This window comes from Paenibacillus lycopersici (genome assembly GCF_010119935.1).
GTDB lineage: Bacteria > Bacillota > Bacilli > Paenibacillales > Paenibacillaceae > Paenibacillus_Z > Paenibacillus_Z lycopersici.
The window spans coordinates 1,297,501-1,412,843 of sequence record NZ_CP048209.1 but is presented as its reverse complement, the minus strand read 5'-3'; the positions used below and the strand labels follow the sequence as shown (position 1 = coordinate 1,412,843).

The 115,343-nt window shown below is 60.0% G+C and carries 99 protein-coding genes, 13 tRNA genes, 1 rRNA gene and 2 pseudogenes (2 of these 115 only partly in view); 24 read left to right on the top strand and 91 right to left on the bottom strand.

The genetic code is table 11. From position 1 onward, the window contains the following. The 10 genes and pseudogenes from GXP70_RS06080 to GXP70_RS06035 form a co-directional block, all read right to left on the bottom strand. Window positions 1-344, bottom strand: the 5' portion of a protein-coding gene (locus GXP70_RS06080) for an ABC transporter ATP-binding protein (protein ID WP_162355628.1). Its footprint begins 628 nt before the window's first position; 344 of the gene's 972 nt are visible here — the first part of the coding sequence; it begins with the start codon at window positions 342-344; the stop codon falls past the left edge of the window. After that, window positions 341-1,591 carry a hypothetical protein gene (locus GXP70_RS06075; protein ID WP_162355627.1) on the bottom strand — a complete coding sequence of 417 codons (1,251 nt, stop codon included), beginning with the start codon at window positions 1,589-1,591 and terminating at the stop codon, window positions 341-343. The genes GXP70_RS06080 and GXP70_RS06075 overlap by 4 nt, the downstream gene beginning before the upstream one ends. After that, window positions 1,588-2,112, bottom strand: a complete 525-nt coding sequence (locus GXP70_RS06070; RefSeq protein WP_162355626.1) for a sigma-70 family RNA polymerase sigma factor — start codon at window positions 2,110-2,112, stop codon at window positions 1,588-1,590. Before GXP70_RS06070 ends, GXP70_RS06075 begins: the two co-directional genes overlap by 4 nt. 522 nt (window positions 2,113-2,634) lie before the next feature. After that, the gene (locus GXP70_RS06065) at window positions 2,635-4,281 is read right to left on the bottom strand and encodes an ABC transporter substrate-binding protein (RefSeq protein ID WP_162355625.1); all 1,647 of its coding nucleotides are present in this window, start codon (window positions 4,279-4,281) and stop codon (window positions 2,635-2,637) included. Window positions 4,282-4,406: 125 nt separating this feature from the next. Continuing rightward, window positions 4,407-5,318, bottom strand: coding sequence for a carbohydrate ABC transporter permease (locus GXP70_RS06060; RefSeq protein ID WP_162355624.1), 912 nt, complete (start codon window positions 5,316-5,318; stop codon window positions 4,407-4,409). A 15-nt stretch (window positions 5,319-5,333) separates the two neighbouring features. Next, window positions 5,334-6,203 carry an ABC transporter permease gene (locus GXP70_RS06055; RefSeq protein WP_225442834.1) on the bottom strand — a complete coding sequence of 290 codons (870 nt, stop codon included), beginning with the start codon at window positions 6,201-6,203 and terminating at the stop codon, window positions 5,334-5,336. 105 nt (window positions 6,204-6,308) lie between these two features. Continuing rightward, complete coding sequence (locus tag GXP70_RS06050) at window positions 6,309-9,194, bottom strand: beta-galactosidase (RefSeq protein WP_162355622.1); 2,886 nt, start codon at window positions 9,192-9,194, stop codon at window positions 6,309-6,311. A 418-nt stretch (window positions 9,195-9,612) separates the two neighbouring features. Beyond that, complete coding sequence (locus GXP70_RS06045; protein ID WP_162355621.1) at window positions 9,613-10,668, bottom strand: LacI family DNA-binding transcriptional regulator; 1,056 nt, start codon at window positions 10,666-10,668, stop codon at window positions 9,613-9,615. Between the two features lie 200 nt (window positions 10,669-10,868). Then, window positions 10,869-11,402, bottom strand: coding sequence for a general stress protein (locus tag GXP70_RS06040; protein WP_162355620.1), 534 nt, complete (start codon window positions 11,400-11,402; stop codon window positions 10,869-10,871). 979 nt (window positions 11,403-12,381) lie between these two features. After that, window positions 12,382-13,035: pseudogene (locus GXP70_RS06035) on the bottom strand (transcriptional regulator). A 627-nt stretch (window positions 13,036-13,662) separates the two neighbouring features. On the opposite strand from GXP70_RS06035, the gene GXP70_RS06030 reads away from it, so the two are divergent. From GXP70_RS06030 to GXP70_RS06015, 4 genes are all read left to right on the top strand, one after another. Beyond that, entirely contained in the window at window positions 13,663-13,986 is a 324-nt protein-coding gene (locus tag GXP70_RS06030; protein WP_192043421.1) for an STAS domain-containing protein, read from the top strand. Between the two features lie 44 nt (window positions 13,987-14,030). Further along, complete coding sequence (gene rsbW, locus GXP70_RS06025) at window positions 14,031-14,507, top strand: anti-sigma B factor RsbW (RefSeq protein ID WP_162355618.1); 477 nt, start codon at window positions 14,031-14,033, stop codon at window positions 14,505-14,507. Beyond that, window positions 14,507-15,280, top strand: coding sequence for a sigma-70 family RNA polymerase sigma factor (locus GXP70_RS06020; RefSeq protein ID WP_162355617.1), 774 nt, complete (start codon window positions 14,507-14,509; stop codon window positions 15,278-15,280). Before rsbW ends, GXP70_RS06020 begins: the two co-directional genes overlap by 1 nt. A gap of 185 nt (window positions 15,281-15,465) precedes the next feature. Next, window positions 15,466-16,713, top strand: coding sequence for a magnesium transporter CorA family protein (locus GXP70_RS06015; RefSeq protein WP_162355616.1), 1,248 nt, complete (start codon window positions 15,466-15,468; stop codon window positions 16,711-16,713). Window positions 16,714-17,523: 810 nt separating this feature from the next. On the opposite strand, the gene GXP70_RS06010 is transcribed toward GXP70_RS06015, so the two are convergent. Together GXP70_RS06010 and GXP70_RS06005 are read right to left on the bottom strand one after the other, a co-directional pair. After that, entirely contained in the window at window positions 17,524-18,249 is a 726-nt protein-coding gene (locus GXP70_RS06010; protein ID WP_162355615.1) for a phytanoyl-CoA dioxygenase family protein, read from the bottom strand. Between the two features lie 170 nt (window positions 18,250-18,419). Next, complete coding sequence (locus GXP70_RS06005) at window positions 18,420-19,646, bottom strand: fused response regulator/phosphatase (protein WP_225442682.1); 1,227 nt, start codon at window positions 19,644-19,646, stop codon at window positions 18,420-18,422. Between the two features lie 137 nt (window positions 19,647-19,783). Here GXP70_RS06005 and GXP70_RS06000 point away from each other — a divergent pair, with 137 nt between their 5' ends. Then, window positions 19,784-20,569, top strand: coding sequence for a lipase family protein (locus tag GXP70_RS06000; protein ID WP_225442681.1), 786 nt, complete (start codon window positions 19,784-19,786; stop codon window positions 20,567-20,569). A gap of 407 nt (window positions 20,570-20,976) precedes the next feature. On the opposite strand, the gene GXP70_RS05995 is transcribed toward GXP70_RS06000, so the two are convergent. The 5 genes from GXP70_RS05995 to GXP70_RS05975 all read right to left on the bottom strand — a co-directional run bounded on the left by GXP70_RS05995 (window position 20,977) and on the right by GXP70_RS05975 (window position 24,159). Continuing rightward, window positions 20,977-21,327, bottom strand: a complete 351-nt coding sequence (locus GXP70_RS05995) for an MmcQ/YjbR family DNA-binding protein (protein ID WP_162355614.1) — start codon at window positions 21,325-21,327, stop codon at window positions 20,977-20,979. A 34-nt stretch (window positions 21,328-21,361) separates the two neighbouring features. Beyond that, entirely contained in the window at window positions 21,362-21,823 is a 462-nt protein-coding gene (locus GXP70_RS05990) for an MEKHLA domain-containing protein (RefSeq protein WP_162355613.1), read from the bottom strand. Between the two features lie 66 nt (window positions 21,824-21,889). Then, window positions 21,890-22,108, bottom strand: coding sequence for a hypothetical protein (locus tag GXP70_RS05985; RefSeq protein WP_162355612.1), 219 nt, complete (start codon window positions 22,106-22,108; stop codon window positions 21,890-21,892). A gap of 106 nt (window positions 22,109-22,214) precedes the next feature. Then, on the bottom strand, window positions 22,215-22,400 hold the full coding sequence (locus tag GXP70_RS05980; protein ID WP_162355611.1) for a hypothetical protein: 186 nt from the start codon (window positions 22,398-22,400) through the stop codon (window positions 22,215-22,217). Between the two features lie 130 nt (window positions 22,401-22,530). Then, a complete protein-coding gene (locus tag GXP70_RS05975) occupies window positions 22,531-24,159 on the bottom strand; it encodes a glycoside hydrolase family 26 protein (RefSeq protein WP_225442680.1) in 1,629 nt (542 codons plus the stop codon). A 252-nt stretch (window positions 24,160-24,411) separates the two neighbouring features. Here GXP70_RS05975 and GXP70_RS05970 point away from each other — a divergent pair, with 252 nt between their 5' ends. Then, complete coding sequence (locus GXP70_RS05970; protein ID WP_225442679.1) at window positions 24,412-25,386, top strand: M15 family metallopeptidase; 975 nt, start codon at window positions 24,412-24,414, stop codon at window positions 25,384-25,386. Window positions 25,387-26,068: 682 nt separating this feature from the next. On the opposite strand, the gene GXP70_RS05965 is transcribed toward GXP70_RS05970, so the two are convergent. Together GXP70_RS05965 and GXP70_RS05960 are read right to left on the bottom strand one after the other, a co-directional pair. After that, complete coding sequence (locus tag GXP70_RS05965; RefSeq protein WP_162355610.1) at window positions 26,069-27,016, bottom strand: hypothetical protein; 948 nt, start codon at window positions 27,014-27,016, stop codon at window positions 26,069-26,071. A gap of 194 nt (window positions 27,017-27,210) precedes the next feature. Further along, the gene (locus GXP70_RS05960; RefSeq protein ID WP_162355609.1) at window positions 27,211-28,122 is read right to left on the bottom strand and encodes a nucleoside hydrolase; all 912 of its coding nucleotides are present in this window, start codon (window positions 28,120-28,122) and stop codon (window positions 27,211-27,213) included. Window positions 28,123-28,262: 140 nt separating this feature from the next. Between GXP70_RS05960 and GXP70_RS05955 the strand changes: the two genes are divergently transcribed. Next, window positions 28,263-29,096, top strand: coding sequence for a helix-turn-helix domain-containing protein (locus tag GXP70_RS05955; RefSeq protein WP_162355608.1), 834 nt, complete (start codon window positions 28,263-28,265; stop codon window positions 29,094-29,096). Here the strand turns inward: GXP70_RS05955 and GXP70_RS05950 are convergent. From GXP70_RS05950 to hisJ, 5 genes are all read right to left on the bottom strand, one after another. After that, window positions 29,062-29,418: a DUF1904 family protein gene (locus tag GXP70_RS05950; RefSeq protein WP_162355607.1), complete on the bottom strand. Its 357-nt coding sequence runs from the start codon at window positions 29,416-29,418 to the stop codon at window positions 29,062-29,064. The genes GXP70_RS05955 and GXP70_RS05950 overlap by 35 nt on opposite strands. Before the next feature lie 16 nt (window positions 29,419-29,434). Next, entirely contained in the window at window positions 29,435-29,992 is a 558-nt protein-coding gene (locus GXP70_RS05945; protein ID WP_162355606.1) for an SLOG family protein, read from the bottom strand. Window positions 29,993-30,132: 140 nt separating this feature from the next. Continuing rightward, window positions 30,133-31,083, bottom strand: coding sequence for a metallophosphoesterase family protein (locus tag GXP70_RS05940; RefSeq protein ID WP_318652413.1), 951 nt, complete (start codon window positions 31,081-31,083; stop codon window positions 30,133-30,135). 96 nt (window positions 31,084-31,179) lie between these two features. Further along, entirely contained in the window at window positions 31,180-31,920 is a 741-nt protein-coding gene (locus tag GXP70_RS05935) for an MgtC/SapB family protein (RefSeq protein WP_162355605.1), read from the bottom strand. Window positions 31,921-32,084: 164 nt separating this feature from the next. Next, a complete protein-coding gene (hisJ, locus tag GXP70_RS05930; protein WP_162355604.1) occupies window positions 32,085-32,915 on the bottom strand; it encodes a histidinol-phosphatase HisJ in 831 nt (276 codons plus the stop codon). A 212-nt stretch (window positions 32,916-33,127) separates the two neighbouring features. Between hisJ and GXP70_RS05925 the strand changes: the two genes are divergently transcribed. The 3 genes from GXP70_RS05925 (at window position 33,128) to GXP70_RS05915 (ending at window position 36,254) form a co-directional block, all read left to right on the top strand. Next, the gene (locus GXP70_RS05925) at window positions 33,128-34,945 is read left to right on the top strand and encodes an APC family permease (protein ID WP_162355603.1); all 1,818 of its coding nucleotides are present in this window, start codon (window positions 33,128-33,130) and stop codon (window positions 34,943-34,945) included. A gap of 229 nt (window positions 34,946-35,174) precedes the next feature. Continuing rightward, on the top strand, window positions 35,175-36,008 hold the full coding sequence (locus GXP70_RS05920) for an RMD1 family protein (RefSeq protein ID WP_162355602.1): 834 nt from the start codon (window positions 35,175-35,177) through the stop codon (window positions 36,006-36,008). Between the two features lie 66 nt (window positions 36,009-36,074). After that, the gene (locus GXP70_RS05915; protein ID WP_162355601.1) at window positions 36,075-36,254 is read left to right on the top strand and encodes a hypothetical protein; all 180 of its coding nucleotides are present in this window, start codon (window positions 36,075-36,077) and stop codon (window positions 36,252-36,254) included. A 449-nt stretch (window positions 36,255-36,703) separates the two neighbouring features. On the opposite strand, the gene def is transcribed toward GXP70_RS05915, so the two are convergent. Together def and GXP70_RS05905 are read right to left on the bottom strand one after the other, a co-directional pair. Then, window positions 36,704-37,216 (bottom strand): peptide deformylase, encoded by a 513-nt coding sequence (gene def / locus GXP70_RS05910; protein ID WP_162355600.1) that lies wholly within the window; start codon window positions 37,214-37,216, stop codon window positions 36,704-36,706. Window positions 37,217-37,232: 16 nt separating this feature from the next. Further along, window positions 37,233-37,475 carry a helix-turn-helix domain-containing protein gene (locus GXP70_RS05905; RefSeq protein ID WP_162355599.1) on the bottom strand — a complete coding sequence of 81 codons (243 nt, stop codon included), beginning with the start codon at window positions 37,473-37,475 and terminating at the stop codon, window positions 37,233-37,235. A gap of 181 nt (window positions 37,476-37,656) precedes the next feature. Here GXP70_RS05905 and GXP70_RS05900 point away from each other — a divergent pair, with 181 nt between their 5' ends. From GXP70_RS05900 to GXP70_RS05890, 3 genes are read left to right on the top strand one after another with little or no spacing between them, the layout of a single operon-like run. Next, the gene (locus GXP70_RS05900; RefSeq protein ID WP_162360315.1) at window positions 37,657-39,210 is read left to right on the top strand and encodes a spore germination protein; all 1,554 of its coding nucleotides are present in this window, start codon (window positions 37,657-37,659) and stop codon (window positions 39,208-39,210) included. Continuing rightward, complete coding sequence (locus GXP70_RS05895) at window positions 39,197-40,303, top strand: GerAB/ArcD/ProY family transporter (protein ID WP_162355598.1); 1,107 nt, start codon at window positions 39,197-39,199, stop codon at window positions 40,301-40,303. The genes GXP70_RS05900 and GXP70_RS05895 overlap by 14 nt, the downstream gene beginning before the upstream one ends. After that, window positions 40,300-41,511, top strand: a complete 1,212-nt coding sequence (locus tag GXP70_RS05890) for a Ger(x)C family spore germination protein (RefSeq protein WP_162355597.1) — start codon at window positions 40,300-40,302, stop codon at window positions 41,509-41,511. Before GXP70_RS05895 ends, GXP70_RS05890 begins: the two co-directional genes overlap by 4 nt. 96 nt (window positions 41,512-41,607) lie before the next feature. Here GXP70_RS05890 and GXP70_RS05885 read toward each other — a convergent pair whose 3' ends face one another. Next, window positions 41,608-41,844, bottom strand: coding sequence for a hypothetical protein (locus tag GXP70_RS05885; RefSeq protein WP_162355596.1), 237 nt, complete (start codon window positions 41,842-41,844; stop codon window positions 41,608-41,610). A gap of 211 nt (window positions 41,845-42,055) precedes the next feature. On the opposite strand from GXP70_RS05885, the gene GXP70_RS05880 reads away from it, so the two are divergent. Continuing rightward, complete coding sequence (locus tag GXP70_RS05880; RefSeq protein WP_162355595.1) at window positions 42,056-42,439, top strand: RidA family protein; 384 nt, start codon at window positions 42,056-42,058, stop codon at window positions 42,437-42,439. Window positions 42,440-42,579: 140 nt separating this feature from the next. On the opposite strand, the gene GXP70_RS05875 is transcribed toward GXP70_RS05880, so the two are convergent. The 10 genes from GXP70_RS05875 to GXP70_RS05830 form a co-directional block, all read right to left on the bottom strand. Further along, a complete protein-coding gene (locus GXP70_RS05875; protein ID WP_162355594.1) occupies window positions 42,580-43,419 on the bottom strand; it encodes a Gfo/Idh/MocA family oxidoreductase in 840 nt (279 codons plus the stop codon). A 17-nt stretch (window positions 43,420-43,436) separates the two neighbouring features. Next, window positions 43,437-44,498, bottom strand: coding sequence for a Gfo/Idh/MocA family protein (locus GXP70_RS05870; protein WP_162355593.1), 1,062 nt, complete (start codon window positions 44,496-44,498; stop codon window positions 43,437-43,439). Between the two features lie 55 nt (window positions 44,499-44,553). Then, window positions 44,554-46,128, bottom strand: a complete 1,575-nt coding sequence (locus GXP70_RS05865; RefSeq protein WP_162355592.1) for an FAD-dependent oxidoreductase — start codon at window positions 46,126-46,128, stop codon at window positions 44,554-44,556. 23 nt (window positions 46,129-46,151) lie between these two features. Next, entirely contained in the window at window positions 46,152-47,225 is a 1,074-nt protein-coding gene (locus GXP70_RS05860; RefSeq protein ID WP_162355591.1) for a hypothetical protein, read from the bottom strand. 59 nt (window positions 47,226-47,284) lie between these two features. Beyond that, window positions 47,285-48,178, bottom strand: a complete 894-nt coding sequence (locus GXP70_RS05855; RefSeq protein WP_162355590.1) for a carbohydrate ABC transporter permease — start codon at window positions 48,176-48,178, stop codon at window positions 47,285-47,287. Then, window positions 48,171-49,073, bottom strand: a complete 903-nt coding sequence (locus tag GXP70_RS05850) for a carbohydrate ABC transporter permease (protein WP_162355589.1) — start codon at window positions 49,071-49,073, stop codon at window positions 48,171-48,173. Before GXP70_RS05850 ends, GXP70_RS05855 begins: the two co-directional genes overlap by 8 nt. Before the next feature lie 59 nt (window positions 49,074-49,132). After that, entirely contained in the window at window positions 49,133-50,464 is a 1,332-nt protein-coding gene (locus GXP70_RS05845; protein WP_225442833.1) for an ABC transporter substrate-binding protein, read from the bottom strand. 191 nt (window positions 50,465-50,655) lie between these two features. After that, the gene (locus GXP70_RS05840) at window positions 50,656-51,558 is read right to left on the bottom strand and encodes an AraC family transcriptional regulator (RefSeq protein ID WP_162355587.1); all 903 of its coding nucleotides are present in this window, start codon (window positions 51,556-51,558) and stop codon (window positions 50,656-50,658) included. A 375-nt stretch (window positions 51,559-51,933) separates the two neighbouring features. Beyond that, the gene (locus GXP70_RS05835) at window positions 51,934-52,365 is read right to left on the bottom strand and encodes a universal stress protein (protein WP_162355586.1); all 432 of its coding nucleotides are present in this window, start codon (window positions 52,363-52,365) and stop codon (window positions 51,934-51,936) included. A gap of 96 nt (window positions 52,366-52,461) precedes the next feature. Beyond that, entirely contained in the window at window positions 52,462-52,995 is a 534-nt protein-coding gene (locus GXP70_RS05830; RefSeq protein WP_192043420.1) for a DoxX family membrane protein, read from the bottom strand. Window positions 52,996-53,247: 252 nt separating this feature from the next. Here GXP70_RS05830 and GXP70_RS05825 point away from each other — a divergent pair, with 252 nt between their 5' ends. The 3 genes from GXP70_RS05825 (at window position 53,248) to GXP70_RS05815 (ending at window position 55,597) form a co-directional block, all read left to right on the top strand. Next, a complete protein-coding gene (locus GXP70_RS05825) occupies window positions 53,248-53,697 on the top strand; it encodes a GAF domain-containing protein (RefSeq protein WP_162355585.1) in 450 nt (149 codons plus the stop codon). Window positions 53,698-53,811: 114 nt separating this feature from the next. Next, on the top strand, window positions 53,812-54,465 hold the full coding sequence (locus GXP70_RS05820) for a response regulator (RefSeq protein WP_162355584.1): 654 nt from the start codon (window positions 53,812-53,814) through the stop codon (window positions 54,463-54,465). Next, complete coding sequence (locus GXP70_RS05815; RefSeq protein ID WP_162355583.1) at window positions 54,458-55,597, top strand: PAS domain-containing sensor histidine kinase; 1,140 nt, start codon at window positions 54,458-54,460, stop codon at window positions 55,595-55,597. Before GXP70_RS05820 ends, GXP70_RS05815 begins: the two co-directional genes overlap by 8 nt. A 22-nt stretch (window positions 55,598-55,619) precedes the next feature. Here the strand turns inward: GXP70_RS05815 and GXP70_RS05810 are convergent, their stop codons facing one another. The 21 genes from GXP70_RS05810 to GXP70_RS05710 all read right to left on the bottom strand — a co-directional run bounded on the left by GXP70_RS05810 (window position 55,620) and on the right by GXP70_RS05710 (window position 80,971). After that, window positions 55,620-56,156, bottom strand: a complete 537-nt coding sequence (locus GXP70_RS05810) for a hemerythrin domain-containing protein (RefSeq protein ID WP_162355582.1) — start codon at window positions 56,154-56,156, stop codon at window positions 55,620-55,622. A 37-nt stretch (window positions 56,157-56,193) separates the two neighbouring features. Further along, window positions 56,194-56,727, bottom strand: a complete 534-nt coding sequence (locus GXP70_RS05805) for a DoxX family membrane protein (protein WP_162360313.1) — start codon at window positions 56,725-56,727, stop codon at window positions 56,194-56,196. A gap of 226 nt (window positions 56,728-56,953) precedes the next feature. After that, the gene (locus tag GXP70_RS05800; protein ID WP_162355581.1) at window positions 56,954-57,736 is read right to left on the bottom strand and encodes an SDR family NAD(P)-dependent oxidoreductase; all 783 of its coding nucleotides are present in this window, start codon (window positions 57,734-57,736) and stop codon (window positions 56,954-56,956) included. Further along, window positions 57,733-58,647: a sugar phosphate isomerase/epimerase family protein gene (locus GXP70_RS05795; protein ID WP_225442677.1), complete on the bottom strand. Its 915-nt coding sequence runs from the start codon at window positions 58,645-58,647 to the stop codon at window positions 57,733-57,735. Before GXP70_RS05795 ends, GXP70_RS05800 begins: the two co-directional genes overlap by 4 nt. Further along, window positions 58,634-59,317 carry an orotidine 5'-phosphate decarboxylase / HUMPS family protein gene (locus tag GXP70_RS05790; RefSeq protein ID WP_162355580.1) on the bottom strand — a complete coding sequence of 228 codons (684 nt, stop codon included), beginning with the start codon at window positions 59,315-59,317 and terminating at the stop codon, window positions 58,634-58,636. Before GXP70_RS05790 ends, GXP70_RS05795 begins: the two co-directional genes overlap by 14 nt. A 25-nt stretch (window positions 59,318-59,342) precedes the next feature. Beyond that, window positions 59,343-60,383, bottom strand: a complete 1,041-nt coding sequence (locus GXP70_RS05785; protein WP_162355579.1) for a zinc-binding dehydrogenase — start codon at window positions 60,381-60,383, stop codon at window positions 59,343-59,345. An 82-nt stretch (window positions 60,384-60,465) separates the two neighbouring features. Beyond that, complete coding sequence (locus GXP70_RS05780; protein ID WP_162355578.1) at window positions 60,466-61,587, bottom strand: Gfo/Idh/MocA family protein; 1,122 nt, start codon at window positions 61,585-61,587, stop codon at window positions 60,466-60,468. A 296-nt stretch (window positions 61,588-61,883) separates the two neighbouring features. Further along, a complete protein-coding gene (locus tag GXP70_RS05775) occupies window positions 61,884-63,329 on the bottom strand; it encodes a bifunctional 2-methylcitrate dehydratase/aconitate hydratase (protein WP_162355577.1) in 1,446 nt (481 codons plus the stop codon). 22 nt (window positions 63,330-63,351) lie between these two features. Then, the gene (locus GXP70_RS05770; protein ID WP_162355576.1) at window positions 63,352-64,662 is read right to left on the bottom strand and encodes a citrate/2-methylcitrate synthase; all 1,311 of its coding nucleotides are present in this window, start codon (window positions 64,660-64,662) and stop codon (window positions 63,352-63,354) included. A 3-nt stretch (window positions 64,663-64,665) separates the two neighbouring features. After that, on the bottom strand, window positions 64,666-65,838 hold the full coding sequence (gene prpB / locus GXP70_RS05765) for a methylisocitrate lyase (RefSeq protein WP_225442676.1): 1,173 nt from the start codon (window positions 65,836-65,838) through the stop codon (window positions 64,666-64,668). A gap of 5 nt (window positions 65,839-65,843) precedes the next feature. Next, complete coding sequence (locus tag GXP70_RS05760; protein WP_225442675.1) at window positions 65,844-67,103, bottom strand: acyl-CoA dehydrogenase family protein; 1,260 nt, start codon at window positions 67,101-67,103, stop codon at window positions 65,844-65,846. Window positions 67,104-67,110: 7 nt separating this feature from the next. Continuing rightward, a complete protein-coding gene (locus GXP70_RS05755) occupies window positions 67,111-67,977 on the bottom strand; it encodes a 3-hydroxybutyryl-CoA dehydrogenase (RefSeq protein WP_162355574.1) in 867 nt (288 codons plus the stop codon). A 75-nt stretch (window positions 67,978-68,052) separates the two neighbouring features. Further along, the gene (locus tag GXP70_RS05750; RefSeq protein WP_162355573.1) at window positions 68,053-69,252 is read right to left on the bottom strand and encodes an acetyl-CoA C-acyltransferase; all 1,200 of its coding nucleotides are present in this window, start codon (window positions 69,250-69,252) and stop codon (window positions 68,053-68,055) included. Then, window positions 69,245-70,417 carry an acyl-CoA dehydrogenase family protein gene (locus GXP70_RS05745; protein WP_162355572.1) on the bottom strand — a complete coding sequence of 391 codons (1,173 nt, stop codon included), beginning with the start codon at window positions 70,415-70,417 and terminating at the stop codon, window positions 69,245-69,247. The genes GXP70_RS05750 and GXP70_RS05745 overlap by 8 nt, the downstream gene beginning before the upstream one ends. Before the next feature lie 576 nt (window positions 70,418-70,993). Beyond that, on the bottom strand, window positions 70,994-72,433 hold the full coding sequence (locus tag GXP70_RS05740) for a glycosyltransferase family 2 protein (RefSeq protein WP_162355571.1): 1,440 nt from the start codon (window positions 72,431-72,433) through the stop codon (window positions 70,994-70,996). A 91-nt stretch (window positions 72,434-72,524) separates the two neighbouring features. Further along, entirely contained in the window at window positions 72,525-75,917 is a 3,393-nt protein-coding gene (locus GXP70_RS05735) for a hypothetical protein (protein WP_162355570.1), read from the bottom strand. Between the two features lie 369 nt (window positions 75,918-76,286). Then, entirely contained in the window at window positions 76,287-77,009 is a 723-nt protein-coding gene (locus GXP70_RS05730) for a GntR family transcriptional regulator (RefSeq protein ID WP_162355569.1), read from the bottom strand. 28 nt (window positions 77,010-77,037) lie between these two features. Next, the gene (locus GXP70_RS05725) at window positions 77,038-78,051 is read right to left on the bottom strand and encodes a sugar kinase (RefSeq protein ID WP_162355568.1); all 1,014 of its coding nucleotides are present in this window, start codon (window positions 78,049-78,051) and stop codon (window positions 77,038-77,040) included. Beyond that, window positions 78,044-78,799 (bottom strand): 2-dehydro-3-deoxy-phosphogluconate aldolase, encoded by a 756-nt coding sequence (dagF, locus tag GXP70_RS05720; protein ID WP_162355567.1) that lies wholly within the window; start codon window positions 78,797-78,799, stop codon window positions 78,044-78,046. The genes GXP70_RS05725 and dagF overlap by 8 nt, the downstream gene beginning before the upstream one ends. Continuing rightward, window positions 78,799-79,905 (bottom strand): DgaE family pyridoxal phosphate-dependent ammonia lyase, encoded by a 1,107-nt coding sequence (locus tag GXP70_RS05715; protein ID WP_162355566.1) that lies wholly within the window; start codon window positions 79,903-79,905, stop codon window positions 78,799-78,801. Before GXP70_RS05715 ends, dagF begins: the two co-directional genes overlap by 1 nt. Beyond that, the gene (locus GXP70_RS05710) at window positions 79,883-80,971 is read right to left on the bottom strand and encodes an amidohydrolase/deacetylase family metallohydrolase (RefSeq protein WP_162355565.1); all 1,089 of its coding nucleotides are present in this window, start codon (window positions 80,969-80,971) and stop codon (window positions 79,883-79,885) included. The genes GXP70_RS05715 and GXP70_RS05710 overlap by 23 nt, the downstream gene beginning before the upstream one ends. Before the next feature lie 279 nt (window positions 80,972-81,250). On the opposite strand from GXP70_RS05710, the gene GXP70_RS05705 reads away from it, so the two are divergent. Further along, window positions 81,251-83,581: a helix-turn-helix domain-containing protein gene (locus GXP70_RS05705; RefSeq protein WP_225442674.1), complete on the top strand. Its 2,331-nt coding sequence runs from the start codon at window positions 81,251-81,253 to the stop codon at window positions 83,579-83,581. 91 nt (window positions 83,582-83,672) lie between these two features. Here GXP70_RS05705 and GXP70_RS05700 read toward each other — a convergent pair whose 3' ends face one another. The 4 genes from GXP70_RS05700 to GXP70_RS05685 form a co-directional block, all read right to left on the bottom strand. Further along, window positions 83,673-84,692: a glycoside hydrolase family 130 protein gene (locus GXP70_RS05700; protein WP_162355564.1), complete on the bottom strand. Its 1,020-nt coding sequence runs from the start codon at window positions 84,690-84,692 to the stop codon at window positions 83,673-83,675. 114 nt (window positions 84,693-84,806) lie between these two features. After that, the gene (locus GXP70_RS05695) at window positions 84,807-86,414 is read right to left on the bottom strand and encodes an extracellular solute-binding protein (protein WP_162355563.1); all 1,608 of its coding nucleotides are present in this window, start codon (window positions 86,412-86,414) and stop codon (window positions 84,807-84,809) included. Between the two features lie 202 nt (window positions 86,415-86,616). Next, entirely contained in the window at window positions 86,617-87,528 is a 912-nt protein-coding gene (locus GXP70_RS05690) for a carbohydrate ABC transporter permease (RefSeq protein ID WP_162355562.1), read from the bottom strand. A gap of 16 nt (window positions 87,529-87,544) precedes the next feature. Then, a complete protein-coding gene (locus tag GXP70_RS05685; protein WP_225442831.1) occupies window positions 87,545-88,459 on the bottom strand; it encodes an ABC transporter permease in 915 nt (304 codons plus the stop codon). A 414-nt stretch (window positions 88,460-88,873) separates the two neighbouring features. Here GXP70_RS05685 and GXP70_RS05680 point away from each other — a divergent pair, with 414 nt between their 5' ends. Together GXP70_RS05680 and GXP70_RS30250 are read left to right on the top strand one after the other, a co-directional pair. Continuing rightward, window positions 88,874-90,154 carry a glycoside hydrolase family 125 protein gene (locus tag GXP70_RS05680; protein WP_162355560.1) on the top strand — a complete coding sequence of 427 codons (1,281 nt, stop codon included), beginning with the start codon at window positions 88,874-88,876 and terminating at the stop codon, window positions 90,152-90,154. 378 nt (window positions 90,155-90,532) lie between these two features. Then, window positions 90,533-90,669: pseudogene (locus tag GXP70_RS30250) on the top strand (transposase); the annotation flags it as partial. A gap of 238 nt (window positions 90,670-90,907) precedes the next feature. On the opposite strand, the gene GXP70_RS05675 reads toward GXP70_RS30250, so the two are convergent. Next, window positions 90,908-92,110 carry an MFS transporter gene (locus GXP70_RS05675; protein WP_263864099.1) on the bottom strand — a complete coding sequence of 401 codons (1,203 nt, stop codon included), beginning with the start codon at window positions 92,108-92,110 and terminating at the stop codon, window positions 90,908-90,910. A gap of 145 nt (window positions 92,111-92,255) precedes the next feature. Beyond that, entirely contained in the window at window positions 92,256-92,759 is a 504-nt protein-coding gene (gene queF, locus GXP70_RS05670; RefSeq protein WP_162355558.1) for a preQ(1) synthase, read from the bottom strand. Window positions 92,760-92,863: 104 nt separating this feature from the next. Here queF and GXP70_RS05665 point away from each other — a divergent pair, with 104 nt between their 5' ends. Then, complete coding sequence (locus tag GXP70_RS05665) at window positions 92,864-93,382, top strand: DinB family protein (RefSeq protein WP_162355557.1); 519 nt, start codon at window positions 92,864-92,866, stop codon at window positions 93,380-93,382. Window positions 93,383-93,450: 68 nt separating this feature from the next. Here GXP70_RS05665 and deoC read toward each other — a convergent pair whose 3' ends face one another. The 6 genes from deoC to GXP70_RS05635 form a co-directional block, all read right to left on the bottom strand. Then, window positions 93,451-94,134: a deoxyribose-phosphate aldolase gene (deoC, locus tag GXP70_RS05660; RefSeq protein ID WP_162355556.1), complete on the bottom strand. Its 684-nt coding sequence runs from the start codon at window positions 94,132-94,134 to the stop codon at window positions 93,451-93,453. A gap of 37 nt (window positions 94,135-94,171) precedes the next feature. Next, window positions 94,172-95,125 carry a DNA-binding transcriptional repressor DeoR gene (locus GXP70_RS05655; protein WP_162355555.1) on the bottom strand — a complete coding sequence of 318 codons (954 nt, stop codon included), beginning with the start codon at window positions 95,123-95,125 and terminating at the stop codon, window positions 94,172-94,174. A 33-nt stretch (window positions 95,126-95,158) separates the two neighbouring features. Then, complete coding sequence (locus tag GXP70_RS05650) at window positions 95,159-96,115, bottom strand: ABC transporter permease (RefSeq protein WP_162355554.1); 957 nt, start codon at window positions 96,113-96,115, stop codon at window positions 95,159-95,161. Between the two features lie 4 nt (window positions 96,116-96,119). Then, complete coding sequence (locus GXP70_RS05645) at window positions 96,120-97,205, bottom strand: ABC transporter permease (protein WP_162355553.1); 1,086 nt, start codon at window positions 97,203-97,205, stop codon at window positions 96,120-96,122. Further along, a complete protein-coding gene (locus GXP70_RS05640) occupies window positions 97,202-98,725 on the bottom strand; it encodes an ABC transporter ATP-binding protein (RefSeq protein WP_162355552.1) in 1,524 nt (507 codons plus the stop codon). Before GXP70_RS05640 ends, GXP70_RS05645 begins: the two co-directional genes overlap by 4 nt. A 138-nt stretch (window positions 98,726-98,863) precedes the next feature. Beyond that, entirely contained in the window at window positions 98,864-99,994 is a 1,131-nt protein-coding gene (locus GXP70_RS05635) for a BMP family ABC transporter substrate-binding protein (RefSeq protein ID WP_162355551.1), read from the bottom strand. A 390-nt stretch (window positions 99,995-100,384) separates the two neighbouring features. Here GXP70_RS05635 and sigJ point away from each other — a divergent pair, with 390 nt between their 5' ends. The 3 genes from sigJ to GXP70_RS05620 all read left to right on the top strand — a co-directional run bounded on the left by sigJ (window position 100,385) and on the right by GXP70_RS05620 (window position 102,366). Further along, window positions 100,385-101,362 (top strand): RNA polymerase sigma factor SigJ, encoded by a 978-nt coding sequence (gene sigJ, locus GXP70_RS05630; RefSeq protein ID WP_162355550.1) that lies wholly within the window; start codon window positions 100,385-100,387, stop codon window positions 101,360-101,362. Between the two features lie 61 nt (window positions 101,363-101,423). After that, entirely contained in the window at window positions 101,424-101,870 is a 447-nt protein-coding gene (locus GXP70_RS05625; RefSeq protein WP_162355549.1) for a carboxymuconolactone decarboxylase family protein, read from the top strand. Between the two features lie 130 nt (window positions 101,871-102,000). Further along, complete coding sequence (locus GXP70_RS05620; protein ID WP_162355548.1) at window positions 102,001-102,366, top strand: winged helix-turn-helix domain-containing protein; 366 nt, start codon at window positions 102,001-102,003, stop codon at window positions 102,364-102,366. A gap of 601 nt (window positions 102,367-102,967) precedes the next feature. Here the strand turns inward: GXP70_RS05620 and GXP70_RS05615 are convergent. The 21 genes from GXP70_RS05615 to GXP70_RS05510 all read right to left on the bottom strand — a co-directional run. Continuing rightward, window positions 102,968-105,271, bottom strand: a complete 2,304-nt coding sequence (locus tag GXP70_RS05615) for an acyltransferase family protein (RefSeq protein ID WP_162355547.1) — start codon at window positions 105,269-105,271, stop codon at window positions 102,968-102,970. 257 nt (window positions 105,272-105,528) lie between these two features. Then, complete coding sequence (locus tag GXP70_RS05610; RefSeq protein ID WP_225442673.1) at window positions 105,529-106,578, bottom strand: N-acetylmuramoyl-L-alanine amidase family protein; 1,050 nt, start codon at window positions 106,576-106,578, stop codon at window positions 105,529-105,531. Window positions 106,579-106,932: 354 nt separating this feature from the next. Next, window positions 106,933-107,622 (bottom strand): class I SAM-dependent methyltransferase, encoded by a 690-nt coding sequence (locus GXP70_RS05605; RefSeq protein ID WP_162355545.1) that lies wholly within the window; start codon window positions 107,620-107,622, stop codon window positions 106,933-106,935. A gap of 483 nt (window positions 107,623-108,105) precedes the next feature. After that, entirely contained in the window at window positions 108,106-108,648 is a 543-nt protein-coding gene (locus tag GXP70_RS05595; RefSeq protein ID WP_162360309.1) for a hypothetical protein, read from the bottom strand. Window positions 108,649-108,773: 125 nt separating this feature from the next. Further along, window positions 108,774-109,286, bottom strand: coding sequence for a hypothetical protein (locus GXP70_RS05590; protein WP_162355544.1), 513 nt, complete (start codon window positions 109,284-109,286; stop codon window positions 108,774-108,776). Window positions 109,287-109,414: 128 nt separating this feature from the next. Then, entirely contained in the window at window positions 109,415-110,332 is a 918-nt protein-coding gene (locus GXP70_RS05585; protein ID WP_162355543.1) for an SMP-30/gluconolactonase/LRE family protein, read from the bottom strand. A 72-nt stretch (window positions 110,333-110,404) separates the two neighbouring features. Next, on the bottom strand, window positions 110,405-111,556 hold the full coding sequence (locus tag GXP70_RS05580) for a mandelate racemase/muconate lactonizing enzyme family protein (protein WP_162355542.1): 1,152 nt from the start codon (window positions 111,554-111,556) through the stop codon (window positions 110,405-110,407). Between the two features lie 324 nt (window positions 111,557-111,880). After that, window positions 111,881-111,957 (bottom strand) — tRNA-Pro (locus GXP70_RS05575). Window positions 111,958-111,983: 26 nt separating this feature from the next. Continuing rightward, window positions 111,984-112,060 (bottom strand) — tRNA-Arg (locus GXP70_RS05570). A gap of 3 nt (window positions 112,061-112,063) precedes the next feature. After that, window positions 112,064-112,138: transfer RNA gene (locus GXP70_RS05565), tRNA-Gly, on the bottom strand. Between the two features lie 20 nt (window positions 112,139-112,158). Beyond that, a tRNA-Leu gene (locus GXP70_RS05560) sits at window positions 112,159-112,238 on the bottom strand. Window positions 112,239-112,270: 32 nt separating this feature from the next. Then, window positions 112,271-112,346: transfer RNA gene (locus tag GXP70_RS05555), tRNA-Lys, on the bottom strand. 9 nt (window positions 112,347-112,355) lie between these two features. Next, a tRNA-Thr gene (locus tag GXP70_RS05550) sits at window positions 112,356-112,431 on the bottom strand. A gap of 24 nt (window positions 112,432-112,455) precedes the next feature. Further along, window positions 112,456-112,531 (bottom strand) — tRNA-Phe (locus GXP70_RS05545). 14 nt (window positions 112,532-112,545) lie between these two features. Beyond that, a tRNA-Asp gene (locus GXP70_RS05540) sits at window positions 112,546-112,622 on the bottom strand. 34 nt (window positions 112,623-112,656) lie between these two features. Continuing rightward, window positions 112,657-112,733: transfer RNA gene (locus GXP70_RS05535), tRNA-Met, on the bottom strand. Window positions 112,734-112,751: 18 nt separating this feature from the next. Beyond that, window positions 112,752-112,827: transfer RNA gene (locus GXP70_RS05530), tRNA-Val, on the bottom strand. 64 nt (window positions 112,828-112,891) lie between these two features. After that, a tRNA-Glu gene (locus GXP70_RS05525) sits at window positions 112,892-112,966 on the bottom strand. Between the two features lie 18 nt (window positions 112,967-112,984). Continuing rightward, a tRNA-Ser gene (locus GXP70_RS05520) sits at window positions 112,985-113,075 on the bottom strand. Between the two features lie 10 nt (window positions 113,076-113,085). After that, a tRNA-Asn gene (locus GXP70_RS05515) sits at window positions 113,086-113,161 on the bottom strand. An 86-nt stretch (window positions 113,162-113,247) separates the two neighbouring features. Beyond that, window positions 113,248-115,343, bottom strand: a 23S ribosomal RNA gene (locus tag GXP70_RS05510) (it continues 831 nt past the right edge of the window).

Below are 115,343 nucleotides of genomic sequence, written 5' to 3'. Positions count from 1 at the left end.
GACGCCATGCGGGAAGAACGCGCCTGCGAATACGGCATGCCGCTCAATCCTGCGTGATAGCGCAGCACCTCTTCGCCCGTCAGCCAATCCTGGAAACGGAAAAGCTCGGGTAAATACCCGAGTTCCCGCCGCGATTCCGGATGGCCGATCGGTTTGCCGAGCAAGGTGCCGCTGCCTGAATCGGGATTCAGCAAGCCGATGACCATTTTGACAAAGGTGCTCTTGCCGGCCCCGTTCGGGCCGAGCAGTCCGAATATTTGGCCTTGTTTTATTTCCAAGGAAATATTTTTGCAGCCGGTACCGCTGCCGTATATCTTCGTTAAGCCGGCTGTTTGCAGCATCATGCGTTCATCAATCCTTCGGCTTCCTTAATAATAGCGTCTTCGGTCGGATAATCCGTCTGCGATCCGCTGAGCATATACATCCAATCGTCCTGCAGCCATAGAACCGTCCGGCTGTAGCCGCTGTTCGTGACGATCGCGTCGCTGCCGCCGATGTTCAGCGTCTTGACGTCCTCCCCGCCCATGGAAGGCACCGGCAGGGTATGGCGCCAATCGCCGATCGCGGACAGCTTCGTGCGCAGATCGTTCGGCAGCATCGGCAGATCGAGCACCGCTTGGCGTACTTGTTCCACGTCGACCTCGTCAGGGACGTTAATCGTCGGCGCCTGCAGCTGCACGAGCTGCCGGGAGCTCGACGCGCCCTTCGCCGATCGGGCATTCATCGAGAAGCTGTCCGGCGTCGTGATCCGAATCGGCGCATTGTCGATGTCGTTCGGGAACGCCGTCTTGCCGCCGAGCAGCTTGATCAGCTTGTTGATTTCCTTCGGATGCAGCTTGAAGGTAAGCTCCTGGTGCGGCATGTAGCGAATCGACTCGGCGTCGGCACCCGGCAGCATCTTCAGCGGCCGGCCCGCGAGCTTCTCGGCTTCCGCCGATCCGACGGTACGCTGCGTGCCGCCGCCGCTCTGCTCGATCTCGCCGTAGAGCCGCAAATCAAGCTCGCGCGTATCGCCCGTGCCTTCCGCCAGCGCTTGCCGGAAGCCGTCCAGATCCGATTCGGTGATCGATACCGATTCGAAATGCTGCACGCGGAACGTATTGATCATGCTCGCCATGACGTCCTGCCCCCAGGACGAGAACAGCATGACGCCCGCGATCGCAGCGGCAGCCGCTCCGCTCAGCCATCTGCGCTTCAGACGGCGCTGCCGCTTGGCGGCCGGCGAGACGGGCCCCGTATCCGTTCGAGCCGCAGCCGCTTGCAGCGGCTCCGCATGCGAAGCGTCCAAGCCCAACGCGTTCGCGGCGTCCGCCATCTCCGCGGTACCTGCACCTGCGGGCGCTCCCGCTTCAATGCGGCCGGCATTGGGCGATGCAGCCGCCTGCAATGGCGGAACGACTTGAAGACGGGAGGCGTTCTTGGTCCCTTCCGGCTCCGCACCCGCTTGATTCGGCAGCTCCAGCCAAGCTTCCGGCACCTTCTCGTCCTTCACGGCCGCGAACAACCGCTCCAGCGCGTCTTCGATCTGATCATCCGTAATCTCCCATTCGTTGTCCCGGTTATTCGGGCTGCGCGAATCCTTGATGCTCATGATTCCACGACCTCCTCCAACAGCAAATTTTTCTTCAATCGGTTCGTTGCCCGCATCAGCAGCGTTCCGACGATTTTCGGGTTCACCTGCAGCGCTTCGGCGATTTCGGCATGGCTATATCCTTTTTCCTTCATTAATAACGCGTTTCGGTCGCGCTCGGACAGCTTGTTCAGCACGTTGCGCACGACTTCGCGTTCCCAGTTCTGAATGACGGCCGTCTCGTTGGACGGATGCGCCTGCTCCTCGGACATCGCCTGCAGAATCTGCTTCTCGGCCAAATTCGTCTGGCGCCCCGTTTTGCGGTAATGATCATATACGATACGGGTCAATACGCGATGCAGCCAAGGCCCTACACGGTCCAGATCGTCCGGCGGATTGCGGTACAGCCGCAGGAACACATCCTGCGTCAAATCCTCGGCGGCGGCGCGATCCCCGACCAGCTGAGCGATTTTGCGAAGCACGATCGGGTAATGCTCCCGGAACAGCGCTTGAAACTTGGCCGGCCTATCCTCTTGCAGCATACGATTATCACCTCCTAATGGGCGAGCAGTACCCCTTGGATATGAAAACATTCAAATCGTTCATATCGGGTACGACCAGCCCTGGATGCATGGGCGAGCAGTACCCCTTGGATATGAAAACATTCAAATCGTTCATATCGGGTACGACCAGCCCTGGATGCATGGGCGAGCAGTACCCCTTGGATATGAAAACATTCAAATCGTTCATATCGGGTACGACCAGCCCTGGATGCATGGGCGAGCAGTACCCTTTGGATATGAAAACATTCAAATCGTTCATATCGGGTACGACCAGCCCTGGATGCATGGGCGAGCAGTACCCTTTGGATATGAAAACATTCAAATCGTTCATATCGGGTACGACCAGCCCTTACATGTATGAAGACGATGCATGTATCTGAAATATAGCACAGTCGGGCTGCTAATTTCTGGCGGACGTCCGCCGCGCAGCCGCCGCGCAAACAATAATCGGCCCGGCAGGTTTCCCTGCCGGGCCGATGGCTGATAAAGCGATTCGAATGATTACCCTTGATCCGTTGCTTTGAACGCATCCAGCTGCTTCTGGATTTCGGCTTTGACTTTTTCGTACCCGGCCGCTTTCAATTTATCCCGCAGCGCCTGCACCGCTTTCGCCGGATCGCCGGCTTTGCCGAACAGGATCGCCGGCATTTGCTCGCCGACGACTTGCGAGATGGCCGTCATCTCCGGATCGACGCTCGATTTGTCGAAGACGAATTTGCCGTACGGGAACGGTTTCTTGATTTGGTCGTATTTCGCGTAGATATCGCCGATGCCGCTCCAGTCGGTATCCGACGGAATTTCGTTCTTGTCGATACGGCCGCCCCAGAAATCGGTATAGAATCCGTCTTTCGCGTCGTCATAGCCTGCCGGACGCGTACGGATGCCGTCTTTGATCTCGTACTGCACGCCTTCGATACCGTAGTTGATCAGGTGGTACAGCTCGGGATCTTGACGAATCAGGTCGTATACCATCAGCGCGCGTCCTGGATCCTTGCTGTGCGCGCCGATCGACGTGCCGCCATGCGTAATCGGCATGGAGATCAGGTTGCCGCGCGTGTCGGAGTAAGCGAACATTTGCAATTCGGATCCAGGCTGCGCTTTGTCCATGTCAACGCGAAGGCCTTTGAACGTTTGCGTATGGTGCGCGTCCGCGCCGGTTTGGCCGGCCTTCAGCTCCGTACGCGTATCGCCTTTGTAGTTGAGGACGTCTTCGCGCCAGTAGCCTTTGTCCGCCCATTCCTTCATCAGCTTGGCGAAATCGATGAATGCGTCATTGAAGATCGGGCTGTCGACGGTATAGCGCTCGTCGTAGGACTTCGCGGTAAATACGTTCGCATAGCCGGTCGCGATCGGCAGATCGATATTATCGGTATAGGCCGTTTCGAAGCCCGTGTACAGCGTGCCGTTCGTGCCGTTCACATCCCAAGGCACGATGCCTTTCATGTTGTCCTTGATGCCTTGGAAATACTTGCCGAGCGTTTCGAAGTCCGTAATCGGCTGCGTAATGCCGAACTGCTTCGCCCAATCGCCACGGTAGTAGATGCCATGGTTAACCCATTGCGTATAGTGATCTTCCGGAATCATCATGATCTTGTCGCCCAGCTTGCTCTGATCCCAGTCTTCTTTCGGGATTTCCGTGTACGTCTGCGGCGCGTATTTCTCCAGCAGATCGTTAAGCGGCAGGAACGCTCCGCGCTGCGCGTTGCCCCATGTATCCAGCCAGTCCGTGCCGATCGTGATCAGATCGAGCGGTTCGCCGGAAGCGAGCAGCAGGTTGTATTTCGTCTGCCAGTCCGCCCATTCCACCCATTTGAACTGCAGCTCCGCATTGACCTTCTGTTTGAGGATGGCATTGACCTTCGCCATGACTTTCTCGAGTTGGCCGTTCTTCGGTTTGTCGCCGAGCACGACATAGTTGATGGTCTCGAACTTGCTCGTGTCGATGCCGGCGTCGCTCGAATTCGACGTGTCGTTGCTCGAAGTCGACGTGTCGTTGGTCGCTTTCGATGTGTCGTTGGCCGCTTTCGTGCCGCTGTTGCTAGCAGAGCCCGTTGAACCTCCGTTGTCGTTGTTCGAGCCGCATGCCGCCAAGCTGCCTGCAAGTGCAAGCGAAAGCGCGATTCCCGTAAGTTTCTTCACTTGTCCCATTCTTTCTAGCCTCCCCAATGATTGAATTAACGCATGTACTGCGCCGCCCGTGAACGACTGGCATTCATGTTCGGCTATGGATCAGAAGAGGCTCGGCGCCTCCCCTGCGGCCATTCATGGATAACCTACCCTTTTACCGCTCCAACCGTAATCCCTTGAATGAAATAACGCTGAATGAACGGATAGAACAGAATGACCGGCCCGGTCGCCACGATGGCGGTGGCCATCTTCATCGATTCCAGCGGCATGTCGCGCAGCGGCACGTTGGACGAGGCGGACGAGTTGCGGATGTAATCCGCGCTTGTGATGACGTTGTACAAGAACAGCTGCAGGGGCCGGTATTTCATGTCCGCAGACAGAAACAGCATCGCGTTGTACCATTCGTTCCAATAGCCGAGGGCAATGAACAGGCCGATCGTAGCCAGCGCGGGCGTCGCCATCGGAAGAATGAGCCGGAGGAATATCGTAAAGTCGCCGGCGCCGTCGATCTTGGCCGACTCCGTGATCGCATGCGGAATCGACTTCGTGAAGCTCTTCATCATGATGATCAGGAACGGGCTCATCAGCCCCGGCAGCAGCACGGCCAGATAGTTGTCGCCCAGGCCGAGATACTGATGAATGAGCAGGTAGAACGGCACCAAGCCGCCGGAGAACAGCGTCGTGAAATAAATGTAGAACGAGATTGCGTTGCGCTGCTCGAAGTCGGGACGCTGCAGCGCGTAGCCGGTCATCGCGATCAAGAACAATCCCACGAACGTGCCGATCACCGTAATGCAGATCGTCACGATGTACGCCCCGATGATCTGCTGCGGATTCTCGAATACGATTTTGTACGCGAACGTCGAGAAGACCCGAGGCCATAGATTAAAGCCGTGCAGCATGATATCGCTTTCCTTCGTAAAGGACGTGCCGAGGACGAGCAGGAAAGGAATCAGGCAACAGAGCGCGAATAATCCGATGAAAACGTAACCAAAACCTCTGACGAATACCGATGTCGCATCGCTTCGGATGCTCTTGCGAACCGTTTCACCTTGCATGGGTTTCCCTCCCTCCTAGAACAATGAGTTATCCGGCGACGCCTTCTTCACGAGCCAGTTGGCCGTAACGACGACAAAGAATCCGAATACGGATTGATATAGACTGACCGCGCTGCCCATGGAGAAGTTGAAATTGTTCATCAGCGAGCGGAAGACGTACGTTTCGATAATGTCGGTGGTCGGGTACAGCGACGTATTGTTCGCCCCGACAAGGTTGTAGATGAGGCCGAAGTTGCCGCGCAGCACGCCGCCGAGCGAGAACAGCAGCAGGATGATGAAGGTCGGCTTCAGCCAAGGCAGCACGATGTAGCGGATGCGCTGCAGGGCGTTGGCGCCGTCGATTTCGGAAGCTTCCACGACTTCGGAATCCAGCCCCATAATGGCGGCGAAATATATGATGGAGCCGTAGCCGGTCGATTGCCACAAATACGTAATGACGATGATGAACGGCCATACATGCGGATTGGAGTACGTTTTGAGCGGATCCGCGCCGAGCGATTTCAGAATACCGTTCAATAAGCCGTAATCATAACTGAGAATGTTGTAAGCGATGAGGCCGACGATGACGAACGAGATGAAGAAGGGCAGGAACATGAGCGTCTGCGACACCTTCTTGAACCACTTCTTGCGCAGCTCGTTGAGCAGAATGGCGACGAAGATTTGCAGGAAATTACCTAAAATAATGAAGGCCAGGTTGTAGGCGACCGTATTGAACGTCAGCTTCCACAGATCCCCCGTCATGACAAGGAAGCGGAAGTTATCCCAGCCGACGAACGCGCTCTTGAAGATCCCGTCCGTGTAGTTGTATTTAATGAAGGCCAAGTACAAGCCCGGCATCGGCAAATACGAGAATACCAGGAAGAACAGCACGGCCGGCAGACACATCAGAAGCAGCGTCCGGTTCTTCCAATACTTCCTCCAGCCGGCGATCTTCGTACGCGGGCGGGCCTTCGCGGCCGCCGCCTTCGGCTGCGTGATCGTTTCCATCCTTTACCCCTCCCCTGAGTTGCGTTTCACGCGCTCGCCTACGGGCGTAAAGATCAGCCGCTCTAGCCTGGACGTCTCTCCGGCTTCAACCGCTTCGAGGAGAATCGCCAGCCCGTTCCCCGACTCGCGCATCCATGCGCCGGGCAAGTAGAACGAGCGCTGATCGCCGCCGCTGAATACCGGCCTTGCGGCGCCGCCCGGCGTCCAGAGCCGGCCGACGATCGTGCCATTGAACAGCACGGTCAGCTTCATGCCGCTGCCTTCCGCCTGCACGCGCCAGCCGCCCGGAACGTCGCGGGCTTCATCCGGCAGCTCGCCGTAGAGCCAAGCGGTGCCGCCCGCTGCAAGGCTCATCGGCAGTTCCGCTGCCGAAGCCGCAGCCTCATGCCGCTGCGCATGCGCCAGAAGCTCTTCCTCGCCGGCGGCCGACAGCCGCCATTCCCGCGCGGCGCTTCCTTCATAGAGCGTTACTTCACCGGCCGGCAGGCCCAGCACCCGCTGAAGGAACACCGCGACGAGCGTTTCCTCGCCCGGCTGCACGTGAGCGGAAATATCGAGGAACGGATCGAACGGATTGACGAAGCCCGCATACGCGCCGTTCACGTAGACATGCGCGAGCGATTGGATGCCGCGGAATTGCAGCGTAAATGAATCCGCCGTGGCGCTGGCCATGAATCGTCTGCGGTAATGCTCGTGCGCCGGATGATCCGGCGACAGCCAGCCGCCGAAGCCGACGGACGCCCATTCGCCGTCATCGCATGCCGTGTCCAGCAGCGCGGGATCGGCGGCCGCCGAAGCGACGCGGCGCACGCGCCAGTTGGAGGTGAGGCGCTGGATGCTCGTCACGGCGGCGATGCCGCGAAGCCCTTTCAGGCTGTTCAGCCGCAGACCCGGCAGCCGCGGATCGTCGAAATTGGTATGGCCCCAAATTTCGACGCGGGCCGTAAGCTCGCTGCCGCCGCCGATGCCGGCGCTTGGCAGGAACCGGCTGCCGCCGCCCGGCGTACATGTGCCGATAAAGGCGCCGTCGGCATAGAGCGAGATCGCATCGCTGCCCTCCCGGATGAGCAGGCCTTGCACGTCCGCATCCGCCGATGCGCCGCTGACCGCCTTATACCAGGCGAAGCCGCGGTAGATGCCGTTCGGTTCCAAATATTCCGCCTCCGCGGTCGATATCGCGTTCCCGGCGTCCATCGGCTCCGTCGGGTTCAGCTCCTTCGCGGTCCAGCCGACGTTCAGCTCGCGCGGCGCCAGGTCATAGGCGATAGCCGGCTCGAACGACAGGCTGCCGTCATCCTCGATACCGCGGAGCAGCAGCGCATCCTCGCGCGCCAAGCCGGCCAGTACGAGCACCTGGCCGTCCGCCAGTTTGATCGTGCACGACGCCCGCCGGCCCGCTTCGGCCCGGAACGTCAGCACGAATCCGCTCGCAGCGTCTTGCCCTTGCTCATTTACGTTCATATTCACGGCTTCCTGCAGCGCAGCCGCTTGCCCGAAGGCAATCGCGATTTCGCCTTCTTGATCCTGCTCGGCGTGGAAGACCAATACCGTCCGGTCCGCCGTATCCCGCGCATCCGACAGCTCCGCGGTCGCATAGCGAAGCGTTCCTTCTACGCCCCAAGGCGCAAGCGGCACGCCGACCGGCAGAATCGCGCATCGGCTTGGCACGCTCTGCAGCCGGGAAGCCTGCGGAACGACCGCTTCATCGGCGCCGCCGCCTTGCCCCCGCAGCCGAAGGCCGACCGTTTCCGCAGTCTCGCCGACGTTCGCCAGGAAGAGCAGATGCCCGCCGCCGGTCAGCTCCAGCTGCCGGTTAAGCAGCGTACTCCCTGCCGGCCGCGCGCCTTCGAGGTTCGCGATGCCGTCCGCCGGCGCGGTTGCCGCTTCCGCAAGCGCACCGCCGTACGTCCGGATGACCCGGCGCATCAGCAGCCCTTCGTAGGCTTCCTGGCGTACATGACCCTCCGGCGAAATCATGCCGTGAAAATCGTAATCCGATGTCATGAACGCGAGCGGATCGCCCCAGTTATTCGTACCGTTCGTGAAGCCGAAATTCGTGCCCGACGCTTGCAGGTATGGTCCGACCAGCTTCGCGCCGCAGGACAGCAGCCGGCGAAGCAGGAAGTGCGAGCGGTTCGTCTCGGTCACCATAAGCGGCAAATCCATCCCGGCAAGCCGCTGTTCGTAAGATGCCGCCTTGTCCTCGAAAGCCGGGTCGCGGTCGTTCGGGTAGAAGTTGCAGGTCGGCACGACGCCGTCCACCAGTCCCGAAGCCTCGTACAGCCCGCCTTGCCCGGCGCAGGCGATCAGCGGCGATTCGACGCCGCCGGCGATGGCCAGATCGCGAAGCGCCGCGATGTAAGCGGCCGGATCGGGACAATCGTAGAAGTCCAGCTCGTTCTCGAGTTGCACGCAGATCACGGTGCCCCCGCGATTCAGCTCGTATTTCGCCAGCAGCGGAATAATCCGCTCATACCACTTCTTGACGGTGCCCATGTAAGCGGGATCCGCGCTCCGGATCGTCATGTCCGGCTTCGCGTACAAGTAAGCGGGAAGGCCGCCGCCGTCATACTCGGAGCAGATGTACGGGCCGGGTCTCGCCACGACCCAGAGGCCGATTTCCGCCGCCAGCCGCAGGAATGCTTCGGCGTCGCGTTCGCCGGCGAAATCCCAGCAGCCTTCTTCGCGTTCATGGTAATTCCAAGGAAAGTAGACGTCGACGGCATTGTAGCCGAATGCCTTGACCTGCTCCATTCGCTCGCGCCAATAAGCGCGGGGAATACGGAAGTAGAAGAGGGAGGCGCAGAGGACGATTTCGGCCTGCCCGGCGATGCGTAGGGAAGAAGCGCTTAATTGCAGCGGCACGCCGCTTGTTGTTTCCATGTTCATGACTGGCATCCTCCAAGACATCGTTTTGAAAGCGGATTCATGAAATCGGTTTCATTAGACCTGAAAAATAAAATACACGACTGCATGGCGGGATTAGGCGAATTTCTCGTGCTTCTCCATTCCGATGATGAGCGTGTATTTCATGGGTGCAGCTGCTTACGGGCTTGCTGGATTATGCAATGATGCAGTTCTCGGGGTGAATTGGCTGCCGGGTACCTGATGGCGGTGCAGCGCATTTGATGTGGAGGTGTACGGGCTTGGTTGAGGTGAATCTTGGCCCTGGCATTGAACCGGAATGAAACCCATTTCATTCCGTCCCAAAAATTAAACCCTGCCTTCAGGGTTTCCTTGATTTGAAGTTTACTCGCACAATGACAGCGCTGTCAAGACGGTATTTCGAAAAAAGTTTCTGACGCTGTCATGCCCTCGGCGGCGCCGTGCTCTCCCGGATGACAAGCTCCGGCATCAGCGTCGTCAGCACATTCGCGCCTGGGGATTTCGAAATGAGCTGATGCATGACGGAAGCCGCGGAACGCCCAAGCTCCAGGCAGCGCAGCGACATGGTGGTCAATTCGGGAATGACGCTCGCCGCCAGCGGAACTCCGTCGACGCCCGTAATGGAGATGTCTCCCGGCACTTGCAGCCCGGCTTTGACCGCTGCTTTGATCGCGCCGATGCCGACAAGATCATTCGCGCAGACGACCGCCGTCGGACGCGCCTCCTTCATGTCCAGCAGCCGGCCCATCATGTTTTTGCCGCGCTGCACGGAGAAGCCGCCGTGATCGATCCAATCTTCGCGGACGGGCAGTCCCGCCTCCTCCATCGCCGTGCGGAAGCCCTGCAGGCGCGCGACCGTATTGGACATTTGGGGATAGCCGCCGATGAACGCGATGTCGCGGTGCCCGAGACCGATGAGATGCTCGGTGACCATCCGGCCGCCGGCGACTTCGTCGATGACGACGCGATGAAACTCGGCGCCCGGCAAGTTGCCGTTGATCAGCACGAGCGGCACGCGTTTGTTGATGGCCGCCACTTCCTTGGCCATTTCCTTGGTGCACTTGTACAAGTCGATCCGGCCGCCGAGCATGATGATGCCGTCTACCTGTTTCTCCATGAGAATGTTCAAGTATTGCGATTCGCGTTTGTACTGTTCCTTAATGTCCATATTGGACGAACCGGTATCGCATAGGAAGAACGTGTAGCCCTGCTTGCGCGCTTCCTGCTCCAGTCCTGCCAGCACTTCGGGGAAGAAGGGATTCGTGATATCCGGCAAAATAATGCCGATCATCCCCGTCTCCTTCTTGATCAAGCTGCGCGCCAGCGCATTCGGCTGGAACTGGTACTTGTTGATCAAGCTTTGGATCCGCTCGCGCGTGGAGGCTTTGACCGGAGCCGTGTTGTTCAGGACGCGTGAAACCGTGGCGACGGAAACATTGGCTTCCTTGGCAATGTCGTATACTGTAACCGATTTCATTTGGTTTCACCCTTTGGCTCGTATGACTTCTTTGCTCGTATGACTTCGAAACTGCCCGGGGACAGTTTTCATAAGCATAGCAGAGAGATTTCCCAGTTGTAAATGCACTTCTGGTTAATCGCGAAAAGGCCGTGCCGGGAGCGTTCCGCTCCGTTCGACACGACCTGTCTTGCGCATTATGGTCAAACTACGGCAAAAGCTTACAAAATCCGCGCCGCGCCGCAGCTTCTGAACGCCGCCTCCGCCGCCCCGCCCCGGGTCAAGTCCGGTCCGCCGTTCGTCCCGTCGCTGCCGGTCTCGGCCGCGACGATGATCGCCCCGTCCGCGAGCGCATGGCGGCATTCGTCGACATCCTCGCCCGGCACGCCGAGATCGGACAGCATGCTGTTCACGCCGGAATCGTCGTCCAGGAAAGCGCCGGCCATCACGAACGACGTGCCCGGATAGGCGAATCCGCCCGTGAACGTTCCTGACATGCCCATGCCTTGCGACGCGTACATCGGCGCGATGATGCGGGGATCGCCAAGCCCGTGCTGATCGACGGACGCGCGCGCATCCGACAAGTCCTGCAGCTCGTCCGCATGGACGTTCGTCTCCGACTCGATCCGGCGCGAGTGCTCCTTGTCCTTGGCGACCACGGTCAGCTCCGTCTTGGTGAAGCCGGCTTGTTCCAACGCCTGGACCGCTTGGATCGCATCGTTCTCCGTTTCGAATATCGCGACTTTATAGCTCATCTCATTCGCCTCCATTTTGTTCGGGTATGGTTGGTATACCCTAATTTTGGCGAATTCAATCGGCGCGTATCGCGTGGGCGGCGGAACTCGCCCGGATTGCGGCCCTGCGTTCAAACAGCTGATTGCCGGCACGTCAGCCTCCGCATAACCAAAAGACTGCCGCTCCCAGTCCCCTTGCACGTATTCACGCCGGACTGTGCAGACTGTCACGCCTGCTCTCAACCGCTAACGAACCGTATTGGGCTTATAGCCGCCGATTCCGGCCTCAACCGATTTCCAGCTCGGGTTTCCAATGCTCCTGCACGTTTTCGCACCGGAACGCGTCGGCTATCTCGCTTGCTCTCAGCCGCTAACGAACCGTGGTTGACTTACAGTCGCCACTTCCGGCCTCAACCCATTTCCGGCTCTTCCAGCTCCGATTTCCAACGCTCCTGCACGTTTTCGCGCCGGAACGTGCCCGCTATCTCGCCTGCTTCAACCGCTAACGAACCGTATTGGGCTTATAGTCGCCAATTCTGGCCTCTCACCCGATTTCGGGAACTCAAGCGGCGCTAATAGGGCGCCGACCCTCGAATATGCACCCTTTCGCCCGCATTAACACCTCTGGGATTCCTTACGTATCCCTTGGACCGCTTCCAGACCAAATAAGGCTTACTGGATTCTTAAAGCATACGCGCGGTATCGGCTCCTGCCGCTGGCCACGAACAGCAGTAGACTAAAGTCGCCGATCCTGGCCTCTCAGCCGATATCCAACGCTCCTGCACGTTTTCGCACCGGAACGTGCCCGCTATCTCACCTGCTCTCAGCCGCTAACGAACCGTAGTAGGCCTATAATAGCCAATTCTAGCCTCTCACCCGACTTCGGGAACTCAAGCAGCGCTATTAGGGCGCCGACCCTCGAATATGCACCCTTTCGCCAGCATCAACACCTCTGGGATTCCTTACGTATCCCTTGGACCGCTTCCAGACCAAATAAGGCTTAATGGATTCTAAGAGCATATGTGCGGTAGCGGCTCCTGCCGCTGGCCACGAACAGCAGTTGCTGCTCCACGGCTCGATGAAGCACGCGCCTCGCATGCTGTACCGTGATGTGCAAATGACCGGCAAGCTCCGACGGCGCAAACGGGCGCAGCAGCCGCCTTGCGAACCGGACCGTCTCGGCTTCGAGCCAACTCAAATGTTCAGGCACATCCATGGCAACGAATTTCCCGATAAACGAGAGAACCAGCTGCTGGCAGCGCTTCGGTTCGTCAGTAATGGACAGATAAGCGATCGGCAAAAAAATCCAGTCGTCCAACGCCAATAAGCTATGCCTCCAGCACAGATCCTTGAATCACCGTACGTCGAGGTCCCTTGCATGCGGCCCGTAGCCATGAATTTCGATACCGCCCTTACTATTGCCTCCCGGCCTGTAAGCCAGATCAAGATACCTGTAACCATTGTTAAAATCCAGCACCTCCCATTCGGGATGCAGATCGTTGAAATTCCCCACGGCGGGAAACCAGACGATCCGCAGAAATTCGCGCGTGCCGTGACCGAGTCCCTTTTCCAGTTTCTCAAGTCTTCTGGGATTGTTTTCTTTCACGATTGCCGCGTTCAGCCAGTTCTCGTAAGCTTCGTCAAAATGCTTGATGATGCATCACGTCCTCTCTCAGTCAGGCCGCCAGTCCGAAAAAGCAAAAACGCCGCTTGGATGCTCCCGCCCTGAAAGGCGCCGAACATATCCAAGCGGCGTGTGCTTCACGACCGTTGTGGTATGGCTTCATTGTACCAACAAGGGCCGATATTTTTCAATCATGCATTTGTTCAATTCTTCCAGTCTACTCGAATCCCATCTACTCCAATCCCATCTCCACCAAACATTTACTTGCTTCATCTAGTTTTCTCTATACTTATATCAATTGCATCCACGACCACGGCCAGATCGCCCTCCCCTGAGCGGATCGCATTGCAGCTCCATTGCGGCATGCGGCCATATCCGTTTGCGGACGGACGTATTCGACAAGCGATATTTCTGCAATATAATAAAAGAACCAGCTCGTATGCTCGGCCGAATGCATGGCCGCTGCGGCAATCCGAGCCGGCTCGATTTCACCGCCCGGCTTGACCCTTGACCAATCGCCAAGACAATGCAAGGCCGCGCTGCAGCATGTCGAGCCGTATGATGCCTATGAACCCGTGCCGGAATGTTTCACGCCGTAGAAGCATGGGTAATCAACAGATAATGAGATATCAATACGTATACAGGAGCGTCGTTGCGATGAAGCATAATGATAAACTATTCGTTCGAACCGAAAACCAGACAGGCAAATGCACGGTCTATATCGGAGGCGAGCTGGACTTGGAATCCGCCGTCCAGATGCGGGCTGTCATGTCCCCGCTTATCGAGCTGACCGACCGTGAGCTCGTGCTGAATTTGCGCGAGCTGCATTACGTGGACAGCACGGGCATCGGCATTCTGGTGTCCGTCCTGAAAGCGCGCCATGCCAACGAAGCTCCGTTCTCCGTGGAAGCCGTGCCGCCGCATATCCGCAAGCTGTTCGACATGACCGGCATTACGCCTTTTCTAATCAAACAAGCCTAATTCGCCGCCCGCCGGCGAAGCCGAAGAAAGGATCGAGATAAACGATGAATGTACCGGAGGAAATCATCACGCTGCAAGTGCCAGCCTCTGCGGAATATATTGATTTGGTAAGGCTGACCCTGTACGGGCTGGCCGTCAAAATGGGCTTCTCCTATGAAGAGATCGAAGACATGAAGGTCGCCGTTTCGGAGGCCTGCAACAATGCGGTGCTGTATGCGTACGGCGATTTGAACGCCGGACAGGCCGCGCAAGCGCCGGCGCAGACGCCGCGGATCGAGGTGCGCCTCGTGAAGCGGTATGACGCGCTCTCCATTATCGTGAAGGACGAAGGCCGAAGCTTCGACGCCGCGGCGGCAGCCCGCAGGGCGCAGCCGGTGAACGGCAAAACGATCGATGAGTTGCAAGCCGGCGGTTTGGGGTTGTACTTGATGCAAGCTCTGATGGACGACGTGGAAGTCAACAGCGAGATGGGAACGGAAGTGGTCTTGACGAAGCGGTTGGTGAAGAGTGGTGAATTGTGATGAGCCCTCAGCCGGCCAAGCAGCACCCCATCACCGGCGCCGAGCTCATAATCGCTTATCAGGACAATCCCGACAATACGATCGCCGAACAGCTGATTACGCATTATGAGCCTATGGTTCGCATGGCAGCCGGGAAAATCTCGCGGAACCGCCCCGACCTGTACGAGGATCTCATGCAGGTCGGCCAAATCGCCCTCCTTCGTCTATTCAGTCAATTCGACAGCTCCCTTGGCATGCAGTTTGAACCGTACGCCATGAAGAGCATCATCGGACATATGAAGAACTTCCTTCGCGACAAATCCTGGTACATCCAGGTGCCGCGCCGCATCAAAGAGAAAGGCATCGCCGTGCAGCAGGTGATCGACGCGCTGACCGTCAAGCTCGAACGATCGCCGCTGATCGAGGAGATCTCCGCGGAGATGTCGCTTTCCGTCGAAGAGACGACCGAGATTCTGGCCGGCCGCGACCTGTACCATTACGTGTCGCTGGATACGCCGGTTTCGGAGGAGGACAATGCCGCCTCCCTCGGGGACTTGCTCGGTTCGCCGGGCGACGATTTCGACGACGTCGACAGGCGGCTCGACCTGCAGGCGGCACTGTCGCAGCTTAAGCCTCAAGAGCAGGAAGTGCTCCTGCTCGCTTATTCGGAAGGATTGCCGCAGCGCCAGATCGCCGAACGGATCGGCATCTCGCAGATGAGCGTCTCGCGCATTCAGCGCCGCGCCATCGACAAGCTCAAGACGCTGCTCGGCGAACAGTCCGAGGAAGTCTGAACCGCTGGCTGCATGCCCGGCACCGGTCCCACCGGCGCCGGGCATGTTTGTTTCGCTGGCGGCTATGCGCATTTGCCGGCGAATTGGATATTAATTCCGCCATCAAGTTGTGCTCCCGGGCAAATTCGCGTTATGATGGTACTAATGACTATCGCACGTACGGACAAGCAGGAGGCTCCAATACCATGATGCATCGGTTGCTGCAATTTCCATTGGAATGGGAATGGCATATGCTGCACGCTCCGCGTCCGGCCGTATCCGGTCTGACCCGCAGCAGGAAAGCCGCCCAGGGCGCCGCCGCGGAACAGAACGGGCCGGACGCCGGACCGATCGAGGCCCAGCTTGAGATCAAGCAGACGCATCCGGCGTTTGCCGCTTGGCTTCAGGAGATTGAAGGCTCCGCGCACAACCAAATAGCGGTAACCGAGCTCCCCGGAGGGAAGTCCGTCCTGCAGGGGACGCTTCTTTTTCAAGCGTCCGACGACGAATCCGACATTCAGCACCTCCACTTCCGGGTAACCAGCGACCAGCTCGTCACGTACCAGAGCGATATGCGCCTCTCCGTGCGGATGCAGAGCGAGCCTTGGTACGAGAAGCTGCATCGCTGCACGACGGCGCCCGAAGGTCTCTTCGTCCTCATCGGCAACATGCTGGAGACGTTCCATGCCGGACTGGATCGTTTCGAAACCCGCCTCGGCGAGCTCGAGCGGCAGATGAGCCGGCACAACAAGACCGGTCTCATGAACGCCATCTTCGAACGGCGGTACGAGCTGCTGCACTGGAGCCATCTGTTCATTCCGATCAAGGAAATCCAGGCCGCGGCGAAGGAAGCGTTCATGGACGAGCTCTCGGAACGGGAAGAATTCAAGCGGATGGAGCTGCGGATGGAACGCGTCCAAGGGCTGCTCGACCATTATGCGATGGAGATCGACACGCTGCTCATGATGGACGACGCCATCTCCAACTTCCGGGGCAACGACATCATGAAGACGCTCACGATCTTCACCGCCCTGTTCATGCCGGCTACGGTCATCGGCGCCGTGTGGGGAATGAACTTCAACCGCATTCCGTGGGCCGGCGAGCGCTGGGGCTTCCTCACCGTCAGCGGCGTCATCGTCGTGATCACGCTGCTCATCTACTGGTGGCTGTGGCGCAAAGGCTGGACAGGCGACCTGCTGCACGGCCGGTCGCGCGGCGACATCGTCGGCAGCTCTCTGACCGGGGACACCGACAAGGCCCCGCAGGACAGCGAGGATCGCGCATTGCCGAACCGCCGCAGCCGCAGCGCGAGAACGGGAACCAGCATGACGCTATCGACGAAAGCCGGCGCAGCCTCATCTTCGACATCGACCGAAGGAACCGGAGCGTCGGACGCTGCGGAACCCGCACCGTTGCCGTCGCGGTCGAACCGCAGGCAGATGCCGACCGAATAATGAAGGGCTAAGGACTCCTCCTCCGTAAGCGGTGCCCGAATCGAATATAAAGCAAATTTCGAGCTTCGATATAAACGCATTAATGCATCGTCGCTTGAAGGTAATTGGATAGATGGATGGCTGACGAGATTTTCCAGGGCAGCCTGACGACGTTCTCCCAGGCGGAGGACGAGACACTGCGGTTTGTAGTACTCTAGGATGTAGATAAACTGGATCACCAGTACCGGTTGCACAACCGGCACCGGCCTCAACATACAGATGAGCCTATTCCATACATGATGCGAGCTAGTCAAGGATTCGAGCAGGCTCCTGACAACTCGAGCCTTGGGTTATAGACAAACCCAGCAGCCGCTTCGCCGGCGCGGGCGGGTCTGCCGGCGTGGGCGGGTCTGCCCGACGTGGGCGGGTCTGCCCGACGTGGGCGGTCTGCCCGAACCGTCGCGACCCAGCCGTCTTCATGACGGCTGGGTCGCGGTACGCCCGTCGAACCAAGGAGGCGGACAGGAGATTCGTTATTCACTTCATAATCGCGTCTTTTCGTGTGTTGGTGGACAGGAAATCCGTTATAGCTGCCGATTTATCTGTTTTCGATGCCTTACGGGAACTATAACGTATCCTGTGTCCGCCACTGATCCCCATCGTCTGATTTCGTCCAAATAACGGAACCTCTGTCCGCCAGACCCGGAGGAGCGTAATTCTTCTTTCAACACATACGGCTGTCGAGATTTTCTAGGGCAGCCCGACAAAAAACGTCCTCCCCCAGGGAGGACGTTTTTGTCGGTTGCCATCCGGCAGCAGCAGCCGGCCGCTTTATTCGGCCAGAACGGCTTTGCCGTCTTTGGCAATCAGCGGGCCGTTGTTGAATACGACGCCGGTGTCCGGGTTCTTCGCGCCATCAACGGAGTATTGAATCACGTACGCTTTGCGCGTTCCGTCGCTCTGGTTCGGGGTGCTGCGATGGAAGAGCAGCGAGTGGAACGCCACGAGGCTGCCTTTGCGCAGCGGAACCGGCTGTCCCGGATCGTCGCCGAAGTAGCACTGCCAGCCGATGTCCGTCTTCTCGTGCTTGACGAATCCGCCGAGATGCGTTTCCGGCTTGATCCATACGCATCCGTTCTCGATCGTCGCGTCGTTGAGCGCGAGCCAGCAAGTCAAATAATGAACCGGCTCCGTCGGCACGTAACCGTTATCCTGATGCCACGGAAAATCGCGCTTCGCCTCGGGGCGCTTATACACGGATTGATCCCAATACAGCCGGATATCCGGGCCGAGGATGGTCGTCGTCAGATCGACGAAGCGCTGATCGCCGATGAACCGCTCCAATTCCGGGCTGTTATGCGTCAAATTGCAGGTGAAGTTGATTTGATTCGGGACGTTGTTGAACCCTTTCTCGCCCACGTTCAACGCTTCTTCCCCTTCGCGGTCGAAGACATCGATAATGCCCGTAATCCGGTCCATCTCTTCCGCCGTGAACAGATCTTCCAGAATGATGTACCCTTTCTCCGCGTATTGCTTCAACTGCTCTTCCGTCAACATCGCTTTCACTCCCTCAACATGAATGGCATGGCTTGTTATATCTCCATTATCAAGCACCGCCGCGTGCCGGACAATGAACGCATTCCAGCACTTCGTTGTACTTTCTCCACTTTGTTAAAGGACGATTTGGAAGAGCGGTGACGTACGGGGAGAATCCGTACAACCCGGTCCTACTTGATATCGACGATGACAATGCAGCGGTCGTCGGCTTCCGCGCCTTCCCGCAGCTCCCCGCCGAACAACGCTTCTTCGATCGCCTTGACCGGCGTCCTGCCGTCGAAGGGACGCAGCAGCTCGGTCAAGCTCGCTTCCCGGTCTTCCTCGTAATCGCTGCCGACCAAATCGTACATCCCGTCCGTGAACAGCAGAATCCGATCGCCCGGCCGGATAGCGAGCGCATGCTTCTCCGTCGCGATCTCGCTGAACAAGCCGATGGCCGCCCCGCCAAGGGCGAAGCTCTCCACCTGGCCGTCGCCGCGGATCAGCAGTCCCGGCGGATGGCCCGCATTGACATATTCCAGCACGCCCTTGTTCAAATCCACGACCATATACAGTCCCGTAAAATAATACTGGATCAGCTGGTCCGCGAACTGCAGCTGCTGCGAACGGCGGTTCAGCTCCTTGACGACCCGTTTCGGCTCCACCTGCTTCGTCATCGCTTCCTTCAGCACGGAAGCGATGAACATGCTCGCGAGCGACGAGCTGATGCCGTGCCCCATCGCGTCAATCACGGCGATACCGTACCGGTTGTCGTCGATGCGGTGCCAGGCGTACAAATCGCCGGAGAGCTCCTCCGACGGGCGGTAGATCGCATCGATCGCTATCCCCTCGTCGTCTACCGGCTGCGGCAGCGCCGCGTACTGGACTTCTCTCGCCAGCAGCAATTCCTCGTTCATGCGGCGGTCGCGTTCCTTGTGCCAATCCTTCTGCTCCTTGAGACGCAGCGCGACGCGTATGCGCGCGAGCAGCTCGATGCGATTGATCGGCTTCGTCACGTAGTCGATCGCGCCGGCGTCCAAGGATTCCGCGAGCTTCTTGGAATCGCCGATCGCGGTCACCATGATGATCGGGATATTCCTCAGACGAGGCGACTGCTGGATGTGCCGGCACGCCGTAATGCCGTCCACGCCGGGCATCATCATATCAAGCAAAATCAAATCGATGCCGTGGCTGTCGCCGCCTCCGGCTACCTTCGCGTCTTCGGGCTCGCTGCCGTCCGCGCGAAGACCGAGCAGCGCGAACAGCTCCACCCCGCTCGAAGCCGTCAGCATGTCCGAATACCCCGCCCGTTTCAAAATCTCCTTCACGACGGTGATGTTCATCGGGTTGTCGTCTACGACGGCAATGCGCATATCCCATCTCTTGGCCGTTCCGTCCGGCGCCGTTAATTTATTCATCCGCAACTCCTGCTTCCCTCAAATTTCATCTCCCTAGTTACCCCGATTGCCGTCAGTTGAATCGCCGGGACAGCCGCCTAAAGCATACCGGCCCAGACCCTCATACAATGTGATAGATGACGAAGGAGGAGCGGCCCATGAATACCGACAGCACGATGGACTTGCGGACGGCGATCTTCCTGGCGGCCGTGTGCAGTCAAACGTACGTGCAGTACGATAACGGCGGATTGTTCCTGACGCCGGATACTTATTCGCTGGTCGGACCGTTCAGCGCGGCCTCGTATGCCGGGGACGAGGAGCTGTTCGGTTTCGTGCTGGAATCCGAACGCGGCGTCATCCTCGCATTCCGCGGCACGATCTCGCCGACGGACTGGATTACGGACATGATGGCGCAGCAGACGGCTTTCAAGCCGCTCGGCAAAGGCTGCATGACGCACCGCGGGTTCACCGAGGTGTACATGTCCGCGCGCGATGCGATCTTCAAGCTGCTGAACCAGACCGCCAAGGGGAAACCGCTGTTCGTGACCGGCCACAGCCTCGGCGGCGCGCTGGCGACGCTGGCGTCGGCCGACATCGCCGTCAACCGTCCCCCGGCCAGCTTGATCACGTACACGTTCGGCGCGCCGCGCGTCGGCGATCCCGGCTTCGCGCGCAGCTACAATGCCGCCGTGCCGGTCACATACCGGGTGCAGAACGAATTCGACGTCGTGCCGCATCTGCCGCCGCTCGTGTATACCCTGCCGAAGACGGATAAGACCTATTATTACCTGCATGTCAAAGAAGAAGTACGACGGAGCTTCCGCAACGGATCCGTCGGCGGCAATCATGTGATCGGCAGCTATTTCGCCGATCTGGCCAAGGACGCGCCGGGCTTTACGGCCGCGGTCTGCTCGAGCCCGCCGGGCTGGTGCCCGCTCCGGTAGCGCGAGCCGATTCGCGCCAGGTGCCGGTCCGGTGCGGCAGCCTGCTGCGGCAGCTCTGCTTGGCGGCGCTGGCTGCCGGTGCAGCGGCTTCGCCGGCGCCCTTGGTCCGCTGCGGCAGCCCCGCCGGTCCGCGATCCGCGCCTGCCTGCTGCGACCGCTGCGCCTTGCCGTGCACCGGTCTGCGCGCCTGTCCGCTGCGGCATCTGCGCCTTGCAGGGCGCCGATATGCGCGCCTGCCTGCTGCGGCAGCCCCGCCGGTCCGCGGTCCGCGCCTGCCTGCTGCGACCGCTGCGCCTTGCAGGGCGCCGATATGCGCGCCTGCCTGCTGTGAACAGCTGCACCTTGCCGCGCGCCGGTCCTTGCCGGGACGCCGGCTCGCGCGGCTGCAGGCCCATCGCGCCGAAGCGCTAAGGCAGCCGCAGCAGCGCTTCGATCCGGCTGCGCTCGGCCTTCGGCAGCCCCTTGAAGACGAGCGCGTAGGAATGCGCGATCATGTCGTTAATCTCGCCAAGCGGAATCGAGCCGTCGACCGTGACGGTGTTCCAATGCTTCTTGTTCAGGTGATAGCCCGGCTTCACCGCTTCATGCTGCTCGCGCAGGTTCTCGGCGATCACGGGATCGCATTTCAGCGAAATCGCGTTGTCCGCGATTAACGCGAACATTTTGCCGCCGACCTTCATGACGAGCGGCTCCGGCCCGAAGGGGTAGTCCTTCTCCGCGCATTTCAAGGACAAGCAGTAATCGATTATCGGTTTCATCCTCTTCTCCTCTCCCCTCTGCTCCTATTCCCCGTTACAACCGGGTATAGCGCGCGAAAGCCGCCGCTTGCCCGTAATACGCACCGTCTTCGTCGTATAGGTTCCATACGACCGCTTGCTCGATGCGGAATTTGTTCCCGCTCGCCGCAATCCGCACGCCGCTGTAGTCGTCGATGTACCCTTTCTCCGCAACCGCATCCAGGAATCGCCGCCGCTCCGCCTGAATCATCGGCTCGGCCGTATGCCGCGACGCCATCGACGTGAACGCGGACCAGTCCATCTCCCATAGACCGAGCGCGCTCCGGTTGCCGTAATTCAGCACGGGATCCTGCTCCGTGCCGTGGGACAGCACCGTGATCGGCGCTTCGAACAGCTGCTCCGCGGCAGGCTTGTCCGCGTCCGTCGCGATCAGCGGCTTCCCCAGTAACCTCCGGTAGCTGTCCAGAATAATCGACGCATGGCGCTCTCCCGCGCCGCTGCCGGTTCGCTGCTGCATGCCTTCTCCCCCTCTGGCCATTAAAAAAACTGAAGGCGGCAATTCACCCTCAGTTCCCTTTTTGCGTTATACGCCCATTTTCTTGCGCTGGTTGTTAACCTTCTTCGTATTCTGGCTCTTCATCGTTTGCTGATTGCCGCCCGGACCGAATTTCTGCTTGCCGCCGTTCGCCTGCTCCAGCTTCTTCTGCGCGAGCTTCTGCTTCACGGCTTCGGCAAGGGATACTTTCTTCGGCTGATCCTGCGCTTGCTCCTGCGGTTCCGGCGTCGTTTGGTTTTCTGACATTGAGATCACCTCGCCTTGATTGTACTACTCATATTGTAGCGCTTTTCGGCCGCGCTTTCCAGTGGCTTTGCGCATGTTTCGCGCCGATTCCCGCGGTTTCGGCCGCCTATTCCCGCAGCGCCTCGTTCAATCTCGTGGATCTGATGTCCCGCGGCTCGCCGCGCAGCAGGCCTCGCAGCCGCACGACCTCCCGCTGCAATCGCAGCTTGTCTTCGCGCAGCGCCTTGATCTCCGCGAGCGCCGCCGCGAGACGCGCCTCCATCGGCATGTCGGCTTCGTCCGTTTCGTTCATCGCCGCTCCCCCTTTCCCTTCGGATCTGCTTGTCTAGACACTATCATACCATCTGCGGCTCGATCGCCAAAATCGTCCGGCCCGCGCAGAGCCGTCTATTCGGCTCCGGCGCGGGCCGGATGCGGGCGGATTATTTGACGGTCACGGGCACCTTCTGCGTCGTGACGAGCGTATTCTTGCTATCGTACGCCTTGACGACGACCTCGATTGTCTTGCCCTTATATGGCGCGAAATCGATCTTCGCCGTCCACGGCGGCGACATCGTCTTCCCGACGGTTTTGCCGCCGATGTCGTACGTTACCTTGGCCAGCGTCGGCGACCATGTCTTCACGTAGGCGGAGAGGTTCTGGACCGCTGCCGTTACCGGCGAGGCGGCGCTCGCCGGCCTGTACGCAACCGGCGATTCGTCGCCGACATTGCTCAGATAGAAAGGATTGTCGATCGCTTTCTTGTAGCCGTCGAGCAGCTTCCGGTTCGCGGACAGCATGTAATACTTGATCCGCGCCGAAGCGTCATGGTTGCTGTCAAAGTAGAAGACGGCCTTCACTCGCGGATAGAGCATCGGAAGCGTCGAATAGAACTCCTGCATTTTGTACACGGCCCAATCCGTTTTGTCCAGCTTCTTCTCGGGGTACATATACGAGATGCCGCCCTCGGAGATGAACACCGGCTTGCGCGCGGCGTACAGTTTGTAGATGTTGTCGAATTTATCCAGATGGCTTGAACGGTCCTCGCCCTGCTTCAGCGGATCGAGCGACGGGTCGAAGATCGAATACAGGCTGACGCCGACCCAATCGACCGCGTCATCGCCGGGATAGTACGACTGGATGTTGTACTCCGGCAGCCGGTCCGGCGCCCATACCATGGCGACGTTGTTCGGCGCTTCCTTGTGGAACACGCTCGCGACGAGCCGGAACTTCTCGATGTATTTCTTCGGATCCTCCTCATGCCATTTGACCCAGTCGCCGTTCATCTCGTTCGCGAAACGAAGGAACACCTTGACGCCGGAAGCTTCGATATCGCGGGCCAGCTGGTGCAGGTACGCATCGTCCTTGACCTCGGCCAGGCCGTTCAACGGCTGCACGCCGAGCTCGATCGCCACGCCCGCCGCGCGCGCGTGGTCGATATGGCTCTGGATGCTGGACAGCGGCTTGCCGTACGTAAAATACTCCAGGTATGCGGCATGCTTCTTGCCCGTCATCGCCGGGAATTTCTCCGTATAGAACGGATTGGCGGTCTGGGCGTTATGAACCGCCGGATCGAGCTCCGCGTAGGCGCCGAGCAGCGCGCCGTTCTTCGGTTCGAACTTCGCGCCGTGCGTGTTGCTGCCGCCGACCGCGCCGGCCGTCGTCTCGACGAACAGGCTCGCCTTGCTGCGCAGCATGTCCGCGCTGCGTTTCGCCGCGATGCTGACTTGCGTGTTGCCCGCCAAGCCGTAATATTTCGCTTCCAGATCCCAGGCCGCGACGGCGTCGTCGTATTTCTTCAGCTTCGCGTAATCGTTGCCGATCCGGAGGTACATGCCCGCGGCGTTGCCGTATTCCTTGGTCTTGATGAATTCGGGCGCGATCATATTATACTTGGCGATCGCTTCGGCATATTTGCCCTGCTCGTCAAGCTTCTGCGCTTCCTTGTAAATGCCCCATTTGTCCATCGCGTGCGCGTCCTGCGCCTTCACGGTCGTGAACGCAACGGTCGTCGCCGCCAGCAGCAGCGCAAGCTTCCTGCCGAACGACTTCGGTCTGCGGTACGTCTTCACTTCTCATTCTCCTGTCTCTGGATCGTATTCTTGCTATCAAAACCCATATTACACCAGTTAACCGCAGGGTTGAAAGACATTTTTTGACACCGTTCGACCGCGCCGGGAACGCGGCGGCATGCGGCTGCCGCATGCCTAATTCTGGTTCGCCCGAAAGTTGTACAACTAAGGCGAATCTATCTATACTATTGATAGAACCCTCATCGTCGTTCTTGTTCATAATCAGCCGTAATTTAGGAGGCAAGCAAGCTTGTGAAGAAATCAGTCCTGATTCCCGTCGTTGTTCTCGGCATCTCGATCGGTGCCTACTTCATAGCGACCCAAACGACCGTCTTGCAGGATGCGTTCGACAAATTCGGTCATTCCGCTGCCGCGAATGGCGGAACCGGCTCGAACTCCGACGCGTCCGGTGCGGCCGGCGGAGACGGTTCGGGCGCCGGCATTGCAGGCGCAGGTAACGACGCTCCCGCGCAGACGGGAGGCGGCGGCGGCAAGAAGCCGTCCAAGCCGGCGACGGCCTCGGCCCGATCGGAGCTCCAGCAGTTCCTGTACGACAATGCCGCGTCCCGCACGACCATTCAGCGCGAGGGCACATCCTACGTCGCGAACGACAAAGACCAGCTGGACACCGTCAAGAAAACCATCGCATACGTTACGAATCCAACCAGCACCCTAGTGCTCGTCAACAAGAAACGCGAGCTCGATTCCGGTTACGTGCCCCCCGATCTCGTCAAAGCGCCGGTCGAGTTCTCCTTCTCCGGCGACAGCCCGAAGCAGCAAATGCGCAAGGTCGCGGCCGAGGCGCTCGGTAAGCTGTTCGCCGGCGCCAAGGAGGACGGCATTGAATTGAAAGCCGTCTCCGGCTACCGCTCGTACGCGTCGCAGCAATCGATCTTCAACGCCTACGCGAAGACGCACGGCGCGAAGGAGGCGAACACGTTCAGCGCCCATCCCGGCCAAAGCGAGCACCAAACCGGCCTTGCGATGGACGTCTCCAGCTCAAGCGTCCACTACGGCCTGGAGCAAAGCTACGGCGGCACCAAGGAAGGCAAGTGGCTGGCCGCGCACGCCGCGGAATACGGTTTCATCATCCGCTACGAGAAGGAGCATGAGGACGAGACCGGCTACATGTACGAGCCGTGGCATCTCCGCTACGTCGGCGTTACCGTCGCCAAGGAGATCGCGCAGCTTGGCCTGACGCTGGAAGCATACTTGGCCCGCTTCTAACCCTGCCCGCGACCGTCCCGATGGGCGTTCGGGCCCGCGAGATGTCGTACTCGTACCCGCGACGCTGCATTCGGGATCGCGAAGCTGCATTCAGGCCCGCGGCACGGCGTTCGGGCCCGCACCGTCGAATCCGTTCCCGCGATGTCGTATGCGTGCCTGCGATGCCGCATCCGTTCCCGCGACGCCGCATCGTGGGCGACGCAGCACCCGTGCCCGCGCCGCCGCATCCGTTCCCGTGCGGCCAATGCCCGAGAAGGGCAGCCTCCTGGGTTAGCGGACATACGATCCGTTATGTTGCCGAAATCAGCATATTGGAGTTAGCGATCGGACACAGGATTCGCTATTGCCTCCGATATGCATCGTCTATCCGTCTTTCGGGCGAAATAGCGGATCTCCTGTCCGCCAGCGCACGAGAAATCCATGCAGGCCTGCCAATAGCGGATCTCCTGTCCGTTTCCTTGCTAGATCCGGTGCTACCGCTGCATAGCCGGCAATAGCAATGAAACGCTCGGGACAGAACGGTATCGGCGGGCGGACGATCGCCGGCGGAACGACCGCGCAGTCGCACGAGGGCGCACGAGGGCAACGGTGCAAGCGATCCAGCGCCCGCTTGCTTCATCAAGACAATGCAAGGAGGCCGTCCCGATGCCATGGGACGGCCTCCTGCTGTTTTGCGATACGGCTACTCCGGCCGGTTCGTTTCGATCCAGAGCACGCGCTTCGTCTTCAGGCCGGCCAGCGCCGATTCCGCGGCCGTCTGTTCCGACTGCAGCCTGTTCACGATCGTTCGGACCTGATGGATCGCTTCCAGCGTCTGATCCTGCGCGTTCTTGATCCGCTTCTGCACGACCCAGTCGACGATCAGGCCGTCGAACCAGTAATCCCCGAACTTCAACAGGCCGCTGATATCGACCTGAATATCGACGGTTCGTTCCAGATCGGCCAGCTCGTCCCGAAAGCTGCGCATCAAGTGATTGGCGTCGCTGATCGCGGCCTTGGCATCGTCGATATGCTCATGCTTGATATGCGTGCTGATCATTCCGCCGCCGCCCCACATATCCCAATTGCCCCAGTTCTCCGCCTTCTCGAGGCTGCGCGAAGCGCCTTCCAGCGATGCCATGACCCGACGGCCGGCCGTCAGGGCTTCCCGGATTTCCTTGACCAGAATCGTCCGGTCGGCGATTTCCGTATCCATCGCGGCCAGCTCGCCGGCATAGGCGCGGGAATGGCGCAGCTCTTCCTCCCGCTCCCGCAGCAGCCGCTCGTACTCCCATTCCGCGTTGCCGCAGGCCGCAAGCTCATCGCCGAGGCTGACGCTCTCCGCCTTCATCCTTGCCGCCGCGTCCTTCGCTTCTTGCAGCTTCAAAGCGGCGGCCAGCGCCTGCTGGCGTTCCAGCTCCAATTGTTCGTCCTTGCTGCGCAGCAGCGTATGGAACAAGTTGGCGATCGACATGCGGGTCAGCTTGTCGACGTCCGCCTGCTCCGCCTCCAGTTCTACCTCCAGCTTGACGATGAGCCTTTCGTTCTCGTTGATCCGCCCGCGCAGCTGTTCCTGCCGCCGCAGCGCCTTCTCCAAGCGATGCTTGCGTTCCTTTGCTTCCGCCAATCGGTCGACCGTCGTGTCCGTCATGCGCCGTCGCCATCCTTCCAAGGGTAATGTCATCTGTTTATACGCGGGAGAAGCGGCATCGATGCGGCGATTTGCACAAAAAAGACCGATCTCCCAGTAAATTCCTGAAAGATCGGCCGTTCCGCAGGCTGTACATGGCACCCCGTAATAGCGCGTTCGCTGCCCGAACGGACCGGATCTGCCCGACGGATGCCTTACAGCTTGCGGAACAAGTCCCTGAACACGCTGTCCCGGTGAATATGGTCCACGTAGCGGATGAAATGGCGCGAATTGTCGATGCTCCAGCGGAAATCCTCCGACAGCACGGGGCTGTGCACGAGCGAGCTCGACAGCCAGCTCTCGTTGTTCAAATAGGCGATCGTCGAGATGTCCCAGATGACGCGGGAATACGCGTAGTGGTCGTCGCAGCAGTCGCGGAACGTCTCGTACAAATATTGGCCGATGGCGCCCTTCTCTTTGACATGCGTCTCGATCTCGGACAGCGTCGTCAGCAGATGGGACGTGACGCCCATGACCGGAATGAGCACAAGCGGTACGCCGCTGTTCAGGATCACGCGCGACGCGTGCAGATCCTGGGCGAGGTTGAACTCGCGCGCATCCCGCCAGTGCAGGGCATGGCCGCCCAGCCAAACGACGACGATGCGCTCGATGATGCGCGGCTCCATCAGAATCGCGGACGCCACGTTCGTGATCGCGCCGATGGCCACGACGTACAGCGGGTCGTCCTCGGACGAGGCCATCGCCCGCTCCACGAGATCGCGCGCCGCCGCGCTCTCGACCGGCGTTTCCGCGCCGGGAAGGTAGCTCTCCGAGCCGCGGTGGACCGGGATGCCGGCCATCTCCGGCAGGAGGGAGCGGATCTTCAGCAGCTCGTTGTAGCTCTTCTCCATGCCGTCCTTCGGCCCTGTCGACAGGTCGTTATAGAACGGCGCCGCGTAGAACGCTTCGATCGTCATGTTCTCCGGCGACTTGAGCGCGTAGATGACGGCGAATTGATCGTCGATTTCGTTGAACGTGTCGGTGTCCAGCACCATGCGTACCTTGCGCTTCGGGTGCGCGAGACGCTGCACCATTTTCTGCTCTGGAATGACCGGGAAGTTGATCATGATTGTTCATTTCCTCCTCATGCGAATCGGTTCTTGTATAACGCCCACTAATCTTTTATGATTTGGTTATTGCCTTGTCGGCGCCTGTTTATGGCACATGCTCATTTTACAATGACCGCTTCGCAGGGTTGTATTATCAAATGGCTGAATGTTTATATGATATGGCTATGATCGCCATGAAGGGGGAAGAGCGCATGCACGCGCAGATGGATTTTCTGTTTCAAACGGTGCGTCCGGCCAATTCCTACATGCCGATGCATGCGCATACGTGCTGCGAGCTCGTCTACTACAATCTGGGTGCAGGCTCGACCTGCATCGAGGACGGTTCGCATGCGTACGGGCCGGGGACGTACGCCATCATGGCCGCCGGTACGCTGCATGACGAGCGGCGGCTGGAGGACACCGACGTCGTCTGCGTCGGCTTCCGCCTGACGGGCATCGACGCGCGGCTTCAGGAAGGGCTGTTCGAGGATGCGTCGGACAAGCCGATCCAGCAGCTGCTTCGGACAATGCTCGCCGAAATGCAGGAGCAGCGGCCGTATTACGCCGACAAATTGAATTATTTGCTCAGCATGATCGTCATCGAGCATCGGCGGAACGCCGATGTTAACGCTTTCAAAGAATCGGCCGATCATTTGCACTACGCGCGGGCATTCATCGACGAGAATTTCAATCAGAAGATTACGGTGGAGGAACTGGCGGAGATGGTGGGGTACAGCTATCATCATTTCAGGCATTTGTTCAAAACGAAATTCGGCCGTTCGCCGATCGCTTACCTGCTGAATAAACGCATTCAGCGGGCAAGCCATCTGCTGCTGCACAGCACGCTGTCCGTGACCGCCATCGCGGAGGAATGCGGCTTCTCGAACGACGCGCAGTTCAGCACCTTGTTCAAACGGGAGACGGGTGAGCCGCCCCGGCTGTTCCGGCAGGGTGCGGTCAGTCGAACACCGGCGGACCGGCCTTCACCATGAACGGCTGTCCGTTGGCGTAGTAATGCGTTTCCCGGTATACCTTGAAGGCGACTTCGACTTCCTGGATGCCCGTCTGCAGCAAGTAATCCGTAATGGCGTTGGCTACGCCGTCCTGAACGTCGCGCGGGCGGTCGAACCAGGCTACCTCGACGAAAGGAAACGTCGGAACGATCGCTCCGTCCAAAATCGAAGTCGTCGTGAGGCAGTCGATCGTGAAATTATCTCTGCTGCACCGGCAAATTTGCGCCAATTCGTCAATGAGCGCCGTGCTGATTTTCATAACTTCCGTGACGTTGACGCCTCGCATCGTTAGTTGGGGCATAGCTGTACACTCCTTTTTACTCGTATTCGCGATACTGTTCTTCCTCGGCGATATTTTGCAGGTCCTGTCCGTTGATCACGATGATCGCATAATCCGGGACCGCTTCGGCATGCCTGCGCGCAAGCTCAAGCATGAACCGCGGCGAGCCCTCTTGTTCCTCGTCGTACAGGAGCAGCAGCCCTTCCGTGTTGTCCAGCAGAAACCGGTCGCGCGCCTTGAACTGCCAGGGACCCGCGTATTTCTGCTTGGTGACGCTGTTCACGTAATCCGCGCCGGCAAGAATGGCGCCGTATACCGCCTTCTTCTGCTCGCTCCAGTTCTCTTCCTGTTCCAGGAAGGGCGTAATGACCGCCAAGCGCAACGAACCATATTCAGCTCTAAGCTCCAGCGCGACTTCTGCAGCCCACAGCTCAACACCCCATTGTCCGCTTACGATCACCCATTCCAGGCCTTCTTCGACGAACGCCTGCAGCCGCTGCTTGAGCGCCTTCTTGATGATGGCCACGCCCGGATGCTTGTCGGAGAAGATGCCGAGCTCGGAAGCTTTGTACCCGGTAACCAAAACCTGCTTCATGGCTTCATTGCTCCTTGTTCGCGCGTCGCTGTCGACTCTGCATAATAAGCGTAGCATAAATAAAGAGCGCCGGACAACTCGCCCTCTCCGAGCGGGTGTCCGGCATGCATGAACGGCGGCCGCGTGACGGCTTCCGTCCTTTACGCTTCCATTCCTTTCGGATAATGCTCCTTCGGCTCCCGAATGACGGAACCGCCGTCCAGCCGCACGTACGTCGCGAAATCCCGTTCGCCCTGCGTCAGCTGAATGACGCGCGCTCCGCGCGGGAAGCCTTCGCGGCCGTACGTCTGGAAGCCGGTCGCCCGGCCGTAGCACAGCCGGATATCGTGCAGGGCGCCCCAGTAGTCGTTCACGTGATCGTGGCCGCAGAACGTGCCGACGACATCGCCCATCTCCAGCATGGCGGCGAACAGGCCCGAATTGACCGGCGCGCAGGCGACGCCCTCATGCTTGCTGCCGAAGCAGAGCTCCTTCTTCCATACCCGCTTGTATTCCGGCAGCGGAATATGGAAGAAGGCCAGCGAAGGCAGCGGCTCCCCGCCGTTCGCGGCCGCAGCCGCCTTGGACTGCGCGATATACCACGCGATCTGGTCGCGTTGGATCCATTGGTAGCCCGTGAGCAGCGGCAGCTCGGAGTAGCTTCCGCTGTCCAGCAGATAGAGCGCGTTCGCCGGCTTGCCCGTCTCGGGATCGCGCACGTACAGCACGGCATTGCCTTCGCCGCTCAATTCCGGCGGTCCCGCCTCGCTCACGCAGAAGCGGTGCTCCAGCTGCACGTCCATCAGCTCGCGGCGCGTCACATGCCGCTCCGTGTCGTGGTTGCCGAACACCGCCGCCCACGGAATGCCCCGCTCGTCGACGGCCTTGACGGCGTCCCGGAACGATTGCTTCGCGTCGCGGCAATGCTCGCTGTAGATCACGTCGCCCGTGATCAGGACGAGATCGGGCGCTTCCGCATCCAGCACCTGCTCCATCAGCTTACGGGTCAGAAGATCGTCCGGCTCGCCGTTCTGCCAGTGCAGATCCGTGAATTGCACGATCGTAAACGTACCGTCCTTGCGGTAATACAAAGATTTGTTCATGTCCATCATGAGAACCGCTTCCCCTCCGGCAATTTGACTGCATATGCTGCTTCATCAATATGTTAGGATTGCTATCGATTTCAGGTATGTCGTGCTTTCGCGCGGTTACAACGATTCCACGCCCGCTTCCAGTCCGGATACGCCTTCGATCGCCGCCAGCGAGACGATGATGTCCTCGAACCGCTTGCCCGGCCCGAGCTTCAGCTGCAGCCGGACGATCAGCATGTCGGCGCGATCCGCCAGTTCCGATTGCTCGTTCTCCACGATGATCTTGTTCATGCCGACGCCGAACCGGTGCAGCTCCGCCACGACCTTGCTCAAGCTCGCGGAGTCCTTGCTGACGCGCAGCACCACGTCCCGCTTCCGCTTCGTGACCGAGAACTTCTTCTCCAGCTTGTTCAGCACGAAGAGACTCACCACGACGAGCAGCGTCAATACCGCGGCGCCGTAATAGAAGCCCGCGCCGACCGTCAAGCCGATCGCCGCCACCACCCATAAGGAAGCCGCCGTCGTCAGGCCGGACACGGTAATGCCCGTGCGCAAGATCGTCCCCGCGCCGAGGAACCCGATGCCGCTGATGACTTGCGCCGCGAGCCGCGCCGGATCGAGCCGGACGTTCGGATCCGACGAGAATTCCGCGAACCCGTACATGGACAGCAGCACGATCGCGGCGGAGCCCAGGCAGACGAGGATATGCGTCCGGAACCCCGCCGAATGCCCGCCGAGCTCGCGCTCGAGCCCGATCAGACCGCCGAGCGCCAGCGCCAGAACCAAGCGGAGCGTCAACTCCCAATAACCGATATGCCAGATGCTCGGATCATACACTTGCGCTGCCGACGTTGCCATGCCGCTCACGTTCCTTCTCTTGAAGTGGGCGCGAAAGCCGGACCGCCTCCGCATTCGCCCGTTGCTTATCTATACGCTGGAGCAGCCTGACATCATACAGGCCGATGAAAAAAGCCGCGGTCCCGGGCTTCGCACGCTGCCCGGCCGCTGCGGCCGTCTCGGCTTCAGGACCGCTTCGCCTGCGCCTCGAACCAGTCGTAGCCGAAGCCGACGTGATCGGGGCGGTGCGAATCGGAACCGTAGACGAGTGGAATGCCCCGCTCCTTGCAGGCGGCGAAGAACCATTCCGGCACATAGGGCTTGCCGCAGGTAGGCACGCGCAAGCCTGCCGTGTTGACGTCGATGCCGACGCCGCCCTTCGCAAGCAGCGGCAGGATGCCCTCCAGCCGGCGCTTCATCTGCGCCTCGTCGATCGGGGGCAGCTTCAGCGCGAATTTCTCGATCAGATTGATGTGCCCGATCCGCTTGCGCATCGGCAAACCCGACGCCCACTCGATCGCGGCCTCCACATGGTTATAATATTCGTCGACGACGCGCTCCATCGTACCGTAATAGGCAAGCAGGTTGTCCGCGAAATCCTCCGGCGTGAAATCGATGCAGCGCATCCCTCCGCGGCCAGGCAAGTAATGCACGGAATAGACGACGTCCTCCAGCTGTTTCTGGTACCGGTCCACGATGGCTTCCGTGTAACTCAGCGCGCCCTGCAAATAATCAAGCTCGAGCCCTGCGCCGATTTCGATTTGCCCCTCGTATTTCCGTTTAAGATTAGATACATACTCCATATAAAGCGGCAGTTCCGCTTCCGGCATCGCCAGCTCCGCCATCAGCTTCCCGTCCGGCACCCAGCCGTCCGGAAGCGGCGGATGCTCCGTGATGGAATAACGCTGGAACCCCAGCCCGATCGCGCGGTCGATGTAGGCTTCCGACTCCGCGTCGCTGCCGTGATAGCAAAATTTCGTATGTGTATGTCCGTCCCATTTCAGTTGTAGCGACAAAGGGTTCCCTCCCGATAATCCTTTCGCGCGAAACGCAGAAAAGTCGAATTTAGTCCAAGTATATCATCAAATCAAGTCTATTCAACGTTTTGCTCGCCAATCTACTCGAACATCCGCTAATCGATATCTGCTATAATGATTTCTGGCCTGATCGGCTTTACCAAAAACTTGCATATAATTGACTTCCTTAAATTGGAGAGAGAGGTTCATTCATGATTAGCCGATTTAAACGATTGTTAATAGGACGGCCGATGAAGAGCGCCGAACTGGAAGGCGAGAGGCTGAGCAAGCTGAAGGCGCTGGCCGTGCTGTCCTCGGATGCCTTGTCGTCGGTCGCGTACGGCACGGAGCAAATTCTTATCGTGCTGATGGCTGCCGGATTCGCGGCTGTATGGTACTCCATTCCGATCTCGGTCGCCGTCCTGGGCCTGCTGCTTATCCTCATTCTATCGTATCGGCAAACGATCTTCGCGTACCCGAAAGGCGGCGGCGCCTATATCGTCGCCAAAGACAACCTGGGTCTCCCGACGGGCCTGCTTGCCGGCGGATCGCTGCTCGTCGATTATATTCTGACGGTCGCGGTCAGCACGTCGTCCGGTACGGACGCCATCACGTCGGCGTTCCCGGGGCTGCACGAGTATACCGTGCCCATCGCGATCGTCATGATCGTCTTCCTGACCGTGATGAACTTGCGGGGGATCGGCGAATCCGCGTCCATCCTCGCGTTCCCCGTCTACTTATTCGTAACGGCCGTGATCGTGCTGATTGTCGCCGGGGTCGTCAAAGTCATCTTGCATGGACCGCATTCCGATATCCCGGAGCTCGGGACGGCCGTGTCCGATATCAGCCTGTTCCTGCTGCTGAAAGCATTCAGCTCGGGATGCTCCGCGCTCACCGGCGTCGAAGCCGTCTCCAACGCCATTCCGAACTTCAAGAAGCCGGAGGTGCGCAACGCGGCGATGACGCTCGTCATGATGGGTCTTATCCTCGGCGTCATGTTCATCGGCATCTCCCTGCTGGCGTACTGGTACGGCATCGCGCCGGACCCCAAGGAGACCGTCGTCTCGCAAATTACCGACGCCACCTTCGGCCGGGGCATCATCTATTACGCCATTCAAGGGATTACGGCCTTGATCCTGTTCCTGGCCGCGAACACCGCCTACGCGGCATTCCCGCTGCTCGCCTTCATGCTGGCGAAGGACAAATACATGCCGCATGCGTTCATGGTGCGCGGCGACCGGCTCGGTTTCTCGAACGGGATTATTTTCCTCGGGGTCCTCTCGGCCCTGCTCGTCATCTTGTTCCACGGCGACACGACGAATATGATCCCGCTCTATGCGGTCGGCGTCTTCATTCCGTTCACGCTTTCGCAGCTCGGCATGATGGTGCGCTGGATCCGGCTTAAGCCGCAGAACTGGATATTCGGCTTGATCGTCAATACGATCGGCATGCTGACAACGCTCTGCATTTCGCTGATCTTTATTTTCACGAAGTTTACGCAAATCTGGATGGTCTTCATCTTCCTGCCGCTCGTCATCTTCATCTTCTACAAGATCCATCAGCATTACATGAACACCGCCGACGAGCTCCGGATCAGCATCGACAAGGAGAAGCCCCTGATCAAGGGCAGCACGATCGTCGTTCCCGTCGCCGGCATTACGAAGGTCGTCATGCATTCCATCAGCTACGCGAAGTCGCTGACGGACAACGTCGTCGCCGTCTACGTCGGCTTCGACGAGGAAGAGATCGAGCGGCTGGAGAAGAAATGGGAAGAATGGAATCCCGGCGTGCGCCTGATCGTCCTGCGTTCCAGCTACCGCAGCATCATCCGTCCGATCGTCCGTTTCATCGAGACGGTGGAATGGAAGACGCAGGAGACGGATCACATCACGGTGCTGATTCCGCAGTTCATTACGAAGCATTGGTGGCACAACTTCCTGCACAACCAATCCAGCCTGCTGCTCCGCGCGTACCTGATCAACCAGAAGGACGTCGTCGTGGCAACGGTTCCGTATCACTTGATGCGATAGGCCGCTCCAAGCGGCGGCAAGCCATAGAAGCGGCAGCGAGCACTCCCGGACGGGGGTGCTCGTCGTCGTTCGTACAGGCCGGGACGGCGAAGATGCCGGGTTCGGGAGGCGTCCTTCATCCACGCCTGCTGCTTTATCCAAACTTTGGAAGGCATGCTATGTCCGGCTGCCGCATATCGGTTACAATGGAAGCCATTCGACTACGTTACAGCCGAAAAGAGAGATGATCATGGAAGCCATCACGTTCAAAGCCTTTGCCGTCGCGAATGAGATCGACCTGAACAAAATCGCGATTCATTGCGGGATACCGAAGAAGTTTACATGGGAAGAACCGCTTGTTCTGAAGGAGGACATTCTATCCGCCATCCTTCACCGCAGCGCGGGCCAATCGCTGCAGGTGCTCGTCTTCTCCTTCGGCAGCGTCGTATTCGTCAATCATACCCGGCAAGGCGAAATCGACAGCATGCTGTATTTCCTCAAACAATTCGAGCCGGACATCGAGCTCCTGCAAGCGAGCCTGTATACGGACGATTACAGCCTGCACCGCGAAGAGACGGACACGCTCCAATGGACCGACGAATACGTCATCGTCCCGGAGTACGAGGCGTTCTACCCGGAACTGATCGCCACCGTGTTGGCGAAGTCCGTCGCGCTCGAGAAGATCGAGGAACAGCTGGGCAAGATCCACGACAAGCTTGAATATATGATCGAGCGGTTCGAGAAAGGCCGGCTCCGCATCGGCAACAAAGAGCTGGCGAAGACGACCGCGGCCATCGTGCGCCATGAATACAACTCCCTCGGATCGATCATGATTCTGGATAAGCCCGATATTACGTGGGCCAACAGCAGCGCAGGCATGTTCTACGATAAAATGCTGGAATTCTTCGAGCTGAACGACCGGCATACGATCATGAAAAACAAAACGGAAGTGCTCTATCGCATCATGGAAGGGTTCTCGACAATCAGCCATTCCAACCGGGGCTTATTCGTCGAGTGGATCGTCGTCATCCTGATCGTGATCGAGGTCGTGCTGTCGCTTCTGGAGATCGCGGGAATCGCGTAGCCGCGCGGCTCTGCGAATGGCATGAACGGTATGCCCGCCATGGCCGCCTTGTACAGCATGCATGGCATGACAGTCAAGAATGCCTTGTACGACATGAACGGCATGACGGTCAAGAACGCCGTCTGTCATGGCTGCTTGAACGCGATGTGCCGGACGCCGCGAAGCGCCGGACGCCGCGATGTGCCGGACGCCGCGAAGCCCTCTCCAGTTCCGGAGGGGGCTTCACGATTGTTGAGAACGATATAAGCGGCTTCGAGCAGACTCGCGACAGCCTGCGCCCTGGAACACGAACGGATCCTGTTGCCGTTTCGCCGGCCGGCATGGACTGCTGGTACCGTTTCGAACCAACCGGCCGGCTGGTTCACGGTGCGTTCGCCGATGCAAGGATGCGGACAGGAGATCCGTTATACGCTACTTTATCACGTGTTTTCATGTGCTGGCGGACAGGAGATCCGTTAAATCGGCTAACTAGCCTGTTTTCGATGTCATTCGGGGACTTTAACGGATCCTCTGTCCGTTCGCTGCCCCAAAAGCCCGATTTCGCTCAAATAACGGATCCTCTGTCCGCGAATCCGCGAATCTTAGAGGGGGATCCAGGACCCTTTCCTTTCCATGCATGCTACATAGGCGGTGTCGAACTTTCTAGACAGCCTGAAGCCCCCTCCGATTCCGGAGGGGGCTTCGCTTGTATCCGCTCAGCTTCGGCTCAGCCGCTGCGCGTCGATGACGCGCACCCGATGGCCGGTTTCCTCATGCACCAGATACGGATCCCGCACGTGGTCGATGAACAGAGCCCCGTTCAAGTGATCGATCTCATGCTGCATGCAGACGGCCATGAACCCCTCCGCTTCCAGCACCGCCGTCTCTCCGCCGCGGGTGAGCGTGCGCACCTTGACGGCCTGGGCCCGTTTCACCGTCCCCCGGTAGCCGGGGTACGACAAGCAAGCTTCCGCTACGGTCTGCTCGCCGGACGCTTCGATGATCTCCGGATTGATCAGCTCGATCAGCCCCTCGCCGCAATCCATGACGACGACCCGGCGCAGAATCCCGATCTGGGGAGCCGCCAGCCCCGCCCGTCCTTCCGCCGCGTACAGCGTATCGGCCATATCGTTCAACAGCTTGACGGTTCTCGGGCCGATCTCCTCGACCGGCTTGGCGATCTTGCGCAGAAGCGGATCGCCGAACGGAAGGATGATTTTCTCCGCCATGTTCACATTCCTCTCCCTATTGTCCGCCGTTCGCATGCTTCGGCGTATGCACCCACAAGTCGCCCGGCGCGCAGGCAAGCGCCGTGCAGAGCGCGTCCATCGTCTCGGCCTTGATCTGTTTCGGCGGCGCGTTCAGCAAGGCGCTGATCGACGGCGCGGACAGCTCGTAGCCGGCCTTCTCCCTCAGCAGCCGGGCAAGCCCGGCGCCGGTCCAAATCCCCCGATCCGCCATCACTTGACGCAGCATCCAGGCCAGCATGCGCAGTCCCCCTTCGAAATTAGGTGCAGCCTTATAATATTAAGCAATAACTAATATATCATCCGTTAGCACGCAGAGCAACGGTCTCGCTGTACAGCCGCTGCCCAGCATAAATGCCTATCGATTGGTCATACTAGAAAAAAAATCCAAGGAGGGAATCAACGTGAGCTTCCGCTCGGCAATGCTTCCCCGCAAACAGCAATCGCCGCCGGCTTTCATAAACAGCGAACCGATGCCTCCGTTATCGAACCGGGCGGCGGATAACGCCGATGCCATCCGGACGCTGCTCGGCAATCCGTCCGACCTGTCGGTCCGCTCGTTCGCCGTCGGCGCGAACAAGCATCCGTGCATCCTGATCTGCGTGGATGGCCTTGTCGACAAGACGATGGTCAACGATCAGATCTTGAAGCCGATGATGCTGCGCTTCGAAGACGCCGAAACGCCCGAACCGGACGAATTGGCGGCGATGCTGGAGCAAGAGGTGCTCTCCGTGACGGACGTCGAAGCGGCAGTGTCCATGGACGATGTCGTGCTCGGCATTATGTCGGGCAGCGCGGCCTTGTTCGTCGACGGCACTGCCGGCGTCATCGTGCTCGACTGCAAAGGCTGGAAGAGCCGCTCGGTCGACGAGCCGCAGACCGAATCGATTATTCGCGGCCCGAGGGAAGGCTTCACCGAGAATCTCCGCACCAACACCGCGCTCGTCCGGCGCATTCTGCGGGACAGCCGCTTGCGGTTCGATTCGATTAAGATCGGGCGGCGTTCCAAGCGGGACGTGGTGCTCATGTACATGGACGGCATCGTCAATCCGAAGCTGAAGGCGGAAGCGATCCGGCGCCTTAAATCTATCGACGTCGACGACATCTCGGGCTCGGGAACGGTCGAGCAATTCATCTCGGACAGCTTCCTGTCCCCGTTCCCGCTCTTCATCAACAGCGAACGGCCGGACAAAGTAACCGGCGGCCTGCTGCAGGGGCGTATGTCGATCCTGGTCGACGGCGACCCGTTCGCGCTCATATTCCCGGTCACGTTCTCGTCCAATATTCAATCGCCGGAGGATTTCTACCAGCACTGGCTGATCGCCTCGGCCACCCGATTGCTTCGCATGATGTCCGCGTTCATCGCGACGTTCCTGCCGGCCCTCTACATCGCCTTGCTCGAATACCATCACGGCATGATTCCGTCGTCGCTCGCTTTCTCGATCGCCGGCGCGCGCGAAGGGGTCCCGTTCCCGGCCGTCGTGGAAGCGTTCATGATGGAGGGTACGCTGGAGCTGCTGCGCGAGGCGGGCATCCGGCTGCCCAAGCCGATCGGCCAGACGATCGGCATCGTCGGCGGTCTCGTCATCGGCGAAGCGGCGGTAGCCGCGGGGTTCGTCAGTCCGGTCATGGTCATCGTCGTCGCCGTCACGGCCATCGCCTCGTTCTTGTTCCCGTCCTACTCCTTCGCGATCGCGCTTCGGCTCCTGCGTTTCGCGATCATGCTCTCGGCTGCGTTCTTCGGCTTGTACGGCATCATTCTGGCCTACATCGTCATCAACATCCATATGGTCAACTTGAACAGCTTCGGCGTTCCGTATACCGCTCCGTTCGCTCCGTTCTACAAGGGGGATTGGATCGACCTGATCGTCCGCTCGCCGGCGACGATGCTTAATGAACGTCCGGTAATCGTCGATCCCCTGGACATAACCCGCGAGGACGTCAAACACGACGGTGATGCCAATGAAATGGTTTGACTACGGCAACGACCGGATCGGCATGATCGAGCTGACCGCAAGCGTTACCTCGATCGTGGTCGGGGTCGGCGTGCTGACGCTGCCGCGGCTCCTTGCCACCGATACGCAATCGTCGGACGGATGGATATCGCTCGTCGTCGCCGGTATGCTTGCGATGGTCACGGGGTGGATACTGGCCAACTATTGCAAGCTGCTGCACGACAAGGGCTTCTACGCTTTCAATGCCAAGCTGGTGACCAAGCCCGTGGCCGCGCTGGTGACCAGCATCATCGTCATCTACTTCCTGTTGTATGCCGCCTACGAGGTCAGGTCGATCGCCACGATATCCAAGCAATACTTGTTCGATCGGACGCCCATCGAGTACATTGCGCTTGCCTTCCTGCTCGTGACCGCGTATGCGGCCGCCGGGTCGAGGGAAGGCATTATCCGGCTCAATCTGCTCTTCCTGCCGTTCGTAATCGTGATCGCGCTGGCCGTGCTGATCTTCAGCGTCGGCATCTTCAATTACCATGACCTGAAGCCGTTCATGGTGAGCGATTGGCGGGGACTTGCCGCCGGCACGAAGGACTGCGTCTTCTCCTTGCTCGGCTTCGAGGCCGTCCTGTTCTACGCCACGATGATCAAGAAGCCGTCATCGGCGCCCAAGGCGGTCGCGATCGGCATCGCGATCCCGGTGCTGTTCTATTTGGCGCTCTACATCATCTGCGTCGGCGTGTTCACGCGGCCCGCGCTCAAGGAAATCATGTATCCGGCCGTGGAGCTGGCGAAGGAAGCGGAAATTCCCGGCGAATTCTTCGAACGATTCGAGTCGTTGTTCTTCGTCATCTGGATCATGACCATCTTCAATACCACCTGCATGGCGATGGACGTATCCGTGCACGCGCTCGCTTCCATGCTGCCCAAGATCAGCCGCATCCGCTGGGTGATCATGCTTAATCCGGTCATTTTCTTGATCTGCATGCTGCCGGAAGATACGGATCAAATCAGCAAACTCGGCGACATCATCAGCTACTCGGGTCTGACGTTCGGTATCGGGGTCCCTCTTCTTCTATACGTCTACGCCCTGCTGCGAGGAAGGAAAGCGAACGCATGAAAGGATTCCAGACCGTAATTCGTTTCTTCGCCTGCGCAGCCCTCCTGCTCGCGCTGACCGGATGCTGGGACCGCGTCGAGATCGACAAGCGTGGCTTCGTCGTCGGCGTCGCGCTCGATACCGCCGAGCAAACCGGGAGCAGCGAGAAAGAAGATGTCCCCGGGACGAAAATCCGCGGAACGTTCCAATTCATCGTGCCTTCGGGGCTCAAATCCTCCTCCGGTTCGGCGGGGTCGGGATCGGCGGGCGCTAGACGGAGCTACTTCAATCTGGCCGTCGAGGAAAGCAATATGGCCGCTCTGACGGCCATGCTGTCGAGCCGGACGAGCCGCTCGCCCTATTACGAACATCTGAAGCTCATCATCATCTCCAAGGCGATCGCGAGCAATGACTCCATGTTCTCCGACGTGCTCGATTTCTTCCTGCGCGGCAAGGAAATGCGACGGGACATGCATGTCCTGGTCACGGACGGCAAGGCCAGCGATTTGATGCGCGTCACGTCGCTGAACGAGAACTACCCGGTCTCGTACATCGAATCGACCATCTCCAACACCGACGAGACGAGCTATATCCTCCCGTCGTCGCGGCTCGGCGACGTTCACGAGCATCTTCTGAAGCCGGAAAGCTTCACGATCCAGCGCGTCCGATTAAGCGGCGGGAGCATCACGCTGACGGGAGCCGCCTTGTTCGACGGCAGCGAGCACAAGATGATCGGCACGTTGAACGGGGAGAACACGCAAGGGCTCAATTTCTTGATGGGACAGGTGAAGGGCGGCATTCTCGAGACGGCTTTCAAAAACACGTCGATCGCAATCGCGGTCGAGGACGCCTCGCGTAAAATCAAGCTGGCCGGCGACGACGGGGAACGCTTGAAATTCACCGTCAAGATTTCGTGCGACGGCACGCTCATTAAATCGACGCTCAACACGGATCTGCTCGACAAAGCCCAAACCGGCACGCTGGAGAAGCTCTTCGAGTCCGAAATCGAGAAAATCGCGCAAAAGACGATCCGCACGCTTCAGCAGAAGTACAAGAAAGACGCGATGGGGCTCGGCAGCTTCATGTACCAGAATCATTACCGCAAGTGGAAGCGGTTCTCCGCGGAGTGGGAGACAGGCCGCAGCCTGTTCGCCAAGGCGGATATCGAAGTGAAGGCGAACGTGAAGCTGCGGCGTATCGGAGACATCAACAGAGCCGAGGAGGAGTAATCCGCGTGTGGGAAAAAGCGATCAGTTTCCTCCCTTCCGTGAAAACGATCATCTGCGCTGTCCTGTCATGGGCGATTCCAATGCTCGTCTATACCGTCAATCAACGGCTGCACCGTGCCGGCGATCCGCCTTGGAGACATGCCGAGGCCACTCAGGGCGCCGTTCAGGAATCTCCGCAAGGATCTTCACAAGGATCTTCTCAAAGCGCTTCGCAAAGCTCTTCATCTGGAGCCTCTCAAGGCGCTTCGCAAAGCGCTTCACCCGGAGCCTCTCAAGGCGCAACGCAAAGCTCTTCACCTGGAGCCTCTCAAGGCGCAACGCAAAGCTCTTCACCTGGAGCCTCTCAAGGCGCAACGCAAAGCTCTTCCACTTCCGACAGCGGCCGGCAGCAAGGCGCAAGCCGCTCGGACGCCGGCGGGGAAGCGAATGCGGCGGCGGGCGAACAGCCCTGAAGGCAGCCGAAAGCCGAAACGCCGATCGGGTTGCACGGCCGTTTCGTTCCGGTATACTAGGTCTAGGAAAGAACAAGACGGGAGTGATCGGGATGGATCGGGAACGGGTGTTCACGGGCTCGCCCTGGGAGCCGCTCGTCGGCTATTGCCGCGCGATCCGCGCGGGCAATCGCATCGAGGTGGCGGGCACGACGGCGATGAAGGACGGCGAGGTCGTCGGCGTCGGCGATCCGTACGAGCAGGCGAAGTTCGCGCTGCAAACGATTGAGCGGGCGTTGCGGGAGCTGGGCGCCGAGATGTCGCATGTCGTGCGAACGCGCATGTTCGTCACGGACATCTCCCGGTGGGAAGAGATCGGCCGGGCGCACGGCGAATTCTTCAAGGAGATCCGGCCAGCGGCGACGATGGTGGAGGTCCGGGCGCTGATCGATCCGCGGCTGCTGGTGGAAATCGAAGCGGAAGCGATCGTGGAGTAGCGTCGTTACCAGGAGCCATGAATGAATAAAAGCCTGCCCTTTTGCTTTCTCAGGGCAGGCTTTTTGCCGTAAAGGAATGCTTAAGTGGCAGAAGACATGCTTGCCGGCGTTAGTCCGCACGCAGCCTGCAAGCATGCCCGCTATACCGGCAGCTCGATCCACGTATAAGGCTTATCCGCCGCCAGCCGTCCGTATTCGAGAATCGTCATGATCGCGATCGTCTCGGCAGGATCGACCGGAGAGACGCCGGTATCGAAGAACGCGGCCAGCCGCTGTACGAACGCCTGGAAGTAATCCGCTTCCGCCTTCAGGAGGCCGGTGGCGCCCGACTCGTACTTGACCGTCAGGCCGAACGGACAGTCCCAGCCGTAATGGCGGATCTCCGCCTGCCTGCCGTCCGCGAATCCGATCAGCAGCGCGGGAGCGGCGGGCGTGCCGATGTACATGACGCGGCTCGCTTCGCCGCCCATCAGCGCGACGATCGGCTCGACCTGATGGATCGCATAATTGTCGTACAAGCCGGGTCCGACGCTGCCGATGACCGCAATGCCCTCCCGCTGTGCTGCCGCGTATTCCGGCGCGTAACGCAGCGCGGAGGTGGAGAACATCGGCGTCCCGTGCTCCCGCGCAAGGTCGAACAGCGCGATCGCCGTGCGCCGGTCGGGCGCGAACGTCTTGTCGACGTACGTCGGCTTGCCGGAACGCAGCGGCAGCGCGCACAGCTCCTCGTGAACCTCCGGATGATCGGGCGAGAGAACGATCAGATAATCGCTCTTGTCCACGACCTCCTCGATGGAGCCGAGCAGCCGGATGCCTTTCTTCGCGCACCATTCCGCATTCGTCAGCCCGTTCGCCTTGTCCGTCTTGCCGTAGGCATAGGCAACCTGCATCCTGCCGTTCGAAGCCTGCTCGATCCATGCCGGGTAATGCTCGGCATGCCACTCGTCCAAGAAATAATCAATGAATCCGATTGTTTTCATCCCGTTCATCCGCTCCGCTAGAAACGGATTTCCTCCCCCGTCGCGGCGGATTCATAAATACCGCACAGCATTTTCATCATTTCGACGCCGTCCTCGACCGGACTGAGGGTCGGCTTGACGCCGTTGCATACGTCGACGAAGAAGTCGATTTCATCCTGGAACCCGGCCGTGAAATCGAACGAGCGATTGTTGATCTGCGGAATCATGTTCAGGATCGTGTCGTATTTCTCCGTTACGAAAGTCAGCTCCGGCTCCAGCTCGACGCCGCCCTTCTCCCCGTACAGCTTCACCGTCAGCTCGTCTGCCTTGGCATGCAGCGTGAAGCTGACGTCGACGAAGAGCGAGGCGCCGTTCTCGAAGCGGATAAGCGCATTGGCCATGTCCTCCACCGTATTCCGCTCCGCGTTATAGTCGGACGACTTGTAGTAGGCCAAGTTCCGCACGTTGGCGCGGTTGCCGAGCTTCTTGTACGCGTTGCCGCTGATCGATTTCACTTTGGGCCTGCCCATCAGATACCAGCACAGGTCGATGACGTGCACTCCGACATCGATCAGCGGGCCGCCGCCGGAGCGCTCGATATCGGAGAACCAGCCGCCGGGGTTGCCGAGCTTCCGGATGCAGGACGCCTTGGCGTAATAGATGTCGCCGAACTCGCCGTGATCGGCCATTTCCTTGACGATCCGCGTATTGGCGCTATAGCGCCGGACGAAGCCGACCTGCAGCGTCTTCCCGCTGTGCCGTACCGCCCGCTCCACTTGAAGCGCCTCTTCGACCGTCCGGCACAGCGGCTTCTCGCACAGCACATGCTTGCCCGCTTGAAGCGCGGCGATGCTGATGGCCGCATGGCTGTCGTTCCAGGTGCAGATGCTGACCGCATCGATCTCGGGATCGGCGAGCAGCGCTTCATAGTCCGTATACGCATGCGGGATGCCATGCTTGCCGGCCTTGGCCTGCGCCCGCTCCTCATTCAAGTCGCAGACGGCGACCAGCTCCGCATGCGGATTCTTCTTGTACGACTGCAGGTGCATTTCCGATATCGAGCCTGCGCCGATAACGCCGATACGAATCGTGTTCGTCATAGTGGACACTCCCTGATTTTCGTTAGTCATGCAGCTTGTCATAACGGTCAACGGCTTACACCGGGCGCGACTCCGGCCACGCGAGTTCGACGCCTTCCTGGACGAGCAGCTTCTGGAAGGCGATGAGCTGCTCCTGACGGCTGCGAATATCCCGGGGCTTCAAGCCGTGCTCCAAGCAATAGCAGGCCAGGTAGCCGGCCGTCTCGCCGACGTTCCATTCCACGGGATGAAGCCGGTAGCAGCCGTTCGTAATATGGGTGACGCCGATGTTCTTGCCTGCCGGCAATAAATTGTCGACGCGGACGGGAATCAGGCTGCCGAGCGGAATCTGGAACGGCAGGCTGGAAATGTCGACGTAATGACGCAGCCCCGTGCTCGGATGGAGATCGATCCGATAGCAGCCGATGCCGACCGAATCGACGAAGAGCTCGGCTTCCTCCGTTCCGCGGCATTCCGTGCTGATATGCTGCTCCAGCACGGTGAATTCCGCTTTGATCCGGCGCGACTCGCGAATATAAGGCGCCATGGCCAGCCCGTCCGCGGTGCCGACGACGTCCTTCCGCAGCCGCAGGCCGGGAAAGCCCTCCTTCCCGTCCGGGCGCGGCGCCTCCGTCTGCATCCAGTACAGCAGCGACAAGCTCAGCTGCTTGGCCGCTTCGAGATGGCGCGCTTTCTCCTCCTCGTTCACGTCGATGACGGAGCCGAGCCAATAATCGTTCTGCTGCCAGTTCACGATCGAGATATCGCTGCGGAACGTGCCCGGCGCGAAATTGTGCTTGTCGACGACGCGCCGGTAGCCCATCAACGACATCCAATCCTTGTCGGGGAACAGATCGAAGCGGACCGGCTCCAGCGTCGCGGGCCGGACCCCCGTCCAGCTCAGCAGGCGATCCGGCCAGAAATCCGCCTTGTACGCGCGCCAGAAGTCGTACTGCGCCGGCTTGTCGATCGTATGATTCTCCCCTTCGAGATAATCGATGGCGAAGCAGTACGTGAACGCCTGCATGTCCATCGGCTGCGGATCGCCCTCCAGCGCATGGGGCTCGCCCGTCTGCCGCTGCGACTCCGCGCCGGTGACGTATTCCGCGCCCGCGAGCGGCAGCACGTCGCCGCACTCGGTGGCGTCCAGGAAATACGGCGCCGCAAGCTCCGCGCGTTCCTCCAGATCGAGTCCCCGCACCGTCACCGAGACGACGCGGTCCCCGTCGGTTCGGGCCGATTCGATGCGATGCCGGGTCAGAATCGTCAACCGGCCGCTGTGCACGTACGGCGCCATCATATGATGCAGCACGGCCAGCGCGGTCCGCGGTTCGTGACAAAGGCGGCTTACCCAGCCGTTGCCCGGATTCAGCATGACGTTGGCTCTTGCCTCGGTCGTGAGCGGGAAGTAGTCCCGGTAATACTGCCGCACCCCGTCGCGAAACCGCCGGTAGCTTCTCGTGCAGCCGAACTGCTCGATCCAGGGATGTTCGTCGGGCGGAACGGCCTGGCTCGTCAGCTGGCCGCCGATCCAGGACGTTTCTTCCGTCATGATGACGCTTCTCCCCATCCTCGCCGCCGCCAGCGCCGCCGCGCAGCCGCCGGTCCCGCCGCCGATTATGACAAGATCGGCATGCATCTCCTTGCTCATCGGGCAAGCCTCCTTAAGTTCCGTTATTTCTCCTGGTTCGTGAAATAGATGACCTGCGGACCCGCCGCCCCGCCGGTCAGGCTCATTTCGGACTTGAACGTGCCGCCGTTCGGATTCAGCTTGAAGTTCGTAATGTTCCAGGCGGTCTGGTAGGTCGTGTAGCCGGACTCGAAAATCTTCTTGTTCCACTTGACCACGTAATGCCCGTAGCCGCCCGACGGATTCAGGAACAGGCCGACCTGGCGCGGGTGATGGAAGCTGTTGACGATTTCCGTCTTGAACCGGTACATGACGCCGTAGTTGCCGTTATTGATGACGGGCTTGTTGCCGTCTACCGCATCCCAGCCGTCCTCGTATTCGCCCGGCATGGCGTCGCTCCACTCGCCGTACGCGGCGGAATCGACGCGCAGGTAGGCGTTGCCGAGCGACGTATTGTACTGGATCGTGCCGGTCCGGTCGAAGTGCGGGAACGTGCCGCGCGTATGCGAATCCTCCGGCAGCACGTCGACTTGCTCCGGATGCCCGGGCTGCGCGTCGTAGCTGAGCACGGTCGCCGTCACTTGCGCCGGGGCGTTCTTCTTGCCCGTCACGGCCTCGAATTGCACGATGCCGCTGTTCGTGATGTTGTTCTCCGTCGGCGCGGCCAAGTAGTAGCTCTCGCCCGGAGCGAGCTTAGCGGCCAGGGTGCGCTGATTCTCGGAAGCGATGAAGTCCGCCAGCGCGGATTGTCCGGCGACGTCGACGTAGACGTTCGTGCCGAGACCGTGGCCTTCGAGGTACAGCGAGACCGTGTCCGCGGACGTGTTCGTGATCGCGACGCCCACCGTCAACGTCTGCGGCGCCTCGTTCTGATGATGCCAGAACACGCGGAACTCGCCTTCGGCCGTATCCCGGTAGAATGCGCCCGTGCCGGCGAACGTTTCGGGCGAGTCGCTGAGCAGCAGCTTGCCGCCCGTCCCCGTCAGCTGGGGCTTCTCCAGATGGACGGCCGGCTGCAGGGAGTCGATCGGCACCGTTACCGGCGCCGGGTCCGCTGCGAATGCGGTGCTTGCGCCAAGCAGGCCAAGCGATACGGCGAGCGTCAATTTGCGTTTCATCACTAATCCGCTCCTCTTCGATTCAATTTGGGGATGGCGGGCCGGCGCAGGATGACGGACTATCCTTTCACCGCGCCGACCATCCCGTTAATGAACTGCTTCTGCAAGACAAGGAAGATGACGATGATTGGAATGACGGAGATGATCGTGCCGGCCGCGATATACGGGAAGTTGTACGACAAATTCCCCTGCAAATATTGCAGCGCCGCGGCTAGCGGATACTTCTCCTTGTCGTCGAGAATGATGATGGGCCAGATCATGCTGTTCCAGAACGCCATGAAGTCGAATATGACGACCGTCGCGATCGCGGGGCGAACCATCGGCACCATGATGTTCCAGAAGATCCGAAACTCGCTCGCTCCGTCGATCCGGCCGGAATATTCCATATCGTTCGGAATCGTGATGAACGCCTGCCGCAGCAGGAATATGTTGAACACGCTGACCGCCGAAGGCAGCACGATGCCGAGCACCGTATTGTACAGATGCAGCTTCTGGATGATGATAAAGTTGACGATCATCCCCGCCGCGTTCGGCAGAATCATCGTGCTGACGATGGCGTAGAAAATAAAGTTCCGCGCCGGAAACTTGATGCGCGCGAGCGGATACGCCGTCATCGTGCAGATGATCACGTTCAGCAGAACGCCCATGGCGGTCATAATGACCGTGTTCTTGATGTACGTCCACAGCGGCATAATATGGAACACGTCGCTGAAATTCTTGAAGTTGATCGGCCACGGGATAATCTGCGGCGGGAATTTGTACACGTTCGCGTTCACCTTCAGCGACGTGGACAGCAGCCATAGGAACGGCCCGAGGCACAGCAGCGCCGTGAAGATCAGCAGGACGTACACGATGACCGCCGATACGATTTTGCGCAGACGGAGCGGTCCCTTCTTGAGAGCCTGCGCAGCCTTCGCCCTGCCGGCGCCGCCGGTCGAGACAGCATTACTCATAGTAAGTCAGCCCTCCCTTGCGGGTGTACCGGAACATGAAGACGGAGAACGCCAGAATGATCACCGCCACGACGAGTCCGATCGCGGCCGCGTAGCCGAAGTCGAAGTCCTGGAACGCCACTTTGTACGTGTATACGCTCGTCACGAGCGTGGAGTTGATCGGGTCGCCCTTCGGCCCGTGCATGACGAAGATTTCGTCGAAGACCCGGATCGCGCCCATGACGGACAGCAGCGAGCAGAGCAGCACGAACGGCATCAGCAGCGGAATCGTGATCATGCGGATGACTTGCGCGCGATTGGCGCCGTCGATCCTCGCCGCTTCCTGCAGCTCGCTCGGGATCGATTGCAGCCCGGCCAGGTAGATCATCATGTAATAGCCGAGCCCTTTCCAAATCGTCACGAGCATGACGCCGGCCAGCGCATACTTCGGTTCGACCATGAAGGCGATGTCGTGATGCGTCAGCCCAAGGGTGCGCAGCATGTAGTTCAGGATCCCCTTCTCCTCGTACATCCACTTCCAGGCGATCGCCGCGGCGACCATCGACGTGACGACCGGAATGAAGAAGGCGACGCGGAAGAACCCGACGAGCTTCAGCTTCGTATTGACCAGCACCGCCATCAGAATCGCGAGAATCTGGATGATCGGCACGACGACCACGTAGATGAGCGAGTTCTTCAAGGAAACGTAGAAATCCGGATCGCTGAACGCGCGCTTGAAGTTCGCCAGCCCGATCCATTTCGTCGTATCGAGCGCCGAGTAGTTCGTGAACGCAAGGGGAAGACCGTAGATAATCGGGTAAAAGGTGAACACGAGAAGCAGTATGACGCCGGGCGCGATCATCAAGTACGCGAATCCGGCCCGGCGCGCCTGCGATTTGGACCATTTCGCGGCCATGGCGAATCTCCCTTCCCCTCTATGCGGGGAGAGAGGGTACGCTCGCTCCCCGTGTCGATCTAGTTATCCGCATTGACCGCGTCGAGCTGCTTCTGCATCTCCGCTTCGGCCGTCTTCAGCATCTCCTCCGGCGACTGCTGGCCGAGCATCATCTTCGTCCAGCCCTTCCAGAGCGGGTCCAGCACCTTCGACTCGTCCTTGATGCCGAGCGTAAAATCCTTCGCCTGCCCGACCATCGAAGCCGCGATAATCTTCGCCTTGGACTCCGGATCGTCGCCGGCTTGCGTGAAGAACGGATCGGCCGCCGCTTTCTTCGTCGACGGCAGAATGTTGACCACCTTGCAGAATTCAAGCTGCGATTCGTCGTTCGTGATGTAGTTGGCGAAGTCGATCGCTTCCTTGTGGTTCTTGCTCATGGTCGGCACGACGACGTCCATGAGGCTCGCCTGGTAATTGCCGCCTTCCTTCTTGGCCGGCATTTTGGCGACGAGCGTGTTGCCGTACACGTCCGGCGCGTTCGTCTTGACGCGGTTCAGGAAGTTCGCGCCCGTCGTCAACGTGGCGATCTGGCCGCCCTGGTATTTGTCCGTCGCGTAGTTGGCGTCGGCGCCTACGCTGTCCTTCGGAATGACGCCCTCGTCGTACAGCGATTTGTTCCATTTCGCCCACTCCAGCGCTTCGGGCGTATCGAGAATGATCTTCTTCTTGTCGTCGCTGATCATCGGCACGCCGGCGAAATACAGGTCGGCAGGCGGGTTCGAGACGAGCGTGAAGCCGTATTTGCCGGTCTTCTCCTTGATCTGGACCGCCTGCTGCTTCAGCTCCTCGAACGTGACGGGCGGCTTGTTCGGATCTAGGCCCGCCTCTTCGTAGATCTTCTTGTTGTACATGAATACGGATAAGCCGAAGTACCATGGGAAGGCATAGGCGCTGTCGCCCAGTTTGGTCGAGTTGTACAGGTCGGGGAAGTAGATGGAGCGCTGCTCTTCGGTCGCTTCCTTGTTCAGGTCGACAAGGGCGTTCTTCGCCGCGAGCGTCAGCGTCATGCCGGTGTTGAGGTTGACGACGTCGGGCGAGTTGCCGCCGGCAATGGACGTCAGCAGTTTGTTTTCCATGGAGCCGTACGGAAGGTCGGTCCATTTCACCGTGATGCCGGGATGCTCGTCTTCGTATTTCTTAATGCGGCCGTTGATGTAATCGTCGAAATTCGGGCTGAGCGAGATGGTCCAGAAATTCAACGCGACGTCTTTCTTGGGCGCATCGTTCGTCGTGCCCGCCGCGTTCGAGCCGCTCCCGTTCTTCGCGTTCGTGCCGGCCGCGCTGCCGGACGGCTTATTCGCGTTCGCCGCGCCGCCGTTCGAGTTATCGTTGCTGCCGCATGCCGCCAACATTGTCAATGACATGCTCCCCACTAAAGCGATGGAAGCCAACTGTTTAACCTTTCCCATGTCAAGGTCCCCTCTTCCTCTTTCTAAAGTGCGCTGCTTAAGGGCATCTTACCTGAAATGGGAAAGGCTGTATTTAACCGTTCATGCTGTAATGTTGTACCATTCTTTAGGTCATTGGCGGAAGAGGGCGGGGCTCACTCTTTGCAGTACAAGCGGATGTACTCCGTCGGCGACAAGCCGACGGCCTTCTTGAAAGCGCGGCTGAACGAGTGAATGGACTGATACTGCATCGTCGAGGCGATTTCCGTGATGCTCAGCGTCTTCGATTTCATCAGCTCGAGCATCTTCTGCAGCCGCTTCTGCGAATAGAAGTTGCGCAGGCTGACGCCCGTCTCTTCGGTGAACAGATGCGACAGATAGGAGTAGCTGTATCCGAGCGCCCGGGACACCTCCGCGAGATCCTGCATCGTCAGCATGTTGTTGTCGATGTAGCTGATCGCATTGTATACGATCTCCTTGGGTCCGCCGCTGCTTTGGTCGTAGTGATAGGCGCTGTCCCAGTCGGAGAAGTAGTTGCGGTACATGAGCACGATCAGCTGGTTCAGATACATCTGCGACATCATCTGCGAATAGTGCGACATGTTGCGGAATTCCTTCAGGGCGTTCAGGAACGCATGCTGCATGTCGAGGCGGTCCTTCGTCAGCGGATGATCGCGCTTGTCCATCATTTTCTGGATGTGGATGAACGGAATCTCGCGGCTCTCGCGGTATTCGTCGTCCGGCTGCAGGTTGAAGAGGAAGCCGACATAGAAGTAACGGAACGGCTCCTTGTCGTCGGCGCCCCCCGTATGCGTCTCGCCGGGAACGTTGATGTACAAGTCGCCCGCCTCCACCTCGCTGCGGACGCCGTTGGTCGAGAACCAGCCCTTCCCCGACATGACGTAGGTGATCTCGTAGCAGACCTGCGTATGCTCCTGCAGCATATACCCGGAATCGCAGCATAAATCGCCGATTTGATAGAGGGTGATCAGCTCGTATTGCTTGGGCTCCAGAAAGTACAGATTGTCGAAGTGGAATCGTTTGCGGTCATGCGCCAAAAATAAAACCTCCTGTGCAAGGGAACGACGCTCCCTGACGTGATAGCCTTGTCCCGTCCGGATGTTCCTTCTCTGCTGCAGATGCTTCATTCGGGGCTTGGCCCAACGGAATGAGTTTATTAAAACACAAAATACCCTAGAAAGGACACCTTCTTCCAAGTGTCTCTCTAGGGGACGCAATGCGGGGGCCGGAAGTTGCAGCGGTATGCGCGGCATTCTGTCCCTCATATGGCGGCACGGGCCGCAGGCGGAGGAGTCCCTTCGCCCATAATAACACGAACAGGTCAATCATGGCGCTTAACCATCCTTAACCTGTTCGATGCCAACCAGTTCCAAGCCAACCTGTTCGATGCCGCCGAGCTATCCCGTTCCGCCTTATTTCACGATCAGCACGGACGCTTTCGCATGCTGCACGACATTGTGCGACACGCTGCCAAGGACATGCTCCATGAATGCCCCGTGTCCCCTGTTGCCGATAACAATGAGATCGCACCGGGTTTCTTCCGCGCGCTCCACGATGATTTTGGCGGGATTCCCGATTCTCAGGATAACCTTGCCATTGGGGATGGACCGTACCTTCCCGGCTGCCTTGTCGACAACGCTTTGCGCATGCTCACGGATGGCTTGCTCTTGATCCGCGGGAGGGTAATACACGCCGTCCGCCAAGACGACGATCGGCTGCGAATATACATGAATCACTTCCAGCTGCGCGGCCTCATTATCCCGGGCAAGCATTATGGCCTGCTCCAGCGCCTTATCGGCTGGGGCGGAACCGTCGTAAGCAACCAGTATGCGTGTATAGGACATTGAATATCGCTCCTTATCGATCAATGAATGGGATGAATGCCTTTGCTGCGTTATTTCCCTTGCTTCTCGCAAGTAGGCGTCAGTCGGATGCGCTTCTTACGTATGCAAGCGGCCTCTCGGATGAAGCTTCGGCGCGCGGTCATGCTTCTTGAAGCGTTCATGAAGATACGGAAGGATATAATGATCCACCCCGAACTTACCGGCATTGGTCCCTGCGGCTGCAATGAAGAATCCGAGAAGGATCAGCCAAGGGTTAGTCGATACCGTACCCGCGAACATGTACATGAAGTTCATCAGCAAGCCGAACAGGACGGCGGTCGTCGTTAAAGCTCCCAGCAGCAAACCCGCGCCTACTAATAACTCGCCCCATGGCACGATGACGTTGAACAGCTTCACATTCGGCAAGGCGACGTGCTTCAGGAACGCCGTGAACGCGGGATACAGCGTCTCGTGCGTGGCGCTGTCCGCAACCGGCTTGGCGATCGCCCCTTTCATGAACCCCGCGGCATCGAACGGCTTGGCGCCGGCAAGCTTATGCCACCCCGCCGTGAGCCATTCCCAGCCTACGTAAATCCGTACTAAGGTTAGCAGAACCGCCGCATACTTGTTCCCTCTCAGCCAATTCATCATCCTCAACATCTCCTTCGCGACTTCTTGCCTTCATCATACCTCCCGCCTCGGCCGATTGTTATCGGGATAAACACGGAGTCTGCGCGGCCAAAGCCCTGAATATCGGCTAAGGGAACGGAAGCTTATCGAAGCCGCCGAAGCGCTGCGCCGGTGACGGCGGTTCAGGGAATTCCCTGAATTACAACGCCGGAGAGAATCGCTATAATGGAAGGGCAAGCGATTCGCCAAACGTGCAGGGAAGGGGTGAGAGGCATGATCGCTCCCTGGAAGAACGACCTTCAATCCCGATTGGATCAGATTCGCGCGTCCACGGACAGCGACTTTGCGGGATTGGCCATGGAAGAGCAGCACCGCCGCCGTATTCGCTGGGTAGCGGCTTCCGGTAACGGCAATGATCGCTATGCGGAACTGGCCGTCCGATCGGGGCGAGGAGTAACGGGCCTCGCGATCAAGCTTGGAAGACCCGTCGTCGCGGATGCGGCCATGCCGGCATCGGAACGCGAACGGCTGCTGCCCGACGATTCCATTATGGCGGTCGAACGATTGCAGGCCGCCATCGTCGTTCCTCTTGCCATCCAAGATGAAATTCGCGGCGTGCTGCTTGTCGGGAGCCGCTCGCAGCGTATATATGAAGAGGGCTGCCTGCAACTGGCGATCGAAGCGGCCGACCGTCTGGCGCCGCGCCTTCGGCAGCTCCTATAGGACCGTTCGAGACGAACCGGCTGCCGCCCCCATGGCGGCGATAGCCGATTCATGCCGGGGAGAACCGGTTCACGCCCGAGAGAGCCGGGCAGACAGCTACAGAAGGAGGACGCTATGATTAAAATCTTGATCGTGGACGATCACGCGATCGTTCGTTCCGGGCTGATGTCCCTGTTGAACGATCATACGAGCATGGAAGTCGTCGGCGAGGCGGCGGAGGGCGACGAGGGAATCGCCAAGGCGCTCAGCCTCAAGCCGGACGTCGTGCTCATGGATTTAAGCATGCCCCACGGGAAAGACGGCCTGTCGGCGACGGCCGAATTGAAGAAGCGCCTTCCCGATTGCTCGATTCTCGTCTTGACGATGCATGACGACGACGAATATTTGTTTCGGGCGATCCATGCGGGCGCCTCCGGCTATATCTTGAAGAACGCCCCGCACGAAGAGCTTGTTTCCGCGATTCATACGATCGCGAACGGCAACGCATACCTGTATCCGACCGCCACGAAGCGGCTGATGAGCGAATACCTGGATAAGCTGAAGCGCGGAGAGCATTCGGACATCTTCGACACCCTATCCGACCGCGAGAAGGAGATTTTGGGCTGGATCGCCAAAGGATACGCCAATAAGGAAATCGCCGAGCATCTCATCATCAGCGTGAAGACGGTCGAAACGCACAAGAGCAACCTGATGGAGAAGCTTGGCTTGAGAACCAGACCGGAGCTGGTCAAGTTCGCGATGAAGAAGGGACTGTTGACCTTTGAATAAGGAGCATGATCACGCCCCGCCCGAAGTCATCGGCCAGAATGTCCGGCAGCTGCTGGCACAGATCGACGCGCAGCTCGCGGACGCGCCGATTCGCGACAGCCTGAAGCTGTCCCTGAAGCAGCTGGCGGATTTGAAATTCGCCCTGGACGAATCGTCCATCGTCGCGATTACGGATGCGCGCGGCATGATTCTGTATGTCAACGACAAGTTTTGCGAAATCTCGCAATACGCCCGTCATGAGCTGCTGGGCAGGGATCATCGCATTATTAATTCCGGCTATCACGACAAGGCCTTCATACGCGACATTTGGCATACGATTACCTCCGGCCGGGTTTGGCGCGGCGACATCCGAAACCGGGCCAAGGACGGCACCTTCTACTGGGTGAATACGACGATCGTCCCCTTCTTGAACGAGGATGGAACGCCTTATCAATTTTTGGCCATACGCAACGAAGTCACCGAGCTCAAACGCGTGGAAGAAGAGCTGCAGCAGATGATGGCGCAAATGATGCACCTGCAGGAAGAGCAGCGCAAGCGGTTCTCCCGCGAACTGCACGACGGGATCGGGCAAAGCATGTTTTCGCTGCTGATTCAGCTCGACCGCATCATTGCCGGGAAAGGAAATCCCGAGCTCGAGAAGCTGCGGCGGAGCGTCTCCTCGGTCATGGAAGAAGTACGCACGCTGGCGTGGGAGCTTCGCCCGTCCGTCCTGGACGATTTGGGCGTCGTTCCGGCTATTCGCACCTACATCGAAAATTACACGCAGCATACGGCCATTCAGGTCGATTTTGTAACGAATTTGCGCAAACGGCTGCCGGCCGCCATCGAAACGACGATCTACCGCGTCATTCAGGAAGCGTTGACCAATATCGGCAAATATGCGGACGTATTCCAAGCCGACGTGAAGGTAACCGATACCGGTGCCGGAATCGAGGTGCGGATCACGGACGCGGGCAAAGGCTTCCTGCGCGACCAAAGCGCGAAGGGCGTCGGCCTGTTCAGCATGGAGGAGCGCGCGCGAAGCATCGGAGGCCAGCTCGCGATCGATTCGAAGCCCGGTCAGGGAACGAGCATCCTGCTGCTCGCGCCGGCTGCGCTATCCCAGCCGCACGAAGAAGAGCGCCCGCGATAAGGGCGCTCTTCCTGCATGCGGATCAGCCTTCCATCCGCTCCTCGTCGAGCATGCTTACCGCTTGACGGAGGATATATTTCTTCTCGACCTTGAAATATTCCGATAAGAGAATCAGCGCTTCGCGCAAGTGGTAGAGCGTCCGTTTCAAATCCTTGGCCGACCGGAGCTCGACCGGCTGCTCCGTTTGTTCGAGGAACAGGTTCAGATAACCGAGCCCCGACCAGAAGTACTGTTCCATGAGCAAGGAAGAGAACCGGATTGAAGGGGCGGCGTCTTCTTCCGCGAAGCAGGCTTGCAGCCCCGGGAGCAGCTTCTCGTCCTCGATCTTCAAGTGGCGCATCAACTGCTCCGCGAACGCGCTGGCCCGCGTGCGCAAAGCTTGAACGGTTCGCTTCCAGTCCCCGTCGCCCGAGACGGGCGCTTCGTCCGCCGACTGGAGCGCCATATCGAATTGATGCAATTCCTGCGTCAAGCCGCGGTGTTCTTCCTGCAAGGTTTTGAGCACATCGGACAGCTCGGCCAACCGCGCCGGCGTCGTGATTCGTTCGTCTGTCTCCATCTTCAACCGCTTCCTTCCCCATTCAAAGCACGGCCCTCTATACATGGGTGCCTCTTGTTCGCTTGCGGCCGCCAGCCGCTTCTTTGCCTTTCATCCACCACTGACGCACGAGCGGCAGGAGATAATGATCCAGCCCGATTTTGCCGGCGTTGCTTCCCGCGGCGATGATGAAGAAACCGAGCAATACGAGCCAAGGGTTCGTCGATACGGTACCGGCAAACATATACATGAAGTTCATCAGCAGGCCGAAGAAGACGGCGGCGGTCGTGAACGCGCCCAGCAGCAAGCCGATGCCGACCAATAATTCTCCCCATGGCACGAGGAAATTGAATAGTTTCACATTCGGAAGCGCAAAGTCGTGCAGAAAGCCGACGAAATTCGGATAGACGCGCGCCTGGGTTCCGCTCTCCAGCACGGGTTTGGCGATCGCCCCTTTCAGATAGCCCCCCGCATCGAACCCTCCGGTGAGTTTATGCCATCCGGCTTTCGTCCACTCCCAGCCCAAATACAATCGCACCAACGTCAGCACAATGGCGGCGTAGCGGTTGTTCCTTAGTCCATTCATCAGCATCCCGACCAGCTCCTTCGTTCGTTCTGTCTTCATCATAGCTGCTGGCGTCCCGCAATGTTATCGGGATAAACACTGATTATCCGGCGTGGAGCTCCCTGATTATGGCGCGGGAATAAGCCGGCCAACGACAAACGGGCCAATCACGTCGTTGCCGACCATGATTGACCCGTTGATGATCCGTCTAAGGCTGCGTAAGGCTTCCCTTGCCCCGCTGCCGCTTAAGCCGTCACCACAGCCGGTGACCGCCCGATATCGCCAGCTCCGTCCCCGTTACCTGGGACGACTCGTCGCTGAGCAGGTAGATAGCGCCGAAGGCGATGTCCTCTTCCGTCTGCAGCCTGCCGCTCGGCACGATCGACGCGCCCCTGGCGGCAAGCTCTTCCTTGCCGATGCCCATCTTCTCGTGCAATTCGACTTCGCCGTCCGAGGCGACCCAGCCGACCGTAATCCAGTTCGACCGAATCCGTTTGCTGCCGAAGTGCGCCGCGATATGCTTGCTCAGCGTAAGCGCGGCTCCCTTGGACAAGGAATACGCCGCGAGATCCGGCTGGCCGACGTAAGCGTTGGTGGAGCCGATCTGGACGATCGACCCGCCGCCCGTTTCGCTCATCGCGGCGACCGCGTACCGCGAACAATAGAATGCGCCTTTCACGTTCACGTCGAACACGTCGTCGAACAGCTCTTCGGGCGTGTCCAGCAGGTAGCCGCGCGGGAAGATTCCCGCGTTGTTCACCAGTCCGTCGATGCGCCCGAATCGTTCCGCCGCCGCTGCCATCAGCCGCTCGCATTCGGCCGGCTTCCTGACGTCGGTCCGGACATAGATCGCTCCCGAGCCCGTCTGCTGCCCGACATCGCGCGCGGCCGCTTCTCCTTCCTGCTCGTTTGGCCCCGCCAGCACGACGTTCGCTCCTTCGAAGGCGCATTTCAGCGCAATGCCTTTGCCGATGCCGCGCGTGCCTCCCGTGACGACGATCGTTTTGCCTGCAAGCCGTACTCCCGTTCGATTCATGCCTTCGCTCCCCATTCCGCTAGTTTGGCTTTCAAGAACACGGCTGACTGCCGCATCTCTTCCAGCCCGTTAACGCCGTCTTCGATCGAGATCCACCGGTGGAATCCGATATCGCGCAGATTCGAGAAGATCGCGTCATAATCGTTCAGCCCTTGGCCGATCACGCCATGCGCCAGCGCCTCCGAATACCCCTGCAAGGAATACTCCCGCAAATCGTCAAGCGTATAGCCCGGCTTCAAATACCGGTCGCTCGCATGCATCGTCATGATGCGGTCCTTCGTCAGCTCCATGACGTCCAGCGGCTTCTCCCCGGCCAGCAGCGCGTTCGACGGATCGAAGTTGACGCCGAACCAAGGCGAGTCGATCTCCGCGACGATCGCCATGAAGACGTCCGAGGACTGCGCGAACTCCGGATACACCCAGTAGCCGTCCTTGTAATGGTTCTCCATCACGAGGTGAACGCGGTTCGCTTCCGCGTACGGCAGCAGCCGCTTGATGCACGCCGCCGTCCAGGCAATGCCGTCTTCGTGGGCGACGCCGGGGCGATTCTGGCCGGACAACACGCGGACGCTGCGGAACTCCTCCGGCCCGAGCAGCGCCATCACGTCGATCATGCGCTTCATTCGCTCGACTTCCGCTTCGCGGGCCGTCTCGTCCGGCTGCACGAAGTCCGGCGAAGAGCACATCATCGGGATCGCAAGCCCCTGCTCGCCGGCGGCCGTCTTCACGCGGCTCAAATACGCTTCGCCGTGCTCCTTCAGAAACGTCGGATACAGCTCGATTCCGTCTACGCCGAGCGTTCCCGCCAGCTCGATCCATTCGAAGACCGTCATCGCGCCGGTCGTCAATTCATCCATGTACCCCTTCGGGAATACGGCGATTCTCGCATCGCGCAGACTAGGATTGGACACTGTTCTTCACCTTCGCGACCAGATTTTCCAGCACCGCCTTGAGCTCGGCGCGATCCGTGCTCGGACGAAACTCCTTGCGGTCGATGACGAGCGGGGCGCCCACGACGACAAGCGGCGCGCCGCGTCTCGGCATGTCCGCCGCCTGCTCGATCGAGAGGCCGCCTACGGCCTGCACGGGAATCGACACCGCGTTCACGACCGCATCCAGGTGATCGTACGGGCTCCGGGCCGGGTCTTCTCCCCGTTCGTCGAACGAGGTATGGACGAGAATATAGTCCACGCCGTTCCGCTCCAGGAATTGCGCGCAGGCGACCGGGTCCGGGGCGGCCATAATATCGCCCATGACCTTGATGCCGTAATCGCGCGCCGCGCGCACGACGGCGCGAACCGTCGCCGGATGGGCGACGCCCATGACGACGACGTGGGTAGCGCCGGCCTTGGCCATCATCTCCGCTTCCAGATAGCCGCCGTCCATCGTTTTCAAGTCCGCGACGATCGGATGGTTCGGGAACGCCTCGCGCAGGGCGACGACCGCGTGCAGGCCTTCCCCAAGCAGCAGCGGCGTGCCCGCCTCGATCCAGTCCACCCCTGCGTCCACGGCGACATGCGCCATTTCGAGCGCCTCTTCAATCGTCGTCAAATCAAGCGAAATTTGCACGATCGGTTCCATTTCAGCCTCATCTCCCGTTTCCGTTTTAGCCTTCAGGCAGAATTATCGATTTCGCGTGCTGCAGCGAATCCATCTCGTCGAACGCTTGCTTCCAGTCCGCGATGCCGTATGCCTTCGCCATCGGCAACGGGTCGATCAGGCCGCTGCCCATGAGGGTCAGCACCTTCTCCCACATCGGATAGTTATGGCTGAACGAGCCTTGAAGCCGCGCTGCCTTCTGAATGAGCGGATCGAGCGAGAAGCCGACGGGAGCCGGGCCCCAGCCGATCTTCGTAATCTGGCCGCCCGGCCGAACGGCGTCGATGCTTTGGCGCAGCGAAGCGCTCACGCCGACGGCGTCCAGAATCAGGTCCGGCCCGAAGCCGTCCCCGTACGACAGCAGCTCTTCCACCACGTTCTGCCGATCCGCGACGATGACGCAGTCCGCCCCGAACCGCTTGGCGATCTCCAGTCTGTTCGCGTCCTTCCCGGTGCCGATCACCGTCAGCCGGGCCGGGTTGAACAGCTTCGCGATCTGCACGCAGAGCAAGCCGATCGGACCCGGTCCGAACACCGCGACGTAATCGCCCGGCCGGATATGGGAATGATGGGCGACCGCGTTATAGGCGACGCAGGAAGGCTCCGTCAACGCCGCTTTCTCGAAGCTGACATTGTCCGGAACGCGATGCACGATCGCTTCCCTCGTCCGGACGAATTCCGCCATGGCGCCGTTCTCCAGCACGCCGAAGCCGCGCCGCGTCGGGCATAGATTATATTGGCCGGTACGGCAGTAGATGCAGGTCTCGCAGACGTAGGACGGCGTTTCGCTGACGACCCGGTCGCCGATCTTGAACTGCGTCACTTCCGTTCCGACGCCCGCGACGACGCCGGAGAACTCGTGCCCGAGCGTGACCGGCCGGGCGACCGGGAAGCCTTGAATGTCGTGATACATATGCAGGTCGCTGCCGCACACGCCGGCCGCCTTCACTTGAATGAGCACTTCCTTGGGCTTCAAATCCGACGGGACGGGGACATCCCGGACCTCGACGCTTCCGCTTCCCGATGCATAATTGACTACGGCTCTCATAGACGGTCTCCTTTTCGAATGACGAATCGGTCACGCTCATGGGGTTGTCGGCTTGGCTGCATGCGGATTCGCCGCGTAATTGCTACACGTTCGCTTTCTTGCCCGTTTCGGCCGATGCGACAACGGCGTCGATGATCCGTTGAACGCGGTCTCCCGCGACGAAGTCGGGCAGCTCGATCGTCGGCGCTTGTCCGCCGCGGGCCTGCACGATCGCGTCCGCCCACCGCCACGACTCGTTGTCGGCGGAATTCCGGTACGGGCGGAACCGATCCTCCGAAGGCGTCTCGGCGCGGTCGATCGGCAGCAAGCCAGGCAGCTCGACCGTTTCCCATTCGCCGCCCGCTCTGGCGTACGTCAGTTGTCCCCCGTAGCCGCAGCTCATGTGCTTGAAGCTTCCCTCGGTGCCGTGCAGCTCGATCGCCAGCGTCTGGAGATTGTTGCCTTGCGGCTTCACCCAGCTCGTCTGGAAGGCGACATGGCCGCCGGATGCAAAATCGGCCAGGAACGCGACGGAATCGGCCGCTTGATCCGCATTCGAGCGAGCGGTGAAATCGACGCCTTGGCCGGACTCCAGGCAGCGAAGAGAGCCTTGCACGGCGTCGATCGCATCGCCCAGTATGTATTGCGACAGATCGATGATATGAGAGCCGAGGTCCTGCAGGACGCCGCCGGCGCCGCCCGATCGAACGGAGCCGCGCCATCCCGGAGGCCCGGACAGCCCGTAGTCGCCCGTATATTCGAAGCGGCCTTCGAGCAGACGGCCGATCGCGCCGTCCTTCACGGCCCGGCGCATGTATTGAACGGCCGGATGCTGCCGAACCGAGAAATTGACCCCGTGAACGACGCCGGCTTGTTCCGCCGCCCGCCTCATCGCGGCCGTCTCCGCGCCGTTCATGGCCAGCGGCTTCTCGCACAGCACATGCAGCCCGCGTTCGATCGCAGCCATCGTCAGCGGGTGGTGAAGGTCGTTCGGCGTTACGATGCAGACGCCGTCCAGCTCCGCCTCGTCCATCATTTCTTCGGCCGAGCGATACACGCCGGCAATGCCGTACTTGGCCGCCAGCGTCTCGGCGTTCGTGCCGTTCTTGCTGCAAATTGCGGCGACATGCACCTCCGGATGACTTGTCAGAACCGGCAAAAACCACAAATCCGTAAACCAGCTGGCTCCGATGAGTCCGATGCGAATTCGTTTGTCGTTAACCATCTTGCATTCCTCCTTGGCAGGGCTGTAAGCGTTTTTAAGTACAGGATGTACAAAGCTTTCGATATCGGGCTGCGTATTCCTCCCTAGACGGGAAATTATGAGCGATTTAATCAAATCATGTCGGGTTTTGGGCAGGTGGAGCGTATGAAGGTCCGGGCGGCGCAGCCGGGAATGCGTGCCGCTTGCGCTCGAGCCGCCGCTTGCCGGCGCGAAAAAGGCGGAGCCGCTATAATCGCCTCCGCCCAGCTTTCATTCCATGCCCGACAAGCCCGCTGGAGCACCTGCGCCGAAGCGTGCTAGTTCGCCAGCAAATCCATGAACCGGTGAACCGGCATGCTCTCCAGCTCCTGCGGGTTGCCGCACAGCTCGACGAGGCGGCGTACCCGCTCATCGGAATAATGCGTCGCCAGATTCGCCTCGAACTTCCTCTGCAGCAGCGGAATGCCTTCGCCGCGTCTGCGCCGGTGACCGATCGGATATTCCGTGACCTCCTGCTCCGAAATGCCTCCGTCGCGGAAGAACACCTGCACCGCGTTCGCGATCGACCGCTTCTCGGGATCGAGGTAGTCGCGCGAGAACTGGGCGTTCTCCGTCACCTTCATGAGACTGCGCAGCCTGTCGATGCGCGGATCCGATGCCGCTTCGTCCTCGTAATCATCCGCCGTCAAACGGCCGTGCAGCAGCGCGACCGCCGTCATGTACTGGAGGCAGTGATCGCGGTCGGCCGGATTGTGCAGCGGACCGGTTTTGTCGATGATGCGAATCGCGGACTCATGCGTCGAGATGACGATCCGCGCGATGTCGTCGAGCCTGTCGGCCACCAGCGGCTGCAGGCGGATGGCGCTTTCCACGGCGGTCTGGGCATGGAATTCGGCGGGAAAGGCGATCTTGAACAGCACGTTCTCCATGACGTAGGAGCCGAAAGGGCGTTCCAGCGCGACGGGACGTCCCTGGAACAGCGCATCGCTGAAGCCCCAGCCTTTGGCCGTGACCGCGGACGGATAGCCCATCTCGCCGCGCAGCGTCAGGAACGCCAGCTGCAAGGCGCGGGCCGCCGCGTCGCCCGCCGCCCAGGATTTACGCGAGCCCGTATTCGGCGCGTGCCGGTAGACGCGCAGCGGATGCCCGTCGAGCCAGGCATGCGAGAGCGCGCTGACGATATCGTCCTTCGTTCCGCCGAGCAGGCCGGTCGCGACGGCGGTCGAAGCGACCTTGACGAGAATGACGTGATCCAGGCCGACGCGGTTGAAGCTGTTGCCGAGCGCCAGCACGCCCTGGATTTCATGCGCCTTGATCATGGCCGTAAGCACGTCGCGCATGACGAGCGGCGTTTTGCCTGCGGCGTCGTTCCGCCTGCTGACATAATCGGCGGCCGACAGAATCGCCCCGAGATTGTCGGACGGATGGCCCCACTCCGCCGCCAGCCACGTATCATTGAAGTCGAGCCAGCGGATCAGGCAGCCGATATTGAACGCGGCCGTCACGGGGTCGAGCTCATGCGCCGTGCCCGGAACCCGGACGCCGCCGGGCAGCACCGCGCCGGGAACGACGGGACCGAGCAGCTTCGTGCACGCCGGGTATTTCAACGCCAATGTCCCGCAGCCGATCGTGTCCATCAAGCAATAACGCGCCGTCTCGTAAGCCATCTCGCTGCGGATGCGGTAATTCGCCGCATAGTCGGCGATGTCGACGAGCAGCTGGTCCGGCTCGGGTCTTGCGTTCGGTTCATGAACCTGCGACAATTTGCGTCACCTCGCTTTCGATCTATCGCCTCGCGTGCAGTTCCAGCCATAGCAGGTTATCCGGTCCGTCGTAGGCGGCCGTCGGCCGGATGATCCGGTTGTTCTCTCGCTGCTCCATGATATGCGCCGTCCATCCCGCCAGCCGGGCGATGACGAAGATCGGCGTGAACATGGCGGTCGGGATGCCCATGAAATGATAGGCGGTCGCGCTGTAGAAATCGAGATTGGGGAACAGGTTCTTCTCTTCCCGCATCACCCGCTCCACCGCTTCGGACACCGGGTACAGATAACCGTCCTTCGACCAGAAAGAAAGCATCTCCGACCATTTCTTGATAATGTCGGAGCGCGGATCGGAGACGCTGTACACGCGATGGCCGAAGCCCATGATCAGCTGCTTCCGCGCGAGTCTGGCGCGCGTCGCTTCCGCCGCTTCTTCCGGCGACTCGAACCGCTCGATCAATTCCATGACGGCCTCGTTCGCGCCGCCGTGCAAGCTGCCGCGCAGCGTGCCGATGCCCGTCGCGATGCAGGAATAGAAGTTCGACAGCGTCGAAGCCGTCACGCGGGCGGCGAAGGTGGAGGCATTGAACTCATGCTCCGCGTAGAGCGTGAGCGAGATGTCGAACACGCGCCGGGCGCGGATCGCGGCATGCCGGCCGTGCAGCAGGTAGAGGAAATGGCCGGCGACGGTATAATCCTCGTCGGGCGGAACGGGCATGCCGGCCGATGAGGGCTGCCGGCTGCCGGCTGCTTCTACGGCCGTCGGATCTTCGGCTTCCTCTTGCGGAGGCTCGCCGGCTGCCGGGCAATCCGGCCCGTCGCCGTCGGGCAAGCCGTCTGCCGTATCGGCCGTGAATACGGCCTGCTGCGGCTCCGCGGACTTGGCCGGCGGCCCGGTTGCCCCTTCGCGCTCGCCCCGGTGAAAATGATGCCAATGCAGCAGCATCGGCCCCGTCAGCGCGATGAGCCGATCCGCGATATCGGCGGCCTGCCGCTGCGGCGATTCCGGCTCCAATGTACCGAGCGCAACGCAGCCGGCCTGCAGCACCTCCATCGGGTGCGCGTCCGCCGGCAGCAGCTCGAGAATCCGCTTCAGCGTCTCCGGCAGCCGGCTTGCGGCGTCGAGCTTGCGCCGGTAATCCGTCAGCTCGTCGACATTCGGCAGCTTGCCGCGGATGAGCAGGAACGCCGTCTCCTCGAAGCTGCCGCGCTCCGCCAAATCATCGATCGCATAGCCGCGGTACGTAAGCCCGCGGCCGTCTTTTCCCACTGTGCTGACCGCAGTAACGCCCGCCTCCACGCCTGCCAGTCCGCCGGGCTTCTTCACCGCCATTCCTCATCCCTCCTCCGGGTTCTTCTCTCGGTCAAACAGTTCATCCAGCTTGCGCTCGTACGCGTAATAGTCCAGATACCCGTACAACTCCTCCCGCGTCTGCATCCTCCCCACGACGTCCGCCTGGGTGCCCCGCTCCCGAATCGTCCGGTACACCTCGAGCGCGGCCTTGTTCATCGCCCGGAACGCCGAGAGCGGATAGAGCGCCATGGCAACCCCGGCCGAGCCCAGCTCCTCCGCGGTGAAGAGCGGCGTGCGTCCGAATTCCGTGATGTTCGCAAGCACCGGCACGCGCACCTGCGAGGTGAAGGCCCGGTATGTCCCGAGGTCGGTCGCCGCCTCCAGAAAAATCATATCCGCCCCCGCTTCCACGTACGCCAGCGCGCGCGCGACCGCGCCTTCCATTCCTTCCGACGCCAGCGCGTCCGTCCGGGCCATCAGCACGAAATCCGCGTCATGCTTCGCGTCCGCCGCGCTCGCGATCCGGTCGGCCATCTCGCCCGACGGCACGATCGCCTTGTTCGGCCGGTGGCCGCACCGCTTCGCTGCCGCCTGGTCCTCGATATGGATGCCCGCAGCCCCCGCGCGGATCATCTCCCGCACCGTGCGGGCGATGTTGAACGCGGAGCCGAAGCCCGTGTCGGCGTCGACCAGCAGCGGCAGGCTCGTCGCGCCGGTTATGCGGCGCACCTCTTCGGTCACGTCGTTCAATGTCGTGATGCCCAGGTCCGGCAGGCCGAAAGACGCGTTCGCCACGCCGGCGCCGGACAGGTACAGCGCGCGAAAGCCGGCCGCCTGCGCCAGCATCGCGGCGTAAGCGTTGACCGCCCCCGCGATCTGCAGCGGCTTCTCCTGCAGCAGCGCCGCCCGGAAGCGGCTGCCGGGCGAAGCGCTTGCGCGGGCGGAGCCGACAGCGGCGGCGTGGGTGCCGGGGGCGGTACTGCTTGCGCCGCTGGCTGCGGCGCTGACTGCGGCGCTGGCGTCACTGGATCGGCCGGAGCCGTTCACGGCGGCCTCGGTGGCTCCAGTGACACTACCCGCAGCGCCGCTGCCCACGGCTCCGCCGCTATCACTGCGCCCTGCGCCAACATCGCCGCCAATGTCTTGTACGCCGGCCCCCTCGCTGTTCACATCCTTGCAGCCGCGTTTCATCGCGACGCCTCCTCCCTGCTGCATGCGCGCTACCCCTTCAGCAGCTCGCCCGAAATCACGATCCGGTGGATCTCGTTCGTCCCCTCGTAGATCTGCGTCACTTTCGCGTCGCGGAACAGCCGTTCCGCCGGGTGCTCCTCCGTCAGCGCCTCCGGGCCGCACAGCTGCAGCGCCCGCGTGGCGACGCGGACGGCGGTGTCGCTGGCGAACATTTTCGCCATCGATGCCTCCTTCGTGCACGGGCGGCCCCGCTGCAGCAGCTCCGCCGCGCGGTAGACGAGCAGCGCCGCCGCCTCCGTGCCCGCGGCCAGATCCAGCAGCTCCGCCGCGGCTCTCGCCCGCTGGCGGCGCGGCACCCGCGGCAGCTCCCGCTCCGCCAGCGCCAGCGCCGCGCGCGCAATGCCGAGCGCCTGCGCGCCGATGCCGATGCGGCCGCCGTTCAAGGCCGATTTCGCGATGCGGAAGCCTTCGCCTTCCTTCCCGAGCCGCTGCGCCGCAGGTACCTGCACCCCTTCCAATATCAGCTCGCAGGTGTTGGAGCCCCGAAGTCCCATTTTCTTCTCCTTGCGCCCTACGGTCAGGCCCGGCGTGTCTGCCCGGACCAAGAACGCCGTAATGCCGCCGCCCGTTCGCCCTGCCCCGCCTTCGCCATCCCGCCTGCGCTGCGATGCCGCGCTTCCGCCCTCTGCTCCGCCATGCTCTCCGCCCCGCTCCTTATCCGCGACCGCCAACGACGCACCCGCAGATGACGCAGCCGATGCCCCGTCATCCTGCACGACGGCAAACAGCACGTACTGGTCGGCTTCCCCGGCATTGGTGATGAACACTTTGGTACCCGTCAGGAAGTAGTCGCCGCCCCTGCGCACGGCGGCCGTCCGGATCGTCGACGCATCCGAACCGGCATGCGGCTCCGTCAGCGCGAACGCGCCGAGCCATGCGCCGGATGCCAGCAGCGGCAGGCAGCGCGATCGCTGCTCCTCCGTGCCGTGATAGACGATGGGCAGCGTCCCCACCGACGTATGCACGGCCAGAATGACCCCGGCCGCCGCGCTCACCCGCGATATTTCCTCGATGGCCAGCATATAGCCGATCATATCGCAGCCGCTTCCACCCCATTCGGCTGCGATCGGCAGGCCGAGCAAGCCGCGGCGCCCCATCGCGGACACAAGCGCCCGCGGAAAAACATCCTTCTCCTCCATCGCCTTCGCCGCCCGCGCCACTTCCGACTCGGCAAACTCGCGCACCCGCAGCCGCAGCGCCTCCTGCGCCGCCGTAAACCGTAGCTTCACCGGGAGATCAGCTCCCTTCCCCGTCTCCGTAGACGTAGAATCCCCGCCCGCTTTTGCGTCCGAGCCAGCCCGCATGCACGTAGCTGCGAAGCAAGGGGCACGGCCTATACTTGGAATCGCCGAATCCTTCATGCAGAATCTCCATGATCGCGAGGCATGTATCGAGACCGATCAGGTCCGCAAGCGCGAGCGGACCCATCGGATGATTCATGCCGAGCGTCATGATGCCGTCCACCGTCTCCGCCGTCGCCACGCCCTCGTATACCGCGTACACCGCTTCGTTGATCATCGGCATCAGAATCCGGTTGCTCACGAAGCCCGGATAGTCCCGCACCTCCAGCGCCGTCTTCCCCATCCGTCCCGCGAGCGCCGCCGTCTCGGCATACGTCTCGTCGCTCGTTCGCAGTCCCCGGATGATTTCGACCAGCTTCATGGCCGGAACGGGGTTCATGAAATGCATGCCGATCACCTGCTCCGGCCGTCCCGTTACGGCGGCCAGCTCCGTCAGCGATAACGAGGACGTGTTGCTTGCGAGAATCGTCTTGTCGCCGCAAATGCCGTCCAGCTGGCCGAAAATCTTCTTCTTCACCGCCATGTTCTCCGTTGCCGCTTCGATAACCAGCTCGGCTTCGGCCGCCGCGCTCAAATTGCCGCAGGGCACGATGCGCGCCAGCGCGGTTGCCGCCGCTTCCGACGTCAGGCGGCCTTTGGCCGCGCTGGCGGCAAGCGCCTTGCCGACCGCATCGAGCGCCTCCGATACGCGGGCGTCGTCGGTATCATGCAGCAGCACCCGGCAGCCCGCCAGCGCCGCGACCTGTGCGATGCCGCGCCCCATTTGTCCCGCTCCGACGACGGATACGTTCAGAATCGTCAAGCTGCGTCCCCCCTTCAATAATGGATGCCAACGCGAGGCGGGCGGCAGCTCAAGATTGTTACCCTAGCCCTAGCCCTAGCCCTCGACCCGCAGCAGCAGCGCGTCCCCTTGTCCGCCGCCGCTGCAGATGGCGGCGATGCCGAGCCCTCCGCCCCGGCGCCGCAAAGCGTTGATCAGCGTGACGACGATTCGCGCGCCGCTCGCGCCGACGGGATGCCCCAGCGCGATCGCGCCGCCGTTCACGTTCACCTTGTCGCTCTCCCAGCCGAGAATGCGGCCGCAGGCCAGCACGACGGCGGCGAAGGCCTCGTTCAGCTCGATGCGGTCGATCGCATCCAGCTGCAGTCCCTGCCGCTGCAGCAGCTTCTGCACGGCCAGCGCCGGCGCGATGGGGTACAGGCGCGGCTCCGTGCTGACCGCCGCATGCCCGATAATCGTCGCGAGCGGCGCGGAGCCCTCGCGCAGCGCCCGCGCTTTCGATGCGACGACGACTGCCGCCGCGCCGTCGTTCACGCCCGGCGCGTTGCCCGCCGTTATCGTGCCGGTGCCGTTCAACATGAAGGCCGGCTTCAGCGCGGCCAGCTTCTTCAAGCTGCTGTCCCCGCGCGGCGGTTCATCCGTATCGACGGCGAACACGTGGCTCGCGGCGGGCGTTCCCTCATCCAGCGGAACCGCAACGATTTCCGCATGGAAGATACCCTGAAGAATGCCTTGCACCGCGCGTTCATGGCTGCGCAGCGCCCATTCGTCCTGCTCCGTGCGGGAGATGCCGTATTCGGCCGCGAGGCCGTCGGCGTATTCGCCCATCAGGCCGCCCCCCGTCGCGCAGCGAAGCCCGTCGCGCTGAAGCAGATCCGTCACGGCGCCGTCGCCCATGCGCCGGCCGAACCGGTAATCCCGCAGCGCATAGGGGACGCTGCTCATGCTCTCCATGCCGCCGGCCGCGACGATCTCCGCATCGCCCGCGGCAATGATCTGCGCCGCCATCGTGATGCTCCGCAGGCCGGAGGCGCACACCTTGTTGACCGTGGATGCGGGAATCTCCGCGCCTAGGCCGGCGAACAGCGCGGCCTGGCGCGCCGGGTTTTGCCCCGCTCCCGCTTGAATCGCCATCCCCATCAGGACTTCGTCGACCGATAACGCCGAAACCCCGCTCCGCCGCAAAGCGCCCTGGAGCGCGATCCCGCCGAGCTCCGGGGCCGGCCGTCCTTTCAAAGCGCCGCCGAATTTGCCGAAAGGCGTTCGCGCGCCGCCGATAATAACCGTTTCAGCCACGTCCTTTTCCCTTCCCCGCCCGCCGCGGCGGCATGTGATCAAGTCCGTCCAGCGCTTTAAACATATGCACCGTCTTCGCGTCCCGCATATACCGTTCGACGGGATACTCCTTCATATAGCCGTAGCCGCCGTATACCTGCACGGCTTGGATGGCGCCCGCCACGGCCGCTTCGGAGGCGTACCGCAGCGCCAATGCGGCTGCCGCGCCTTCGTCCGCCGCTCCGGCATCCGCGCGCCATGCGGCCTGCTGCACGAGCAGCTGCGCGGCGCTCGCGCCCGCCTCCAGGTCCGCGAGCACGAACGCGATCGCCTGGTGCTTCGCGATCGGCTTGCCGAACTGCGCGCGCCCCTTGGCGTAGCCGAGCGCGGCGTCGGCCGCACCGCGCGCGATGCCCGCCGCGATTGCCGCCAGCCCGCAGCGGACGCCGGCGGTCGCTCCCCGGGCGATCGTCGCTCCCTGCCCCTCGCGGCCAAGCCGGAAGCCTGCCGGCACGCGGCAGTCCCGGAACGCGAGATGCGCCATTCCCGCGGATCGCAGGCCCAGCTTCTTCGTCACGGGCTGCACGTCGAGCCCGGGACAGTCCCTGCCGACGACGAAAGCGCTGTACCGCTTGCGCCTGCTCCCCGCCGGGCCGGCAGCCGGCTCGATCATCTCCGCGTATACGATGAAGAGGTCGGCTTGCGAGCCGCCGAGCATGTATTTCTGCTGACCGTCCAGCATGTATGCATCGCCATCCCGTCTCGCCGTGACGCCGACGCGCAGCCGCGACGCGCCGGCGACCGCTCCCGGCAGCACGCCGGTTGCCGGCAGGCTTCCCTCGAGCAGCGCTTCCCGGTACGTCCGCTGCGCTTCCGCGCCGCCGAATCGCAGCACCGGCCATGCCGCCAAACAGACATGCGCCCACAGGGCCGCGGCAAGCGAAGCATTCGCCCTGGCCAGCTCCTGCAGCACGAGCGCGAAGCCGACGAAGCCGCCGCCCGCGCCGCCGTCTTCCTCCGGCCAAGGCAATGCCGTGAACCCCAGCTCCGCCAGCTCGCCGAACGACTGCCTGTCGAACGTCTCCGCCTCGTCAAGCGGTCCAGCCCGGCGCGCGGCTTCCTGCTCCGCATACCGCGCCGCCATGTCCCGGATCATCGTCTCTTCCTCCGAAAGTCCGAACTCCATGCGCATAACGCCCCCCTTCCCGGAACAGACAGAGCGCCCCATGCCTACAACCGCTTATTACATCGTATTTTCCACATCGCCGATTCATGATAGAGCGAAGGCTCGACCGCGCCCATCCGCCCAAAAAAGGCCTGGCCCGCTTGGCCGTCAACCCGTGGCGGCGCAAAAAGATCCCGCCCTTCCGAAAGCCGGAAAAGCGGGATCTTTACATTTTCTTCTTGCAACCGTTACGCGCCAATAACGATCCGTTAACAATGCCGCGATAAGCTGAAACCAGCCTATAACGACAGGAGGATCAACGAGAAGATGAAGCGCGTCCGCAATTTGAAAGCCAGGCTGCTTAAATGGCGCATGGCCTGGAAGCAATTGAATAAAGGCAGCATGCCGCAGGCGGTATAAAGTCCCCGCATGGCATTGCCCCGGCGCATGCCGCAGGCTGATCCGATACGTATAACCTTGACCGACAAGGCTGCAAGCCCCGGCAACGCGAGCTCGCCAAGGCCTGCTTGCACTTTCTTGCGCTACCTTTCACTACCTTACGCTACTCTTGCACTACATTTGCTCATGCTTTCGAGCTTATTCCTTATCTTGCTCCTTCGCCTTCGTCCCCCGCCTGATCCGGCGCTCCGCCAGCTCCGGATGCCGCGCGAACAGCGCCTCGTATTTCGCCTTGGCCTCCGCCTGCTTCCCTTGCATGAGCGTCAGGTCGGCCAGCATCAAATCCGCCTTCCAATCCGCGATCGACTCGTCCGCCGATACCGCTCCTCTGTACGTACGGAACGCGGATTTCGCCGCTTCCGCATGCCGCTGCGCTTCCCGGAGCGTTGCCGCCGCGCGGGCCGTCTGCGCCTCCGCCAGGCGAAACAGCGCATCCGGATAATCCGGCTGCAGCTCCAGCGCCTTGCGGCAGACGCGTTCCGCGTCGGAGAACGCCCGCTCGGCCATATGGATCTGATGCAGCAGCATCCAGACCTGCAGCCGCCTCCCGAAGCCCGGCGTAGTCTCGGCCGCCGCGTCCGCCCGCAGCAGCGCCGCCTTCGCAGCGGCGGTATCGCCGGACAACAGCGATTCGCGCGCGTAATACAGCAGCCATCCGGGGTTATCCGGCTCTTCTTCGATCATCAGCGCAAGCAGCCTCAGGTTGCGTCCGATCGTCCCTTTGGCCGTCATGATATCCGGCTCGTAGCCGTCATGATGAACGCGAATGCGCGCATTCCGCCGCAGGATGGACGCGTCGTACATGTCCCGCCCCTCGATAACCACCTGCTCGTGCAGCCGCCCGTAATAGCGCAAGCCCCGGCGTACCGGAAACATCCTCGGCACGCCGAAATCGGTCGACAGCCCGCCTCGGACATGGTTGACCTGGCTAATATTGAGCACGACATGCTCATGCGCCTCATGATAGATGCCCGCCGCTGCCCGGACGGCGGCAGCATCCTCCGGGAACAGCCACTCGTCGGCGTCCACCCACAGCACCCAGTCGCTCTGAATATGCGGGAGAGCCGAATTCCGCTTCTCCGCCAGGTCATCGCACTGCGCCGTGCCGCGCAGAATCTTCACCTTCGGGAAACGCGCGGCGATCTCGCTCGTGCCGTCCGTAGAAGCGGAATCGATCACGATGATTTCATCCACGGCATCGATCAAGCTGACAATGCAGCGCTCGATGCAGCGCGCTTCGTTGCGCGTCAGAATGGCCGCGGCAACCGTAACGGTGGAAGGCGGAGCGAGCAGCCGCCGGATATCGCGGCGCTCCGGGCCATCCGGCCTTGCGGCCAACGCCCGCTCGACGCCGGGCATCCACTGCGCCTGCGGATCCAGCAGCGCGGCCCGGTCGAACGCGCCGCGGGCCGCCTTCGCATAGCCGTCGTGCATCAGCGCTTCGCCAAGAAACACCCAGCTTTGGGGATCCAGCGGATCAGCCGTTATTTTCTCCGTCGCCAGCTTCTCCGCTTCGGCGTACCGCCCTTCCTGAAGCGCCCGCCGAACGGCCTGCGTCCGTATATCCGTTGTCGTCATCCGCTTGCCCCCCCTTATGTATGTCGTTCGAACGAGAAGAAAGGCCAACTGCGCCAGTTGGCCTTTCCGTCGCGAGGCCGAGCCTCGGGCATCAAGCAAGTCCCCACTCGTCATGGCCGACATAGAAGTAGATATCTTTCGAATGGCTGCCGTCCGTAATGGTCAGCTTGACGAGCTCCCGTCCGTACATCGGCATTTCCGAGTATCCCGGATCCGGCTCTGCCACGAAGGTCAAAACATTGTCGCCGATGTTCACGTCCGAGAGAAGCGAATTATCCGACATCGTAACCTCCAGCGCGGACGGATCGGACGTGTCCAGGCCGTCCAAGTAAGACGTATTGGACAAATTGAACGAAGCGCCCCAGTCATCATCGGTGAATGACACCTGCTCATCGTAGACGTATACGGAGTAATCGTAACTCGCCGTACCGTCCTCCTTCCCGTCGGATGCATGAACCGTCATTTGCCCGCTGCCTGGAGCAATACCGTGAACGTATACGACGTCATTCCCGGAAGGCACTTCCGTATAAAACAATGCCGGATCGTTCGAGCTGACGGCCAACGATTGAATCGCATCCTCCTCCGGGTCCGAGAAGTACAGCCCCGTCGGTTCGCCGCCCTTCTTGACGAAGACCGTTCTCTCCTCGCTTTCCAACCCCTCTTCCGTCGGCGCGCTGTTCTGGCTGATCATGATTCTGTAGCGGCCTGTCGTGCCCGCTCCGTCCCTGGCTTCCACGTCGACATACAGATGACCTTCGTACCGTTCCGACGCATAGATCTCAAGGAAGCCGTCGCTCTTCCAGTCCGAATATCTGCTTAAATCCTGCAGGCGGTCGTCATAGCCTGTCACGCGGAATTCCGACGCATCCGGGAAGATCTCTTGGGGATAGACGAACGCGGCATATGCATCGCCTCCGTAAGGCATGTATATCGTGCCGATATCCTGCGCAGCCATGCCGTCCACCGCGACCTGGAACCGGTCATATATAAACAAGCCGTGCTCGTCCTTGGCGACCGCTTCAACCCAAGCGCTGCTGCCGGAACGAAGGTTCAACGTGAGCAGGCTGCCATTGATCGTTGTCGTTAACGCGGCCCCTTCCACCTTGCTGTCGAATGCATAGTTTCCTTCAAAGTAATCCGCCAAATCGATCGTTGCGCTCGTCTCCGAGTAAGGGTAGGTCACATCGGTCAATTCGCTTCCGCCGCTTGGCGAAATCTCGATGCTCTGCGTTACCCAATTCTGGTCGCCGGCCTTTCTTGCCATGACCGTGATGCGGGTGACGCTGGACGAGCCGGTCGTCTGCAAATTAAGATAAGGCCCGGACAAGCTCGTGTCGATATAATCGCCGTCATCGACGGCATAGTCGTAGATCACTTCGTCCGTCGCGGCAGCCTCGAACATCTTGGACAAGTCGATCGTCGCCCACTGCCCTTGGCTCATGCTGAACGCATTATCGTCGCTAACGGCATGCTTGATGAACGGGCCGTCTACGATGCCCGGATTCCCTACCGTTACTTGGAAGCTATCGTAAATCGTTAAACCGGTCCCGTCGTCCGCGGCCAGCCGAACCAGCGAGCTGGTGTCGGCTTGAAGGCCCAGCGTCAATACGCTGCCATCGATTGCGGCCGTCGCCGGTCCTTCCGGCACGGAAGGCTCGAACGTATAGGTGCCTTCAAAATAATCCGCCACATCGATCGTCGCCGTCTCCTGCGGGCCCGGGTACGTCTTGTCCGTCAGCTTGCTTCCATCGCCCGACCTAATCGTAATCGTCTGCGACGCCGAAATTTCGCTGCCTGCGATGCTCGCATGAACCGTAAGATGGGTGACGCTCGACGAACCGGTCGTTTGCAGGTACAGCTTGGACCCGTCCAGGCTCGGACTGACATAATAGCCGTCATCGACCGTATAGTCGTAGCTGACTTCTCCCGGGCCGTCGACTTCGAACATGCGGGACAAATCGATCGCCGCCGATTGCCCCGTGCGAATGCTGAAGGCATTATCGCCGCTGATGCTGTGCTTGTCGATAACCGTCCCGGCATTGCCGCCCATTTCCTCCGACACGACCCGGAACCGATCGTAAATCGTCAAGCCGCTGCCGTCCGCGGCGGCCAGCTTGACCTGCGAGCTGGTGCCGGCCTGAAGGCCCAGCGTCAATACGCTGCCGTTGACAGCTGCCGTGGCCGGCCCTTCCGGCACGGAAGGCTCGAACGTATAGCTCCCGTCGAAGTATGCCGCCAAGTCGATCGTCGCGGTCGCCTGCGAGCCCGGGTACGTCTTGTCCGTCAGCTTGCTTCCGTCGCTCGGCCTGATCGTAACCGTCTGCGCCGTCCAATGCGCCCCGTTGTCTCCGCTTGCCTTGACCGTGATATGGCTGACGCTCGGCGAACCGGTCGTATTCAAGTACAAATAAGGCCCCTCTAAAGCCGGATCCACGTAGTAGCCGTCTTCGACGGCATATTCATACCTCACGTCGCCTTCGCCGGTTGCTTCGAACATCCGGGACAAGTCGATCGTCGCCGATTGTCCGCTGCGGATGCTGAAGTCGTTATCGTCGCTGATGCTGTGCAGGATGAACGCGCCCTGCGCCTCCACGTGAAACGTCATCGTCGCCGTCTCGGCCGATCGATCGTCGGATGCCGCCACGACGACGTCCATGCTGGCGGCGCCGCTGGCATGCAGCTCCAGCCTCGACCCTTCCGCGATCCGCCCGTAGGCGAGCGTACCGCTCGCAGGATGATCGTAGTCGTTGCCTTCGATGATGCGGTACGACAGCGCATCTCCGTCCTCGTCGCTGAAATAATCGCTCAGATCGAACGTTTCCGTGTCATGGCTCCCAGGCGTCAGATGGACCTGCTGCACGTCCGCGCTCGCGGAGCCCGCCGCATTGCGCAGGAACACGACAGGCGGATGGTTGACCGGCGGGGCGGAGCTGGACACGGCGGCTTGCAGCAGCCGGCGGTAATCTTCCGTCGTCTTAAACTCGCCGGCATGCGCCTTGTAGTACCGGATAACGTCCCCGATATCGGCCGTGCCCGCGCTGTTCAGCGCATAGTTCGGCTGGACCGTCAGCGTGAATCGCTCATGCACGTAATTCTCCGTCCCCGGCGCCCGTGCCATCAGATCGACCTGCGTCGTGCCGGCCTTCTTCATCGCGATGCGAAGGCTCTTGCCGGCTCCGTCGCCGATGACGCCGACGTCCGCGACCGAGCTGAACTGGACGAACGCCGAATAGGTATATTCGCCGGCATCCCGAAACACGTCGTTCAAATCGATCGCGAAGCTGTTGCCCGCGACCAGCGAGGCCGAATAGACCTGCTGCAGCAGGTCGTCCATGCTCGCTTTCAATTGCGGCGCCTGCACGCTTTGCGCGCCCGCCGCGGCAGGCACGGACATCGCCAGCGGCACGGCTGCCGCGGCCGCGCCGAACAGCCGGATGGCCTTGCTTGCGGACATCGCCCGTTTCTTGTTCGGTTTCTTCCTCATCGACGATCATTCCCCCTCTAATCGGCCAACGCTCTCCATCTATGAAACGCTCTCGGCCTATGAAACGCACTCAAACTATGGAAAGCTCTCAACCTATGGAAAGCACTCAGCCTATGAAAAACCTCCTTGCAGCGCCCGCGGAGACTCGCTGCCAAGACGGCGAAATAACTGCCATATCCTACCTCCACTATACCATGCGCGCCGGCAATAGAGAACGAGAGTCAATAGAAAAATGTCAGAAAATGACGAACGAGGCCTCCCTCCCGGGACAGCCTCGCTCCTCGTTTCTTATGACTTGTCGCGACAGCCATACCCGGCTGCCGCGGTTTTGCGTTCGGTATTCTCCCATAGTCCCGGCCCGCGCCGGCCTTACGTATCGTAACGAACCAAGTACGGCTGCAGCTCCGCCCGGTAATAACCGACGCTGTACTCGACTAGCCGCCCCTCGACATCGTACGTGCGGCGCAGCCGTACGAGCAGCGGCGTTCCTGCGGGTACGCCGAGCAGGATAGCGGTCTCGGGGGAGGCAGCGCCTACCGAGAAGGCGTCGCGGAAGTTGTCCAGCACGATATCCTGCTCTTCCAGCAATTCGTACAATGATTCGAACGGCAGCTCGTCCTCCTCCCGCTCCGCTTTGGGCAGAACGGCATCGGCCAAATAGTGCACGATATGAATGTACGGACGGTCATTCAGCACATACAGCCGCTCGATGCGAATCGCCGACGGCCCCAGCAGGCCATGCAGCTCCGTGCCCGGCTCCGGGCGGACTCGGCTCGTAGAGATCAGCCTCTTCTCCAAGCGGTGTCCCTCCTCCACCAGCAGCTCGGTGAACCGCTTGCCTTTGGAGAGACGGGAAATCGACATGTTGGTGAGGACGATGGTGCCGACGCCGCTTTTCTTCTCGACATATCCTTCCTCCGCCAGCTCGCGAATCGCATTGCGCACCGTCATCTTGCTGACGTTGAACTCTTGCTCCAGCTGCGGCTCCGGCGGGATATGGCCGCCGAGCGGGTAGACGCCATGAAGAATGCGGTCCTTGACGATGTTCTTGACCTGCAGGTACAGCGGGCCTTTCTTGCGCGTAATGCTCATCCTCGCTCTCCTTCCTCCGGTTCCCGTCTTACCGCTCGACGTCACCGGCCGTTCGGGTCATCGCCTTCACGATGTCTGCCTCCGTCGCGATCGGCGTATCCCCGTGCACCGTATGCGCCAGCACCGCCGCGGCCGTGGCATAATCGACCGCGTATTGCGCATCGTCGCCGCGCAGGCACGCATGGATGATGCCGCTCGCGTACGCGTCGCCCGCGCCGACCCGGTCGTATACCGAGAAGGTCGACGGCCGGGAGAACCAGAATCCCTCTTCCGCATGCAAATAGCCGCTCAGCGTATGGGTATTGTCCCCGTTAACATGGCGATGCGTACCGGCGATCGTTCCGATTCCGTATTCCTTCGCCACTTGCGGAATAAGCTCGAGAAGCTGCGAATGCGGGTCGGCGGCGCTGCTCGCCATGCCGAGCGTCAGCAGTGCGTCCTTCTCGTTCATGAACGCGATATCCGCCAGCTCCAGCATCTCGCGATAATGCGGCTTCGCTAACGCATAGCCATCCGCTCCCCACAGCGACGGACGATAGTTGCAATCGAAAATCACCTTGCCGCCCCGGCTCTTGACCGCGCGGGCCAGCTGCTTGATCTGGGTGCGCGCCAGCTCGTTCATCGCCAGCGTGATGCCGCAGAAATGCACCGCGTCCACCGAATCGGCGATCCGCTCCCAGTCCCCCGCAGCGTGGGGCACGGTGTTGAAACTGCTGCCGAGCCGGTCGGAATAGGTCACCTTGCTCGGACGAAGCCCGAAGCCGTGCTCCAGGAAATACATGCCGATGTATCGGCCGCCCCGGTTCACGAATCCCGTCTGTATCCCCAGCTTGCGCAGATTCGCGAGCGCGGCGTCGCCGAGCGGATTGTCCGGCAGCGTGCTGGCCAGATACGTCTCATGGCCGAAGCGGGACAGCGCCGAGAGGACGTTGACTCCGCTCCCCGAGAAGGAATATTCGAGCCGATTGCTCTGGGACAGCGTCGAGAACCCCGGCGTTTCCAGACGCATCATCACCTCGCCGAACGCGGCGATTCTAGACATAACGATCGACCAGCGCTTTCAGCTCGCCGAGCAGCGTCCGTACATCCTCCACGCGCGTATCGCCGCTCGCGGAATCGATGATCGATGAATACACATGCGGGATCACCTGCGGGACGCCCGCTTCCAGCGCGATCTCGAGAATCTTGCCGAAGTTGCCCAAATCGATGCCGCCGGTAGGCTCCAACGCGAAGCCGGCCTCGCCGCATGCCTTGGCAACGGCGCGGTATTCGTCCTCCAGCTTCAGTCCCTGCATCGGGAAGTATTTCAGCGCGTGGCCGCCCATATCCCGCACCAGCGCGATCGCTGCATGGACCGGGACGATGGCCTTGTCCGGAGCGGACGCGCTGAACACGCCCGTCGAGACGTTCACGTAACCCGGCCGGCCGCAAGGCGACACGAGCGCGTTGATCCAGCTCTCGCGGCTGCCCAGGTTGGCGCTGGTGGCGCCGACGGCCGGGAAGATCTGATTGATATGGCTGCCTTCGTACGACTTGACGATCTCCGCCACGACGGCGCCCTGGCGATTGTCCCCCGCGCCGAGGCCGATGGAGACCGCATTCTCGATCGCCGCGCCGTATTGCTTCATGGCTTCTGCCGCTGCCGGGGCATCGGGATACGCCTTGGACAGCACGCCGACGAGGACATGGCCTTCCGCCGCTTCGTAAACCGCGCGCGCATTGTCGATGCTGCCCGCCAGCACGTTAAGCGCCGCCTTGTTCTTGTACAACCGGTTAGATAAGCTCGCCATTACTGTCTCCCCCTGATCATGTCTTGAATGCGCGTGATGATGACTTGCAAATCGTCGCCCTGCAGCGAACGCGGATCGAGGTCGAAATACCCTTGCGCCAATCCATAGTCCCGCGTGTAGACCGCAATGTCGCCGCCGCGAAGCCCGTCGTTGACCGCCCGCGCGGACAGGCCCGCTTCCGCTTCGTCGATCTTGATCCGTCCGCGGAAGATGGCCCGGCCGGCCTCGTCCTGCACGATGCCGACGGTTACGCCCGGAAGCTCGCCCAGTACGTCGAGCGCCGCCAGCGCGGCACGTTCTTCCGCGCTCTTGTCTTCCTTGACGAAATACGCGTCCAACGCCTGCAGCAAGCCGAAGATCGACTCCTTGCCCACCTTCATGCTGCGGCCGATGCCGTACAGCTGCGTCTTCACCCAGCCGACATAACCGGCTTTGCCTGCCACGATGCCGGAGGTCGGGCCTTCGATCGCCTTGGAACCGCTATAGATGACGAGATCCGAGCATGCCGGATATTTGCGCAAGTCCTCCTCGGCCGCGGCATCGACGATCAGCGGCACGCCGCGGCGCTGCGCCGCTTCCCAGGCATCCTCGACCTTGATCATGTTCTTCTGGACGCAGTGATGCGACTGCACGAACAGAATCGCCGCCGTTCGCTCGTTGACCGCCATTTCCAAATGCTCCTTGCGGCCTTCGTTGGCATAGCCGACCTCGACAAGCTTCCCGCCGCCAAGCGCGACCATCGTCTCGACCGGAGCGCCGTACTGGACGTTATGTCCTTTGAACAGAATAATCTCGTTACGCTCGGGAAGCTCCTGATGAAGCTTCAGGCTCGCCCGCTTGTCGCCGCGCGTGACGACGGCCGCCACGGCCAAGGCGATCCCGCTGGAGGCGGAATTGACGACGACCGCGTCTTCGGCGTTCAGCAGCTTCGCCGCGTAAGCGCCCGACTTGTCTACCAGGTCGGCCATTTCCACGTAGCTTTGGCCGCCCGCCTTCACCGCGTTCATGACGTCGTCGGCCGGTGCCGATACGCCGAGGATGCTCATCCGGCCGCTGGCGTTGACGACGCGTTTCAATCCGTATTTAGCATGCAAAGTATGATCCATTGATTACCGCTCCCTTGGCTTGTATGTAGGTGCCCGCCGTCCGCGTTTCCCCTTCGGAATCGATCAGCGCCTTCTCTCCCCGCACGACGTCGAACAGCGTCAGATCGGCCGTTCCGCCGACCCGCAATCCGGCGAGCTCCGGCCGTCCAAGCCATGCCGCCGCATGGACCGTCACGGCGTCTACGACTTCCCGCAGACCGTAGCCGAGATAGAGAAACTTGCTCATCACGTTCGCCAGGCTGAAGACCGGCCCGCCCAGCCGGTTGCTCTCGTAGATGTCCGTGCTGATCGTGTGCAGCGGCAGTCCGGCCTCGCGGGCCCGCTCCGCCACGCGGAACGAGAAGCTTGCCGATCCGTGGCCGACATCCAGATGGACGCCGCGGGCGATCGCGTCCATCAGTCCGGGCAGCGGGCGTCCCTGCCCGTCGAAGAGATTATTGGCCTTGCCGTTCAGATAGTGGGTGACGATATCGCCGCGCGCCAGCAGCCCGATCACCTCGCTGATCTCCGGCGGTCCCGAACCGATGTGGACCATCAGCGGCAGTCCCGTCGCCTCGGAGAACAGGCGTGCGCGCCGGAGCGGCTCGATGCCCTGCTCCTTCACGACGCTGCGGCTGATCCGTGCCTTGAGTCCGACGATGAACTCTCCGTTGGCCCGCACCGCCTCCAGGATCGCGTCTTCGTCGAGCCATGCCGGATTCGACAGCTCGTCGACGCGCTCGAGACCGATTCTGGAAATGTTCATGAAAGCCAGCAGCCGGGTATACGCCAGGTTGCCGGCCGCCCGCAGCTCGCCGATACGGTCCGCGCCGCAGCTGCCGGCGTCGACGATCGTCGTTACGCCTTGCTTGACGCCGATTTCGTCGATCGCATCCCCGTAAGGCTTGAGCTCGCGAAATGCATGCACGTGCATGTCGATCCAGCCGCTCGATACGAAGCCGCCTTCGGCGACGACCTCGCCTTCGCCCGTCCCCGGAGGGACGATCGCGGCGATCCTGCCGCCTTCGATCATGATGTCGGCTTCCGGTCCGTCCATCCGTTTCATATTACGCAGTACGATCCCCATGCTATTGATGCGTCCTTCCTTCGTGCGACAGCGCCCATACGTTGTCTCTTTTTGTTCACTAGCATAACATAATCTAGCAATTAAATGAATATAACGTTATAATGTTTGAATTAACAACATATTCGAACCGGTCACAACGCTTTTTCGTTATGCGCCGCCGCCAATCCCAGCGCGCGAAGAAAGCGCATTCTTTCGCTTATTATCCGCCATCGCGCTTGGTCTCTCTGCAGAACCATGCGCGGATTCGATAGCAAGACGCACAAACTCCGGGAGGTCATCGTGAAAGCCAACCTTACACCGTCCGGCATGACGTCGGGCATCCGCTTGAATTGGAGCCGCTTCAAGTCCAAATTGCTCGTCACCTACACGTTGTCTTACATTCTTATTTTTTTGGTTCCGCTTTCAGGCGTCACCTTCGTCATCTATCATAACGCGACGGCCAACCTGCGCGCCGAGATCGAGCAGTCCAACGTCAACCAGCTCGACCAGGTAAAGCAATCCATCGATACGCAGATGACCAACCTGCTGGAGACCGCAAGCAACATCTCGTACGACGAGCATCTCACCAAATTCATGGTCTCGCATCCGTACTACGGCCGCGACGCCATTGCCTCCTTGGCGCGCTACAAGAGCAACAATTCGATACTGGAGGAACTGTTCCTCTATTACCGCGGCGACGATCGGATCTATTCCAATCTCGGAATGACCGATTTGAACCTCGTCTTCGACGACATGTTTCATTTCGAGCATTGGCAGCCGAAGGAAATCAAGCAGGCGCTCAACGATACGGCATTCAACACCGTGCGGCCGGCCGAGATGGCGACCGTGCACTCGCGCAGCGAATCGATGCTTGCGATGCTCGTCCCGATCAAGCCCAACGATCCCTACCCGTACGGCACCGTGCTTTATTTGATCAAAGAAAACCGGCTTGCCGGCGTCATGGATTCGATCCTGAACGACTTCTCCGGGAGCAGCTATATCTTCTCGGAAACGGGCGAGGTGCTGACGGCCAGCTACCGGGGCGACGCCCTGCGCGGCCACGACTTGACGTCGCTGACCTCGCTCTCCCCCGGCATCCACGGCATGGCGCTGGGCGGCGAACGCTATTCCGTCGTCACGGTCAAGTCCAAAATCAACGGCTGGACGTACGCGACGGCCATCCCCAGCTACCAATTCTTCGAGCGGGTCGGCCAGATTCGAACGATCATCCTGCTCGTCTTCGCCTTCACGGCACTGACCGGCATCGCCGCGGCGATGCTGCTCGCCAGAAGGCAGTACCATCCGATTCGCGACCTGTTGGAATTCGCTTCCCTGCAGAACGGCGCCAAGGAAACGCCGAAGAGCCGGAACGAGTGGGATTGGATCAAGCAGACGATGCATGACTATCACGCCCGCATCGACATGCAAGAGCCGTTCGTGCGCAATCAATGCCTTATGCTGCTGTTCAAGCACGGCAAACCGGACGATCCCGAGATCGAGCGGATGATCGTCCAGTCCGGGCTGGAGCTGCCGGAGCAAGCCTGCTGCTTCGCGATTATCCTCCGCTTGGACGAACGGAGCCGCGCCGATCGGTCATGGGAGGATCAGCAGGCGCTGCGCGCTTGGCTCCACCAGTTGGAGCTGCCCGAGCTGCATGCCCGCATTCACAGCGTCGAGCTGTCCGTCTCCCATCAGCTCGCCCTTATGGTGACGCTGCTGCCGGCGGACGACAGCGACAGGGCCGGCCGGGTCGCCCTCGTTGTCGGCGAGCTCGACGAGCGACTGGCGCAGCGGCTGCCCAACCGCGCCGTTCTAGGCGTCGGCAGCTTGTACGACGGCCTGTCCGGGCTGAACCAATCCTTCCTCGAGGCGGCATCGGCGCTCGAGCAGCGGATGCTGACGCAGAACGGCCGAATCGCTTATTTCGAGGAGCTGACGGCATTATCGGCGTCGTCCGACTCCGGCGAGAGCTACTGGATCCCCAAGAAATGGCTGCTTAAGCTGGAGCAGAGCCTTAAGCAAGGCAACGAAGCCACGTCGCTGCAGCTGATCGCGACCATGATGGCGAAGCTCAAGCGGGAAGCGCTGCCCGCAGGCTTGCTGCGATGCCTATGCTTCGACGTGCTCAATTCCCTGCTGCGGACCGCCGCCGAGCTCGGCATGGACGAGGTGCGCGCCGATATCTCGTCGCTGCACGCCTTCGAGACGCTCGAGGGACTGGAGAACAAGCTCAGCTCGCTGGCGATGCGGATATGCGGCGCCGCCACGCGCCAAACCGAGTCGGTGCAGCCGTCGCTCATGGACGAGATCGTCGCCTACGTCGAACAGAATTACGCGGACTATACGCTTAGCCTGGAGCATATCGCCCTCAAATACGATACCTCCACCTCGTATCTCAGCCGCAGCTTCAAAGAGAAGGCGGGCTGCAACTTTACGGAGTACATCTGGCAGTGCCGGCTCAAGGAAGTGATCCGCCAGCTCATGCATACCAACGCTCCGCTGAAGGATATCATCGAGCGCGTCGGCTATCTGGATGCGCCGAACTTCATCCGCAAATTCAAGAAGGAAACCGGATACACCCCCGGCCAATACCGCAAGCTGCACGGCGCCCCGATCTCCGAGGCGCAGTAGCCCTCCCGCCGCCAACATAAAGGAGCTGTCCCCGTTCTTAGACGTCAGGACAGCTCCTGTTCCTTCTTTCCTTCTTCCAGATGTCGCTGGTCTACGACTTCGGCTCGTTCAAAATATGCGCCACCAGTTCGTCCAGCGGAACGGTCGCGAGCGCGATAGCCGTATCCGTCACCCCGTAATAGATGTACAGCAGGCCATCCTTCACGACATTGCCGGTCGGGAAGACCACGTTCGGAATTTGGTAGCCGAACTTCTCGTAATACGTCTCCGGCTCCATGATGAAGTTATGCGTCCGCGCGATGACCTTCTCCGGGTTGTCGAGATCGAGCAGCAACGCGCCGACCCGATAGACGATCCGGTCGTCGACACCGTGATACAGAACGAGCCAACCCTTGTCCGTCTTGACGGGCGGCGTCGATCCGCCGATCTTGCGGGACTCCCAGGCCATGTTCTCGGCTTTGGCCAAGAGCTTCGGCTTCTCCCAGCTGATCAGGTCGTCGGAGTACGTAATCCACATGGCCGCCTTCTCCGTGCCGTACGCTTCGCCGACGTACTCCTCCGGCCTGCGCAGCAGGACGTACTTGCCGTTGATCTTCTCCGGGAACAGGATATTGTCGCGGTCGTTGATGTCCAGCTCGGTCGTATCCGCGACGAACTCCCAGTCGACGAGATTGTCCGACTTGACGATGGAAGAGCGGGTCAGCCAATGTCCGTCCTGCTCGCCCCAGCCGTCCGGATACTTAGGGAACGAACGTTCCGGGACGCCCGTGTTCGTCGGATAATAATTCATCGCGCACGGCCGCAGCGCATAGTTCATGTAGAAGGTTCCGTCGATCTTGACGACGCGCGGATCCTGCACGCTGCCGTACGGGAAGCCCAGCTCGTCCGGCGTCAGGACCGGTTCGTCCTTCACGTGGGTGAAATGCACGCCGTCCTCGCTCTCCAGCAGGCCGAGATAGTTTTTGCAAGGGGTCAGCGAACCCGCGGTCCGCTCGATCATATAAAATTTATCCCCGTCGAGGATGACGGCCGGATTGAACACCGTCGCCTTCCGCCATTCGAATTCGCCGGGAACCACGATCGGGTTGGCGGGATGTCTGGTGATATGCATGTCATTATTCCTCCTGTGCGTTCGCATGGTTCGTGCTTTCGTTCGCGCGAAAATAAAAACTCTCCGACAGCATGAACCCTCGGAGAGTTTTCGGGCGATGATTAAATCCGGTATTTAATTGGACTTCCAGCGGTCATAAGCGGTTTGGTAAATCTCGGCCATGCGGTCGCCGCCCATCTTCTTGATCGTGCCGACATAACTGTCCCAGCCGGTCAGCGGCTCGGCGCCGGTGACGAACTTGGCTTCCATCTGACGCACGTACGTGTTCAGGTCGGACGTCATGGTCGTCACTTCCGCCTGTTCTTCCGGCGTCAGGAACAGGACCGGGAACGGAATGCGGGCGCCGCGGTCGAGAAGCTTGGTCTTGGTCTCGTTGGCGACCCAGTCATCCACGTCGCCCAGCAGGCCGTTCGAGATCTCCGGCAGGTTGATCGTCGGAGCCGGAATGCCGTAGTTCGGCGTGATTTTGGAACGGTATTCCTCGCGGTCGCCGCCGCCCGGCACGGGCAGGTATTCCTTCTCGTACGTGTCCTTGTTCGTGTACTTCCACAGAATGCCTTCCGGCCCTTTGTTGAACAGCGTCGCGCCTTCAATGGAATACGAGTAGTCGATCCAGCGCATGGACGCCTCCGGCGACGGATTCGTCTTCGAAATGGCGAACGCGCCGGTGTTGATGCCCTTGTTCTTCGCGATGGCCGGAGCAGACACGGAATCGCTCTTCACCGGGCTGAACATCGGATCGTCGGTATTCGGCTCTTCGCCCATCAGTTGGAAGGCGGTCCAGGCCGAGAACAAGCCGAGCTGGTTGTTGCGCGCCTTGGCCTCGCGCTGCTCGGCCGTTTGCGAGAAGCTCTCATGATCCAGCAGGTTCTCGTTCCACAGACGGTTCAGGTAGGTCAGGTAATCCTTGTAGCCCGCTTCGATCGGGGTGTAGTGGACCTTGTCGCTGTCGTCTACGTAAATTTCTTCCTCGTAGATGCCGAATGCGCCGAGCAGCCACGTGCGGATATCGCGCAGGCTGTTGCCCGGGGAAGCGGAAGACAACGGAATTTCGTCCGCCTTGCCGTTCTTGTTCGGATCCTCCGTCTTGACCCGCTTCAGGTACGCATACAGCTCCTCCGTGGTTTCCGGCAGCTTGTCCATTCCGAGCGCTTTCAGGAAATCTCCGTTGTACCACAGCGGGTTACGGTACCAAGGCTGGTTGAATTCGATGACCGGCAGCGCATAGATATGGCCGTCCGGCGCGGTGATCGATTTGCGAATCGTCGGATTATCGTCGAGAATCTTCTTGATGTTCGGCGCGTATCCCTCGATCAGATCTTCAAGCGGGACGAGAATGCCCTGTTCGCCGTAATTCATTTGTTCCGCCGGCGTCAACCCGGCCGCGTAGAAAATATCGGGATAAGTGCCGCTGACGAACACGAGGCTTTTCTTCGTCTCGAAGGCGTCCTTCGGCGCATTTTGGAAGGTCATATGGATCCCCGTCAGCTTTTCCATTTCTTCGAAGGTCGCCATCTTGTCCCAGTTTTGAATGCCGACATCCGGCCCCATCATCGAGAGCGTCAGCGGCTCTTTAACGACCGGGAATCCTTCTTTGTTCACGTTGTCCGCGGCGGCGGACTTGCTGCCCGTCTCTTTGTCCGCCGAGCCGCAGCCGGCCAATACGCCGGCCAGCATAGTGCCCGCAAGCAGCAAATGCAACCCTCTTCTTCCTGTCTTCATGTCTTGCTCCTCCTTTTGATATCATCTCTATGTTATCTATCATAAACGAAGATGGCGGTTCCCTTATTACATGCCCGCTAGGCAGGCTGCAAGCAGCGGTTCGCCCGGGCAAAGGGAAGGCTTATCTTCGGTTACTCCTGCACGGAAGGCTTAGCCTGCGTCCGTCCGAACGCTGGGCATGCCTCCGATGGCCCGCGCCGCTCTAGCCCTTCACCGAGCCGATCATCACGCCCTGCACGAAATAGCGCTGAAGGAACGGGTATACGGCAATGATAGGCAGCGTGGAAACGATGATAACGGAATATTTCACGAGCGAGGCGATTTCCGCCTTGGAGGCGGCCAGACTGGCCGCTTCGCCGCTCAGCACCGCGCCGTTCGTCTCCGCGCCCATCTGCTGAAGCACGAGAATCTGCCGCAGCACCATCTGCAGCGGGAACTTGGACTCCTGATTGAGATAAATCAAGGCGGAGAAATAACTGTTCCAATGCCCGACGCCGTAGAACAGCGCCATGACCGCGATAATCGGCGCCGATAGCGGCAGCACGATGCGGATGAATAACCGCATATTGGTACAGCCGTCGATATGCGCCGCCTCCTGCAGTTCCTTCGGAATCGTGGAATGGAAGAACGTCCGGGCCACGATGATATTCCATACGGAAGCGGAGACCGGCAGAATCAACGCCCACATCGAGTTGATCATGCCGAGTTCCTTCACGACGAGGTAAGTCGGCACGAGGCCCCCGCTGAAAAACATCGTAATCAGGATCACGATCATAAAGAACTGCCGGCCGAAGAAGTCGCTTCGGCTGAGCGCGTAAGCAGCCGGCAAAGTCACCGCCAGGTTGATCGAAGTTCCGATGAGGGTGTATAAGATCGTATTGCGGTAGCCGACCCAAATCTTGGCGTTCCCGAACACGAGCTTGTAGCCTTCCAACGTCAAGCCTTTCGGCAGCAGCCACATCTCGCCGGAGTTCACGTACTTGGGCGTGCTGATCGATGCGCTGACCATGTAGATCAGCGGGTAGAGCACGACGATTAGCGCTGCCGCCAGGAAGAGGTAGACCAGGACAAGGAAGAGCTTGTCCCCTTTTGATTCTTTGATCGCCGATACCATCGATGCGACCTCCTTTCTACCAGAGACTGTTGTCGCTGGTTTTTTTGGCGATTCGGTTGACCGTCAAGAGCAGGATGGCGTTGACCACGGAGTTGAACAAGCCGACCGCCGTGGAGAAACTGAGCTGATTGTTCAGCAAGCCCGACCTGTACACGAAGGTCGATATGACGTCCGAGGATTCCATGTTCAGCGAGTTTTGCAGCAACAGGACTTTCTCGTAACCGACGCCGAGAATGTTGCCGACGTTCAGGATCAGCAGGATCGCGATCGTCGGAATGATCGTCGGGATATTGATATGAAGCACCCGCTTGAGACGGCTCGCCCCGTCGACGATCGCCGCTTCGTGCAGCTGCGGATCGACGGCCGACAAGGCGGCGAGATAGATGATCGTGCCCCAGCCCGCGCTCTGCCATACGCCCGAGAGGACGTAGACCGTCTTGAACCAGCGCGGATCCTCCAGGAACGAAGCCGGCTGCAGCCCGACCCACTCGATGAGGCGGATCAGAATGCCCGAGGACGGGCTCAAGAACGTGATGATCATCCCCGCCATGACGACGATGGAGATAAAATGCGGCGCGTACGTAACCGTCTGCACGCTTCGCTTGAAAAGGCCGTTCTTGATTTCGTTGAACGCCAGCGCCAGAATGATCGGCAGCGGGAACCCGACCGCCAATTCATACAGGCTGAGGCTGAACGTATTCCACAACAGGTCCCAAAAATAATAGGAATGGAAGAAACGCTCGAAGTGGTCGAACCCGACCCATTTACTGCCGGCGAAGCCTTTGGCCGGCAGGAAGTTTTTGAAGGCGATCTGCACTCCGTACATGGGTACATATTGAAACACGATGAAATACAGCATGCAAGGAGCGATAAACAGGTACAGCTCCCAATTGTGCATGATTCTTTTTCGCCTGGAGCCGCTCTTTTTCAATCCGCTCTGCTGCGTCCGAGGCGCCGGCTCTTGACTTGCTTTCAAACTAACCCTTCTCCTTTCCCTTGACCCAGCTTCCGCTCCGATGCATATGAAGGCGGCTGATGATCCCTCAAGCAAGCGTATTCATAACCGAACCGCCTTGCTCGTTCATACGTCTTATACTAAAAATTTCGCGGGCAGCCGTATATATGTCGAATATGAATTGTCATGCCGAAAAGCCCGCCATGCCAGACATGACAAGGCTTTCAGCCATGGGATCAATCGTGAGGGATTGTCGTTGTCCGGTTCGAAATATGTTGGATTTTACCCGCCATCGCGCATGCAAATGATACATATTGCGCTTCGGGATCCGGTGTGACATTCTTTCTTGCATCCGCATATCACCTATCCATTACAGGAGGATGTCCTACCATGAAAGCACCTGCATCCGTATCCCGTTTCCTTCATCAAGCCGACGAGCGGCTGGCCCACCGGCCCAAGCTGCAGCGGCTGTTCCGCAACTGCTATCCCAACACCCTGGAGACGACGACCAAGCTGCTGGACGACGGAACCACCTTCGTCTTCACCGGCGACATCCCGGCCATGTGGCTGCGCGACTCCACCGAGCAAGTGCGCCACTACCTCCCGCTCGCCAAAGAGGACGAGGAGCTCCGGCGCATCCTGGGCGGCCTGATCGCCCGGCAGATGTTCTACTTGTCCATAGACCCCTATACCAACGCGTTCAATGAAACGGCCAGCGACGCGCACTACCGCGCAAGCGACGACTGCGGACTGAACCCGTGGATGTGGGAGCGCAAATACGAGCTCGACTCCCTCTGCTTCCCCGTACAGCTGCTGCACGACTATTGGCAAGAGACCGGCTGCACCGACGCGTTCACCGATACCTGCTACCGGGCGCTCTCGTCCATCGTCAATCTCATGATCACCGAGCAGCGGCACACGGAACGATCGACGTACCGTTTCGTCCGCGATACCGACAAGGAGACCGAGACGCTGCAAAACGACGGCCGCGGCCTGCCCGTGAATTATACCGGCATGACCTGGTCCGCCTTCCGTCCCAGCGACGATGCTTGCCTGTTCGGCTACAATATCCCGAACAACATGTTCGCCGTCGTCGTTCTCGGGCATATCCGCCGGATCGCCAGCGAGATCTACAAGGACGAACGGCTGGCCGAGCGGGCCGAGAAGCTGCGCAAGGAGATCGATTACGGCATCCGCGCCTACGGAATCGTGAATCATCCCGCGCATGGCCGCATCTACGCGTACGAGACGGACGGCTTCGGCAATTACTGCCTGATGGACGACGCCGGCACGCCGGGCCTGCTCTCGATTCCGTATATCGGCTACGTCGGCAGCGACGATCCGGTTTACCGGAACACGCGGCGGTTCGCGCTGAGCGTCGACAACCCGTTTTATTTCGAAGGCCGCTACGCGCGCGGCATCGGCAGCCCGCATACGCCGGGAGGCTACGTGTGGCATATGGCGCTTTCCATGCAGGCGCTCACCTCCGACGACGACGAAGAGATCCGCGAATTGATCGACATGCTGGTGAACACCGACGCCGATACCGGCTACATGCACGAGGGCTTCCACCCCGACGATCCGACGGACTTCTCCCGTCCATGGTTCGCGTGGTCCAACAGCCTGTTCGCCGCCCTGATCATCAAGGCGATGGATCGCGGTCTGGTCTAAGACGACGCGCTTGACCCATAATACAAGGGGCTGTCCCGTAAGTCATCGTTAGATGACGGCGGGAAGCCCCTTCTTAAGGATAGGGTTCTTCACCCTATCCGCAGGCTGTCGAAAAAGTGTTCGTGTCGAGGCCGGCGGCTGACACCGTTACCGCTAGGGCAACATGCTTCGTCAGACGTGTGCCTCCTCCACGAACGGACATAGGCAGTCGGACAGACGATCCGCTACTTGATCGAAATCGGCGTTTGGAGGTAGCGATCGGACATAGGATGCGTTATTGGCTCCGGAATGCAGCAAAAACCCGCCTTCAGCAGAAATAGCGCATCTCCTGTCCGTTTCCCAAACCCTTTTCCGGAGGATGCATGAGCCGGAAAGCGTTTCGGACAACTGAAGAGCAACCGGGGATTCCGGAGGTTCCTGCTTCGAGGCTTACCCCAAGTAAACTTGGAGGCCGGTGGCTTTCGATCGCTCACAATCTGCTCAATATGGCAGCGGTCGATAAAGACCCAAGATGATGCGGCGCTAAGTCTGCCCATCTTGGTCTTTTATTTATGGGATGAAGATACGATTAGTTTTTGATGCAAAAAAATAGTGCCCGAGTCTATGTGTGACTCGGGCACTTTGAATCTTCTAACCACAAAACACTCAAATGTTCAGCTATATAAGTTGAACTAATGATACTCAAAGACGTATGCAAAACCGATCTTCATCGGATCTTTCCCGGTCTGATAGCGCTCAATCGCCGTTTAACAGCTAGCTATGTCTTGCCGCGACCGTCGCCTTGGCCTGGCTTCTCGATTTGAACAGCAGCGCCGACAGCAGCAGCGCGCAGCCGTTAATGACGAAGATCCAGCGGATCGGCATCCAGCCGCCGAGCAGCCCGCCGATAATCGGCCCCGCCATCGTCGCGATCTGCGAGGACGACTGGTTCAGGCTGAACGCGCGTCCGCGGAAATCCGCATCCGTCCGCTGCACGATCATCGCGTTGATCGCCGGATTAACCGCCGCGAAGAACAGGCCGTAGCCGAAGCGGAGGATGCCGAAGCCGACGTAATGCGTGACGAAGACTTGCAGGATATTGCCGATGCCGCTGCCGATCAGCCCGATGACGAGCACCTTCCCGTAGCCGATCTTCCGGCCGATCTTGCCCCAGCGCGGCGCCATGATGACCGTGGCGACGCCGACGGCCGAGAAGATGATCCCCGAGGTGAGAGACGCGCTGTCTTTGGAAATCCCCATCCGCAGCACGTAGACCGTAATCAGCGGCTCCAGAATCATGACGGAGAACGTGCTGACCGCCACCATGACGAGCAGCACCATGAACGAACGGTTCGACAGCGCGTACTTCAGGTCGTCCAGCACATGCGACCGTACCGCCTTCCGGTTGAAGTTCTGCTCCTTCACGAGGAAGACGGCGACCAGCGCGGAGACGAGCACGATGGCGCTCGAGAACAGGAACGCTTCGCGGTTGCCGATATAATGGCTGACCACGCCGCCGACGAGCGGGCCGATAATGCTGCCGGTCGCCCCCGCCGTCGACATGATGCCGAGCGCGTAGCCGGTCTTCTCCTCCGGCGTATTCGTGGCGACGAGCGCGATCGAAGCCGGGACGAAGCCGGCCAGCAAGCCTTGAAAGATGCGGACGACCAGGAACAGGTACGGATCGTGAACGAAATAATTGATGAAATAAAGTGCGGCCAAGCTGAAGCCGGAACGGATCAGCATCGGCTTGCGTCCGTACTTGTCGGCAAGCGATCCCCAATACGGCGAGATGAGCGCGCTGGCCAGGAACGTGATGCCGAACGCGATGCCCGACCACGCCTCCAGATGATGCTCCACGCCGAGCTCCGTGTTCAGGAAGATCGGCAGGAACGGGATCGAGATGGAATACGCCATGCTGCAGAAGAATACGCCGGTCCATAAAACGAACAGGTTGCGTTCCCACGAAAATTTCATTGCATGAGCCACGTCCTTTCGCGCATGCGGCTTTATCATTGAAAGTCGCCGGGTTCTTGAGTATCGGATAACGATGACGGCCGATGGATGATCGATGCTCCAAACGCGCAAAAGACCTGCATCGGTCTTCTGCGGTCAACCGCTGCTAGCGGTTGTCCACTTTCTCCGGGTACAGGTCATGGTTCATAAGGCGGTACTGGGCCATTTCTTCGTATTTCGTGCCCGGCCGGCCCCAATTCGTGTACGGGTCGATCGAGATGCCGCCGCGCGGCGTGAACTTGCCCCATACCTCGATATAGCGCGGCTCCATCAGCGCGATGAGGTCGTTCATGATGATGTTCATGCAGTCCTCGTGGAAATCGCCGTGGTTGCGGAAGCTGAACAGGTAGAGCTTCAGCGACTTGCTTTCCACCATTTTCACGTCGGGGATATACGAGATGTAGAGCGACGCGAAATCCGGCTGGCCCGTGATCGGGCACAGGCTCGTAAACTCCGGCGTGTTGAACTTCACGAAATAATCCCGTCCGACATGCTTGTTTTCGAACGTTTCCAGCACTTCCGGACTGTAATTGAACGCGTATTGCGTCCCTTGGTTGCCCAAGTGGGAGATGCCGTTCGCTTGCAATTCTTCTTTCGACCTGCCTGCCATATTGTAAAACACTCCTTGTTTTTAACGCGTACGAGGGTTACGCTTGTTCTAGTAGCTTACACCCATATGCGATTCGAATTCAACCATTAGAGGAGATGACGTTTATGCTAAGCCTTCCTGCGGCCGACGAATTCGGCGGTCATTTCGGCACTTACATCGCTCTTGTCGCGGATCGCGACGTGCTCGGGCAGCTCGAGGAGAACCGTCGGGACACGACGGCGCTATTCGCCGCGCTGACGGACGAACAAGCGAACTTCCGTTACGCGCCGGACAAATGGAGCCTGAAGGAGCTGCTCGGCCATCTGGCCGATACGGAGCGCGTCATGAGTTATCGTATGCTTCGCATCGCCCGCGGGGATACGACGCCGCTGCCCGGATTCGACCAGGACAGCTATATTGCCAACGCGGATTTCAGCGGGGTTTCCATGCCGCAATTGCTGGCCGATTATGAAGCGGTGCGCGCCGCGACCCTCAGCCTGACCCGCTCGATCGCGCCGGAAGCCTGGCTTCGCAAAGGCACGGCCAGCAACGCGACGATGTCGGCGCGGGCATTCGCTTACGTGATCGCCGGTCACGAGCTGCATCACTTGAATATCGTCCGCGACCGTTATCTCCGGGCTTAAGCCCGAACAACAGGAGGAGCTGTCTTCGCGTCATGATTCATGACCGAAGACAGCTCCTTCGTCTGCCGTCAATATCCTTCGCCCGTGCCGCCGTTCACGATCTTCACGCTGGCGCTCGCGCCGATGCGCGTCGCGCCCGCCGCGATCAGGGCGCGGACCGTCTCCAGGTCGCGCACGCCGCCGGACGCCTTCACGCCCATCTCCGGACCGACCGCCTCGCGCATGAGCGCAATGTCCTTCACGGTCGCGCCGCCGGGCCCGAAGCCCGTGGACGTCTTCACGTAATCGGCGCCCGCGCGCTTGCAGATCGCGCACGCCGTCGCCTTCTCCTCGTCGGTCAGCAGGCCGACCTCGAGGATGACCTTCAGCAGGGCGCGGCCGCCGCACGCTTCCTTCACGGCCCGCACGTCCCGCTCGACCGCATCGAGCCGGCCCGACTTCAAGGCGCCGACGTTCAGCACCATGTCGATCTCCGTTGCGCCGCTCGCGAGCGCGTCGCGCGTTTCCGCGACTTTGACGAACGTGCTGTTCGCGCCGAGCGGGAAGCCGATGACCGTCGTCACGCCGACGCCGGAGCCTTGCAGCCGCCGCGAAGCTTCCGCAACCCAATACGGATTGATGCACACGGTCGCGAAACCGTGCTCCTTCGCTTCCGCGCACAGCTTGACGATATCCTGCTCAGCCGATTCCGGCTTGAGCAGCGTATGGTCGAAATAAGCGGCGAGCGCCGCTCCTCCCAGTTCCTGATTCATTGTAAACCTCCCTCTCTGTCTGTTGAAATCCGCACGGTCACGGTCGTTCCATTAGATATTTGGCCGTAAACTGGTCCGTGATCAGCACATTGACGTACCGGCCGCGAAGCGCGCCGTAGATGCCGTCGACTTTGCGAATGCCGCCTGCCACGAGGATCGACTGCTCCTTCTTCTTCAGCTCGTGCAGCTCGATGCCGATCGTGCGCTGATCCAATTCCGGCGAACAGATCGTGCCGTTGATATTGAAATAGCGGGAGCAGATGTCGCCCGCTCCCTTCTCGTTAATCAGCTTCAGCTCCGCTTCGCTGAAGTAATTCGCCTTGATCAGGACGGAGTCCTCGGTCGGCGAGCCGACAGTTACTATCGCGATATTCGCCTGCTTCCCGAGCTCCAGGATATTGCGGATATGGCGGTCGGTCTCGATCGTCTTCTTGACGATCGGGTGGTCGACGATCGCCGGCAGCGGAATGAAGTACGGGTTCGTATGGAACGCTTTCCCGAACAGGCTGATGATCTCGCTGGCGTAGGTGCTCGTCTCCGAATGGCTGACGCCCCCGTTCAGCTGCACGACTTTGACGTCCTTCACGTGCTTGTCCTGCAAGTTCAGCGCGACCTCGTACAGCGTCAGTCCCCATGTCGCCGCGACGATGTCGCCGTCCTTGATAATCTGGTCCAGGTACTTGGCTGCCCCGATGCCGAGATACTTCCGCACGACAGCGTCCGAGTAGTTCGGCGCGTTGACGATCACGACTTTTTTCAGTCCGAATTTCCGCTCCATCTTGCTGGCCAGCAAATCGTTGTTCTCTAGCGGGTCGATGATGTTGATGACCACGTACCCTTCCTCTTTGGCCTGCTGGATGAAACGGCTGACCGTCGGCCTGGACACGCCGAGCTGCTTGGCAATTTCCTGCTGACTGTAGTCCAGCTGGTAATACATGCGGACGGCGTCAAGCATCTTATTGCGCTTATCGTCCGAGCGTTCGTCATACATCGGTTCCCTACACTCCCCCCGTCCGTCGCTGCGCTACCGTTTCCCGGAATCGAATACCTCCCCTGCCGCCTTCGGCGCTTGCGAGCTCTTGGAGAAAATGACGAGCGCGATAAGCGTGATCGCGTAAGGAAACACGCTGAGGATAATCGGCGGAATCGGTTTGAGCGCCGGTATGACTTGCGATACGTTCGCGATCGTGCTGGCGAATCCGAAGAACAGCGTCGCCGCCAGGATGCCGAGCGGACGCCATTGGCCGAAGATGAGCGCCGCCAAGGACAGAAAGCCGAGTCCGGCGACGGTGCCCGTGAATTCGCCGGCGATCGTAACGAGCAGAATCGCGCCTCCCAGCGATGCGAAAGCTCCGGAAATCATAACTCCAATATAACGCATTCTGCGAACGTTGACACCTGCCGCTTCCGCCGCCTGCGGATATTCGCCGCATGAACGGAGACGAAGGCCGAACGGCGTCTTCTTCAGCACGTAGGCGCTCAGGAGCACGATCAACAGAATGAGCCATGTCGTCCAGTACGTCTTGGAGAACAACAGCGGGCCGAGCACCGGAATATCCGACAATCCCCAGACGTCGAAAGGCTGGAAGCCGCGCGTCAGGCGGATATTGCCGCTGCCCGTAATGTTGCGGGAGAGGAACACCGTAATGGCGCCTGCGATCATGTTGATCGCGGTGCCGCTGATGACCTGATTGGCGCTCAAGTGAACGCTGGCGAACGCATGCAGCAGGGAGAAGACGATCCCGGCCGCCACCGCGATCAGCAGGCCGATCCAGATGGCGTACACGGGATGCCCCGGCCATGCCTCCTGCAGCTTGCTGATCGAGAGCGCCCCGATGAAGGAACCGATGACCATCAGCCCTTCGAGACCGATATTGACGACGCCGCTTCGTTCGCTGAACAGGCCGCCCAGCGCGGTAATCAGAAGCGGTATGGTGTACATGATCGCATACGGAAAAATCTGTTCGATTGTCGTCCACATAAGCTTATGCGTTCTCCTTTCCGCTGACCGGTCCGCCGGTGCCCGTTCCCGCGGCAGCGCGCCTGCGGCTCAGGATCCGTCCGATCCATCTGTCCATCATCACGCTCGTCGCCGCGAAGTAAATGATGATCGCGATGATGGAGTCCGCGATTTCCGGCGGAATTTCCGTCATGGCGTTCATGAAGCCCCGGCCGGAATACAGCAGCCCGAAGAACAAGGCGGACAGCAGTACGCCGAGCGGCGAGTTCGCGCCGAGCAGCGCGACGGCGATGCCGTCGTATCCTTGCGTCGGCAGCACGCCGATCTGGATATTCGTGCCGTTGCCCGCGTATTGCGCCATGCCGCCGAGTCCGGCGAGCGCGCCGGAGATGAGCATCGACGCGATGATGCTCCGGTTGACCCGGATGCCCGCGTATTCCGCGGAATAGCGGTTGTAGCCGACGGCCTTCAGCTCATACCCGAGCGTCGTCTTGTTGATGATGAACGCAATGACGATCACCGCGATGACCGCGATGAACAGCCCCATGTTGATGTAGGAGCCGCCGAACATATCGGACAAGACCGTCGACCGGAGCGTCGCTTTGACCGGCAACAGACGGGATTCCGTCTCGACCGATTCCGCCTTCAAGTAAGCCGGAACGGCGTAATAGATCGTCCAATAGGCGATCCAGTTCATCATGATCGTGGATACGACCTCATGCACGTTGAATCTTGCTTTCAGCAAGCCCGGGATGAATGCCCATAAGGCGCCCCCGATCATGGCTGCAAGAACCATCATGATCAGCAGCAGCGGCCTGGCCGTGTCCACGTTCAACCCGATGACCGTGGCGCAGAAGCCGCCGAACAGCATTTGGCCGGCCGCGCCGATATTGAACAGGCCCGTGCGGAAAGCGAACGCCACCGACAGCCCCGTGAAAATAAGCGGCGTTCCCGTCGCGAGCGTGTCGCCGATGCGCTCGGAGTTCTTCAATCCGCCCTGGAACAGGTAGCGGTAGCCTTCCAGCGGATCATGCCCCGTCGCCGCCATGAGGACGGCGCCGCCGATCAGGCCGAAGATAACGGCGCACAGGGATATGACGAGGTTTCTCATTGTTCTCCCCCTTTGCCTACGCCGGCCATCATGAGGCCGATTTCTTGTTCATTCGTCTCGGCGGCATTGACGATACCGATCAATTCGCCGTTGTTCACGACCGCGATCCGGTCCGACACGTTGAGGACCTCGTCGAGCTCGAGCGAGATGAGCAGCACCGCTTTGCCTTTGTCGCGATGTTCGATCAGCCGTTTGTGGATATACTCGATGGAGCCGACGTCCAGGCCGCGCGTCGGCTGAACGGCGATGAGCAGCGCCGGATCGAGCTCGATTTCGCGCCCGATGATCGCCTTCTGCTGATTGCCTCCGGACAAGGAACGGGTGACGGACAGCGGTCCGCGGCCCGAACGCACGTCGAAGCTCGACAGAATGGCGCTCGCGTATTTGCGTATGGCCGACCGGTTCAAGATGCCGCGCCGCGAGAACGGTTCCCGGTTATAGACCTCGAGGATCATGTTGTCTTCCAGCGTATAGTCGAGCACGAGGCCCCGCTTCTGGCGGTCCTCCGGGATATGGGCGATGCCCTTCTCCGTTCGCGAACGGATCGATTCGCGCGTAATGTCCTCCCCCTGGAGAACGATCGACCCGCTCGCCGCCCGCCGCAGGCCGGTAATCGCTTCGACCAGCTCCGTCTGTCCGTTGCCTTCGACGCCCGCGATGCCGACGATTTCTCCCGCGCGCACGTCAAGCGAGAACTGTTTCAGGCCGGGTACGTTCTTGTTGTTCATCACGGTCAAGCCATCCAGCTTCAGGATGACCTCGCCCGGATTGCTCGCCGCTTTCGTCACCTTGAAATTGACATCCCGGCCGACCATCATTTCCGCCATCTTCGCTTCGCTCGTCGTCTTGACGTCCACGGTGCCGATCGTCCTGCCGCGGCGAATGACCGTGCAGCGGTCCGCCGCCGCCTTGATTTCCTTCAGCTTATGGGTGATGACGATGAGCGACTTGCCCTCATTCGCCAGCCCGAGCATGATCTTGATCAGCTCGTCGATCTCCTTCGGCGTCAGAACGGCGGACGGCTCGTCGAGGATCAGCACCTCGGCGTCGCGGTACAGCATTTTCAGGATTTCGACGCGCTGCTGCATCCCGACCGAGATGTCCTCGATCTTCGCATGCGGATCGACATTCAGTCCGTAACGCTTGGAGAGCTGCTCGATCTTGCGCGCGGCGCCCTGGATGTCCAGCGTTCCGAAGCGCGTCGGCTCGTTGCCCAGGATGATATTTTCGGTAACGGTAAAATTGCCGACGAGCTTGAAATGCTGGTGCACCATGCCGATGCCGTAATTGTTCGCGACATTGGGATTGGCGATGCGCACGGGCTTGCCGCCAATCTTGATGCTCCCTTTATCGGGCTGGTACATGCCGAACAGGATGCTCATCAACGTCGATTTGCCGGCCCCGTTCTCGCCGAGCAGCGCATGAATTTCCCCTCTTCGAAGCTGCAGCGTAATGTCGTCGTTCGCCACGACGCCCGGAAACTCTTTGCGAATATTGAGCATTTCCACAACATAATCCATACGTTCCGGCTCCTTTTCTCCTTGTCGCATTAGTCGCGCGATGCTTGATCGCAAGGCATGCATAGCCGCGAAACCGAAGGCCGCCCATAAGGTCAAAAAGAGACGGAATCCTCCGTCTCTTCCTGTTTATCGGCCGCGTTACTTGATCAGATCGCCTTTTTCGGCAGCGACTTTGACTTCGCCGCTCTTCAGCTTCGCGATGACTTCGTTCACTTTCGTCACCGTCTCGTCGGCCAGGTTCGGGTTCGTCTCCGGAATGCCTACGCCGTCGTTGCTGATGTCGAGCGTCAGCGTCTGGCCGCCAGGGAAGTTGTTCTCCTGCAGCGCCTTCGCCATATCGAAGGACGCTTCGGAAACCTTCTTCATGGCCGACGTCAGGATGACCGATTTATCGCCCGAGTACACGCCGTCCTTGTATTGGTCGCCGTCGACGCCGATAATCCATACCGGCTTGCCCGCTTGCACGCGCGTCTTCGCTTCGTTGATCGCGCCTACGCCTACGCCGCCTGCCGCAGCGAAGATCACGTTGACGCCGCGGTCGAACATTTGCGCCGCCAGCTGCCCGCCTGCCGCGGAATTGTCGAAGCTGCCTTGGTATACGACGTTCTCCTTCTTGATCGTGATCTTCGTGCCGAGGTTGTCGTTCGCGTATTTGACGCCTTGCTGGAAGCCCCAGTTGTATTTCTGTACTGGAGGAATTTCCATGCCGCCGATGAAGCCGGCCTCGCCTTCCTTCAGCTGTACCGCCGTCGCTACGCCCGCGATGAAGCCGGACTCATGCTCCGCGAAGTAGATCGACACGGTGTTGTCGGCGAGTTTCGGCGTCTGATCCGTTGCCGAATGCGGGGAACCGTCGATCAGGACGAAGTGCGCATCCTTGTACTTGTCTTGCGCGGCGTAGATCGCCGTCTCGAACTTGAAGCCCGGCACGACGATCAGCTTGTAGCCCGCGTCGTACAGGTTGCCGATTTCTTTCAGGTAGTCGGCTTCCGTCGTTCCCGACGGCTTCAAATATTTATCGGAGATGCCGAGCTCTTTCTTGGCGCGCTCCAATCCTTCCCACGTGCCTTGGTTGAAGGATTTGTCGTCGATCGTGCCGGAGTCCGTGACCATGCCCGCTTTGAACGACGTTTTCGTGCCGGCGTTCGAACCTGCGTTCGAACCCGCATTCGTGCCGCTATTCCCGCCATTGTTCGCGTTCTTGCTGCCGCAAGCCGCCAATGACAGCGCGAGCAAGCAAATTACGAGCAAGCTTAATGTTTTCTTCATGTCTGTAACGCCCCGTTTCTTCAATTAGTGAGTGGAAAAACCTCGATAAATGAACATATGTAAAAATTCAATTTTAACATTTGTTCGTTCAGTATCAACTATACGGATATTCGCTGTTTTTGTAAATAAGTTGGTGGAAAACATCGCCGCCTTTTCGAGTTAGGATGCTTGCCGCAGCCTGCACGCCGCTTCGCTACCGTGGTAGTATTCCCGAAATGATGAAATTCTTCCAATTGCGCGCCGTCATTTTCGGACGCATTCGATAACCGCGCCGCCTTCTGATAAAGTGAGCCTGACGAGACATTCCGCGCTCCCTGCGGCGGCCGTGGGCAGCAGCGAGCTCATGTATTCGAGGTCATGTACGAATGTGACGGATTGGAGCTGCCTTATATGGATTATAAAGATCAACTGGAGCATCTGAATCATCCGGATCGCCGGATGCAACCGAATGAACCGAATCGGCTGGATCTTGAATCCGCTTATCGGATGCACAAGCCACTGCTCTTGCGCGTCGCTTACCGGCTGCTCGGAACGGTGCAGGAAGCGGAGGACGCGGTACAGGATACGTTCGTCGCCCTGCAGTCCTTGCACGCGGCTGCGATCGAGTATCCGAAGGCTTATCTCGTGCGCGCCGTGACGAACCATGCGATCAACGCGGCGAAATCCGCGAGGCGACAGCGGGAAACGTACGTCGGGCCTTGGCTTCCGGAGCCGCTGCTGTCGGACGGTTCCGCGACGGCGGCGAGCGGCGATCCGGCGGAGAACGTCCTCCGTCAGGAACAATTCGGCTACGCCTGGATGGTGATGCTGGAGCAGCTGTCCCCTCCCGAACGGGCGGCGTTCGTGCTGCGGGAAACGCTGCACTACGGCTACGAGGAGCTCGCAGGCTTGCTGGGCCGGAACGAAGCGGCCTGCCGCAAGCTGTACAGCCGGGCCAAGGCCAAGCTTGCCGCGTTCGAGACGGCCGGCAAGGCCCGAAACTGCGAGACGGGGGCGGACGAGGGCGCCGCGTTCGTTGCCGCCTTCATGGCGGCGTCGCAGCACGGCAATTTCGAGCCGCTCGTCCGATTGCTGACGGACGATGCGGTGCTGGTCAGCGACGGAGGCGGGAAGGTCCGGGCCGCGCTGCGCCCGATCCGCGGGAAAGCGCGCATGCTGGCCTTCTTCCGCGGCATTCGCGCCAAGGGCGCCCTGCAGGGCGAGCTGCTGCCGGTATCGATCAACGGGCAGCCGGGCTTGCTGCTGCGGCAGCCGGATCGGCCCGACATCGCGATCTGCTACCGGTCGACGCCGGGCGGGAAGCTCGATGGCGTTTTTATGATTTTGAATCCGGATAAACTGGCACATGTCCGACTTTTCGGAGCATAGCGGTCACAAACGGAAGGCCTGCGTTGTCATATAGACGAAGACAGAAACGGAGGGATATCGCATGGAATTACGAATGGTGCACGGCAAGGTTAATCCGGCAGCCTATCAAGCGATGATGAAGCTGGAAGGGTTCATGGAAACGACGGGGCTTGACCCGATCCTGTACGAGCTCATTAAGATCCGTTCCTCGCAAATCAACGGCTGCAGCTTCTGCATCGACATGCATACGAAAGCGACACGCAAGCTGGGCGAGACCGAGCAGCGCATCTATCTGATCTCGGTATGGCGGGAAACGCCGTTCTTCACGGCCAAGGAGAAGGCGGTGCTGGAGCTGACGGAAGCGCTGACGCGGATTTCGGAAGGCGGCGTGCCGGACGAGCTGTACGACAAAGTCATGGAACAGCTGACCGCGCAAGAGTACGTCGCGGTTATCATGGCCGTGAATACGATCAACGCCTGGAACCGGCTCGCGATCGCAACGAACATGTACCCGGGCTGCCTGGACTAAGTTTGGCGCTATCCCCTTTCGGTCGGCGGGAGAGTTATCCGCATCTGGATGCTTGCCCCGTGGACCGGAAGGGGATTTTTCGATTGATTATCACGAACATATGTTCTATAATAGGAATGCAGCAACGGCTATGGCTGCTTATCCTGGACCGGTATTTGAACCGTTTTGCGAGGTGAACCTATTGTCCGGCATGCCCGATTATAGAGGCTTCCTCGTGCCGCTCCTGGAGCTCCTGGACGACGGACGGCCGCGCACGATGCAAGCGATCTTCGACGGCTTGGCTCTTGCGCTGAACCTATCGGCGTCCGATCGAAGCGAGCTGGTGCAATGTGGTCGGCAGTATACCTACAAGAACCGCATTATTGCCGCGAGAACGTACTTATTGCGCGCCCGTTTTATCGCGTACGCGACGAATGATGCGATCATTGTAACCGAGCAAGGCAGGCGATTTCTGAGCGCCAGCCTGCCCCGTTCATACAGCTCGCCTGTCACCTAGACCGCGCCGGCCTTCCTTTGCACGGCAAAGAAGACAGCGATAACGCTGTCTCACTTAGTTAAGAAATATACGCTGCTTCGAGAAGGCTCGCGGCAAACCGCGCACTGGAGCGCAGCTCCTGTTGGCGCTTCGCCGGCGTGGCACGGACTGCCGGAACCGCTTCGCCGGCATGGAAGGGACTGCCGGAACCGCTTTGCCGTTATGGAAGGGACTGCCGGAACCGCTTCGAACCAGCCGGCTTCATGGCGGCTGGTTCACGGTGCGTCCGTCGATGCAAGGAAGCGGACAGGAAATCCGTTATTCGCTTCTTTATCACGTGTTTTCGTCTGCTGGCGGACAGGAGTTCCGTTATATCCGCTGATTATCCTATTTTCGATGTCATTCGGAGACATTAACGGATCCTGTGTCCGAGCGCTGCCCCAAAAGCCCGATTTCGCCAACATAACGGAAACTCTGTCCGTTAGACTTAGAGGGGGATCCTTCCCCTTTCGGGACATGCGACATAGGCGGCGTCGAGCTTTCCCGACAGTCTGAGACAGCGATAAACGCAGTCTTCCCTCATCACGCAGCTTATTCGATTCACGCGGCCGCGGCTATCCAATTATTGAAGCGAGCTCACGATCATATTCGCGAAGAACTCGCCGCCGCTCCGCTTCAAGTGAACGCCGTCCTTGCCGAAGAAATCCTCATGCCCTTTGCTTGCCGTGTACCAGTCGATCAGCTTCGCGTTCGCGGTGTCCGCGACGGTATCGGTCAGCATGTCGTTGACGACATCCTGCCATTTGCGCGGCACGCGGGTATTGACGAAGTAGATCGTCCGGTCTCCGCCGATGGATGCAATCAGCTGATCCAGCTGCTTCTGCGAGAAGGAGCCGTTCGTGCCGAGCTCGATGACGACCGTCTTGCCCAGCTGCTTCCGCTGCTTGAGGTCGGCGATGACGTCGTCTGCCTGCGCCATTTGACGGCCTACTTTTCCTTCGACGACGATGTCCGGGATAAGCTTCTCCAGGTACGGCTTCGCGTCCAGAATGACCGAATCGCCGATGACGGTAATGCCGTCCTTGGCAATCGGAAGCTCCGCAGGCGGCTTAGCCGAATTGGCGCCGCTGCCTGCATTCGCCGGCGGCTTCGTGCCGTTCCCGCCCGAGGTGTCCGGCTTGCCGGCCGTGCTGCCCGAACCTGTCGTACCGCCCGAACCTGTCGTGCTGCCCGAAGCGCCGGTTCCCGCGCCTTGGCCTGCGCTTCCTTGGTCTGCGCCGCCGGAACTGCCCGAGCCGGTGCCGGCGCCCGAACCGGCATCGCTGCTGCCGCTCGAGCCGCCGGGTGCGCCATCGCCGGCGGAGCCTGCCGAGCCGCCGGAACCGTGCGCGCCGTCCGTGCCGGACTCGGCTGCGCCGGCTCCATCTGCGGAGCCCGCGCTCCCGCCCTGGGCGGCGCTCTGATCCGGCGCGGCCGATCCGCCGCCCGAGCCGCCCTGCGTCACGTCTCCGGCGCCTCCGGTGCCGGCAGCCCCGGTGCCGTTCCCGGCAGCATCGCCGCCGGCTGCTCCGCTGCCGGCGCCGCCATCCTTGCCGTCCTCGTGAGCCGAGCCGGCTGCGCCTGCCGCTCCTTCCTGCGTGCCGGTATCGATGATTCCGGAGTTCGATCCGCCGTGCGAACCGTCAGCCGTCTGCGAACCGCCGTTGTCGCCAAGCACGAGATTATGCTGGCTGGAGCAGGAGACGCTTGCAATTGCCAGCACGCCGATGCAAGCGAACATCATGACGCGGCTTCTGCCGGTCCGGCGTCCGCGGAAGCCTTCCGACATTCGGCTGCGCAGCTTGCCGATGGCGCCATGGCGGATCGGTTCCTCCACGTAGCGCCACGACAGCTCGGCAAGCGCAATGGATGCCAGCACTTGAAGCAGCGCGCGCAGCGGATGGAATTCATCCACCTGCGCCTGCGGCGTCGACAAGGCGATGACCGGATAATGATACAGATATATGCCGTACGAGCGGGCGCCGAGCCATTGCAGCGGCTTGCTTCCGATGGCGCGGGCCAGCCTGCTCGCCGGATGCGCCATCGCGGCCACGACAGCGGCCGTCGCGAAGGACAGCACGACCATGCCGCCGCGGTACAAGAAAGCATCGTACTCGCCGACCGTCGCGATCATCAGCGCGACGACGGCGAGGCCGGCCGTCCCGACGGCGTCCACCGCCATGCCGCCGCGGCGCGAGACCGATGCGCTCAGCTTCCAGCTCGGCCAGACGACGGCCAGCGCGGCGCCGATCAGCAGCCCGAACGCCCGCGTGTCCGTGCCGTAATAGACGCGGCTCGGATCAAGACCGGGCACGTACAGCCAAGCCATCGCGCCTGCAGAGACTGCGGCGCCCGCCAAGATCATAACCATCAGCCAGCCGCGCCGCTTGACGGCGCGGATCAGGAAGACGAGCAGCAGCGGCCATACGAGGTAGAACTGCTCCTCCACCGCAAGCGACCATAGATGGCCGAGCGGCGATGGCGGACCGAAGCTTTCGAAATAAGAGACGTTATGGAAGATTAACCGCCAGTTGCTGAAATAGAGCAGCGCCGAGACGATTTCGCCCTTCATGGCGGCCAGCCGCGCCGAATCGGTGACGAGCAGCCACGCGGAGACGAGCGCCAGCATGATCATCATCGCCGGGAGCAGTCTCCGGGCGCGCCGGATCCAGAAATCGCGCAGATCGAGTTTGCCGTCTCTGGCGTGTTGTTTTAATAGAATGTCCGTAATGAGATAGCCGGAAAGGACGAAGAATATACCGACGCCCAGCAGACCGCCGGGCACCCATGAGAGGTTAAGATGATACGCGATGACCGCAATGACGGCGATCGCCCGCAACCCGTCGAGCCCTGGTATGTACCGGCTGCTCCCAATAGGTTTTGGCATGAAGCATTCTCCTTCCAGAAGGGGAAATGACCCCTCTTGCTGTCTAAATTACCGCTGATTTCGGCTACAGTCGAATTATAGAACGTCCCCCCTGGCAATGTCGTTACAGAAGAGTTACAACTCGGTATGAATTCGGTAAACCGCCTCCTTCCGCTGGATTCGCGGCCATCCCGGAACGCAGCAAAAAAGCCTCCAGCCGCAATCCGCTGGAGGCTTGTCCATCAAATGCGGGCCGCTGCCCGCCATGCATAATCCGTTCAATCGAAATAATCCGCCAGCCCTCGCGCAATCGCCGCGGCGGCGCTCTTCTGATACGCCGAGCCGCGAACGATCGATTCGTCCTTCGCGTTCGAGAGGAAGCCCAGCTCCACCAAGGTGGACACCATGCTGTTCTCCCGAAGCACGTAGAAGTCGCCGAAGGAAACGCCGTTGCTCCGCAGCCCGCTGCCGGCCTTGCTCAGCTCCGCTGCGATCGCATTCGCCAGCGGCCTGTCCTTCGTCTCCGAATAGAAGAACGTAAGCGTGCCGCTCGTCTTGGTCTCCGACGAATTGTAATGGATGCTGACGAACGCATCGGCATGGTTCGCCTCGCTGACATGCACCCGATCCGCCAGCGACGGCTTCACGTCCGTCGTCCGCGTCATGACGACCTTCGCGCCAAGCCGCGTCAGCTCCTGCTTGAGGTACTCCGCGGTAGGGAGCGTGAGATCCTTCTCCTGCGTTTCGTACGTCGTGCCGATTTTGCCGGGATCATTGCCGCCGTGACCGGCATCGACGACGATGAGCTTGCCGCGAATGCCTGTTCCTGATGAGTGCGTTTGCAGCGGAGCGCCTTTGTCCACGTATTCCTTCGCGATCCATCCCGTCGTCTTGGAGGACGTGCTGATCTTGAGCCAGCTCGATTGGCTGCTTAGAATCGTGACCTGCTGGCCTTCCTTCAGGGAGCCGATCACCTTGTAATCCGTTCCCGGGCCGGAACGGATACGCAGCGAATCCGCCGTAACCGTCGCGGTCGAGCCGGGACTCGTACTCACCTTGCCTCCCGTCGACGACGACGTTCCCGCCGTCTGCCCGCTGTTGTCCGTTCTGCGGAGCAGGTAGCCGGCCGCATAGCCGGTAAGCCGATTATTTTTAACTTGTACCCAGCCATCCTCTTCTTCTTCCGTAACCGTAACGACCGCGCCCTCCTTCAATTGTCCGACGACAGACGCCTGAAGCGCCGGCTCGCTGCGGATGTTAAGCGTGTCTGTGCCGACTTTCGCTTGATACGGAACCTTGGTCGTAGCCGATACATCGTGTGAGCGCAATCCGAAACCGCTAATCAAGACAACGAGCATAAGTGCAAGGCCAATCCATTTGTTTCGCATAGAATCTCCTTTCAGGTCATTGAAAAGGTAGATTACCATTATAGCAGGCTTGGAAAAATTCAACATCGGTAATTTAGAACATTATTCCATGGGGCTATAACGTTAATCCGGGAAAATTCGTAGTCGCTGAGTACTATATCGGACAGCGGCCCCGCGATTTGAAGAACCCGGACGAATATGCGCTAGACAAAAAATCGGCGTTCCCGCAGGAACCCCGACTAGGATCAGCCTATGCGTGGTACATCCGGCGAAATCGCCCGCATCTACCATTGTCGCCCCGCTTCTGGCACCTCTCTAACCTCTCCGTTTCCGCCCGTACAGCACGACGAAATTAAACGATTGGTACACGCAGGCCACGTCCGAGAATCCGGCTTGCGCAAGCCATGCCAGCTGCTCTTCGAGTCCAGCCATGCGGTCGAGCTTCGTCCGCTCGCAGGCCGCGTCCAGCTCCGCCCGCGTCAAGCCGCTCGCTTCGATCTTCCGCTTCCAGTCTTCCTTATAGAGCGCATCGACGAACGGCGTGCGGCCAAGCACCTGATCGGCGTTGATGAAGACGCCGCCCGGTTTCAAATTCGCGTAAGCGTTCCGATAGACGGCCTGCTTGCCCTCGTCCGGCAGATGGTGAATCGACAGACTCGACACGATGCAATCATACGATTCGCCGGCGGCATAGGCCGTGTAGTCTTGGCACAAATACTCGATGCCCTCCCGACCGCTGAAACGTTCTTTCGCGACGGACAGCATGTTGTCCGACAGGTCGATCAGCGTAAGCCTCGCCTCCGGATGCTTCCGCAGCAGCATCGAGGCGAGCAGGCCCGTTCCCGCGCCCAGATCGAGAATGCGCGGCCGCGCTTCTTCCGTATCGGCAAGCGAGACGGCCGTTCCGTAGAAATCGTCGAAGCAAGGGATCAGCTTGCGGCGCTGCGCATCGTAACCGCCCGCCGTCGCGTCGAACGTCGAGCGCACCTGGTTCATATTATCCATATCGCTCACCTCCAAAGTTGTACCCATCATACTCCCTGCCGCCGTCCGCGTGAAATACGCAGAACCTATATTCCTCATTGGTTTCGCCTATCCCGCTGCTTACGGACTGCGACGGCCGGCGATACCGGGACGCTTCGGACGTCATGCTGCGGCTAGGCGAGGCGGATGGTCTGGACGGTTCGTGTAGTTCGGATGGTCTTGAAGGTTCGTGTAGTTCGGATGGTTCGGAGGGTTCGGATGGTTCGGATGGTTCGGAGGGTTCGGATGGTTCGGAGGGTTCGGATGGTTCGGATGGTTCGGATGGTTCGGATGGTTCGGATGGTTCGGATGGTTCGGATGGTTCGAGCGGTTTGTGTGGCTCGTATGGTTCGGAGGGTTCGGAGGGTTCGGAGGGTTCGGAGGGTTCGCATGGCTCGGATGGGCCGGTCGTTCCGGGCAGCTCGGGTGGGCCGAGTTCCGCCCGAAACGCCGTTTGGATTATAATTATCCCTCCTTGCCGGCAGCCCCCAGCGCTTCCAGCGCCTCCAACGACTGTACCATATGTTCGATCAGCTCGGGGATGTCCTCCATCTGCCCCTCGTTGATTTTGCGATTGAAATGCACTTCGATCTCGTTCTGGTAAGACTGCGCCGAACGATCCTCGCCGTACAGGAAAGAGAGCATCTGCGTTGGCGGCATATCCGGCTGCCAAATCTCGGTCAGCGTCCGCTCCACGTTAGCGCAGACAGTCTCGATGTCGTCGACGGGCATATAGAAACGGATGCGGACCCCGCATCCCGGCGAGACGCCCTCCTGCTCCAGAATCTCGGCGGCCAGATCCTTAAGCGACGCTTCCAGCCGGATATCGGCGGTGATGCCGCTTCCCTTGGCCAGCGCGAACTGCAGCGCGAACACTTTGGCCATCACGGCCAACTCCAGCCGGTCGACGCGATGCGTCACGACGACGCGGGCATCCAGATTATCCAGGTCGTACACGTAATTCTCGACGGCCACCTTCAGGTTATCGAATATGGTCGGATCGAACATGCGGATCAGCTCCTTCAGATCGACTTCAGTAGTCGTTGCTTCCTTACACACACGCCAATTCAAAGATAAAACCCTTCCACAAACCGTGGAAGGGCTTTAACCTTTATCAGCTGCCAAGCCGGGCCTTAAGGCACGAATTGCTGCACGATGCGAATGACCTTGCCGTTCTTCAGCGTCAAATGATACGGGTAATCGCTCACGTCGACGACGGCGTTGTTGCGGTAAATCGCATTGAATTTCTCCAGAGAGACCGACTGGTTCCATTCGGTCGTCGCATCCAGCACATTGCCGGTGCGGTCGTAAATCTGCATGAGCACGTCGGCCTGCGGATCTACCTCGAGCGTCTCCAGGTTCTTCTCCGGATTCACGATATAGTAGCCGTCCGGCGCGCCGTTCAGTCCGGAATCAGGTTCGTCCTTCAGGAACTGCTCGTCGGCCGCCTTCCCTTCAAACCATTGAATCGGGTCGACCTGCAGCGTCTCCTGGCCATCCCGCACGTCGATGCCGTGGATGTATACCGTAATCATGTCGCTCGTCTGTTTGACGGGCGTATAACTGTTGTCGCCGGCCGATACCGTGGTCAAACATGCCGTCAATCCCAACACAATCAGCGCGATGCTCGTCGTACGTTTCTTCATCGTATACCATCTCCCTGCCGGCAGCCGAAGCCGTATAATGCCGTCAGCCTCCGTCTCTATATCTCTACTATACCCGAAATAGGAGACTTTGCTACCAGCCCGGAGACGGGTTTTGGTTAAAGATTCGTTTAAGCTTTCGACGCGCGAAAAAGATGCGTCGGCGTCCCTTTCACGCCCGGCCGATACGTGAAAATCCCGCCCGCATGCGGTTGTTCTTCCAGCTCCTCCGGCGTCAATCCGATGCGCGCCGACGTAATGTACATGACGTCGAGGTCATCCCCGCCGAAGATGCACGACGTCGCCTTCGCGGCAGGCACGTAGACGGCATCGAGCTTCTCGCCCGTCCGCGGATTCCAGCGGGACACCTGCCAGCCGCCCCAATGCGCGATCCACAGCATGCCCTCGGCGTCGATCGTCATGCCGTCCGGCAAGCCCGGCTCGTTCTTGAAATCGATGATGATCCGAGGCCGTTCAATCGTGCCGGACGCCGCATCATAGTCGAACGCCGTGACGGTAGCTTTCATCGAATCGATGTAGTACATCTCCGTTTCGTCCGCATTCCACGCGATACCGTTGGACGTGCCGACGTTCTCATGCGCTTTGCGGCAGCTCAGATCGTTGTCCAGCACGTACAGCGCACCGGCCACGGTCACCTCGACATCCTCCATCGTGCCGGCCCAGAAACGGCCGGCCGAATCGCATTTCCCGTCGTTGAACCGGTTCGCCGGCTTATCCGCCTCCGGATCGGCGATGCCGGTCAGCTTACCCGTGCCGCAGTCGTAGCGTTCGAAGCCGTCGCGCGTCGTGAGGTAGACGACATCGCCGTTGTCGGCGTCGCATACGACGGCGCCTACCGTCTTGTCGAGCTGGAACTGCTCGTTGACGCCGGAAACCGCGTCGAACCGCCCGAACGACATGCCTTGAATATCAACCCAGTACAATTTCCCCTGCGCGGCGTTCCAATGCGGACCTTCCGCCAGTACCGCCTTCGCGTCCAGCAGCAGCTCCGCCGCATGCGCGAACTGTCCAGCTATTGCTTGCGTCATCGTTTCATCGCTCCCCGTTCCACTCTGCTCGCGTTCCTCGGCCCGCTTCATCCGTTGTTCGCTTACTCCAGCTTACTCGCCGACCGTTTCCCGTTTCTCCCAGCCTTGCTTGAACAACGGCAGCCAATTGCCCACTTGGTACGGATGCTTGTCGATTTCCTCGAGATTCAGCTCGACGCCGAGTCCCGGTCCCTCCGGCGGCGTCAAATAGCCGTTCTGTACTTTGAGCGGCGGCACAAGTACTTGCTCTTCCCACGGTTCGTTGAATTCGTCGAAAATCTCATGCAAATAGAAGTTCGGCGTCGCCATATTCAAGTGACTGCAGACGACCGAGCAGACGGGGCCTTGCGCGCTGTGCGGCGCCGTGACGCCGTTATGCGCATGCACCATGCCGCATACCTGTTTCGACGCCGCGATGCCGAGGAACTGCGGCTCCAGTTGGATGATGTGCACCGCATCATGGCGCAGCAGCTCCGCGAACTGCTCGCGGGAATAATAATCCTCGCCGCAGGCGACCGGCACGGGACTGCGCTTCGCCACCTCGACCATGGAGGTGATGAGATGCGGCGGCACCGGCGCTTCGAACCAGGTCGGCTCGTATTTCAACATCGCGTCCGCGAATTGCAAGGCGGTCGAGACGCTGAACCGGTTATGCCCTTCGATCAGGATGTCGACGCCGGGACCGACCGCCTCTCGCACGGCGGCGATATTCTCGAGCGCCGCCGCGAAATCCTGCCGCGTTACCGTCCGCCAAGCCGCGCCGAACGGATCGAACTTGAGCGCCGTATAGCCTTTGGCCGCGACAAGCTTCGCTTTCTCGAAGAAGTTGTCCGGCGTATTCGGCCCGCGGTACCAGCCGTTGGCGTAAGCGCGCAGCTTGTCGTGGCATTGGCCGCCGAGCAGCTTGTACAGCGGTTGGTTCGTGACCTTGCCCATAATGTCCCAGCAAGCGGTTTCAATAGCGGCCAGCGCGGAGCCTTGGATTTGGCCCCCGTCCGAATAGACGTCGCGGAACAGCTTCAAGCTGATCGTCTCGACGTCGAACGGATCGCGGCCAAGGACGAGATGCTTCAATTCGTGGATTGCCGCCTCGACCGTCTTGGCGAAGCCGTTCAGCGTGCCCTCGCCGAGACCGGTTACGCCTTCGTCCGTGTCCACGAGCACGAACAGCCAGTTCTTCCAAGGATTTCCCAAAATAAACGTGCGAATATCGGTTATTTTCATCTTGCGTCTCTCCCTTGCATGAAGAATAACTGCCTGCTTCAACGTAGCACAGCCGTTCCCGATCGCACAAGATGCCTAAGCAATGCGAGTGGATATTATTGCCGTCGCGCATCGGTTTGCCTGAAACGACTGCTTTCTTAACGGTCCGCATATGGCTTGCATCGCGCGAGCATCCTTTGCGGCCGATTTTCATGACTTAACAACATTCTAGAACGCATGCGGCAATCCCTCTATTCGACAGATTCTATAGCTGCAGAACACAAAAAATAGCTGCAGAACACAAAAAAACTTCTTGCCGGTGGCAAGAAGCTGTCATTGAAAAGATGGTCGGGATGACACGATTCGAACATGCGACCCCCTGGTCCCAAACCAGGTGCTCTACCAAGCTGAGCTACATCCCGATATGTAAAGCTTACAAGAAAATAAATGGCGTGCCCTGAGAGATTCGAACTCCCGACCTTTTGATTCGTAGTCAAATGCTCTATCCAGCTGAGCTAAGGGCACGTATGGAGCGGAAGACGGGAATCGAACCCGCGACCCTCGCCTTGGCAAGGCGATGCTCTACCGCTGAGCCACTTCCGCAAACTAAATCTTGAGTTATATGCGCGTAGAGGGACTTGAACCCCCACGGTCGCCCGCCAGATCCTAAGTCTGGTGCGTCTGCCAATTCCGCCATACGCGCGCAAAGCGTGTTCCATTCCCGTTAATCGAAAATGGTGAGCCATGTAGGACTCGAACCTACGACACCCTGATTAAAAGTCAGGTGCTCTACCAACTGAGCTAATGGCTCAAGCAAAAATGGTGCCGGCGATAGGAGTCGAACCCACGACCTACTGATTACAAGTCAGTTGCTCTACCAACTGAGCTACACCGGCATATGATTCATTACTTGTCTGAAATGGTGGCTCGGGACGGAATCGAACCGCCGACACGAGGATTTTCAGTCCTCTGCTCTACCGACTGAGCTACCGAGCCAAGCATGGTTATAATGGCGGAGCCGACGGGATTCGAACCCGCGGTCTCCTGCGTGACAGGCAGGCATGTTAGGCCTCTACACCACGGCTCCACATTATAGTTCTCGGTATGACACCGAAGGTAATTGGTTGCGGGGGCAGGATTTGAACCTGCGGCCTTCGGGTTATGAGCCCGACGAGCTACCGAGCTGCTCCACCCCGCGATAGTATGAAATGGTTCATGGTGGAGGCTGAGGGGATCGAACCCCCGACCCTCTGCTTGTAAGGCAGATGCTCTCCCAGCTGAGCTAAGCCTCCATGAGTATCTCCAAAAAACAATCGGAGTAACCTTCAAAGCGTTTCTTCGCTTTTCGGGGTATTGTGGTGACCCGTAGGGGACTCGAACCCCTGTTACCTCCGTGAAAGGGAGGTGTCTTAACCACTTGACCAACGGGCCTTATTCGAATAACAAATCTGGCGGAGAAGGAGGGATTCGAACCCTCGCACCACTTACGCAGTCTAACCCCTTAGCAGAGGGTCCCCTTGAGCCACTTGGGTACTTCTCCAGGAAAGAAATGGCTCCCCGAACAGGACTCGAACCTGTGACAACTCGATTAACAGTCGAGTGCTCTACCAACTGAGCTATCAGGGAACAGTATTAATTCGGGCTGCTTGCACCCTGAAAACTGGATACGAACCTTTGCGAAGGTCTTTCATTAGCTGATGATGAGCATGCTTTTGGATAAGCCCTCGACCGATTAGTATTCGTCAGCTCCACGCATTGCTGCGCTTCCACCTCGAACCTATCAACCTCGTCGTCTTCAAGGGGTCTTACATACTGGGAAATCTCATCTTGAGGGGGGCTTCACGCTTAGATGCTTTCAGCGCTTATCCCGTCCGCACTTGGCTACCCAGCGGTGCTCCTGGCGGAACAACTGGTACACCAGCGGTGCGTCCATCCCGGTCCTCTCGTACTAAGGACAGCTCCTCTCAAATTTCCTACGCCCACGACAGATAGGGACCGAACTGTCTCACGACGTTCTGAACCCAGCTCGCGTACCGCTTTAATGGGCGAACAGCCCAACCCTTGGGACCTACTTCAGCCCCAGGATGCGATGAGCCGACATCGAGGTGCCAAACCTCCCCGTCGATGTGGACTCTTGGGGGAGATAAGCCTGTTATCCCCAGGGTAGCTTTTATCCGTTGAGCGATGGCCCTTCCATGCGGTACCACCGGATCACTAAGCCCGACTTTCGTCCCTGCTCGACTTGTAGGTCTCGCAGTCAAGCTCCCTTATGCCTTTGCACGCTTCGAATGATTTCCAACCATTCTGAGGGAACCTTTGGGCGCCTCCGTTACATTTTAGGAGGCGACCGCCCCAGTCAAACTGCCCACCTGACACGGTCCCTGTACCGGATCACGGTACCAGGTTAGAACTCCGATACGATCAGGGTGGTATCCCAACGATGCCTCCACCGAAGCTGGCGCTCCGGCTTCTCAGGCTCCCACCTATCCTGTACAGATCGTACCAAAGTCCAATATCAAGCTGCAGTAAAGCTCCATGGGGTCTTTCCGTCTTGTCGCGGGTAACCTGCATCTTCACAGGTATTAAAATTTCACCGGATCTCTCGTTGAGACAGCGCCCAAGTCGTTACGCCATTCGTGCGGGTCAGAATTTACCTGACAAGGAATTTCGCTACCTTAGGACCGTTATAGTTACGGCCGCCGTTTACTGGGGCTTCGGTTCATAGCTTCGGGTTGCCCCTAACCACTCCCCTTAACCTTCCAGCACCGGGCAGGCGTCAGCCCGTATACTTCGCCTTACGGCTTCGCACAGACCTGTGTTTTTGCTAAACAGTCGCTTGGGCCTTTTCACTGCGGCCCCCTCGGGCTATTCACCCTACCGAGGCACCCCTTCTCCCGAAGTTACGGGGTCATTTTGCCGAGTTCCTTAACGAGAGTTCTTCCGAGCGCCTTAGCATACTCTGCTCGCCTACCTGTGTCGGTTTGCGGTACGGGCACCTTCACCTGGCTAGAGGCTTTTCTTGGCAGCCTGAACGCATGACCTTCGCTACTGCAATTTTCGCTCCCCATCACAGCCCAGCCTTACGATGCGCGGATTTGCCTACGCACCAGCCTCACTGCTTGGACGGGCATCCATCAGCCCGCGTCACTATCCTTCTGCGTCACCCCATTGCTCGTAACGGCTTACGGTGGTACAGGAATATCAACCTGTTGTCCTTCGACTACGCCTTTCGGCCTCGCCTTAGGTCCCGACTTACCCTGAGCGGACGAACCTTCCTCAGGAACCCTTAGGCTTACGGCGGACAAGATTCTCACTTGTCTTTTCGTTACTCATACCGGCATTCTCACTCGTGTATTGTCCACCAGTCCTTACGGTCTGACTTCAACCCATACACGACGCTCCCCTACCCCTGATGCATACGCATCAAGCCATAGCTTCGGTGGTGTGTTTAGCCCCGTTACATTTTCGGCGCAGAGTCACTCGACCAGTGAGCTATTACGCACTCTTTAAATGGTGGCTGCTTCTAAGCCAACATCCTGGTTGTCTTTGCAACTCCACATCCTTTCCCACTTAACACACACTTGGGGACCTTAGCTGATGGTCTGGGCTGTTTCCCTCTTGACAATGGATCTTAGCACTCACTGTCTGACTCCCGGTTATAAGTACATGGCATTCGGAGTTTGACTGGACTTGGTAACCCTTGGCGGGCCCCGCACCCAATCAGTGCTCTACCTCCACGACTCTTGACACCGAGGCTAGCCCTAAAGCTATTTCGGGGAGAACCAGCTATCTCCGAGTTCGATTGGAA

Excerpts from the sequence above, each read along its gene's own strand:
- GXP70_RS05875 (WP_162355594.1), bottom strand. The coding sequence starts at position 43,419 with ATGAAAACAATCGGATTCATTGATTATTTCTTGGACGAGTGGCATGCC.
- GXP70_RS05855 (WP_162355590.1), bottom strand. The coding sequence starts at position 48,178 with ATGAGTAATGCTGTCTCGACCGGCGGCGCCGGCAGGGCGAAGGCTGCG.
- GXP70_RS05595 (WP_162360309.1), bottom strand. The coding sequence starts at position 108,648 with ATGTTCGATCCGACCATATTCGATAACCTGAAGGTGGCCGTCGAGAAT.
- GXP70_RS05785 (WP_162355579.1), bottom strand. The coding sequence starts at position 60,383 with ATGAGAGCCGTAGTCAATTATGCATCGGGAAGCGGAAGCGTCGAGGTC.
- GXP70_RS06075 (WP_162355627.1), bottom strand. The coding sequence starts at position 1,591 with ATGAGCATCAAGGATTCGCGCAGCCCGAATAACCGGGACAACGAATGG.
- GXP70_RS05790 (WP_162355580.1), bottom strand. The coding sequence starts at position 59,317 with ATGGAACCGATCGTGCAAATTTCGCTTGATTTGACGACGATTGAAGAG.
- GXP70_RS05835 (WP_162355586.1), bottom strand. The coding sequence starts at position 52,365 with ATGTCCTATACACGCATACTGGTTGCTTACGACGGTTCCGCCCCAGCC.
- GXP70_RS05770 (WP_162355576.1), bottom strand. The coding sequence starts at position 64,662 with ATGGCGGTGAAGAAGCCCGGCGGACTGGCAGGCGTGGAGGCGGGCGTT.
- GXP70_RS05715 (WP_162355566.1), bottom strand. The coding sequence starts at position 79,905 with ATGGATCATACTTTGCATGCTAAATACGGATTGAAACGCGTCGTCAAC.
- prpB (WP_225442676.1), bottom strand. The coding sequence starts at position 65,838 with ATGCAGCAGGGAGGAGGCGTCGCGATGAAACGCGGCTGCAAGGATGTG.
- GXP70_RS05645 (WP_162355553.1), bottom strand. The coding sequence starts at position 97,205 with ATGAGAAACCTCGTCATATCCCTGTGCGCCGTTATCTTCGGCCTGATC.
- GXP70_RS05675 (WP_263864099.1), bottom strand. The coding sequence starts at position 92,110 with ATGAAATTTTCGTGGGAACGCAACCTGTTCGTTTTATGGACCGGCGTA.
- GXP70_RS05655 (WP_162355555.1), bottom strand. The coding sequence starts at position 95,125 with ATGTATGACGAACGCTCGGACGATAAGCGCAATAAGATGCTTGACGCC.
- GXP70_RS05625 (WP_162355549.1), top strand. The coding sequence starts at position 101,424 with ATGGAATTACGAATGGTGCACGGCAAGGTTAATCCGGCAGCCTATCAA.
- GXP70_RS05995 (WP_162355614.1), bottom strand. The coding sequence starts at position 21,327 with ATGAAACCGATAATCGATTACTGCTTGTCCTTGAAATGCGCGGAGAAG.
- GXP70_RS05890 (WP_162355597.1), top strand. The coding sequence starts at position 40,300 with ATGAAAGGATTCCAGACCGTAATTCGTTTCTTCGCCTGCGCAGCCCTC.
- def (WP_162355600.1), bottom strand. The coding sequence starts at position 37,216 with ATGGCGGAGAAAATCATCCTTCCGTTCGGCGATCCGCTTCTGCGCAAG.
- GXP70_RS06045 (WP_162355621.1), bottom strand. The coding sequence starts at position 10,668 with ATGAAATCGGTTACAGTATACGACATTGCCAAGGAAGCCAATGTTTCC.
- GXP70_RS06050 (WP_162355622.1), bottom strand. The coding sequence starts at position 9,194 with ATGAACATGGAAACAACAAGCGGCGTGCCGCTGCAATTAAGCGCTTCT.
- GXP70_RS05895 (WP_162355598.1), top strand. The coding sequence starts at position 39,197 with ATGAAATGGTTTGACTACGGCAACGACCGGATCGGCATGATCGAGCTG.
- GXP70_RS05635 (WP_162355551.1), bottom strand. The coding sequence starts at position 99,994 with ATGAAGAAAACATTAAGCTTGCTCGTAATTTGCTTGCTCGCGCTGTCA.
- GXP70_RS05935 (WP_162355605.1), bottom strand. The coding sequence starts at position 31,920 with ATGGCAACGTCGGCAGCGCAAGTGTATGATCCGAGCATCTGGCATATC.
- GXP70_RS05940 (WP_318652413.1), bottom strand. The coding sequence starts at position 31,083 with ATGATGGACATGAACAAATCTTTGTATTACCGCAAGGACGGTACGTTT.
- GXP70_RS06055 (WP_225442834.1), bottom strand. The coding sequence starts at position 6,203 with ATGTGTCTGCCGGCCGTGCTGTTCTTCCTGGTATTCTCGTATTTGCCG.
- GXP70_RS05805 (WP_162360313.1), bottom strand. The coding sequence starts at position 56,727 with ATGCTGATGAATGGACTAAGGAACAACCGCTACGCCGCCATTGTGCTG.
- GXP70_RS05680 (WP_162355560.1), top strand. The coding sequence starts at position 88,874 with ATGAAAGCACCTGCATCCGTATCCCGTTTCCTTCATCAAGCCGACGAG.
- GXP70_RS05900 (WP_162360315.1), top strand. The coding sequence starts at position 37,657 with ATGCTTCCCCGCAAACAGCAATCGCCGCCGGCTTTCATAAACAGCGAA.
- GXP70_RS05735 (WP_162355570.1), bottom strand. The coding sequence starts at position 75,917 with ATGAGGAAGAAACCGAACAAGAAACGGGCGATGTCCGCAAGCAAGGCC.
- GXP70_RS05955 (WP_162355608.1), top strand. The coding sequence starts at position 28,263 with ATGGCTGAATGTTTATATGATATGGCTATGATCGCCATGAAGGGGGAA.
- GXP70_RS06065 (WP_162355625.1), bottom strand. The coding sequence starts at position 4,281 with ATGGGACAAGTGAAGAAACTTACGGGAATCGCGCTTTCGCTTGCACTT.
- GXP70_RS06070 (WP_162355626.1), bottom strand. The coding sequence starts at position 2,112 with ATGCTGCAAGAGGATAGGCCGGCCAAGTTTCAAGCGCTGTTCCGGGAG.
- GXP70_RS05860 (WP_162355591.1), bottom strand. The coding sequence starts at position 47,225 with ATGAAACGCAAATTGACGCTCGCCGTATCGCTTGGCCTGCTTGGCGCA.
- GXP70_RS05690 (WP_162355562.1), bottom strand. The coding sequence starts at position 87,528 with ATGGTATCGGCGATCAAAGAATCAAAAGGGGACAAGCTCTTCCTTGTC.
- GXP70_RS05650 (WP_162355554.1), bottom strand. The coding sequence starts at position 96,115 with ATGTGGACGACAATCGAACAGATTTTTCCGTATGCGATCATGTACACC.
- GXP70_RS06005 (WP_225442682.1), bottom strand. The coding sequence starts at position 19,646 with ATGAATAAATTAACGGCGCCGGACGGAACGGCCAAGAGATGGGATATG.
- deoC (WP_162355556.1), bottom strand. The coding sequence starts at position 94,134 with ATGAATCAGGAACTGGGAGGAGCGGCGCTCGCCGCTTATTTCGACCAT.
- GXP70_RS05605 (WP_162355545.1), bottom strand. The coding sequence starts at position 107,622 with ATGGATAATATGAACCAGGTGCGCTCGACGTTCGACGCGACGGCGGGC.
- GXP70_RS06030 (WP_192043421.1), top strand. The coding sequence starts at position 13,663 with ATGAAGCATAATGATAAACTATTCGTTCGAACCGAAAACCAGACAGGC.
- GXP70_RS06000 (WP_225442681.1), top strand. The coding sequence starts at position 19,784 with ATGAATACCGACAGCACGATGGACTTGCGGACGGCGATCTTCCTGGCG.
- GXP70_RS05800 (WP_162355581.1), bottom strand. The coding sequence starts at position 57,736 with ATGAATCGAACGGGAGTACGGCTTGCAGGCAAAACGATCGTCGTCACG.
- GXP70_RS05580 (WP_162355542.1), bottom strand. The coding sequence starts at position 111,556 with ATGAAAATAACCGATATTCGCACGTTTATTTTGGGAAATCCTTGGAAG.
- GXP70_RS05950 (WP_162355607.1), bottom strand. The coding sequence starts at position 29,418 with ATGCCCCAACTAACGATGCGAGGCGTCAACGTCACGGAAGTTATGAAA.
- GXP70_RS05615 (WP_162355547.1), bottom strand. The coding sequence starts at position 105,271 with ATGCCAAAACCTATTGGGAGCAGCCGGTACATACCAGGGCTCGACGGG.
- GXP70_RS06040 (WP_162355620.1), bottom strand. The coding sequence starts at position 11,402 with ATGAGCTATAAAGTCGCGATATTCGAAACGGAGAACGATGCGATCCAA.
- GXP70_RS05945 (WP_162355606.1), bottom strand. The coding sequence starts at position 29,992 with ATGAAGCAGGTTTTGGTTACCGGGTACAAAGCTTCCGAGCTCGGCATC.
- GXP70_RS05850 (WP_162355589.1), bottom strand. The coding sequence starts at position 49,073 with ATGGCCGCGAAATGGTCCAAATCGCAGGCGCGCCGGGCCGGATTCGCG.
- GXP70_RS06060 (WP_162355624.1), bottom strand. The coding sequence starts at position 5,318 with ATGCAAGGTGAAACGGTTCGCAAGAGCATCCGAAGCGATGCGACATCG.
- GXP70_RS05700 (WP_162355564.1), bottom strand. The coding sequence starts at position 84,692 with ATGCATATCACCAGACATCCCGCCAACCCGATCGTGGTTCCCGGCGAA.
- GXP70_RS05965 (WP_162355610.1), bottom strand. The coding sequence starts at position 27,016 with ATGACGGACACGACGGTCGACCGATTGGCGGAAGCAAAGGAACGCAAG.
- GXP70_RS05915 (WP_162355601.1), top strand. The coding sequence starts at position 36,075 with ATGACAGTCAAGAATGCCTTGTACGACATGAACGGCATGACGGTCAAG.
- GXP70_RS05730 (WP_162355569.1), bottom strand. The coding sequence starts at position 77,009 with ATGAGCATTACGCGCAAGAAAGGCCCGCTGTACCTGCAGGTCAAGAAC.
- GXP70_RS05725 (WP_162355568.1), bottom strand. The coding sequence starts at position 78,051 with ATGTCTAGAATCGCCGCGTTCGGCGAGGTGATGATGCGTCTGGAAACG.
- GXP70_RS05665 (WP_162355557.1), top strand. The coding sequence starts at position 92,864 with ATGCTAAGCCTTCCTGCGGCCGACGAATTCGGCGGTCATTTCGGCACT.
- sigJ (WP_162355550.1), top strand. The coding sequence starts at position 100,385 with ATGGATTATAAAGATCAACTGGAGCATCTGAATCATCCGGATCGCCGG.
- GXP70_RS05695 (WP_162355563.1), bottom strand. The coding sequence starts at position 86,414 with ATGAAGACAGGAAGAAGAGGGTTGCATTTGCTGCTTGCGGGCACTATG.
- GXP70_RS05740 (WP_162355571.1), bottom strand. The coding sequence starts at position 72,433 with ATGACGACAACGGATATACGGACGCAGGCCGTTCGGCGGGCGCTTCAG.
- GXP70_RS05980 (WP_162355611.1), bottom strand. The coding sequence starts at position 22,400 with ATGAACGAAACGGACGAAGCCGACATGCCGATGGAGGCGCGTCTCGCG.
- GXP70_RS05990 (WP_162355613.1), bottom strand. The coding sequence starts at position 21,823 with ATGCAGCAGCGAACCGGCAGCGGCGCGGGAGAGCGCCATGCGTCGATT.
- queF (WP_162355558.1), bottom strand. The coding sequence starts at position 92,759 with ATGGCAGGCAGGTCGAAAGAAGAATTGCAAGCGAACGGCATCTCCCAC.
- GXP70_RS05830 (WP_192043420.1), bottom strand. The coding sequence starts at position 52,995 with ATGATGAATTGGCTGAGAGGGAACAAGTATGCGGCGGTTCTGCTAACC.
- GXP70_RS05780 (WP_162355578.1), bottom strand. The coding sequence starts at position 61,587 with ATGGTTAACGACAAACGAATTCGCATCGGACTCATCGGAGCCAGCTGG.
- GXP70_RS05590 (WP_162355544.1), bottom strand. The coding sequence starts at position 109,286 with ATGAAGAAACGTACGACGAGCATCGCGCTGATTGTGTTGGGATTGACG.
- GXP70_RS05820 (WP_162355584.1), top strand. The coding sequence starts at position 53,812 with ATGATTAAAATCTTGATCGTGGACGATCACGCGATCGTTCGTTCCGGG.
- GXP70_RS05710 (WP_162355565.1), bottom strand. The coding sequence starts at position 80,971 with ATGGGGATCGTACTGCGTAATATGAAACGGATGGACGGACCGGAAGCC.
- GXP70_RS05985 (WP_162355612.1), bottom strand. The coding sequence starts at position 22,108 with ATGTCAGAAAACCAAACGACGCCGGAACCGCAGGAGCAAGCGCAGGAT.
- GXP70_RS05640 (WP_162355552.1), bottom strand. The coding sequence starts at position 98,725 with ATGGATTATGTTGTGGAAATGCTCAATATTCGCAAAGAGTTTCCGGGC.
- dagF (WP_162355567.1), bottom strand. The coding sequence starts at position 78,799 with ATGGCGAGCTTATCTAACCGGTTGTACAAGAACAAGGCGGCGCTTAAC.
- GXP70_RS05905 (WP_162355599.1), bottom strand. The coding sequence starts at position 37,475 with ATGCTGGCCTGGATGCTGCGTCAAGTGATGGCGGATCGGGGGATTTGG.
- GXP70_RS05870 (WP_162355593.1), bottom strand. The coding sequence starts at position 44,498 with ATGACGAACACGATTCGTATCGGCGTTATCGGCGCAGGCTCGATATCG.
- GXP70_RS06015 (WP_162355616.1), top strand. The coding sequence starts at position 15,466 with ATGATGCATCGGTTGCTGCAATTTCCATTGGAATGGGAATGGCATATG.
- rsbW (WP_162355618.1), top strand. The coding sequence starts at position 14,031 with ATGAATGTACCGGAGGAAATCATCACGCTGCAAGTGCCAGCCTCTGCG.
- GXP70_RS05960 (WP_162355609.1), bottom strand. The coding sequence starts at position 28,122 with ATGATCAACTTCCCGGTCATTCCAGAGCAGAAAATGGTGCAGCGTCTC.
- GXP70_RS05865 (WP_162355592.1), bottom strand. The coding sequence starts at position 46,128 with ATGAGCAAGGAGATGCATGCCGATCTTGTCATAATCGGCGGCGGGACC.
- GXP70_RS05825 (WP_162355585.1), top strand. The coding sequence starts at position 53,248 with ATGATCGCTCCCTGGAAGAACGACCTTCAATCCCGATTGGATCAGATT.
- GXP70_RS05745 (WP_162355572.1), bottom strand. The coding sequence starts at position 70,417 with ATGGAGTTCGGACTTTCGGAGGAAGAGACGATGATCCGGGACATGGCG.
- GXP70_RS06010 (WP_162355615.1), bottom strand. The coding sequence starts at position 18,249 with ATGTTGACGGAAGAGCAGTTGAAGCAATACGCGGAGAAAGGGTACATC.
- GXP70_RS05845 (WP_225442833.1), bottom strand. The coding sequence starts at position 50,464 with ATGTTGGCGGCATGCGGCAGCAACGATAACTCGAACGGCGGCGCGGCG.
- GXP70_RS05920 (WP_162355602.1), top strand. The coding sequence starts at position 35,175 with ATGGAAGCCATCACGTTCAAAGCCTTTGCCGTCGCGAATGAGATCGAC.
- GXP70_RS05620 (WP_162355548.1), top strand. The coding sequence starts at position 102,001 with ATGGCTGCTTATCCTGGACCGGTATTTGAACCGTTTTGCGAGGTGAAC.
- GXP70_RS05925 (WP_162355603.1), top strand. The coding sequence starts at position 33,128 with ATGATTAGCCGATTTAAACGATTGTTAATAGGACGGCCGATGAAGAGC.
- GXP70_RS05585 (WP_162355543.1), bottom strand. The coding sequence starts at position 110,332 with ATGACGCAAGCAATAGCTGGACAGTTCGCGCATGCGGCGGAGCTGCTG.
- GXP70_RS06020 (WP_162355617.1), top strand. The coding sequence starts at position 14,507 with ATGAGCCCTCAGCCGGCCAAGCAGCACCCCATCACCGGCGCCGAGCTC.
- GXP70_RS05880 (WP_162355595.1), top strand. The coding sequence starts at position 42,056 with ATGGATCGGGAACGGGTGTTCACGGGCTCGCCCTGGGAGCCGCTCGTC.
- GXP70_RS05810 (WP_162355582.1), bottom strand. The coding sequence starts at position 56,156 with ATGGAGACAGACGAACGAATCACGACGCCGGCGCGGTTGGCCGAGCTG.